Source organism: Streptosporangium amethystogenes subsp. fukuiense (genome assembly GCF_042665875.1).
GTDB classification, from domain to species: domain Bacteria; phylum Actinomycetota; class Actinomycetes; order Streptosporangiales; family Streptosporangiaceae; genus Streptosporangium; species Streptosporangium fukuiense.
This window is the reverse complement of sequence record NZ_JBHTEE010000001.1, coordinates 7078850-7190242: the sequence shown is the minus strand read 5'-3', so window position 1 is coordinate 7190242 and position 111393 is coordinate 7078850. Positions and strand designations below refer to the sequence as shown.

The 111393-nt window shown below is 68.9% G+C and carries 118 protein-coding genes, 3 tRNA genes and 1 pseudogene (1 of these 122 running past the window's edge); 56 read left to right on the top strand and 66 right to left on the bottom strand.

Annotated elements, in window-relative coordinates:
• Positions 1-57 precede the first annotated feature (57 nt).
• Positions 58-993, top strand: coding sequence for a thioredoxin-disulfide reductase (trxB, locus tag ACFQVD_RS31855; RefSeq protein ID WP_343970379.1), 936 nt, complete (start codon positions 58-60; stop codon positions 991-993).
• Positions 994-1057: 64 nt separating this feature from the next.
• Positions 1058-1381: a thioredoxin gene (gene trxA / locus ACFQVD_RS31850; RefSeq protein WP_343970382.1), complete on the top strand. Its 324-nt coding sequence runs from the start codon at positions 1058-1060 to the stop codon at positions 1379-1381.
• A 183-nt stretch (positions 1382-1564) separates the two neighbouring features.
• Here the strand turns inward: trxA and ACFQVD_RS31845 are convergent, their stop codons facing one another.
• Complete coding sequence (locus ACFQVD_RS31845) at positions 1565-2185, bottom strand: GNAT family N-acetyltransferase (protein ID WP_326646217.1); 621 nt, start codon at positions 2183-2185, stop codon at positions 1565-1567.
• A 298-nt stretch (positions 2186-2483) separates the two neighbouring features.
• Here ACFQVD_RS31845 and ACFQVD_RS31840 point away from each other — a divergent pair, with 298 nt between their 5' ends.
• From ACFQVD_RS31840 to ACFQVD_RS31830, 3 genes are all read left to right on the top strand, one after another.
• Positions 2484-3716, top strand: coding sequence for an aminotransferase-like domain-containing protein (locus ACFQVD_RS31840; protein ID WP_343970936.1), 1233 nt, complete (start codon positions 2484-2486; stop codon positions 3714-3716).
• Between the two features lie 188 nt (positions 3717-3904).
• Complete coding sequence (locus ACFQVD_RS31835; RefSeq protein ID WP_343970392.1) at positions 3905-4858, top strand: D-alanine--D-alanine ligase family protein; 954 nt, start codon at positions 3905-3907, stop codon at positions 4856-4858.
• Between the two features lie 230 nt (positions 4859-5088).
• A complete protein-coding gene (locus ACFQVD_RS31830; protein ID WP_343970395.1) occupies positions 5089-6147 on the top strand; it encodes a threonine aldolase family protein in 1059 nt (352 codons plus the stop codon).
• A 386-nt stretch (positions 6148-6533) separates the two neighbouring features.
• Here the strand turns inward: ACFQVD_RS31830 and ACFQVD_RS31825 are convergent, their stop codons facing one another.
• The 8 genes from ACFQVD_RS31825 to rpmH form a co-directional block, all read right to left on the bottom strand.
• Positions 6534-7508 (bottom strand): ParB/RepB/Spo0J family partition protein, encoded by a 975-nt coding sequence (locus ACFQVD_RS31825; protein WP_343970398.1) that lies wholly within the window; start codon positions 7506-7508, stop codon positions 6534-6536.
• Positions 7509-7579: 71 nt separating this feature from the next.
• The gene (locus ACFQVD_RS31820) at positions 7580-8506 is read right to left on the bottom strand and encodes a ParA family protein (RefSeq protein WP_343970401.1); all 927 of its coding nucleotides are present in this window, start codon (positions 8504-8506) and stop codon (positions 7580-7582) included.
• Positions 8507-8702: 196 nt separating this feature from the next.
• On the bottom strand, positions 8703-9398 hold the full coding sequence (gene rsmG / locus ACFQVD_RS31815) for a 16S rRNA (guanine(527)-N(7))-methyltransferase RsmG (protein WP_343970404.1): 696 nt from the start codon (positions 9396-9398) through the stop codon (positions 8703-8705).
• A 190-nt stretch (positions 9399-9588) separates the two neighbouring features.
• Positions 9589-10092: a Jag family protein gene (locus tag ACFQVD_RS31810; protein WP_364154817.1), complete on the bottom strand. Its 504-nt coding sequence runs from the start codon at positions 10090-10092 to the stop codon at positions 9589-9591.
• A 35-nt stretch (positions 10093-10127) separates the two neighbouring features.
• Positions 10128-11078 (bottom strand): membrane protein insertase YidC, encoded by a 951-nt coding sequence (gene yidC, locus ACFQVD_RS31805; protein WP_343970410.1) that lies wholly within the window; start codon positions 11076-11078, stop codon positions 10128-10130.
• Between the two features lie 4 nt (positions 11079-11082).
• Positions 11083-11355, bottom strand: a complete 273-nt coding sequence (gene yidD / locus ACFQVD_RS31800) for a membrane protein insertion efficiency factor YidD (protein ID WP_425580431.1) — start codon at positions 11353-11355, stop codon at positions 11083-11085.
• Positions 11355-11777, bottom strand: coding sequence for a ribonuclease P protein component (gene rnpA, locus ACFQVD_RS31795; RefSeq protein WP_343970416.1), 423 nt, complete (start codon positions 11775-11777; stop codon positions 11355-11357). Before rnpA ends, yidD begins: the two co-directional genes overlap by 1 nt.
• Before the next feature lie 61 nt (positions 11778-11838).
• The gene (gene rpmH, locus ACFQVD_RS31790) at positions 11839-11976 is read right to left on the bottom strand and encodes a 50S ribosomal protein L34 (protein ID WP_010849920.1); all 138 of its coding nucleotides are present in this window, start codon (positions 11974-11976) and stop codon (positions 11839-11841) included.
• 532 nt (positions 11977-12508) lie between these two features.
• Here rpmH and dnaA point away from each other — a divergent pair.
• From dnaA to gyrA, 8 genes are all read left to right on the top strand, one after another.
• Positions 12509-14239 carry a chromosomal replication initiator protein DnaA gene (dnaA, locus tag ACFQVD_RS31785; RefSeq protein WP_343970420.1) on the top strand — a complete coding sequence of 577 codons (1731 nt, stop codon included), beginning with the start codon at positions 12509-12511 and terminating at the stop codon, positions 14237-14239.
• 570 nt (positions 14240-14809) lie between these two features.
• On the top strand, positions 14810-15949 hold the full coding sequence (dnaN, locus tag ACFQVD_RS31780; protein WP_343970423.1) for a DNA polymerase III subunit beta: 1140 nt from the start codon (positions 14810-14812) through the stop codon (positions 15947-15949).
• A gap of 8 nt (positions 15950-15957) precedes the next feature.
• Positions 15958-16704: a 3-keto-5-aminohexanoate cleavage protein gene (locus ACFQVD_RS31775; protein ID WP_343970939.1), complete on the top strand. Its 747-nt coding sequence runs from the start codon at positions 15958-15960 to the stop codon at positions 16702-16704.
• A 32-nt stretch (positions 16705-16736) separates the two neighbouring features.
• Positions 16737-17681: a phosphogluconate dehydrogenase (NAD(+)-dependent, decarboxylating) gene (gnd, locus tag ACFQVD_RS31770; RefSeq protein WP_343970426.1), complete on the top strand. Its 945-nt coding sequence runs from the start codon at positions 16737-16739 to the stop codon at positions 17679-17681.
• A 192-nt stretch (positions 17682-17873) separates the two neighbouring features.
• The gene (recF, locus tag ACFQVD_RS31765) at positions 17874-19049 is read left to right on the top strand and encodes a DNA replication/repair protein RecF (RefSeq protein WP_343970429.1); all 1176 of its coding nucleotides are present in this window, start codon (positions 17874-17876) and stop codon (positions 19047-19049) included.
• Positions 19039-19593: a DUF721 domain-containing protein gene (locus ACFQVD_RS31760; RefSeq protein WP_343970432.1), complete on the top strand. Its 555-nt coding sequence runs from the start codon at positions 19039-19041 to the stop codon at positions 19591-19593. Before recF ends, ACFQVD_RS31760 begins: the two co-directional genes overlap by 11 nt.
• A gap of 320 nt (positions 19594-19913) precedes the next feature.
• Entirely contained in the window at positions 19914-21836 is a 1923-nt protein-coding gene (gene gyrB, locus ACFQVD_RS31755) for a DNA topoisomerase (ATP-hydrolyzing) subunit B (protein ID WP_386274408.1), read from the top strand.
• Positions 21837-21867: 31 nt separating this feature from the next.
• Positions 21868-24399 carry a DNA gyrase subunit A gene (gyrA, locus tag ACFQVD_RS31750; RefSeq protein ID WP_343970438.1) on the top strand — a complete coding sequence of 844 codons (2532 nt, stop codon included), beginning with the start codon at positions 21868-21870 and terminating at the stop codon, positions 24397-24399.
• 322 nt (positions 24400-24721) lie between these two features.
• Here the strand turns inward: gyrA and ACFQVD_RS31745 are convergent, their stop codons facing one another.
• On the bottom strand, positions 24722-24913 hold the full coding sequence (locus ACFQVD_RS31745) for a hypothetical protein (protein ID WP_343970966.1): 192 nt from the start codon (positions 24911-24913) through the stop codon (positions 24722-24724).
• On the opposite strand from ACFQVD_RS31745, the gene ACFQVD_RS31740 reads away from it, so the two are divergent.
• Both ACFQVD_RS31740 and ACFQVD_RS31735 read left to right on the top strand, forming a co-directional pair.
• Positions 24864-25190: a DUF3566 domain-containing protein gene (locus ACFQVD_RS31740; protein WP_343970942.1), complete on the top strand. Its 327-nt coding sequence runs from the start codon at positions 24864-24866 to the stop codon at positions 25188-25190. The two genes, ACFQVD_RS31745 and ACFQVD_RS31740, sit on opposite strands and share 50 nt — an antisense overlap.
• A gap of 139 nt (positions 25191-25329) precedes the next feature.
• Positions 25330-25403: transfer RNA gene (locus ACFQVD_RS31735), tRNA-Ile, on the top strand.
• A 121-nt stretch (positions 25404-25524) separates the two neighbouring features.
• On the opposite strand, the gene ACFQVD_RS31730 is transcribed toward ACFQVD_RS31735, so the two are convergent.
• Complete coding sequence (locus ACFQVD_RS31730) at positions 25525-26496, bottom strand: helix-turn-helix transcriptional regulator (protein WP_343970441.1); 972 nt, start codon at positions 26494-26496, stop codon at positions 25525-25527.
• 147 nt (positions 26497-26643) lie between these two features.
• Between ACFQVD_RS31730 and ACFQVD_RS31725 the strand changes: the two genes are divergently transcribed.
• From ACFQVD_RS31725 to ACFQVD_RS31715, 3 genes are all read left to right on the top strand, one after another.
• On the top strand, positions 26644-27066 hold the full coding sequence (locus tag ACFQVD_RS31725) for a VOC family protein (RefSeq protein WP_343970444.1): 423 nt from the start codon (positions 26644-26646) through the stop codon (positions 27064-27066).
• A 71-nt stretch (positions 27067-27137) separates the two neighbouring features.
• A complete protein-coding gene (locus tag ACFQVD_RS31720; RefSeq protein WP_343970447.1) occupies positions 27138-28172 on the top strand; it encodes an aldo/keto reductase in 1035 nt (344 codons plus the stop codon).
• A gap of 5 nt (positions 28173-28177) precedes the next feature.
• Positions 28178-29272 carry a winged helix DNA-binding domain-containing protein gene (locus tag ACFQVD_RS31715; RefSeq protein WP_343970450.1) on the top strand — a complete coding sequence of 365 codons (1095 nt, stop codon included), beginning with the start codon at positions 28178-28180 and terminating at the stop codon, positions 29270-29272.
• Between the two features lie 337 nt (positions 29273-29609).
• On the opposite strand, the gene ACFQVD_RS31710 is transcribed toward ACFQVD_RS31715, so the two are convergent.
• Together ACFQVD_RS31710 and ACFQVD_RS31705 are read right to left on the bottom strand one after the other, a co-directional pair.
• Positions 29610-29813: a hypothetical protein gene (locus ACFQVD_RS31710; RefSeq protein ID WP_343970453.1), complete on the bottom strand. Its 204-nt coding sequence runs from the start codon at positions 29811-29813 to the stop codon at positions 29610-29612.
• Between the two features lie 341 nt (positions 29814-30154).
• Positions 30155-30922, bottom strand: a complete 768-nt coding sequence (locus ACFQVD_RS31705; protein WP_343970456.1) for an IclR family transcriptional regulator — start codon at positions 30920-30922, stop codon at positions 30155-30157.
• Positions 30923-31036: 114 nt separating this feature from the next.
• On the opposite strand from ACFQVD_RS31705, the gene ACFQVD_RS31700 reads away from it, so the two are divergent.
• From ACFQVD_RS31700 to ACFQVD_RS31690, 3 genes are all read left to right on the top strand, one after another.
• A complete protein-coding gene (locus ACFQVD_RS31700) occupies positions 31037-33241 on the top strand; it encodes an FAD-dependent monooxygenase (RefSeq protein ID WP_343970459.1) in 2205 nt (734 codons plus the stop codon).
• Between the two features lie 16 nt (positions 33242-33257).
• Positions 33258-33563 (top strand): Dabb family protein, encoded by a 306-nt coding sequence (locus ACFQVD_RS31695; protein WP_343970462.1) that lies wholly within the window; start codon positions 33258-33260, stop codon positions 33561-33563.
• A 138-nt stretch (positions 33564-33701) separates the two neighbouring features.
• Positions 33702-34487 (top strand): DUF72 domain-containing protein, encoded by a 786-nt coding sequence (locus tag ACFQVD_RS31690; protein WP_343970945.1) that lies wholly within the window; start codon positions 33702-33704, stop codon positions 34485-34487.
• A gap of 25 nt (positions 34488-34512) precedes the next feature.
• On the opposite strand, the gene ACFQVD_RS31685 is transcribed toward ACFQVD_RS31690, so the two are convergent.
• Both ACFQVD_RS31685 and ACFQVD_RS31680 read right to left on the bottom strand, forming a co-directional pair.
• Entirely contained in the window at positions 34513-35727 is a 1215-nt protein-coding gene (locus tag ACFQVD_RS31685) for a sensor histidine kinase (protein WP_343970465.1), read from the bottom strand.
• On the bottom strand, positions 35724-36380 hold the full coding sequence (locus ACFQVD_RS31680; RefSeq protein WP_343970468.1) for a response regulator transcription factor: 657 nt from the start codon (positions 36378-36380) through the stop codon (positions 35724-35726). The genes ACFQVD_RS31685 and ACFQVD_RS31680 overlap by 4 nt, the downstream gene beginning before the upstream one ends.
• Before the next feature lie 137 nt (positions 36381-36517).
• On the opposite strand from ACFQVD_RS31680, the gene ACFQVD_RS31675 reads away from it, so the two are divergent.
• The 5 genes from ACFQVD_RS31675 to ACFQVD_RS31655 all read left to right on the top strand — a co-directional run bounded on the left by ACFQVD_RS31675 (position 36518) and on the right by ACFQVD_RS31655 (position 40888).
• Positions 36518-37039, top strand: coding sequence for a hypothetical protein (locus ACFQVD_RS31675; RefSeq protein ID WP_343970471.1), 522 nt, complete (start codon positions 36518-36520; stop codon positions 37037-37039).
• Positions 37036-38133: a peptidoglycan-binding domain-containing protein gene (locus ACFQVD_RS31670; RefSeq protein WP_343970474.1), complete on the top strand. Its 1098-nt coding sequence runs from the start codon at positions 37036-37038 to the stop codon at positions 38131-38133. The genes ACFQVD_RS31675 and ACFQVD_RS31670 overlap by 4 nt, the downstream gene beginning before the upstream one ends.
• Positions 38130-38825: an ABC transporter ATP-binding protein gene (locus tag ACFQVD_RS31665; protein WP_343970476.1), complete on the top strand. Its 696-nt coding sequence runs from the start codon at positions 38130-38132 to the stop codon at positions 38823-38825. Before ACFQVD_RS31670 ends, ACFQVD_RS31665 begins: the two co-directional genes overlap by 4 nt.
• Positions 38822-40051 (top strand): ABC transporter permease, encoded by a 1230-nt coding sequence (locus tag ACFQVD_RS31660; protein WP_343970480.1) that lies wholly within the window; start codon positions 38822-38824, stop codon positions 40049-40051. The genes ACFQVD_RS31665 and ACFQVD_RS31660 overlap by 4 nt, the downstream gene beginning before the upstream one ends.
• A 162-nt stretch (positions 40052-40213) precedes the next feature.
• The gene (locus ACFQVD_RS31655) at positions 40214-40888 is read left to right on the top strand and encodes a hypothetical protein (protein WP_343970483.1); all 675 of its coding nucleotides are present in this window, start codon (positions 40214-40216) and stop codon (positions 40886-40888) included.
• 116 nt (positions 40889-41004) lie between these two features.
• Here the strand turns inward: ACFQVD_RS31655 and ACFQVD_RS31650 are convergent, their stop codons facing one another.
• A complete protein-coding gene (locus ACFQVD_RS31650) occupies positions 41005-42270 on the bottom strand; it encodes a serine hydrolase domain-containing protein (RefSeq protein ID WP_343970486.1) in 1266 nt (421 codons plus the stop codon).
• 199 nt (positions 42271-42469) lie between these two features.
• Here ACFQVD_RS31650 and ACFQVD_RS31645 point away from each other — a divergent pair, with 199 nt between their 5' ends.
• Positions 42470-43624, top strand: coding sequence for a pectinesterase family protein (locus ACFQVD_RS31645; RefSeq protein ID WP_343970489.1), 1155 nt, complete (start codon positions 42470-42472; stop codon positions 43622-43624).
• On the opposite strand, the gene ACFQVD_RS31640 is transcribed toward ACFQVD_RS31645, so the two are convergent.
• Positions 43607-43936 (bottom strand): putative quinol monooxygenase, encoded by a 330-nt coding sequence (locus tag ACFQVD_RS31640; RefSeq protein WP_343970492.1) that lies wholly within the window; start codon positions 43934-43936, stop codon positions 43607-43609. The genes ACFQVD_RS31645 and ACFQVD_RS31640 overlap by 18 nt on opposite strands.
• A 261-nt stretch (positions 43937-44197) precedes the next feature.
• Here ACFQVD_RS31640 and ACFQVD_RS31635 point away from each other — a divergent pair, with 261 nt between their 5' ends.
• Entirely contained in the window at positions 44198-44914 is a 717-nt protein-coding gene (locus tag ACFQVD_RS31635) for a YqjF family protein (protein ID WP_343970495.1), read from the top strand.
• A gap of 7 nt (positions 44915-44921) precedes the next feature.
• Here ACFQVD_RS31635 and ACFQVD_RS31630 read toward each other — a convergent pair whose 3' ends face one another.
• From ACFQVD_RS31630 to ACFQVD_RS31605, 6 genes are all read right to left on the bottom strand, one after another.
• Positions 44922-46142, bottom strand: coding sequence for a cytochrome P450 (locus ACFQVD_RS31630; RefSeq protein WP_343970498.1), 1221 nt, complete (start codon positions 46140-46142; stop codon positions 44922-44924).
• Between the two features lie 28 nt (positions 46143-46170).
• The gene (locus ACFQVD_RS31625; RefSeq protein ID WP_343970501.1) at positions 46171-47556 is read right to left on the bottom strand and encodes an NAD(P)/FAD-dependent oxidoreductase; all 1386 of its coding nucleotides are present in this window, start codon (positions 47554-47556) and stop codon (positions 46171-46173) included.
• Positions 47553-47753, bottom strand: coding sequence for a ferredoxin (locus ACFQVD_RS31620; RefSeq protein WP_343970504.1), 201 nt, complete (start codon positions 47751-47753; stop codon positions 47553-47555). Before ACFQVD_RS31620 ends, ACFQVD_RS31625 begins: the two co-directional genes overlap by 4 nt.
• 372 nt (positions 47754-48125) lie before the next feature.
• Positions 48126-48578, bottom strand: a complete 453-nt coding sequence (locus tag ACFQVD_RS31615) for an ATP-binding protein (protein WP_343970508.1) — start codon at positions 48576-48578, stop codon at positions 48126-48128.
• A 127-nt stretch (positions 48579-48705) separates the two neighbouring features.
• Positions 48706-49083: an STAS domain-containing protein gene (locus ACFQVD_RS31610; protein WP_343970511.1), complete on the bottom strand. Its 378-nt coding sequence runs from the start codon at positions 49081-49083 to the stop codon at positions 48706-48708.
• Between the two features lie 141 nt (positions 49084-49224).
• Positions 49225-49578 carry an STAS domain-containing protein gene (locus tag ACFQVD_RS31605; protein WP_343970948.1) on the bottom strand — a complete coding sequence of 118 codons (354 nt, stop codon included), beginning with the start codon at positions 49576-49578 and terminating at the stop codon, positions 49225-49227.
• 278 nt (positions 49579-49856) lie between these two features.
• Between ACFQVD_RS31605 and ACFQVD_RS31600 the strand changes: the two genes are divergently transcribed.
• The 4 genes from ACFQVD_RS31600 (at position 49857) to ACFQVD_RS31585 (ending at position 51613) form a co-directional block, all read left to right on the top strand.
• Positions 49857-50141, top strand: coding sequence for a GNAT family N-acetyltransferase (locus ACFQVD_RS31600; RefSeq protein WP_343970514.1), 285 nt, complete (start codon positions 49857-49859; stop codon positions 50139-50141).
• A gap of 384 nt (positions 50142-50525) precedes the next feature.
• The gene (locus ACFQVD_RS31595; RefSeq protein WP_211264163.1) at positions 50526-50645 is read left to right on the top strand and encodes a DLW-39 family protein; all 120 of its coding nucleotides are present in this window, start codon (positions 50526-50528) and stop codon (positions 50643-50645) included.
• Between the two features lie 29 nt (positions 50646-50674).
• On the top strand, positions 50675-51412 hold the full coding sequence (locus tag ACFQVD_RS31590; RefSeq protein WP_343970517.1) for an HAD family hydrolase: 738 nt from the start codon (positions 50675-50677) through the stop codon (positions 51410-51412).
• Positions 51413-51537: 125 nt separating this feature from the next.
• A tRNA-Ala gene (locus ACFQVD_RS31585) sits at positions 51538-51613 on the top strand.
• Between the two features lie 56 nt (positions 51614-51669).
• Here the strand turns inward: ACFQVD_RS31585 and ACFQVD_RS31580 are convergent.
• From ACFQVD_RS31580 to ACFQVD_RS31565, 4 genes and pseudogenes are all read right to left on the bottom strand, one after another.
• Positions 51670-52863, bottom strand: coding sequence for a site-specific integrase (locus ACFQVD_RS31580; protein WP_343970520.1), 1194 nt, complete (start codon positions 52861-52863; stop codon positions 51670-51672).
• The gene (locus tag ACFQVD_RS31575; RefSeq protein ID WP_285707720.1) at positions 52860-53066 is read right to left on the bottom strand and encodes a helix-turn-helix domain-containing protein; all 207 of its coding nucleotides are present in this window, start codon (positions 53064-53066) and stop codon (positions 52860-52862) included. The genes ACFQVD_RS31580 and ACFQVD_RS31575 overlap by 4 nt, the downstream gene beginning before the upstream one ends.
• Positions 53063-53269 (bottom strand): hypothetical protein, encoded by a 207-nt coding sequence (locus ACFQVD_RS31570; protein ID WP_386274405.1) that lies wholly within the window; start codon positions 53267-53269, stop codon positions 53063-53065. The genes ACFQVD_RS31575 and ACFQVD_RS31570 overlap by 4 nt, the downstream gene beginning before the upstream one ends.
• A gap of 94 nt (positions 53270-53363) precedes the next feature.
• Positions 53364-54458, bottom strand: a pseudogene (locus ACFQVD_RS31565) (replication initiator); the annotation flags it as partial.
• 214 nt (positions 54459-54672) lie between these two features.
• On the opposite strand from ACFQVD_RS31565, the gene ACFQVD_RS31560 reads away from it, so the two are divergent.
• Positions 54673-55545: a GntR family transcriptional regulator gene (locus ACFQVD_RS31560; protein WP_343970528.1), complete on the top strand. Its 873-nt coding sequence runs from the start codon at positions 54673-54675 to the stop codon at positions 55543-55545.
• 54 nt (positions 55546-55599) lie between these two features.
• Here ACFQVD_RS31560 and ACFQVD_RS31555 read toward each other — a convergent pair whose 3' ends face one another.
• From ACFQVD_RS31555 to ACFQVD_RS31545, 3 genes are all read right to left on the bottom strand, one after another.
• Entirely contained in the window at positions 55600-56070 is a 471-nt protein-coding gene (locus ACFQVD_RS31555) for a hypothetical protein (protein ID WP_343970531.1), read from the bottom strand.
• A 572-nt stretch (positions 56071-56642) separates the two neighbouring features.
• The gene (locus tag ACFQVD_RS31550) at positions 56643-56903 is read right to left on the bottom strand and encodes a hypothetical protein (RefSeq protein ID WP_343970534.1); all 261 of its coding nucleotides are present in this window, start codon (positions 56901-56903) and stop codon (positions 56643-56645) included.
• Positions 56900-57277 (bottom strand): hypothetical protein, encoded by a 378-nt coding sequence (locus ACFQVD_RS31545; protein WP_343970537.1) that lies wholly within the window; start codon positions 57275-57277, stop codon positions 56900-56902. The genes ACFQVD_RS31550 and ACFQVD_RS31545 overlap by 4 nt, the downstream gene beginning before the upstream one ends.
• Before the next feature lie 169 nt (positions 57278-57446).
• Between ACFQVD_RS31545 and ACFQVD_RS31540 the strand changes: the two genes are divergently transcribed.
• A complete protein-coding gene (locus ACFQVD_RS31540; protein WP_343970540.1) occupies positions 57447-58679 on the top strand; it encodes a hypothetical protein in 1233 nt (410 codons plus the stop codon).
• Between the two features lie 177 nt (positions 58680-58856).
• Here ACFQVD_RS31540 and ACFQVD_RS31535 read toward each other — a convergent pair whose 3' ends face one another.
• Entirely contained in the window at positions 58857-59339 is a 483-nt protein-coding gene (locus ACFQVD_RS31535) for a tyrosine-type recombinase/integrase (RefSeq protein WP_343970543.1), read from the bottom strand.
• A gap of 282 nt (positions 59340-59621) precedes the next feature.
• Positions 59622-60143, bottom strand: coding sequence for a GNAT family N-acetyltransferase (locus ACFQVD_RS31530; RefSeq protein ID WP_343970546.1), 522 nt, complete (start codon positions 60141-60143; stop codon positions 59622-59624).
• A gap of 536 nt (positions 60144-60679) precedes the next feature.
• Between ACFQVD_RS31530 and ACFQVD_RS31525 the strand changes: the two genes are divergently transcribed.
• Complete coding sequence (locus ACFQVD_RS31525) at positions 60680-61201, top strand: hypothetical protein (RefSeq protein WP_343970550.1); 522 nt, start codon at positions 60680-60682, stop codon at positions 61199-61201.
• A 403-nt stretch (positions 61202-61604) separates the two neighbouring features.
• Here ACFQVD_RS31525 and ACFQVD_RS31520 read toward each other — a convergent pair whose 3' ends face one another.
• From ACFQVD_RS31520 to ACFQVD_RS31510, 3 genes are all read right to left on the bottom strand, one after another.
• Positions 61605-62033: a hypothetical protein gene (locus tag ACFQVD_RS31520; protein ID WP_343970552.1), complete on the bottom strand. Its 429-nt coding sequence runs from the start codon at positions 62031-62033 to the stop codon at positions 61605-61607.
• 559 nt (positions 62034-62592) lie between these two features.
• Positions 62593-63006 carry a hypothetical protein gene (locus tag ACFQVD_RS31515; RefSeq protein ID WP_343970555.1) on the bottom strand — a complete coding sequence of 138 codons (414 nt, stop codon included), beginning with the start codon at positions 63004-63006 and terminating at the stop codon, positions 62593-62595.
• Between the two features lie 887 nt (positions 63007-63893).
• Positions 63894-64256, bottom strand: a complete 363-nt coding sequence (locus tag ACFQVD_RS31510) for an ester cyclase (protein WP_343970558.1) — start codon at positions 64254-64256, stop codon at positions 63894-63896.
• Positions 64257-64435: 179 nt separating this feature from the next.
• Here ACFQVD_RS31510 and ACFQVD_RS31505 point away from each other — a divergent pair, with 179 nt between their 5' ends.
• Positions 64436-65008: an SbtR family transcriptional regulator gene (locus tag ACFQVD_RS31505; protein ID WP_343970561.1), complete on the top strand. Its 573-nt coding sequence runs from the start codon at positions 64436-64438 to the stop codon at positions 65006-65008.
• A 452-nt stretch (positions 65009-65460) separates the two neighbouring features.
• Here the strand turns inward: ACFQVD_RS31505 and ACFQVD_RS31500 are convergent, their stop codons facing one another.
• The gene (locus ACFQVD_RS31500; protein ID WP_343970564.1) at positions 65461-66063 is read right to left on the bottom strand and encodes a response regulator transcription factor; all 603 of its coding nucleotides are present in this window, start codon (positions 66061-66063) and stop codon (positions 65461-65463) included.
• A complete protein-coding gene (locus ACFQVD_RS31495) occupies positions 66060-67316 on the bottom strand; it encodes a sensor histidine kinase (RefSeq protein WP_343970567.1) in 1257 nt (418 codons plus the stop codon). The genes ACFQVD_RS31500 and ACFQVD_RS31495 overlap by 4 nt, the downstream gene beginning before the upstream one ends.
• 189 nt (positions 67317-67505) lie before the next feature.
• Here ACFQVD_RS31495 and ACFQVD_RS31490 point away from each other — a divergent pair, with 189 nt between their 5' ends.
• Entirely contained in the window at positions 67506-68084 is a 579-nt protein-coding gene (locus ACFQVD_RS31490) for a hypothetical protein (protein WP_343970570.1), read from the top strand.
• Between the two features lie 681 nt (positions 68085-68765).
• Here the strand turns inward: ACFQVD_RS31490 and ACFQVD_RS31485 are convergent.
• Together ACFQVD_RS31485 and ACFQVD_RS31480 are read right to left on the bottom strand one after the other, a co-directional pair.
• Positions 68766-69368 carry a hypothetical protein gene (locus ACFQVD_RS31485; RefSeq protein WP_343970573.1) on the bottom strand — a complete coding sequence of 201 codons (603 nt, stop codon included), beginning with the start codon at positions 69366-69368 and terminating at the stop codon, positions 68766-68768.
• A 263-nt stretch (positions 69369-69631) separates the two neighbouring features.
• On the bottom strand, positions 69632-70534 hold the full coding sequence (locus ACFQVD_RS31480) for a GntR family transcriptional regulator (RefSeq protein WP_343970576.1): 903 nt from the start codon (positions 70532-70534) through the stop codon (positions 69632-69634).
• A gap of 92 nt (positions 70535-70626) precedes the next feature.
• Between ACFQVD_RS31480 and ACFQVD_RS31475 the strand changes: the two genes are divergently transcribed.
• Positions 70627-71745, top strand: coding sequence for an FAD-dependent monooxygenase (locus ACFQVD_RS31475; protein WP_343970579.1), 1119 nt, complete (start codon positions 70627-70629; stop codon positions 71743-71745).
• A gap of 60 nt (positions 71746-71805) precedes the next feature.
• Here ACFQVD_RS31475 and ACFQVD_RS31470 read toward each other — a convergent pair whose 3' ends face one another.
• The gene (locus ACFQVD_RS31470; RefSeq protein ID WP_343970582.1) at positions 71806-72096 is read right to left on the bottom strand and encodes a winged helix-turn-helix transcriptional regulator; all 291 of its coding nucleotides are present in this window, start codon (positions 72094-72096) and stop codon (positions 71806-71808) included.
• Between ACFQVD_RS31470 and ACFQVD_RS31465 the strand changes: the two genes are divergently transcribed.
• Complete coding sequence (locus ACFQVD_RS31465) at positions 72072-72194, top strand: hypothetical protein (protein ID WP_343970969.1); 123 nt, start codon at positions 72072-72074, stop codon at positions 72192-72194. The genes ACFQVD_RS31470 and ACFQVD_RS31465 overlap by 25 nt on opposite strands.
• A gap of 57 nt (positions 72195-72251) precedes the next feature.
• Here the strand turns inward: ACFQVD_RS31465 and ACFQVD_RS31460 are convergent, their stop codons facing one another.
• Positions 72252-72803, bottom strand: coding sequence for a CGNR zinc finger domain-containing protein (locus ACFQVD_RS31460; protein WP_343970585.1), 552 nt, complete (start codon positions 72801-72803; stop codon positions 72252-72254).
• A 94-nt stretch (positions 72804-72897) separates the two neighbouring features.
• Between ACFQVD_RS31460 and ACFQVD_RS31455 the strand changes: the two genes are divergently transcribed.
• Together ACFQVD_RS31455 and ACFQVD_RS31450 are read left to right on the top strand one after the other, a co-directional pair.
• Complete coding sequence (locus ACFQVD_RS31455) at positions 72898-74142, top strand: MFS transporter (RefSeq protein ID WP_343970588.1); 1245 nt, start codon at positions 72898-72900, stop codon at positions 74140-74142.
• A complete protein-coding gene (locus ACFQVD_RS31450; protein WP_343970591.1) occupies positions 74139-74291 on the top strand; it encodes a hypothetical protein in 153 nt (50 codons plus the stop codon). The genes ACFQVD_RS31455 and ACFQVD_RS31450 overlap by 4 nt, the downstream gene beginning before the upstream one ends.
• 85 nt (positions 74292-74376) lie before the next feature.
• On the opposite strand, the gene ACFQVD_RS31445 is transcribed toward ACFQVD_RS31450, so the two are convergent.
• Both ACFQVD_RS31445 and ACFQVD_RS31440 read right to left on the bottom strand, forming a co-directional pair.
• On the bottom strand, positions 74377-75150 hold the full coding sequence (locus tag ACFQVD_RS31445) for a class I SAM-dependent methyltransferase (RefSeq protein WP_343970594.1): 774 nt from the start codon (positions 75148-75150) through the stop codon (positions 74377-74379).
• A gap of 147 nt (positions 75151-75297) precedes the next feature.
• The gene (locus tag ACFQVD_RS31440; RefSeq protein WP_343970597.1) at positions 75298-75705 is read right to left on the bottom strand and encodes a hypothetical protein; all 408 of its coding nucleotides are present in this window, start codon (positions 75703-75705) and stop codon (positions 75298-75300) included.
• Positions 75706-75803: 98 nt separating this feature from the next.
• On the opposite strand from ACFQVD_RS31440, the gene ACFQVD_RS31435 reads away from it, so the two are divergent.
• On the top strand, positions 75804-78491 hold the full coding sequence (locus tag ACFQVD_RS31435) for a helix-turn-helix transcriptional regulator (protein WP_343970599.1): 2688 nt from the start codon (positions 75804-75806) through the stop codon (positions 78489-78491).
• Positions 78492-78568: 77 nt separating this feature from the next.
• Complete coding sequence (locus ACFQVD_RS31430) at positions 78569-79420, top strand: DUF72 domain-containing protein (protein ID WP_343970602.1); 852 nt, start codon at positions 78569-78571, stop codon at positions 79418-79420.
• Positions 79421-79439: 19 nt separating this feature from the next.
• Here the strand turns inward: ACFQVD_RS31430 and ACFQVD_RS31425 are convergent, their stop codons facing one another.
• The 7 genes from ACFQVD_RS31425 to ACFQVD_RS31395 form a co-directional block, all read right to left on the bottom strand.
• A complete protein-coding gene (locus ACFQVD_RS31425; protein WP_364154872.1) occupies positions 79440-79841 on the bottom strand; it encodes an SSI family serine proteinase inhibitor in 402 nt (133 codons plus the stop codon).
• Positions 79842-80037: 196 nt separating this feature from the next.
• Complete coding sequence (locus ACFQVD_RS31420; protein WP_343970608.1) at positions 80038-81513, bottom strand: MFS transporter; 1476 nt, start codon at positions 81511-81513, stop codon at positions 80038-80040.
• 73 nt (positions 81514-81586) lie between these two features.
• The gene (locus ACFQVD_RS31415) at positions 81587-82075 is read right to left on the bottom strand and encodes a MarR family winged helix-turn-helix transcriptional regulator (RefSeq protein WP_343970611.1); all 489 of its coding nucleotides are present in this window, start codon (positions 82073-82075) and stop codon (positions 81587-81589) included.
• A 177-nt stretch (positions 82076-82252) separates the two neighbouring features.
• On the bottom strand, positions 82253-82501 hold the full coding sequence (locus tag ACFQVD_RS31410; protein WP_343970614.1) for a cell division protein SepF: 249 nt from the start codon (positions 82499-82501) through the stop codon (positions 82253-82255).
• Between the two features lie 79 nt (positions 82502-82580).
• Positions 82581-82913 (bottom strand): YnfA family protein, encoded by a 333-nt coding sequence (locus ACFQVD_RS31405; protein WP_343970617.1) that lies wholly within the window; start codon positions 82911-82913, stop codon positions 82581-82583.
• 107 nt (positions 82914-83020) lie between these two features.
• Positions 83021-83344, bottom strand: coding sequence for a hypothetical protein (locus ACFQVD_RS31400; RefSeq protein ID WP_343970620.1), 324 nt, complete (start codon positions 83342-83344; stop codon positions 83021-83023).
• A 97-nt stretch (positions 83345-83441) separates the two neighbouring features.
• Entirely contained in the window at positions 83442-84089 is a 648-nt protein-coding gene (locus tag ACFQVD_RS31395) for a CGNR zinc finger domain-containing protein (RefSeq protein WP_343970623.1), read from the bottom strand.
• Between the two features lie 39 nt (positions 84090-84128).
• On the opposite strand from ACFQVD_RS31395, the gene ACFQVD_RS31390 reads away from it, so the two are divergent.
• Both ACFQVD_RS31390 and pip read left to right on the top strand, forming a co-directional pair.
• Positions 84129-85007 carry an SCO6745 family protein gene (locus ACFQVD_RS31390; RefSeq protein ID WP_343970626.1) on the top strand — a complete coding sequence of 293 codons (879 nt, stop codon included), beginning with the start codon at positions 84129-84131 and terminating at the stop codon, positions 85005-85007.
• A gap of 104 nt (positions 85008-85111) precedes the next feature.
• Entirely contained in the window at positions 85112-86098 is a 987-nt protein-coding gene (gene pip / locus ACFQVD_RS31385) for a prolyl aminopeptidase (RefSeq protein WP_425580428.1), read from the top strand.
• A 51-nt stretch (positions 86099-86149) separates the two neighbouring features.
• On the opposite strand, the gene ACFQVD_RS31380 is transcribed toward pip, so the two are convergent.
• Entirely contained in the window at positions 86150-87022 is an 873-nt protein-coding gene (locus ACFQVD_RS31380; protein WP_343970632.1) for a L,D-transpeptidase family protein, read from the bottom strand.
• Between the two features lie 225 nt (positions 87023-87247).
• On the opposite strand from ACFQVD_RS31380, the gene ACFQVD_RS31375 reads away from it, so the two are divergent.
• Positions 87248-87571: a hypothetical protein gene (locus tag ACFQVD_RS31375; RefSeq protein ID WP_343970635.1), complete on the top strand. Its 324-nt coding sequence runs from the start codon at positions 87248-87250 to the stop codon at positions 87569-87571.
• A gap of 129 nt (positions 87572-87700) precedes the next feature.
• Here ACFQVD_RS31375 and ACFQVD_RS31370 read toward each other — a convergent pair whose 3' ends face one another.
• From ACFQVD_RS31370 to ACFQVD_RS31360, 3 genes are read right to left on the bottom strand one after another with little or no spacing between them, the layout of a single operon-like run.
• Positions 87701-88111, bottom strand: a complete 411-nt coding sequence (locus tag ACFQVD_RS31370; RefSeq protein WP_343970638.1) for a Rieske (2Fe-2S) protein — start codon at positions 88109-88111, stop codon at positions 87701-87703.
• Between the two features lie 40 nt (positions 88112-88151).
• Entirely contained in the window at positions 88152-89519 is a 1368-nt protein-coding gene (locus tag ACFQVD_RS31365; protein WP_343970641.1) for a sensor histidine kinase, read from the bottom strand.
• A gap of 2 nt (positions 89520-89521) precedes the next feature.
• Positions 89522-90190 carry a response regulator transcription factor gene (locus ACFQVD_RS31360; RefSeq protein ID WP_343970644.1) on the bottom strand — a complete coding sequence of 223 codons (669 nt, stop codon included), beginning with the start codon at positions 90188-90190 and terminating at the stop codon, positions 89522-89524.
• Between the two features lie 124 nt (positions 90191-90314).
• Between ACFQVD_RS31360 and ACFQVD_RS31355 the strand changes: the two genes are divergently transcribed.
• Positions 90315-90902 (top strand): hypothetical protein, encoded by a 588-nt coding sequence (locus tag ACFQVD_RS31355; RefSeq protein WP_343970647.1) that lies wholly within the window; start codon positions 90315-90317, stop codon positions 90900-90902.
• 135 nt (positions 90903-91037) lie between these two features.
• Here the strand turns inward: ACFQVD_RS31355 and ACFQVD_RS31350 are convergent, their stop codons facing one another.
• Together ACFQVD_RS31350 and ACFQVD_RS31345 are read right to left on the bottom strand one after the other, a co-directional pair.
• Positions 91038-92129, bottom strand: coding sequence for a hypothetical protein (locus ACFQVD_RS31350; RefSeq protein WP_343970650.1), 1092 nt, complete (start codon positions 92127-92129; stop codon positions 91038-91040).
• A 163-nt stretch (positions 92130-92292) separates the two neighbouring features.
• On the bottom strand, positions 92293-92841 hold the full coding sequence (locus tag ACFQVD_RS31345) for a hypothetical protein (RefSeq protein WP_343970653.1): 549 nt from the start codon (positions 92839-92841) through the stop codon (positions 92293-92295).
• Positions 92842-93047: 206 nt separating this feature from the next.
• Here ACFQVD_RS31345 and ACFQVD_RS31340 point away from each other — a divergent pair, with 206 nt between their 5' ends.
• Together ACFQVD_RS31340 and ACFQVD_RS31335 are read left to right on the top strand one after the other, a co-directional pair.
• Positions 93048-93584 (top strand): peptidylprolyl isomerase, encoded by a 537-nt coding sequence (locus ACFQVD_RS31340; RefSeq protein ID WP_343970656.1) that lies wholly within the window; start codon positions 93048-93050, stop codon positions 93582-93584.
• Between the two features lie 151 nt (positions 93585-93735).
• Positions 93736-94611: a rhomboid family intramembrane serine protease gene (locus ACFQVD_RS31335; RefSeq protein ID WP_343970659.1), complete on the top strand. Its 876-nt coding sequence runs from the start codon at positions 93736-93738 to the stop codon at positions 94609-94611.
• Between the two features lie 49 nt (positions 94612-94660).
• Here the strand turns inward: ACFQVD_RS31335 and ACFQVD_RS31330 are convergent, their stop codons facing one another.
• Positions 94661-94906, bottom strand: a complete 246-nt coding sequence (locus tag ACFQVD_RS31330; RefSeq protein WP_343970662.1) for a cell division protein CrgA — start codon at positions 94904-94906, stop codon at positions 94661-94663.
• 213 nt (positions 94907-95119) lie between these two features.
• Here ACFQVD_RS31330 and ACFQVD_RS31325 point away from each other — a divergent pair, with 213 nt between their 5' ends.
• Genes ACFQVD_RS31325 through ACFQVD_RS31315 form a run of 3 tightly spaced genes read left to right on the top strand, consistent with a single transcriptional unit; the run spans position 95120 to position 96519 of the window.
• Positions 95120-95752, top strand: a complete 633-nt coding sequence (locus tag ACFQVD_RS31325) for a class E sortase (RefSeq protein WP_343970665.1) — start codon at positions 95120-95122, stop codon at positions 95750-95752.
• A gap of 39 nt (positions 95753-95791) precedes the next feature.
• Complete coding sequence (locus ACFQVD_RS31320) at positions 95792-95950, top strand: hypothetical protein (RefSeq protein ID WP_343970668.1); 159 nt, start codon at positions 95792-95794, stop codon at positions 95948-95950.
• Positions 95947-96519, top strand: coding sequence for an anthranilate synthase component II (locus ACFQVD_RS31315; protein WP_343970671.1), 573 nt, complete (start codon positions 95947-95949; stop codon positions 96517-96519). Before ACFQVD_RS31320 ends, ACFQVD_RS31315 begins: the two co-directional genes overlap by 4 nt.
• A 157-nt stretch (positions 96520-96676) precedes the next feature.
• Here the strand turns inward: ACFQVD_RS31315 and pknB are convergent, their stop codons facing one another.
• The 7 genes from pknB to ACFQVD_RS31280 form a co-directional block, all read right to left on the bottom strand.
• The gene (pknB, locus tag ACFQVD_RS31310; RefSeq protein WP_343970674.1) at positions 96677-98530 is read right to left on the bottom strand and encodes a Stk1 family PASTA domain-containing Ser/Thr kinase; all 1854 of its coding nucleotides are present in this window, start codon (positions 98528-98530) and stop codon (positions 96677-96679) included.
• Between the two features lie 82 nt (positions 98531-98612).
• On the bottom strand, positions 98613-100064 hold the full coding sequence (locus ACFQVD_RS31305) for a serine/threonine-protein kinase (RefSeq protein ID WP_343970678.1): 1452 nt from the start codon (positions 100062-100064) through the stop codon (positions 98613-98615).
• Entirely contained in the window at positions 100061-101518 is a 1458-nt protein-coding gene (locus ACFQVD_RS31300) for a peptidoglycan D,D-transpeptidase FtsI family protein (protein ID WP_343970681.1), read from the bottom strand. The genes ACFQVD_RS31305 and ACFQVD_RS31300 overlap by 4 nt, the downstream gene beginning before the upstream one ends.
• On the bottom strand, positions 101515-102894 hold the full coding sequence (locus ACFQVD_RS31295) for an FtsW/RodA/SpoVE family cell cycle protein (protein WP_343970684.1): 1380 nt from the start codon (positions 102892-102894) through the stop codon (positions 101515-101517). The genes ACFQVD_RS31300 and ACFQVD_RS31295 overlap by 4 nt, the downstream gene beginning before the upstream one ends.
• A gap of 4 nt (positions 102895-102898) precedes the next feature.
• Positions 102899-104227 (bottom strand): Stp1/IreP family PP2C-type Ser/Thr phosphatase, encoded by a 1329-nt coding sequence (locus tag ACFQVD_RS31290; protein WP_343970687.1) that lies wholly within the window; start codon positions 104225-104227, stop codon positions 102899-102901.
• Positions 104224-104691 (bottom strand): FHA domain-containing protein FhaB/FipA, encoded by a 468-nt coding sequence (locus tag ACFQVD_RS31285; protein WP_343970689.1) that lies wholly within the window; start codon positions 104689-104691, stop codon positions 104224-104226. The genes ACFQVD_RS31290 and ACFQVD_RS31285 overlap by 4 nt, the downstream gene beginning before the upstream one ends.
• 17 nt (positions 104692-104708) lie before the next feature.
• A complete protein-coding gene (locus ACFQVD_RS31280; protein ID WP_326646286.1) occupies positions 104709-105449 on the bottom strand; it encodes a DUF3662 and FHA domain-containing protein in 741 nt (246 codons plus the stop codon).
• A gap of 166 nt (positions 105450-105615) precedes the next feature.
• On the opposite strand from ACFQVD_RS31280, the gene ACFQVD_RS31275 reads away from it, so the two are divergent.
• Positions 105616-105698 (top strand) — tRNA-Leu (locus ACFQVD_RS31275).
• 480 nt (positions 105699-106178) lie between these two features.
• Here ACFQVD_RS31275 and ACFQVD_RS31270 read toward each other — a convergent pair.
• Together ACFQVD_RS31270 and ACFQVD_RS31265 are read right to left on the bottom strand one after the other, a co-directional pair.
• The gene (locus tag ACFQVD_RS31270; RefSeq protein ID WP_343970694.1) at positions 106179-107213 is read right to left on the bottom strand and encodes a hemolysin family protein; all 1035 of its coding nucleotides are present in this window, start codon (positions 107211-107213) and stop codon (positions 106179-106181) included.
• Positions 107210-108685, bottom strand: a complete 1476-nt coding sequence (locus ACFQVD_RS31265; RefSeq protein WP_343970697.1) for a hemolysin family protein — start codon at positions 108683-108685, stop codon at positions 107210-107212. Before ACFQVD_RS31265 ends, ACFQVD_RS31270 begins: the two co-directional genes overlap by 4 nt.
• Before the next feature lie 294 nt (positions 108686-108979).
• On the opposite strand from ACFQVD_RS31265, the gene ACFQVD_RS31260 reads away from it, so the two are divergent.
• The 3 genes from ACFQVD_RS31260 to ACFQVD_RS31250 form a co-directional block, all read left to right on the top strand.
• Positions 108980-110239, top strand: a complete 1260-nt coding sequence (locus ACFQVD_RS31260) for an LCP family protein (RefSeq protein ID WP_343970700.1) — start codon at positions 108980-108982, stop codon at positions 110237-110239.
• 121 nt (positions 110240-110360) lie between these two features.
• Positions 110361-110927: a DM13 domain-containing protein gene (locus ACFQVD_RS31255; protein WP_343970703.1), complete on the top strand. Its 567-nt coding sequence runs from the start codon at positions 110361-110363 to the stop codon at positions 110925-110927.
• 15 nt (positions 110928-110942) lie between these two features.
• Positions 110943-111393, top strand: the 5' portion of a protein-coding gene (locus ACFQVD_RS31250) for a TenA family protein (RefSeq protein WP_343970706.1). 155 nt of this gene lie beyond the right edge of the window; only the first 451 of its 606 coding nucleotides appear in the window; its start codon is at positions 110943-110945; its stop codon lies off the right edge, out of view.

Here is a 111393-nt window from a genome sequence, read left to right as displayed (position 1 = left end):
AGCTGCGCCTAGGATCTGTTGACGCCGGTGGCATCGACAGAGGGAGAGGCACGAGCAGTGATGGACGTCCGGAATGTGATCATCATCGGATCGGGTCCCGCCGGTTACACATCCGCTGTGTACTCCGCGCGTGCCGACCTCAACCCGCTGGTCTTCGAGGGGTCCGTCACCGCCGGTGGCGCCCTGATGAACACCACCGAGGTTGAGAACTTCCCGGGCTTCCCCGACGGCATCATGGGCCCCGACCTGATGGACGGGCTGCGCAAGCAGGCCGAGCGGTTCGGTGCCGAACTGGTCGCCGACGACGTGGTGGAGGTCGACCTGACCGCCAGCCCCAAGGTCGTCAGGACCGCCACCGACACCTTCTACGCCAGGTCCGTCATCCTGGCCACCGGCTCCGGCTACCGCGAGCTGGGCGTGCCCAACGAGAAGCGCCTGTCCGGACACGGTGTGTCCTGGTGCGCCACCTGTGACGGCTTCTTCTTCCGCGGCCAGGACATCGTGGTCGTGGGCGGCGGCGACACCGCCATGGAGGAGGCCACCTTCCTCACCCGGTTCGCCTCCTCGGTGACCGTCGTGCACCGCCGCGACGAACTGCGCGCCAGCAAGATCATGCAGGACCGCGCGTTCGCGAACGAGAAGATCCGCTTCGTCTGGGACAGCGAGGTCGTCGACGTGCTGGGCGAGAACAAGGTGAGCGGGGTGCGCCTGCGCAACCTCAAGACCGGTGAGGAGTCCGAGCTGGCGGCCACCGGCCTGTTCATCGCGATCGGGCACGACCCCCGCACCGAGCTCGTCAAGGGCCAGGTGGAGCTCGACGACGAGGGCTACATCAAGGTCGACGCCCCCTCGACCCGCACCAACCTCGACGGCGTCTTCGCCGCCGGCGACGTCGTCGACCACACCTACCGGCAGGCGATCACCGCCGCGGGCACCGGCTGCGCCGCCTCGCTCGACTCCGAGCGCTGGCTGGCCGAGCACGCCGGCGTGTGACGCCGGTCCGCGAGACCGACATCAGGCATCAGCCACCCATCAGGCACAGAGGGAGAGCAGGACATTGGGGACCATCAAGCACGTGACCGACGCCAGCTTCGAGGCCGACGTCCTCAAGAGCGACAAGCCCGTGATCGTCGACTTCTGGGCCGAGTGGTGCGGCCCGTGCCGGCAGGTGGCGCCGATCCTGGAGGAGATCGCCGGCGAGCAGGCCGAGAGGCTCACCATCGTCAAGCTGAATGTCGACGAGAATCCGGCAACGGCCACAAACTATGGCGTACTCCAGATTCCCACCCTGAACGTCTATAAGAACGGAGAGGTTGTGAAGCAGATCATCGGTGCCAAGCCGAAGGCCATGCTGCTTCGCGAGCTCGAGGGCATCATCTAGGCCCCCTGCGGCCGGCCGCTCCCCACGGCGCCCGCCGTATCACCCGCTTCCGAGCGGCACACCCACCCACAGAAAGCCCCCCGCCTCACCGCGGGGGGCTTTCACATGCGCCGGACGTGCCGGACCTCGACCTCCGGATCGCGGGGGACGTCCAAGGTGGCGCCGTACGGGCTCCAGAAGGTCTCAGACGGGCCGCAGGGCCCTCTCCGGACTCATGCTCCCAAGAAGCCTCTCCAGTGCCACCTCGACGTCCTCACGCCACGAGACGGCGTTCTTGAGCTCCAGGCGGAGGCGGGGGAAGCGCAGGTGCGGACGGACCGTCTTGAAACCCACGGAGAGCAGGTAGTCGGCGGGCATCAGACAGGCGCCCGGCTGCTCCCACTTCAGGTCGCCGAACGCCTCGATCGCCCGCACCCCGCGCCGGGTCAGGTCCTTGGCCACGCCCTGGACCAGCATCCGCCCCAGGCCGCCCCCGGAGAACTCGGGGATGATGTGCGCGGTCATCAGCAGCACCGCGTCCGCGCTGACCGGCGAGGTCGGGAAGGCCACCGAGCGCGGCACGTAGTGCGGCGGCGCGTAGAGCACGAAACCGGCGGCCACCCCGTCCACATAGACGATCTTGCCGCAGCTTCCCCACTCCAGCAGCGTGGAGGAGATCCACGCCTCCTTCTCCAGCCCCGGATCACCGGCCTTCACCGCCCGATCCGCGTTGACGGGATCGAGCTCCCAGAAGACGCACCGGCGGCAGCGGCGCGGCAGGTCGTCGAGATTGTCGAGGGTGACGTTTGCCAGCCGACGCGACACCTGTTGGCCCCAATCCTGGCGAGACGAGTGCAAGCCATGGCGAAAAACGCGCGAAAACGGCGTCTCCAGCTGGCATCGTAGCTCAGTGCGGGTCTTGGTTTCAGGAGGTCCCGTCCCCACACGCAGACGACTACGACCTCTGACGTAACCTGGTTTCTCTAATATGAGCGCTTTATGCGCCACACAATTTAGGAGGTGGACCGTGCCCCAGGATAAAGATCACGGTCAGGCCGTCGCTCCGACCCAGGGATCGCGCATCGACGCCTATGTCGACCGGTACGCGGCACGAGCAACCGGGATGGTCGCCTCCGAGATTCGAGCTCTTTTCTCCGTCGCGTCGAGGCCCGAGGTGGTCTCGCTCGCCGGCGGAATGCCGTACGTCACCGCCCTGCCCCTGGACGTGGTGGGGGAACTGGTCGCCGACCTGGTCGCCAGGCGCGGTCCCGTCGCGCTCCAGTACGGCTCCGGCCAGGGCGACCCGCACCTGCGCGAGCAGATCTGCGACGTCATGCGGATGGAGGGGATCGAGGCAGTCGCCGACGACGTCGTGGTGACCGTCGGCTCCCAGCAGGCACTCGACCTGATCACCCGGATCTTCATCGACCCGGGTGACGTCGTGCTCGCCGAGGGCCCCTCCTACGTCGGAGCCCTGGGCACGTTCTCCGCGTACCAGGCCAAGGTCATCCACGTCGCGATGGACAGCGAGGGAATCGTCCCCGAGTCGCTGGCCCAGACCATCTACGCCCTGAACAGCGCGGGCAATCGGATCAAGTTCCTCTACACGATCCCCACTTTCCAGAACCCCGCCGGAGTGACGCTCAACGCCGTGCGCAGGCAGCAGGTCCTGGAGATCTGCCAGCGTGCCGACGTGCTGATCGTCGAGGACAACCCGTACGGCATGCTCGGCTTCGACGGCGAGCCCATGCGGACGCTCCGCGCCGACAACGCCGAAGGCGTGGTCTATCTCGGCTCGTTCTCCAAGACCCTGGCCCCCGGCTTCCGGGTCGGCTGGGCGCTCGCCCCGCACGCCGTCCGCGAGAAGCTGGTGCTGGCGATGGAGTCCGCGGTCCTGTCGCACTCCTCCTTCACCCAGCTGGCCGTCGGTCAGTACCTCGCCACTCAGCCCTGGCGCGAGCAGATCAAGACGTTCATAGAGCTCTACCGCGAGCGCCGCGACACCATGCTCGCCTCACTGGAGGCCCTGATGCCCGCCGGCGTCACCTGGACCCGCCCCGCGGGCGGGTTCTTCGTCTGGGCCACCCTCCCCGAGGGGCTCGACTCCAAGGCGCTGCTGCCCCGCGCGGTCGCCGAACGGGTGGCCTTCGTGCCGGGCACCGGTTTCTTCGCCGACGGCGGCGGCGCGCGGAACATGCGGCTCTCCTACTGCTATCCGGAGCCCGACCGCATCCGCGAGGGCGTCCGCCGCCTGGCCGGGGTGATCGAACAGGAACTTCGTGTCCGCGACACGTTCGGAACCGGCTCGTCCCCGGACCGCATCGGGGTCGACACCCCTGGCCCCGATCTCGCGTGACCACGCCGCACGGTAGGTGTCCCGCGGCAACAGGACACCTACCGGCATGATCTCCTCCCGCCCGGTACCGTACGGTGACTTCCTGTGCCGGTGCGCGGCGATAGATCCGGTCCGCCGGGAAGGCCGGGCCATGCGCGGCGAGAGCGACAGAACAGGCTCGGAGCGGGCCTTGACGAGAGGTATGTCGGATGAGTGACCTGGGCCATGTGCTCGTCCTGGCGGGCGGACTCTCCTACGAGCGGGAGGTCTCACTGCGTTCGGGGCGGCGGGTGAGTGAGGTGCTGCGCGGGGCGGGCATCTCCGTGGAGACCCGCGACACCGACGCGTCACTGGTTCCCTCCGTGCTCGCGGACCCGCCGGACGCGGTCTTCGTCACCCTTCACGGCGGGGCGGGCGAGGACGGCGCCATCCGCACGGTGCTCGAACTCCTCTCCGTCCCGTACGTCGGGGCCGGCCCCGACGCCTGCCGGGTCGCCTACGACAAGCCCACCGCCAAGACCGTCGTCCGCTCCTTCGGTCTGCGCACCCCCGAATCGGTGACGCTGCCCAAGGAGACCTTTCACGACCTCGGCGCCTCCGCGGTGCTGGCCCGGATCGTGGAGCGCCTCGGCCTGCCCCTGTTCGTCAAGCCGTCCCGAGGTGGCTCCGCACTCGGTGCGTCGATGGTCCGCAGCGCGGAGGAACTTCCCGCCGCCATGGTCGGCTGCTTCGCCTACGGCGACACCGCACTGATCGAACGTTGCATCGACGGCGTCGAGGTCGCCGTCTCCGTGGTCGACCTCGGGAACGGGCCGGTGGCCCTGCCCCCCGTGGAGATCGTCCCCGACGAGGGCATGTACGACTACGCGGCCCGCTACACCGCTGGGCACACCGAGTTCTTCGCCCCTGCCCGCCTCTCGCCCGAGGTCTCCGCGGCCTGCACCGAGATGGCCGTGACCGCGCACACCGCCCTCGGCCTCCGGGACATCTCCCGCACCGACCTGATCGTCGACGCGGACGGCCTGCCGCACTTCCTCGAAGTCAACGTCGCCCCCGGTATGACCGAGACCTCCTCCCTCCCCATGGCCGTGGAGGCCGCCGGCGACGACCTCGGCACCCTCTGCCGGATCCTCCTCGAACAGGCCGCCGCCCGCGGCGCCTGACCCCGCCCGCCTTCCTGGGAATGCTCGAAGCGCGCGACGGGGACCCCGGATGGGGGCCGGGAGCGCGACCCCGACGGGAACACCGGCGGTCCGGTCATCAGCCGATCGAGGCCCGCGGGAGGCGCGACGGTTCGGTGGAGGGCCGCCGAGAGCCCCGAGGCCGGCGGGAAGCCGGCCGGGGTGGACCAGGGGCGTAACGGTGAGCGGACCGTCCCCCCTACGCTGGCCGTGTGCTGACCTCCACCCCATTTCCCAAGAGCTTCGCCAGTGACAACCACGCGGGCGTACACCCCGCGGTCCTCGCCGCCGTCCTCGAAGCGAACACCGGAGACGCTCCCGCCTACGGCGAGGACGTCTGGACCGCCGCGATGGAAGACGCCTTCAGTACCGAGTTCGGCCCCCAGGCGACCGTCTATCCGATGTTCAACGGCACCGGAGCCAACGTCGTGGGACTAGGGCTCGCGCTGCGGCCGTACGACGCGGTGATCTGTCCGGTCACCGCCCACATCAACACCAACGAGTGCGGCGCGGCCGAACGCGTGCTCGGTGTCAAGCTGGTCACCATCCCCACCGATGACGGCAAAATCTTCGTGGACGACATCCGGGGTCTGCTGTCGGTGCTGGGGGATGCGCACCACTCCCAGCCCAGGGTCATCTCCATCTCCCAGGTGACCGAGTGCGGCACCTGCTACACCGCCGACGAGGTCGCCGAGCTCGCGGAGTTCGCGCACGCGCGGGGCCTCTTCCTGCACATGGACGGCGCCCGGCTGGCCAACGCGGCGGCCGAACTCGGCTGCTCGCTCCGCTCCCTCACCACGGACGCGGGCGTGGACCTGCTCAGCTTCGGCGGCACCAAGAACGGCGCCATGGGCGCCGAGGCGCTCGTGGTCCTCCGCCCCGAACTGGACGCCCCGACGCCGTTCCTACGCAAGCAGGGAATGCAGCTCGCCTCCAAGATGCGCTTCGTCTCCGCCCAGCTGACCGCGCTCCTCACCGATGACCTCTGGCGCGAGAACGCCGCCCACGCGAACGCCATGGCCCACCGCCTGGCCGAGGGCATCGCCGACCTCCCGGGCGTCTCCCTGCGTTACCCGGTGCAGTCCAACGCGGTCTTTCCCGCCCTCCCGGAAAAGGTCATCGCGGAGTTGCAGCAGCGCTACCTCTTCCATCTCTGGGACGCGGCCGAGAACGTGGTCCGCTGGGTGACCGCCTTTGACACCAGTCCCGAGCATGTCGATACCTTCGTCGCCGACATCCGGCTCGCCGTCCAGGGGACGGCCGGCTCCTGAGTGACGGCTGTTTCACGTGAAACGGTCGTCCCCTGCGGGTACCCCTGCTCGTTCGCCTCGGCCGACGCTCGATGTTTCACGTGAAACGGCACCGTCTCCGTCGCGGCGACAGAGGGCCGCGCCGGCATCAAGGCCGAGGGCTCGGCAGCCTTGCGGCCCTGAGGGCGCGCGTGCGCGTGCGGCGAGGGAGGGCTTCACTCGACCGTCGCGGTGGCGTACGACGGCCAAGGGAGGGCGACCGGGGACACGAGAACGGCCTCCCTGTTTCACGTGAAACAGGGAGGCCGTTCTCGTCGGAAATCCTCCGGGAGAGGGGCGCCGGGGCCGGGATTCACCGGCTCACAACGAGGCGCCATTGACCTCGCCCTCACGGGCCCTGCCGGAAATCACCCTTCCTGCACCTGCAGCGATCCCGGGGCCATCGTGCTGATGATGCGCTCCAGGTCGTCGATGGTCGCGAACTCCACCACGATGCGGCCCTTACGGCGGCCGAAGTCGACCTTCACTCGGGTCTCGAAACGATCGGAGAGACGGTCTGCCAGCTGCCGGAGGACGGGCTCCTCGGTGGGCTTCGCCCGAGGGGTTCGCGGAGCCGGTGCCGGAGCCGCCCTGGTGTCGCCCACGGCGACGATCTCCTCGACCGCGCGGACCGACAGCAGCTCGGCAACGATCCGGCGGGCGAGATGCTCCTGGGCGGCGGGGTCGTCCAGGCGAAGCAGCGCCCGCGCGTGACCCGCGCTGATCGTGCCGGCCGCGACACTGAGCTGCACGCCGGGCGGCAACTTCAGCAGACGGAGCGTGTTGGTCACGTGCGAGCGGGAGCGGCCGATACGGGTGGCGAGCTGCTCGTGGGTCGCACCGAAGTCGTCGAGCAGCTGCTGATAGGCCGCCGCCTCCTCCAGGGCGTTGAGCTGCTCGCGCTGGAGGTTCTCGATGAGCGCGTCAAGCAGGAGCTTGTCCTCTTGGGTGCTCCGTACGATCGCGGGGATCTCGGAGAGGCCGGCGAGCTTGGAAGCACGCCAGCGGCGCTCACCCATGACCAGCTCGTAGCGCCCCTCGCCGGTCGCACGCACCACGACCGGCTGGAGCAGGCCGACTTCGCCGATCGAGGCGGCCAACTCCTTCAGTGCCTCCTCATCGAAGACGTCGCGGGGCTGGCGCGGATTGGGCACGATGTCGTCGACGGGGATCTCAAGGAAGTAGGCACCCGCGACCGGCTTGGGGCCGGACTGCTCCGGCACCGTCGGCTCCGGGGCGACCATCGTCACGGTCATCGACACGGGTGTCTCGGCGACGACGGCCGGGCCCGTCGGGATGAGGGCCCCCAGTCCCCTGCCCAGCCCTCTCGGCTGCTTACTCACTGCCCCTCCCGAGGCTCAAGATGTCGCCCTCACTGGCATGTCCGCGGCCACGGCCACGGGATTCGCGGTACTCATACGGCCACACCGCGATAAGCGATCTCACGAGCGGCGTCCATATAGGCCATCGCTCCGCTGGAGCCCGGATCGTACGTCATGACCGACTGACCGTAGCTCGGGGCCTCGGAGACGCGCACGCTCCGGGGGATCAACGTGCTCAACACCGTCGCGCCGAAGTGGGAGCGGACCTCGTCGGCCACCTGGGAGGCCAGGCGGGTGCGTCCGTCGTACATCGTCATGAGGATGGTGGAGAGGTCAAGCGTGGGGTTCAGATGGGCGCGGACCAGATCCACGTTCCTCAACAGCTGCCCAAGACCTTCCAGCGCGTAGTACTCGCACTGGATGGGGATCAGCAACTCGTTGGCGGCCATCAGCGCGTTGACGGTGAGCAGGCCGAGCGAGGGAGGGCAGTCAATGAGGATGTAGTCGAACTCAACGGCGTCGTACGCGGTCAGCGCGCGCTGCAGACGAGCCTCACGGGCGACCATCGAGACCAACTCGATCTCGGCACCGGCCAGGTCGATCGTGGCGGGAGCACAGTAGAGGCCCGGCATGTCCGGGACCTCCTTCACCACCTCCGCGAGCGGCATGTCCTCCACGAGCACCTTGTACATGTCCGGTACGTCGCCACGGTGCTCGACTGCCAGGGCCGTCGAGGCGTTGCCCTGTGGATCGAGGTCGACCACGAGCACCCGCTGGCCATGCATGGACAGCGCGGCCGCCAGGTTGACCGACGTGGTGGTCTTACCGACGCCGCCCTTCTGGTTGGCGACGGTGAAGATCCGGGTTTTGGGAGGGCGGGGCCAATCTCCATCTCGGCCCCCGGTGGAACCTCCAGGAGCGGCGGCGGTCTTCCGGGTCGATGTTTCACGTGAAACCACTGAGCTGAGTGCCTCTCGTACCAGCGGCGAGTCGCCGGGATTAAGGGGGGTCTGGGTCACGGTCGTCGTCCTTTCAACCGGCCTGACTACGGCACCGGGAGCCGGTGCCGGCCAACCCAGACCGGAAAGGCGTCCATGTGGCAAAGCGGCCGGATTCTCGGGCCAGCCGAGACCGCTCGTCGCGCTGGCAATCGCACCTGTACGGTCGTCCACTGGCCTCGTACTCGCTTTGCTCGGTTTGTCTACTGGCCTCGCGCTACCTGCCTCGCGAGGCGCGATCCTTCCGGCGAGCGGTCTTCCGCGCTCCTTCTGGAGCTCGACCGGCGACCACCCGGATGAGAGTTGTGGGCGGCTCGACCTTACCGTGCCCGACCGAGGTGAGCTCAGCGGTTTGAACCCCACTCGACCGCAATTGCCGTTCGGCGTCCGCCAATTCCTCCGCCGCGCGCTCGCCCTTCATGGCCAACAGCTCGCCCCCCTCACGCAGGAGGGGAAGCGACCATTTCAGCAGGCGGTCGAGCGGTGCCACCGCTCGGGCGGAGGCGACGTCGAACTCCCGCCTGCCCGCGAACTCCTCCGCCCGGCCGCGCAACACCTCGACGTTGCCGAGCTTCAGCGACTCCACGCACTCCTCCAGGAAGACCGTCCGGCGAAGGAGCGGCTCCAGGAGGGTGACGGTGATGTCCGGTCGTACGATCGCCAGGACCAGGCCCGGCAGTCCGGCACCGGAACCGATGTCGACCAGGCGTGCGCCCGCGGGCACGGCCTCGGCGACCACCGCGCAGTTGAGCAGGTGGCGGTCCCAGATGCGCGGCACCTCTCGCGGACCGAGCAGCCCGCGCACCACCCCGGGGCCGGCCAGCAGTTCCGCGAACGCCTCCGCCCTGGCCCAGGCGTCACCGGCGAACACCTCGTGCGCGACCACGGGCGGCTCAGGGATCTGGTCACTCACTCGACGCTCACTCTTCCCTCGGAAATGTCGGGGTCAGGCCGGTCTTAAGGCTAACGGCCCGCCTCGACGACACCGCACGGCGCGGGCCCCAAACTCGTATGCCACCGCCGACATCGTACGGAACAGGCCACGAAAAAGGCCGCCGCCCCTGGAAGAACCAGGGGCGGCGGCCTCTGCCCGTCCGCCGTCGTCAGGCGGGGAGGACCACCACGAAACGGCGGGGCTCCTCGCCCTCGGACTCGCTCCGCAGGCCCGCCGCCGCGACGGCGTCATGCACGATCTTCCGCTCGAACGGGGTCATCGGCTGCAGCGACTTGGGCTCGCCATCCCGCTTGACGTCCGCAGCGATCTTGGTGCCGAGCTCGCTCAGCTCGCTTCGGCGGCGGTCGCGGTAGCCACCGATGTCGAGCATCAGGCGCGACCGCTCACCCGTCTGGCGGTGGACCGCGAGGCGTGTCAATTCCTGGATGGCCTCCAGCACCTCGCCGTTGGGGCCGACCAGATCACCACCCTTGATATCGACCACCGACACCACGGCGCGATCACCTTCGACATCCATGTCGATGTCGCCGTCAATGTCGGCGATGTCAAGCAGACCCTCGACGTAATCCGCCGCGATCTCGCCTTCCTGCTCCAGGGCGGCGAGATCGGGAGCCGCCTTCACGGGCTCCCTCTCGGCCTCGGCCTCGGTCACGTCCGGCCACTCCTTCGTGCTGTCGGGATGAGACGTCAGGACTTCTTGCTACCGGTCCGCTTGCTGCGGGGCTGGCGGGTGGGCTGCTGGCGGATTACCTTCGGCTCCGGCGCGGACGGCGCCTCGGGCTCGGGGGCGGTCTTCTTGACCTTGCTCAGCAGGCTCGGCTTGGGCTCGGGGGTCGTGACGTTGCCCTTCGCGTCGACCACCGGGGAGGGATTGCGGCTGTAGAACCAGTGCTGCTGGCCGAGGGTCCAGAGGTTCGTGGTGACCCAGTAGAGGATCAGGCCCAAGGGGAAGTTCAGCGAGAAGATGGCGAACAGCGGCGAGATGTACATCAGGATCTTCTGCTGCTGCGCCATCGGGTTGTCCGGCATCTGGGCCATCGAGCGGGTCACGCTCTGCCGGACGGTGAGGAAGGTGGTCAGCGAGCTGATCGCCACGAAGACGGCGAGAACGACCTTGGTGATGATGGGGTCGGCGTTCAGCGCGATGATGTCGTTCGCACTGGTGAAAAAGGTCGCCGGGATCGGCGCGCCGAAGATGTGGGCCGCCCTGGCGCTGTCCATCAGCTGCTGGGTCATGCCGAACTTGGGCACCGGGCTGTTGGCCATGGCCTGGAGCACGGTGAACATCGAGATGAAGATCGGGAACTGCGCCAGGATCGGCAGGCAGCCACCCAGCGGGTTGGCGCCCTGCCCCTGGTACAGCGCCATGACCTCCTGGTTCATCCGCTGCTTGTCGTTCTTGTAGCGTTTGCGGATCTCCTGGACCTTTGGCGCCAGTTCCTGCATCTTCTTCGAAGAGCGCATCTGCTTGAGGAAGAGCGGGAAAATCAACAGCCGCATCAGCACGGTGAGCGTGATGATGGTCAGCGCCCAGTTGAGCCCGCTGTTCCTCGGGATGAAGGTGCTGTAGCCCTCGTGAATCCAGGTGATCACTTGGGCGACGGCCGTGTAAAGCCAGTTCAGCCAGGACAGCTCCACCGAGCTAGCTCCCTTGCGTTTCGTCGGACCGGCCCGGGGGAACCGGGTCAAAGCCTCCGGGATGGAATGGGTGGCAACGCCCGATTCTCCGGATCGTCAACCATGTGCCGCGTAGCGCGCCGTGAACGGCCACGGCTTCGAGGCCGTAGGCACTGCACGAGGGGTGGAAACGGCAACGGGGACCCAGCAAAGGACTCACGAAGGCCCGGTAGAACCGGATCGGAGCCATCAGGATCCTGGCAGCCGGAGAAATCCCGGCGATCTGCTGCGCCGTCATCATCGCCCATCCATGCGAGCCCCCGGGGGCTCTAGCCGCCTGAGTAAACGATCCAGCGCGACGTCGAGTTCGGCGGCAATGCGCTCGCTTCGCGCGGACGCGGCCGGTGGATTGGCGCGTACAACAAGCAGGCTACCTCGCGGAAGCCGGTCGAGACGGTTTCGCATGAGGTGTCGCAACTGACGTTTGACCCGATTTCTGATGACCGCGCCTCCTACGGCGCGACTCACCACGAATCCGACCAGGGGAGGATCGTCAGTGTCCGCGCGCATGCCAAAGTGCGCGACCAGGGTGGGGCGGCCTGCTCGGCTTCCCCTTCTGATCGCGCCGGCGAAATCGTCGCCCCGGCGCATGCGGGACCCGGACGGCAACACGAGAGACCTTCGTGACCCTGGGCAGGTACGCCTGTCGCCCGTCGGCATCGCTGCCGACGGGCGACGGGCTCTGCTGCCTTGGCCCGGCGGACCGGGCGCAACGGATGCGTCAGGCGGAGAGCTCGGCGCGGCCCTTGCGACGGCGAGCGGCAAGGATGGCACGGCCGGCGCGGGTGCGCATGCGGAGCCGGAAGCCGTGGGTCTTCGCACGACGGCGGTTGTTCGGCTGGAAAGTACGCTTGCTCACGAGTGGGCTCCAGGCTCAAGACGCATCCCCAGCACATGGGGACGCTCGACAGTGGCTGGCCTGCCGGATGCGGGGCATGCGAAATAGCCGCCGCGTGGCAAGCCGACCGTCGTACGTTACGGGGCAGGCGCGTCCCAGGTCAAACCGGAGAACATCCTGGAGCACGCGAACACAGGTTATCCACCTTTCCACAGGCACGTTTTCCACTGGCGCCCCGCCGTCCACAGGATGTGCACTCTGTCCCCCCCGTACTGCCACTAGGCTGTGGACAACGTCTTGTACACAGCTGTGGACAGGGCTACCCTCGGCCCTTCCAAACCCTCTCTCCACTGCGAGGACGCGTCGGACCGCGGGTAACAGACTGTGCACAGCCTGTGGATTCGATGTGGATATCGAACGGTGCCCACGAAGGTGCCACGGGACGCCCGGCGTGTGGACAACGGCGAGATCCGGTGCTTCCGGCGGCCATCGATGTGGATAAACAGATCGCGGTAGGCCGGCGGGGCCGCGTCGGGAGGAGGGGGGCAGAGCCATGGACGGAACGGACCTCAGCGCGGTCTGGGCGAGGGCGCTGGAGAACTCCCTGAACGAGAACGTCCCGTCTCAGCAGCGGGTCTGGCTCAACATGACCCGGCCCTTCGGCCTCATGAACGACACGGTGGTGCTCGCCGCGCCCACGGATTTCGCCAGAGATGTTCTGGAGAACAAGCTTCGTCCGCTTATCAGCCACGCGCTCTCCCAGGAGTTCGGCCGCCCGATGCGGGTGGCCGTCATGGTCGACCCCAGCGCGGCGGGCCCCGAACCCGGACTCGCCTCCCGCCAGGACCCTTATCCCCAGGCGCAACCGCAGGGTTATGCACAGGCCGGCGGGGCCCAGCAGGGTTATGCACAACCGGCCAATCCCCAGCACCACGGGGTTTCGGTGCCCCACCCCCCCTACCAGGGGGGCAACCCGGCCGCCCAGCCGTCCACCGAATATCCACAGGCCCAGCCGTTCTCCTACCCCTACCAGCAGGGTGAGGAATCCTCCCAGCCGTACCGCCCCGCGGAGCCGTCCCAGGCTCCCGCGCCGGGGGAATCGAGCCCCGGATACAACCGCGGCGGCTATACCGCGCCCTCGCCGCGTCCCGAGCCCGACTCCTTCGACCGCGGCGCGCCCGCGGTGCCCGGCGGGGGCGGCGTACAGAACAGGTGGGACAGCCGCGGGAGCCGGACGCAGGGCGAGCCCGCCCGGCTGAACCCGAAGTACACCTTCGAGACCTTCGTCATCGGCTCCAGCAACCGGTTCGCCCACGCGGCCGCGGTCGCGGTGGCCGAGGCGCCGGCCAAGGCGTACAACCCGCTGTTCATCTACGGCGACTCGGGCCTGGGCAAGACCCACCTGCTGCACGCGATCGGCCACTACGCACAGAGCCTGTACGACGGCGCGCGGGTGCGGTACGTGAGCTCCGAGGAGTTCACCAACGACTTCATCAACTCCATCCGCGACCACAAGGCCGACAACTTCCGGGGCCGCTACCGGGCGGTGGACATCCTGCTGGTGGACGACATCCAGTTCCTGGAGGGCAAGGAGCAGACGCAGGAGGAGTTCTTCCACACCTTCAACACCCTGCACAACTCCAACAAACAGATCGTCATCTCCAGCGACCGGGCGCCGAAACAGCTGGTAACGCTGGAGGACCGGCTCCGCAACCGGTTCGAGTGGGGTCTGATCACCGACGTCCAGCCGCCCGAGCTGGAGACCCGCATCGCGATCCTGCGCAAGAAGGCGATCCAGGAGGGCCTGGCCGCACCGCCCGAGGTGCTGGAGTACATCGCCAGCCGCATCTCCACCAACATCCGCGAGCTGGAGGGCGCCCTGATAAGGGTGACCGCGTTCGCCAGCCTCAACCGGCAGTCGGTCGATCTGCAGCTCACCGAGGTCGTGCTCAAGGACCTGATCACCGAGGACGCCGGGTCGGAGATAACGGTCGCCACGATCATGGCCTCCACCGCCGCCTACTTCGGCCTGTCGATCGACGACCTGTGCGGCGGGTCGCGCTCGCGCGTGCTGGTCACCGCCCGGCAGATCGCCATGTACCTGTGCCGGGAGCTGACCGACATGTCGCTGCCGAAGATCGGTCAGCAGTTCGGCGGCCGCGACCACACCACGGTCATGCACGCCGACCGGAAGATCCGCTCCCTGATGGCCGAACGCCGCTCGATCTACAACCAGGTCAACGAACTCACCACCAGGATCAAGCAGCAGTCGCGCAATGGCTGAGGTTTTTCACCCCGTGATGCACAGGCTGTGGAAAACCTTGTGGATCAACGATTCGCGGGGGCGGGAAAGGCTCCGGGACGTTCACTCATGATCATCAGCAAACGGGCCGGTCCGAACCCTGTTCGGGACTGTGGACAACTCTGGGGAGAAGTTGGGGACAACCTGTGGGTAACCCGTGGACAACCTGGGGACGCCCTGTGAAGAGAGTTTTCCACAAGGACAAACCGACCTCATACCCGGTGGATAACCTGGGGAAACCTCGTGGATAACCGGTGGACAGAGCGCACCGAATCTGGGGACGGCCTGTGGGTACTCCGCGGTTCTCCCCAGCCCCAAGAGTTGTCCACAGCGGGCGCCCACAGCCCCGGTGGATGAAAAAACCGCACTTGACCTGCGGAAACGATGGCTTTCCACAGTATCCACACCCCCTAATACGATGGCCACTTGTATCTCTACTAGGAAACCCAAGAGCCATAAGAGGGGTTCCGGGAGAGCGCAGGCTCGAGACAGTGAACACTTGAACCCCAGGCACCGAGCGGACGGCGCTCGATACACAGGAGGCAGATCCACGTGATGTTCCGGGTCGACCGAGACGTGCTCGCTGAGGCGGTCGCATGGACGGCGCGCAGCCTGCCGGCGCGTCCCTCCGTGCCGGTGCTGGCCGGCATGCGTCTCGAGGTCACTGAGGACGGGCAACTCAAGCTCTCCGGCTTCGACTACGAGGTCTCCGCCGAGGTGACCCTCGAACTGCAGACGGGAGAGGCGGGCGTGGTGCTCGTCTCGGGCAGGCTGCTCGCCGAGATCACCAGGGCGCTCCCCGCGCAGCCCGTGGACTTCGTGGTGGAGGGCGCCAAGGCGGTCGTCACCTGTGGCAGCGCCCGGTTCACCCTCCTGACCATGCCTGTGGAGGACTATCCCTCGCTGCCGACCATGCCACCGGCCGCCGGCCGGGTCGGCAGCGACGTGTTCGCCTCCGCCGTCAGCCAGGTCGCCGTGGCCGCGGGCAAGGACGACACCCTGCCGATGCTCACCGGCGTACGCGTGGAGATCGAGGGGGACACGGTCACCCTCGCGGCGACCGACCGTTACCGCCTCGCCGTGCGGGAGCTGAAGTGGCAGCCGGACCAGCCCGACTTCTCGGCGATCGCGATGATCCCGGGCAGGACCCTCGCGGACACGGCCAAGGCCCTGGGGGGTACCGGCGCCGAGGTCGAGATCGCGATGAGCTCCGCGGGAGGCACCGGTGAGGGCATGATCGGCTTCTCCAGCGCGGGGCGCCGCACCACCACCCGGCTGCTCGACCCCGAGTTCCCCAAGTACCGCTCGCTGCTGCCCACCGAGTTCTCGGCCCGCGCGCAGCTGCCGACGGCGGCCTTCGTCGAGGCCGTCAAGCGGGTGGCCCTGGTCGCCGAGCGCAACACGCCGGTACGGCTCGCCTTCCGCGGCGACGAGGTCGTCCTGGAGGCGGGCAGCGGCGACGAGGCGCAGGCCGTCGAGGTGCTCCCCGTCGAGTTCGAGGGCGAGGACATCAACATCGCCTTCAACCACCAGTTCCTGCTGGAGGGCCTCGGCGCGATCGACTCCGACGTGGCCCGCCTGCAGATGACCACGTCCACCAAGCCGGCCATCCTCACCGGCGGCAAGCCTGTGGACGACGGAGAGGTTCCCGACTACCGCTACCTGATCATGCCCATCCGGCTCTCCAGTTGACGACGGGAGTGCCCCGTTCAGGCACACCGTGGCTCAAGGCGTGCCTGAACGGGGCCAGGAGGCCCGGCGACCACCCGGCCCTCCCCCTGACACCTCTGGAGCTCGCTGAGGCGGCCCGTGAGGCCCGTGAGGCGGGTGCGGGCGCTGTTCACATGCATCCGCGTGACGAGGGGGGCAGCGAGTCGCTCAGCGCCGTCCACATCGGGGCGGCGGTGCGCGCGGTGCGCGAGACGTGCCCGGGGCTCCCGGTGGGGGTGAGCACGGGGCTGTGGATGACCGGCGGGGATGTGGACGCGCGGCGCGAGGCCGTCCGCGGCTGGACCGCGCTCGCCCCCGGAGACCTGCCGGACTTCGCGTCCGTGAACCTGTCCGAACCCGGCTTCCGGGACCTGTGGCATGATCTGCGGCGGCTCGGGGTGGACGTGGAGGCCGGGGTCTGGTCCGTGGACGACGCCGACGCGCTCGCCGCGAGCGGACTGGAGTGCGCCCGGGTGCTCGTGGAGATCCTCGGCGGCCCCGCGGACACGGCCGTCCTCCGGGCGCACGCGGTCCTGGACCGCCTCGCCGGGCTCGGCGTACCGGGATCGCGGCTGCTCCACGGGGAGGAGGAGCCGACCTGGATTCTCCTGGACCTCGCGGGGCAGTTGGGACTGGCCACGCGCATCGGCCTGGAGGACGTCCTCCACGGTCCCACGGGTGATCCGGTAGGCGGGAACCCCGAGCTGGTGAGGCTTGCGCGGGCGCGTCTGACGTAGGTGAACGATGAAACCCTGAAGGGAGTGCTCGTATGCAGATCGGCATGGTCGGGCTGGGCAAGATGGGCGGCAGGATGGCTGAGCGCCTGCGCCGCGGCGGCCACGAGGTCGTCGGTTACGACCGCGATCCCGAGGTCAGCGACGTCTCCAGCCTGGAGGAGCTCGTGGAGCGGCTCCGGACGCCGCGAACGGTGTGGGTCATGGTGCCCTCGGGGGAACCGACCCGGGCGACGATCGAGGCGCTCGGCGAGGTGCTGGCCCCCGGCGACCTCCTCATCGACGGCGGCAACTCGCACTACGCCGACGACCAGAAGCACGGCGCCGCTCTCGCCGCGAAGGGCATCGGGTTCGTCGACTGCGGCGTGAGCGGTGGAGTCTGGGGGCTGGAGAACGGCTACGCGCTCATGGTCGGCGGCGACGGGGCCGACGTCGAGCGGGCGATGCCGATCTTCGAGACCCTCAAGCCCGAGAGCGAGGACGGCTTCGTCCACGCGGGCAGGATCGGTGCCGGTCACTTCGCCAAGATGGTCCACAACGGCATCGAGTACGGCATGATGCAGGCCTTCGCCGAGGGCTGGGAGCTGCTGGAGGCCTCCGACATCGTGACCGACGTGCCCGGCGCCTTCAAGAGCTGGCGGCAGGGCACCGTCATCCGCTCCTGGCTGCTCGACCTGATGGTCCGCGCGCTTGAGGAGGACCCCGCCCTGGAGCGGCTCGAGGGCTACGCGCAGGACTCCGGCGAGGGCCGCTGGACGGTCCAGGCGGCCGTCGACCTCGCGGTCCCGCTGCCGGTCATCACCGCCGCCCTGTATGCCAGGTTCGCCTCCCGCCAGGACGACTCACCGGCCATGAAGGTCGTCGCGGCCCTGCGCAACCAGTTCGGCGGCCACGCGGTCACCTCCAAGGCGGGCTCGGCGGCCAAGGGGGCCGACTCCCCCGGCGCCGACGTCGTCCCCCCGGTCGAGGCGGCCGGCTAGCACGGCGTTCCCCGTCCAAAAGCGCGGATCCGCCACGGCTCCCGGCTCGGGAAGGCCGCCCCGGCAACCTCGGCCGCACGTTCGCGACCTCCGTCGGGAACGGAGCGCCGGTTCCTCGGGCGCAGGGCTTTTTCCACGGGGCGCGAGCCGTGCGGGCCACGACGGCGGACGGGGCCGACTAATCTTCCTGGGGTGCATGTCGCCCATCTCTCCCTGACCGACTTCCGGTCCTACGAAACCGTCGATCTCGGCATGGAACCGGGGGTCACGGCCTTCGTCGGGCCCAACGGCATGGGAAAGACCAACCTGGTCGAGGCGCTGGGTTACGTGGCGACGCAGGCCAGCCACCGGGTCGCAGGCGACGGGCCGCTGGTCCGGCAGGGCGCGGCGCGGGCGATCGTACGCTCGGTGGTGGTCCGCGACGACCGGCGCGCGCTGATCGAGCTGGAGATCAATCCAGGCAGGGCCAACAGGGCCAGGCTGAACCGCTCGCCCGTCTCCCGCACCCGCGATGTCGTCGGTCTGCTGCGCACCGTCCTGTTCGCTCCCGAGGATCTCTCCATGGTCAAGGGCGACCCCTCCGAGCGGCGCCGGTTCCTCGACGACCTCCTGGTGGCCAGGGCGCCCAGGTTCGCGGGGGTGCGCGCCGACTACGACAGGGTGCTCAAGCAGCGCGGCGCCCTGCTGCGCACGGCCGCGCAGGCCCGGCGGGGGCGCGGCCGGAGCACCCGGCGGGCCGAGAGCGACGCGGCGTTCGCCGAGGCCGGGGCGGGAGACCCGCTGAGCACCCTCGATGTCTGGGACGCCCATCTGGCCACGCACGGTGCCGAGCTGCTCGCGGCCAGGCTGGAGCTGGTCGAGACGCTGCGCCCCCTGGTCGCCGCCTCGTACGCCTCGCTCGCGCCCGACTCCGCCCCCGCGAGGCTGGAGTACCGCGGCACCCTGCCGGCGGACGCGGGCACCGACCGCGCCGAGCTCGTGAAGCGGCTGCGGGCCGGCCTGCTGGAGGTTCGCGCCGCCGAGCTCGAACGTGGCGTCACCCTCGTCGGCCCGCACCGCGACGACCTGTTCCTCGGGCTGGGGGAGCTGCCCGCGCGCGGCTACGCCAGCCACGGCGAGTCGTGGTCGTACGCGCTGGCGCTCAGGCTGGCCGCCTACGACCTGCTCAGGGCCGACGGCGGCGACCCGGTCCTGATCCTGGACGACGTCTTCGCCGAGCTGGACAACAGGCGCCGGCGCCGCCTGGCCGAGATGGTCGCCCCCGCCGAGCAGGTGCTGATCACCGCCGCGGTCCCCGACGACGTGCCGAAGGAACTGGCCGGCGGCCGGTTCGACGTGACAGAGGGGGGTGTGGCCCGTGCCCGATGACGCAGAGCCTGGATCGAACGGTGACGGGGCGGACGCCACGGTCCCCGGGTCGGCGAGGAGCGCGGCCGCCAAAGGGGCGGCGATGGCCAGGGAGAAACTGGCCCAGGCCAAGTCGGACGCCGCCAGGCGAGGGCAGCTCCCCCGCAGGGAGCCGCGCCGCCGGGCGTCCGGGCCGCGCAGGGACGCGGGTGATCCCCAGCTCTTCGGCAGGGCCATCGCCGACCTGCTCGCCGATCGGGGCTGGCAGCAGCCCGCCGCGATCGGCGGGGTCTTCGGCCGCTGGCACGAGATCGTCGGCCCGGACATGGCGGCCCACACCAGGCCGGAGACCTTCGCGGAGGGCGAGGTCGTGGTCGTCGCCGACTCCACCGCCTGGGCCACCCAGGTGCGTCTGCTGGCAAGGACCCTGGTAAGAAGGTTGAATGAGGAGCTAGGGGACGGAACGGTGCAACGGGTCAAGGTCCGTGGACCGCAGAACGGTCCCCGCTCCAGCGGCGGTCTGCGGGTCACCGGAAGCCGCGGTCCGGGCGACACGTACGGCTGACTCGGCGCTCAGAAACGGATCAGCAGCCTTTCTGGCGCGACGAACCCCGCCCCCGTAGGGGGATGTTCAAGACGATGATCGTCACGCGACAGGCCATTCCAGGGGCCGTCAATGCCACATGATGTGCTCTGAGCCGCTAGAATGAAATCGAATTCCGGACACGTCCGTTTGCGTGTCACCCCCGGCGCGTGTGCCGGTTCCCCTGGGTGGACGCATCGGGGCATTCACGACGGTGACGGGCACGGCGGGGCTACACGTTTGTCTCCCTGCCGCGTGTCCGCGGCAGGAGGATTTCGCACTTGTCCTACGACGCTAGCTCAATCACTGTTCTCGAAGGACTTGAGGCGGTCCGTAAGCGTCCCGGTATGTACATCGGCTCCACCGGCGAGCGCGGTCTCCATCACCTCGTCTACGAGGTCGTCGACAACTCCGTCGACGAGGCCCTGGCCGGGCATGCCGACCGGATCGAGGTCACCCTGCTCGCCGACAACGGCGTGCGGGTCGTCGACAACGGCCGAGGTATCCCGGTCGGCAACGTTCCCGGCGAGAACCGTCCCGCGGTCGAGGTCGTGCTGACCGTGCTGCACGCGGGCGGCAAGTTCGACGACAAGTCGTACGCGGTCTCCGGAGGACTGCACGGCGTGGGCGTCTCCGTCGTCAACGCGCTGTCCAGCAGGCTCGAGGTGGAGATCCGCACCGACGGCCACCACTGGCGGCAGACCTACGTCGACACCCGGCCCACCACCTCCCTGATCAAGGGCGAGGAGACCGACGAGACCGGCACCTCGATCACCTTCTGGGCCGACGGGACCATCTTCGAGACCACGACCTGGCACTTCGAGACTCTCGCGCGCCGTTTTCAGGAGATGGCCTTCCTCAACAAGGGCCTGACGATCTCCATCAGGGACGAGCGCCCCGACTTCATCGAGGACGACCCCAAAGAGGTCACCTATCACTACGAGGGCGGTCTGTCCGACTTCGTCAAGCACCTCAACTCCAAGAAGGAACCCACCCACGTATCGGTGATCGACTTCGAGGAGCAGGGGGACGGCATCGCGGTCGAGATCGCGATGCAGTGGAACAACTCGTACAGCGAGTCGGTCTACACCTTCGCCAACACGATCAACACCGCGGAGGGCGGCACTCACGAGGAGGGCTTCCGCGCGGCGCTGACGTCCATCGTCAACCGCTACGCGCGCGAGCAGAAGTTCCTCAAGGAGGGCAAGGACGACAACCTCGCGGGTGAGGACATCCGCGAAGGTCTCACCGCGATCATCTCGGTGAAGCTGGCCGACCCGCAGTTCGAGGGCCAGACCAAGACCAAGCTGGGCAACACCGAGGCCAAGTCGTTCGTCCAGAAGGCCTGCAACGACCACCTGCGCGACTGGTTCGAGCGCAACCCCGGCGAGGCCAAGGACATCATCACGAAGTCCCTGCAGGCCTCCCGCGCCCGCCTCGCGGCCCGTCAGGCCCGTGACCTGACCCGGCGCAAGTCGCTGCTGGAGTCGGGCTCCGGCCTGCCGGGCAAGCTGGCCGACTGCCAGTGGAGCGATCCGGAGAAGTGCGAGCTGTACATCGTCGAGGGTGACTCGGCGGGAGGTTCCGCCAAGGGCGGCCGTGACTCGAAGTTCCAGGCGATCCTGCCGATCCGCGGCAAGATCCTCAACGTCGAGAAGGCCAGGATCGACAAGGTCCTCCAGAACCAGGAGGTCCAGGCGCTGATCACCGCCATGGGCACCGGGGTGCACGACGAGTTCGACATCACCAAGCTCCGCTACCACAAGCTCATCCTGATGGCGGACGCCGACGTCGACGGCCAGCACATCACGACCCTGCTGCTGACCCTGCTGTTCCGCTTCATGCGGCCGCTGATCGAGGCGGGGCACGTCTACCTGTCCCAGCCGCCGCTCTACAAGATCAAGTGGGACAGGAAGGGCGAGGACGCCTCCTACGCCTACTCCGACCGGGAGCGCGACGCGGTCATCCAGGCCGGCATCGACGCGGGCAAGCCCGATCCCCGGCCCCGTGACAACGTGCAGCGCTTCAAGGGGTTGGGCGAGATGAACGCCGCCCAGCTCTGGGACACGACCATGAATCCCGACACCCGCCTGCTCCTGCAGGTCACCCTCGACGACGCGGCCCAGGCCGACGAGCTGTTCAGCGTGCTGATGGGTGAGGACGTCGAGGCGCGCCGCTCCTTCATCATCAGGAACGCCCGGGATGTCCGTTTCCTTGACGTGTAGCGGTAGCCGTACCAGAAAAGGATCTTGACCTGTGACGGAAGTCAACACTCCGCCCGGCCCTCCGGTAGACCGCGTAGAGCCGGTCGACATCCAGTCCGAGATGCAGCGCAGCTACATGGACTACGCGATGTCGGTCATCGTCTCGCGCGCCCTGCCGGACGTCCGCGACGGCATGAAGCCGGTGCACCGCCGGGTGCTGTACGCCATGTACGACGGCGGTTACCGGCCCGACCGCGGCTACTTCAAGTGCTCCCGCGTCGTCGGCGACGTCATGGGCTCCTACCACCCGCACGGCGACGCGTCGATCTACGCCACCGTGGTGCGGATGGCCCAGCACTGGTCGCTGCGCTACACACTGGTCGACGGGCAGGGCAACTTCGGCTCGCCGGGCAACGACCCGCCCGCGGCGATGCGCTACACCGAGTGCAAGCTCGCGCCCATCGCCATGGAGATGCTGCGTGACATCGACAAGGACACCGTCGATCTCATTCCCAACTACGACGGGCGCTCCCAGGAGCCGACGGTCCTGCCCTCGCGCTTCCCCAACCTGCTGGTCAACGGGGCGGCGGGCATCGCGGTCGGCATGGCCACCAACATCCCGCCGCACAACCTGCGGGAGGTGGCCGCGGGCATCGTCTGGTCCCTGCAGAACCCCGAGGCGACGGACGAGGAGCTCCTCGAAGCACTGATCGCCCGGGTCAAGGGCCCCGACTTCCCCACCGGCGCGCTGATCGTCGGCCGGCGCGGCATCGACGACACGTACCGGACCGGCCGTGGTTCGATCACCATGCGGGCGGTCGTCGAGGTCGAGGAGGACGCCAAGGGCCGCCAGTGCCTGGTCGTCACCGAGCTGCCCTACCAGGTCAACCCGGACAACCTCGCGCTGACCATCGCCGAGTCGGTGAAGGAGGGCCGGATCACCGGCATCGCCGACGTTCGCGACGAGAGCTCCTCGCGCGTCGGCCAGCGCCTGGTGATCGTGCTCAAGCGCGACGCGGTCGCCAAGGTCGTGCTGAACAACCTCTACAAGCACACCCAGCTGCAGACCACCTTCGGCGCCAACATGCTGGCCCTGGTCGACGGCGTGCCGCGCACGCTCAGGATCGACCAGTTCGTCCGCCACTACGTGGCCCACCAGATCGAGGTCGTGGTCCGCCGGACCCGCTACCTGCTGCGCAAGGCCGAGGAGCGGGCGCACATCCTGCGCGCGCTGCTCAAGGCCCTCGACCGGATGGACGAGGTCATCGCCCTGATCCGGCGGTCGCCCTCGGCGTCGGCGGCGCAGGGCGGCCTGATGACGCTCCTGGAGATCGACGAGATCCAGGCGCAGGCCATCCTCGACATGCAGCTGCGCAAGCTGGCCGCTCTGGAGCGCCAGCAGATCACCGACGAGTACGACGCGCTGATGGCGCAGATCAACGAGTACCAGGCGATCCTCGCCTCGCCCGAGCGGCAGCGCACGATCGTCCAGGACGAGCTCTCCGAGCTCACCGCGCGGTACGGCGACGAGCGCAGGACCGAGATCATCGCCTACGAGGGCGACATGTCCATCGAGGACCTCCTCGCCGAGGAGGACATGGTCGTCACGATCACCCGCGGCGGCTACGCCAAGCGAACCAACACAGATCTTTACCGGGCGCAGAAGCGCGGCGGTAAGGGTGTGCGGGGCGCGCAGCTGCGTCAGGACGACATCGTCGACCACTTCTTCGTCACCACGACGCACCACTGGCTGCTGTTCTTCACGAACAAGGGCCGCGTCTACCGGGTCAAGGCGTACGAGCTCCCCGACTCCGGCCGCGACGCGCGCGGGCAGCACCTGGCGAACCTGCTGGCCATGCAGCCGGACGAGGTGGTCATGGAGGTCCTGGACCTGCGTGACTATGATGTCGCCCCCTACCTCGTGCTGGCCACCCGCAGTGGCCTGGTGAAGAAGACGCGCCTGTCCGAGTACGACTCGCCGCGCACGGGTGGCCTCATCGCGATCAACCTGCGCGAAGATGACGAGGTGATCGCAGCCAGGCTCGTGTCGGAGGAGGACGACCTCCTGCTCGTCTCCCGCGGTGCCCAGTCCATCCGCTTCACGGCCTCCGACGAGGCCATGCGCCCGATGGGCAGGGCGACCAGCGGTGTGATCGGCATGCGCTTCCTCGAGGGCGACGAGCTCCTGGCGATGAACCGGATCGCCGACGGCGACAACGTGCTCATCGCCACCGAGGGCGGATACGCCAAGCGCACCCCTGTGGATCAGTACCCGATCCAGGGAAGGGGCGGAAAGGGCGTCCTGACCGCCAAGATCGTTAGCGCCCGTGGCAAGCTGGTTGGCGCGGTCATGGTCAGGCCCGAGGACGAGGTTTTCGCGATCACGTCCGCCGGAGGGGTTATCCGGACGAGCGCCGGGGAGATCAAGCAGTCGGGCCGCCAGACGATGGGGGTTCGACTGATGAATCTCGCAGAGGGGGACAGCGTCGTGGCTCTGGCCCGCAACGCGGAGTCGTTGGAGACCGAGGAAAACGCCGAGGTGCCGGTGGAGACCGAGGGGAACGGGGAAGGGGATAACCCGTGAGTTCTCAGGGCGAGCCGGGCTCGCGCCCCGCTTCCTCGTCGACACGCGACCAGGTGACGGAGAAAATGGACAAGACCGCCGAGGCGGCCTCGTCACCGGTTAACGGTAGCGCGCCCGCGCCGGAAACCGATGAATCGGTAGCCGACGACCCCAAGGGCAGGAAAAAAGTGACGACCACAGAGGACGGCAAGCAGGCCGAGACCACGGTGCGGATCCGTCCAGGATCCCCACCTCCATCCGCGCCGCCGTTACAGTCACCCTCATCGCCTCCGCCTCCGCCTCCGCCTCCGTCGGGAGGGCAGCAGAACCGCCCGCCGGCGAGTCAGCAGCCATGGTCGCCCGGAAGCCTGTCGTCGCCCCAGCCGCCACTGGACGCGTCCGGCAGGAAGCCCTCGGACATTCCCGCTCCCAGGTCGCCCCGCAAGGCGCACCTGGTGCTGCGCAGGGTCGAGCCGTGGTCGGCCATGAAGTTCAGCTTCGTGGTGTCACTCGTCTGCTTCGTGGTGCTGTTCATCGCGGTCGCGGTGCTCTACATGGTGCTGTCAGGGCTTGGGGTGTTCGACAACATCATCCAGACGGTCAACCAGCTGACGACCGCCGACGGCAAGGCCACCAGTGGCGTCGACGTCGCCTCCTGGTTCGAGCCGGTCCGCATCCTGGGCTACACCGCCCTGATCGGCGCGGTGAACGTCGTGCTGATCACCGCGCTCTCCACCCTCGGCGCGGTGATCTACAACGTCGCATCCGACCTGGTCGGGGGCGTGGAGGTCACCTTCAGCGAGGCCGAATAGCCGATCTTGAGCCATGTCTCCGTTCTTCCTCGGTCGGGGACATGGCGCAAGCAGGTGCCGGAACAGGGTAAGCTTTTCCCAGTTCGAACGGACGGGTTCGCCTCCGCGAAGCGGGTGCGGGGCCGTTCGTGCGCGCTGAGGGGCTATAGCTCAGACGGTTAGAGCGCTTCCCTGATAAGGAAGAGGTCCCAGGTTCAAGTCCTGGTAGCCCCACTCAACTCAGAGGCCATTTCCCGTTGAGGGAAGTGGCTTTTTGATCTTTCGAGTGAGTGACCACGTTCCCTTGGTCTCCTCCTCGTCGTAGGGCTGCGCCGACAGTCGTTGTCCGGAAACGTCATGCTCTGGCGAAGCGGCGGGCCAGGCGGGCGAAGGCGTCCTTGAGCTCGGCCGGGCCGACGACCTCGATGTCGGCGTCGAACCCGCCGATGGCGGAGGCCAGACCGGTCCACGACCATGACCCCAGGACGAGCCGGCAGCGGTCGGGGCCGAGTTCCTCGACGACCCCTTCGCGGGTGTAGCGGGACACGGCGGCGGCGGGCAGGTCGAGGATCACCTCGCCGCGGCACGGCCAGTCGGTGGAGGAGCCGTCGGAGCCCCGGAATCTGGCGGTCACAAAGGCGGCTACCGTGCCCCCGGGCAGTTCGCGCGGTGTGAAGCGGGGCCCGGTGGGAATGCGCGGGGTGATCCGGTCTACGCGGAAGGTGCGCCAGTTCTCGCGGTCGAGATCCCAGGCGACGAGGTACCAGCGCCCGCCCCGGGTGACGAGGTGATGGGGCTGTGCCCGGCGCGGCGGGGCGGGCGCGCCGCCGTCGTCCGTTCCTGACGCGTAGTCGAAGCGCAGCTCCTCGCGGGCGTGGACGGCGGCGCTGAGCGCCATGAGCACGCCGCTGTCGATCTGCGGGTCCGGCCGGAGCTCCGGCCGCTCGACGGCGGTGACCTGGAGGGTGTCGATGCGGTGGCGCAGCCGTGTGGGCATGACCTGGCGGATGGTGTGCAGGGCGCGCGCCGCGCCCTGCTCGATGTCGGCGCCGCTGGCGGTGGCGAGCTGCAGGGCGATGGCCAGGGCGACGGCCTGCTCGTCGTCGAACAGCAACGGGGGCAGCTCCGTGCCGGCGTCGAGCCGGTACCCGCCGTCGGGCCCCTTGAAGGCCGTGATGGGGTAGCCGAGCTCGCGCAGGCGGTCCACGTCACGGCGTACGGTGCGGGAGCTGACGTCCAGCCGCTCGGCCAGCAGCGCTCCCGGCCAGTCCCGGCGGGTCTGGAGCAGCGAGAGCAGCGCCAGCAGCCGCGCTGAGGTTTTCGGCATGTCATCCATCTTGCCGCAAGAAGAGGACACATCCTGGCCACTTTCCCTGCGACTGTTGTCCCCGGCCGAGCAAGTCCGCGGCCGGTGGTCCAGGCCGGGCTCGCCTGAGGGCGTCCGGAGACAATGAGCAGAGATCAGAGGTCGAGCATGTCCGTCAAGTCCGTGGCGCATTTGAACTTCCGGGGCGACGCCCGCGCGGCGCTGGAGTTCTACCAGTCCGTGTTCGGCGGCGACGTCGCCGTCGTCACGTACAAGGATGCGGGAAACGTGCAGGACCCCGCCGAGGCGGATCAGGTGATGTGGGGGCAGGTGGCCGCCGGCAACGGCTTCCACGTCATGGCGTACGACGTGCCCTCGCAGTTGCCGTGGGACCGGGGCGAGAACTCGTTCTTCCTCTCCGTGCGCGGCGAGAGCACGGAGGAGATCACCGAGTACTGGCAGAAGCTGTCCGCCGGGGCGACCGTCGTGCAGCCGCTGGGGCCCGCGCAGTGGGCTCCGCTGTACGGGATGCTCAAGGACCGCTTCGGCGTCGTCTGGGTCCTAGACGTGGTGAGCCCGTACAACGGCTGATCACGGGGGCGGGGGCCGTTCCCCCGCCTTCACCGGCCTTCTGTCGATCGAAGCGAAGGGAACACCCCGGAATGAGGATGCGGCCCCTGGGCCGGACCGGGATACAGGTCAGCCCCTACTGCCTGGGCACCATGATGTTCGGCCGGGTCGGCAATCCCGACCACGACGACTGCGTACGCATCATCCACCGGGCCATGGACGCGGGGATCAATGTCATCGACACCGCCGACGTCTATTCCTACAGCGAGACCGAGGAGATCGTCGGCAAGGCGCTGAAGGGCCGCCGCGACGACATCGTCGTGGCCACCAAGGTGAGCGGCCCGATGGGCGACGATCCCAACCGCGCCGGCAACTCCCGGCGCTGGATCATCACCGAGGTTGAGCACTCGCTGCGCCGCCTCCGGACCGACCACATCGACCTCTACCAGATCCACCATCCCGACCCGCGGACCGACATCGAGGAGACCCTGTCCGCGCTCACCGACCTGATGAGCAGCGGCAAGGTACGCGCCATCGGGACCTCCAACTTCCCCGCCACCGACATCGTCGAGGCCCAGTGGGTCGCCGAACGGCGTGGCCTGGCCCGCTTCCGCACCGAACAGCCGCCGTACTCGCTCGTCAACCGCGGCGTCGAGCGCGAGGTGCTGCCCGTGTGCGAGCGCTACGGCCTCGGCACCCTCGTGTGGGGCCCGCTCGGGATGGGACTGCTCACCGGCCGCTACCGTAAGGGCGGCACGGCGCGGGTCCCCGAGCGACGGATGGCCTGGGTGCCCAGGCACATGTCCGACGAGCGTACGCTCGACACCGTCGAACGGCTGGCTCTGCTGGCCGAGGAGGCCGCGATCCCCTTGACCCACATGGCGATGGCGTTCACGGTCACCCATCCGGGGGTCACCTCGGCGATCATCGGGCCGCGCACCCTGGAACAGCTCGACGACCTGCTGGCCGGCGCCGGCACCGTCCTCGGCGATGACCTCCTCGACCGGATCGACGAGATCGTGCCCCCGGGCGGCGACATCGGCCCGCTCGACGTCTCCTACGACCCGCCGGCCGTCACGCGGGCGGCTCTGCGCCGGCGGGCGGCCGACGGGCGTGCCACGGCGTGACCCCGATGACCGTTCTGGACACCCGGGCGCTCAACCGTGCGACGCTGGCCCGGCAGCTGCTGCTCGATCGCGCCGACGTGCCGGTGCTCGACGCCGTCGCGCACCTGTGCGGCATGCAGGCGCAGGAGCCGCAGGAGCCGTTCGTCGGGCTCTGGTCGCGGCTGCGCGCGTTCGACCCTGCGGTGCTGTCGGAGCTGCTGACCGGGCACGGGGTGGTGCGGACCCACCTCATGCGTCGCACCGTCCACCTGCTGACCGCCGAGGACGTGCTGGCCTGGCGGGCCCGCCACGACCTCATGCTGCGCCGGCGGGTGCTCGGGACCTACCGTCGCGAGCTGGCCGGGGTGGATCTCGATGAGCTCGCGGCGGCGGGCCTGGCGGTGATGGCCGACGGTGAGCCCCGCTCGATGGCAGAGCTCGTACGGGCGCTGGCCGACCGCTGGTCAGAGCCGGGGCCGCGGGCGCTGGGAGAGATGCTGATCGCGGCCCTCGTCCCGGTGGCGCAGCTTCCGCCGCGTGGGCTGTGGCGGGCGAAGGGGGGAGTGCGCAACATGCTGCTCTCCGCCTGGCTGGGGCGCGACATCGACCCGTTGGCGCAGGACGGCTCCGACCCGGTGGGGCAGGAGCTGGTACGGCGCTACCTGGCGTCGTTCGGCCCCGCCGCCGTGGCCGACCTGCGCGCCTGGTCCGGCCTGGCCGGGCTGCCCGCCGCGGTGGCCGCGATCCGGGACGAGCTGGTCGCCTTCCGCGACGAGCGGGGCCGGGAACTGCTCGACCTGCCTGACGGACCGCGGCCCGACCCGGACACGCCCGCGCCGGTACGGTTCCTGCCGGCGTTCGACAACACGATCCTCGGCTACCACGACCGCAGCCGGATCATCGACGACGCCCACCGCGGCCTGTCGGTCGCCGGCGCTCGCGTCGTCCTGGTCGACGGCCGGGTGGCCGGCACCTGGACCGTCGAGGCCGGCACCGTGGTCGTCGCCCCGCTGAGCGGCTTCTCCCGTGCCGGCCGCACGGCGGTGGCCGAGGAGGGACGCGCGCTGGCCTCGTTCCTCTCCGACGGCGACAGCGATCGCGTGCGGATCGTCCCTCAGTGAGCGGGCCAGGTCACGTCCACGACCGTCCGGCACCGGTCAGGAGGGCGGCGCGATCCCATGATCATGTCGTGGACAGTCCTGACAAGGAAGAGATCCCAGGTGGGCGGCAGTTCCCCGGTTTCGGGGCCAAGGCGGCGGCGCGACCCGTCGGCCATCCGGGCATGCGGCCTGGGGCCGGTCCCGGACGGCGGCGGGGCTCAGGGCCGCGCGCCGCACCCGGCGCCCGCCGTATCCGGCCATTGCGCGGGATCCGCACCACCGCCCGAGAAAGGATCGACGGGTCAGTCGGCGGTTCTCTTCTCAGCGGCTGTCAGGACGGGCTCGTCGATGGTCGGTGCTACTGCGGGGTCTTGGCGCGGCGGCGCAGCGGTTTGGGAAGGCCGGCCAGCAGGTTGCCATCCAGGCGGAGATGTTTGAGGGCGGTGAGGTCGCCCAGCGAGCCGGGAAGGCCGGTCAGCTCAACATCCAGGCGGAGATGGGTGAGGGCGGTGAGGTCGCTCAGCCCCTCATGACCTGATGAGCCCTGCCCGCGGGATGTCACACCGTCCAACGGATCGTCGAGAGGTTCGGCGTCGGCCGCCCCCGATCTCCCACCGTGGGTGCTTATCCCGGTAGCCGCCCTGGTGTGAAACGGGCATGATCAGGGCTTTGTCGACGACGCCTGGGTTCTAGTGCTTGTCGCAACACACCTGATCATGAGGGGCGTGTTGATGGTGGGGCGAGGACCCAAGCGCAGGTTGGATGTCGAGTCGGAGTACTGGCGGCTGGTGCTGTCAGGCGTGGGAACGGTCGAAGCGCCGCGCGGTGGGCAATGGACAGAGGCAGCAAATAGCTACAAAGCTCTCTATCAAGGGTGGGAATCACGCCGCGGGAACGAGTGGTTCAGTCGGCCGAGAGGGTCAGCGAGATCTCCGAGGCGGCGGCGCGGACGAGCTCGATCATGCGGTCGCGACGCGCCCGGTCCGTTCGGAATATCGGGGCCGCGGTGCCGATCGAGGCGACCACGGCTCCATGGGAGGTGATCGCGGCCGCGGTGCCCCAGATGCCCTCGTCCACCTCCTCGAAGCTCTCGGTCCAGCCGCGCAGACGAGTCCGGTCCAGTTCCTCGTCCGACAGGAGAGCGGCTCGGGCCGGTGGCAGGCCGGGCAGTACTCCGGCGAGGATGGAGGCGCGTTCGGCGCGGCTCATCGAGGCGAGCAGGATCCGTGACATCGAGCCGGCGTGCAGCGGCATCGGCTGTCCCTTGTCGAACTGCAGCCGCACCGGGCGACGCGACTCCGCGCGCTCGACACAGTAGGCCGCCTCGCCGCCGGAACGGGCGATCAGGACCGTCTCGTCGATCTCATCGCGTACCCGGGTGATGACGGGCAGGGCGGCCTCGGTGAGCGGCGCCCGTGCGGCCTCGCAGGCCCGTCCCAGGTTCAGCGCCAGGTCTGTGACCCGGTACGACTTCCCGGAGGCGCGGTCGAGCAGCCCGACCTCCCTCAGCAGGGCGACGTACCGATAGGTGGAGGTCGTGGCGAGGTCGAGTTCCGCCGCCAAATCCGCCACCGTCCAGGTCGGGTGCGCCTCGGTGAAGCAGAGCAACGTCTGCAGCAGTTTCCGCCCGCTGCCCGCGCCCGAGACCCGGTGCGCCGACTGCTCCGTCATGCACTCTCCTCGGGGCCGAACCGACCTGTTCGCACAATGCGAGATTGACGTACCTTCAGGATCTTTATTAGATTTTATCCCACAATATGGTGAGGACATTACCACATTATGGAAATGAATGACTCCTCCGCTGCCGACGAGCAGGTCGCCCAGGGCACGGACGACATGAACACCGTCGTCGTCGCCGGTATGGGGCCGGTCGGCATGGTCGCCGCGTTGAAACTGGCCCAGCTCGGCCATCAGGTGCTCGTGCTGGAGGCCGGGCCCGACCTCGCCGAGGAGTCCCGGGCCTCGACCTTCCACCCGTCGTCCCTGGAACTGCTCGAACAGCTCGGTGTGGTGGAGGAGTTGCACGAGGTCGGCCTCAAGGCGCCCGTCTTCCAGTACCGGGAGCGGACCGGCGCCGTCCTCTCCGAGATGGACATGTCCCTGCTGGCCGATGAGACGAGGTACCCGTACCGCCTGCAGAGCGAGCAGAACAACCTCACCCGGATCATCCGCGACAGGCTCCTGCCGATGCCGAACGTGACCCTGCGGTTCTCCAGTCCGGTCCAGCGGGTCGAGCAGGGCGACCGGCACGCCCGGATCTTCCTGCCGGACACCGACCGCGACCGCCCGATCCTCGCCCGCTGGCTGGTCGCGGCGGACGGCGCACAGTCCAACATTCGCAGGTCGCTGGGCATCTCCTTCGAGGGACGCACCTACGACGAGCGCTTTCTGGTCCTGTCGACCACCCATGACTTCCGGGCGGACTTCCCGGACCTGGCGTACGTGTCGTACATCTCGGATCCACAGGAGTGGGGCGTGCTGCTGCGCACCCCCAACCACTGGCGCGCGCTGTTCCCGGTGCGGGACTCCGAGAGCGACGAGCACGCTCTGTCCGCGGCGGCGATGCAGGACCGGTTGCAGCGGATCGCGGCCGGCCCGGATCCGTACGACATCCCGCATGCCTCGATCTACAAGGTCAACATGCGGGCCGCCGCGACGTTCGCGGTCGGGCGGATCCTGCTGGCCGGCGACGCGGCCCATGTGAACAACCCGCTCGGCGGCATGGGCATGAACAGCGGCATCCACGACGCGTGGGCCGCGGCGCTCTGTATCGACGCCGCGCTCGGCGGAACCGACGCCGACCATGTCGCCCGGCTCTACGGCGAGCTGCGCCGGGACGCCGCGCTCAACCACGTCCAGGCCACCGCGCAGCGGAACTACGACTCGATGCGCGAGGACGACGACGCCGAGCGGGAGGCGCGCGCCGAGTCGCTGTCCGCCATGGACCGGGAACTGCTCGACAAGCGGGAGCATCTTCGCCGGGCGGCGATGTTCACCTCGCTGCGCATCACCCTCGGCCGCCTCGCGCGCGAACTGCACGCGGTACGCGAGGGGGACCGTCCCGCGGGCCGCCGGCTCTCCGAGATGCTGTGCCACGGGCCGGTTCTCGCGCCCGGCGCCCACGACGGTGTGACGGTCAGGGCGGTGGAGCAGGCCGGCTTCGCGGCCGCGTACGTCTCCGGTTCCGCGGTGTCGGCCGTCGCCCTCGGCCGGCCCGATCTCGGCTACCTCGGCCTGGCCGAGATGGCGGAGCAGGTACGCCGGATGGCCTCGACCAGCGACCTTCCGCTGATCGTGGACGGCGACACCGGCTACGGCGGCGTACTCCAGGTCGGCGAGGCCGTCACCAGGCTCGAACAGGCGGGTGCCGCGGCGGTCCAGTTCGAGGACCAGGTCGCGCCGAAACGCTGCGGGCACATGAGCGGCCGCCAGGTCGTCCCGATCGAGGAGATGGTCGCCAAAGTCGAGATGGCCGTCGCCCGCCGGCGCTCCATCCTGGTCATCGCCCGGACGGACGCGCTGGCCGTGGAGGGCCTCGAATCCGCGCTCGCGCGGGTGCGCGCCTACGCCGCAGCCGGTGCCGATCTCGTCTTCGTCGAGGGTGCCTACACCGAGGAGTCGCTGCGCGCCATCCGCGCCGCCGTTCCCGGCACCCCACTGATGGTCAATCTCAGTGAGGCGGGCGATCATTCCGCGCTGCCGCCGACCCGGATCCTCCAGGAGTGCGGGGTGGCTCTGCTGATCTATCCCGTCGCGCCGATCCTCGCCGCCGCGCAGGCCGCGGCCCAGACCTACCAGGCCATCCGGAGCACCGGCAGGTCCGACCGGACCGGTACGGAGTGGTCGCGTTTCACCGACCTGCTCGGCCTGTCCGGGCAACTCGCGGAGGCCGAACTCCTCGCCGCGTCCGCCGCGCTCGCCACATCCACGCGGACCGGTGCTCCGGAAGGGAGCATCGAGTGCTGTGAATCCCCGACCGAGCACCTCTGATCCTAAGGAAGCCGTCATGTTCTTTCACGTTGGGATGCTGACCCTCACCGACGAGGCCACCGCCGCGCACCGGGCCGCCATCGTCGAGGCGCTGAGCGCGCTGCCCGGCCAGATCCCCGGGCTGCTGGGCGCGAAGGTCTCCATCGACGCCGGTCTGACCCCCGGCAACGCGCACCTGATGTTCACGATGACCTTCGACTCCCAGGACTCCTGGAGGGCGTACGGTTCCCATCCCGCGCACGTCGCGGTGGCCACCGAGCACATCAAGCCGTTCCTGACCTCGAAGACGTTCGTGCAGATCGACGAGACCTCCGCGTCATGACCGGACGCCGGCCCGCGCCACGTGCGGCGCGGGTCGAACGAGCCTTCGGAGAAGGCGGGCGGCGGCCCGTGTGGGGGCCGCGGTGGCGGGCAGATTCTGCTCGTGGAGGGCCGGAACCGACGGGGCTGAGCTGTCATGATGCTGGTGGGGACGTCTGGCTGGCAGTATGCCGACTGGCGCGGGGGGCTCTACCCGCCCGGCCTGCCCCAGCGGCTTTGGCTGGAGCGGTATGCCGAGTGCTTCGAGACGACCGAGAACAACAACACCTTCTACCGGTTGCCGACGCGCGAGACGTTCGAGAAGTGGCGGGATCGCACCCCGGACGCGTTCGTCATGGCGATCAAGGCAAGCCGCTTCCTCACCCATGTCAAACGGCTGAAGGATCCCGAGGAGCCCGTCGAGCGCCTGCTGGCGGCGGCCGAGGGCCTGGGAGCCAAGCTCGGGCCGATCCTCCTGCAGCTTCCACCGACGTTGCCGGCCGACCTCGGCAGGCTCGCCGGATGCCTTCGCTGCTTTCCCGCCCATCTGCGGGTCGCCGTCGAGTTCCGGCACGTGTCGTGGTGGAGCGATCCCGTCCGCGAGGTGCTGTCGGCCCACGGTGCGGCCCTGTGCTGGGCCGACCGGCTCGGCCGCCCGCAGACCCCCCTGTGGCGGACCGCCGACTGGGCCTATCTGCGCTTTCACGAGGGCCGAGCGCACCCCTGGCCCTCCTACGGCGACGGCTCACTCCGTTCCTGGCTGCGCCGCCTGCGCCGGGAATGGGATGAGCGCCGCGACGTCCATGTGTACTTCAACAATGATCCGGGCGGCGCCGCGGTGCGCGACGCCGCCCGATACGCGGAACTCGCGCGCGCCGAGGGGTGGCCGGTGAGTCGCACGCCGGTCCGGATCCCGGCATGCGGGGAGACCACGCTCGCCCGGTGACGATCCGGCCGCGGCACACGGAGAATCAGCCGGGCCCGCCACCGCCCGGCAGGGTGACCGTCACCACCAGGCCGCCGCCGGTTCGCGGGCGGGCGGCGACCTCACCCCCGTGCGCGCGGGCCACCGAGCGCACGATGGACAGGCCCAGCCCCGCCCCCTTGGCGGTGACCATGCGCTCGGCGCCCAGCCGCCGGAACGGCTCGAACAGCGCGGGAAGTTCGTACGGCGGCACCGTCGGCCCGCTGTTGCTCACCTCGACCTCGGCCCTGCCGTCGGCCCTGACACGGCTGGTCGCCCGTACCCAACCGCTCTCCTTGGCGTTGTGCCGTACTCCGTTCTCCACCAGGTTGTGCACCATCCGCTCAAGCAGCAGGGCATCGCCCAGTGTGAGCGCCTCCCCCGCGTGCTCGGTGATCTCGATCCCGGCCTGCCCCGCCTCGGGCGCGCACTGCGCCACGACATGGCTGAGCACGTCGGCCAGATCGACGGGAAGCCGCTCGGTGATCTCGTTCTCCGACCCGGCCAGCAGCAGCAGCCCGACGATGAGCCGCTCGTGCCTGGTGTTGATCTCCAGTAGGTTCTCGCCGAGCTGCTTGACGTCCTCGGAGGCCGATTTGCGGTGCATGGCCAGCTCGACCAGTGCCCGGCCCAGGGTGAGTGGGGTGCGCAGCTCGTGGGAGGCGTTGGCGACGAAGCGCCGTTGCCCGTCGAAGGAGCGGTCCAGCCGCTCGATCATGATGTCGAAGGTGTCGGCCAGATCCTTGACCTCGTTGTCGGGCCCGCGCAGCGCGATCCGCTCGTGCAGTCCCCGGTCGGCGGCGGGGGCCGCGGCGATCCGCCTGGCGGTCTCGGTCACCTGGTGCAGGGGGGCCAGGACCCGGCCGGTGACCAGCCAGCCGAAACCCGCCGCGGCGCCGCCGACGACCACCAGCACGATGCCGCCCAGGAGGAGCATCGAGGTGGTGGCGGCCTCGTGCAGGGTGCTCTGTTGCTGCTTCATCCACTGCTCCGCCTGCTCCGCGTCGAGCAGGGCGGCCGACGACGGGCCGTACATGACGTCGGTGGCGGACGTCGGGCGTCCGATGGTGATGACCTTCGTCTTGGAGGTGAGCTGTTGGTTGAAGAGCATGTAGACGGTGCCGAGCAGTACGATCCCGGCCACCAGGAACAGCCCGCCGTAGATCAGGGTCAGCCGGGCCCGCAGTGTGACGCGGCGCGGCAGCGGTGTCCGGGACCTCACGGGATGCGATACCCCACTCCGGTGACGGTCTCGATGACCGGGGGGTCGGCGAGCTTGCGGCGCAGCTTGAGGATGGTGAGCCTGACGGCGCCGGTGAACGGGTCGGCGTACTCGTCCCACGCCTTCTCCAGCAGGTACTCGGCGGGAACCACCGCGCCGTCGGCACGCAGCAGCTCGGCCAGCACGGCGAACTCCTTCCTGGCCAGCGGCACGTAGCGGCTGTCGCGGAACACCTCGTGACGTGCGGGGTCCAGGGTGATGCCCGCGCGGCGCAGCACCGGCGGCGTGGCGGGGCGGCACCGGCGCCCGAGCGCCAGCACGCGGGCGGCCAGTTCGGGGAAGGCGAACGGCTTGCTGAGGTAGTCGTCGGCGCCCAGTGACAGGCCCTCGACCCGGTCGGTGACCTCGGCGGCCGCGGTCAGCATCAGCACCCGTGCGCCGGCTCCCGCCTCGACCAGCTCCCGGCAGACCTCGTCGCCGTGTACGGCCGGCAGATCCCTGTCCAGCACGACCACGTCGTAGTCGTTGACGCCCGCCCGCTCCAGCGCCGCCGCTCCGTCGAGGGCGACGTCGACCGCGTGGGTCTCCTCACGCAGCCACTCCGCGATCGCCTCGGCGAGCAACGGCTCGTCCTCCACCACCAGAACTCGCATGCCCCCATGGTGGCCGCCCCGGTGTTTCCTCCACGTTAGTGAGCGTTCCTGGAAACGCCGGGGAAACACCGCACCCGCTTGCATCACCTCCCGAAGGGCCGGAAACGCTCCGGCCGCGCTCTTGAGGAGACGACACCATGCGACTGCGGACGCACCATGCGCCGGTGGCACTGCTGATGGCCCTGATCCTGACCGGATGCGGCGCCGCTCCCGAAACCGGCACGGTGGCCTCGGCCGGCGGCGGGGCCAAACAGGCGGGTAGCAGTGCCGCCCCGACCCTGAGCCGGGAGGAGAAGGGCGTGAGGTTCGCCCAGTGCATGCGGGAGAACGGCGTGCCCATGGAGGATCCGGAGGGTGGCCGCATCCAGCTCAAGTTCGACAAGGACGGCGGCGTCGACAGGTCCACGGTGGACAAGGCCATGCAGGCATGTCAGGAGTTCAGCCCACAGGGCGACAGGTCCGGGGCCGCCGACCCCGAGGCGGAGGAGCGAGGCCGCGCCTACGCGGCCTGCATGCGCGAGAACGGCCTGGAGGGCTTCCCCGATCCCAAGCCGGGCCAGCGCGGCATCATGATCACCCCCGAGATCGGTGAGGACCCTGACTTCCCCGCCGCCCAGCAGAAGTGCCAGGACATCATGGCGGCCGGTGGCCCACGGTGACCGCTGAGGAGAGCCGCCCACGGCGCCGTGCGCGCCGCGGCGGAAAGATCGCCGTGGCGATCCTCGCCCTGGCCGTGGGCGGCGCGGTCGCCGCCGGCGTGCTCGGCATGGGCGACGGCACCGCGGCGGACTCCCCCGCCACCCGGCTGCCGCCCAAGACCGTCCCGGTGACCAGGCAGACGCTCACCGACACGCACACCGCCGACGGCGCGCTCGGCTACGGCACCACCGGTACCGCCGTCAACCGGCTGCCCGGTACCCTCACCCGCCTGCCGGGCACCGGCGACCGCGTCACCCGCGGCAGAGCCCTGTATCGGGTGGACGACAAACCGGTCGTGCTGATGTACGGCACGCTGCCCGCCTACCGGACGATGCGGATCGGCGACGAGGGTCCCGACGTCAAGCAGCTGGAGAGGAACCTGAAGGCACTGGGCTACACCGGCTTCACGGTGGACGGCGAGTACACCTACTCCACCGCCGAGGCCGTCAGGCAGTGGCAGGAGGACCGGGGCCTGCAGGAGAGCGGCGAGGTCGAACTCGGCCGGGTGATGTTCGCTCCCGGCGCGGTTCGCGTCGACAGCCTCCAGGCGGGAGAGGGCGACCCGACGGGCCCGGGACGCAAGGTGCTGACCTACTCCGGCACGGCCAAGGCCGTCACCGTCGAGCTCGGCGCCTCCGAGCGGCGACTGGCCAGAAAGGGCGGCAAGGTGACCGTCACGCTCCCCGACGGCACCACCATCGGCGGTCGCGTCGAGGAGGTGTCCACCGTGATCAAGCCGGGCGGTCAGGGCCAGAGCCCCACGACCGGCGTGGAGGTGGTCGTCGAGCTGCGCGGCGGGAAGGCGCAGAAGGCGGCCGCCGCCTACGTCATGGCCTCGGTCGACGTCACCTTCACCGCGGGCAGGCGCAAGGACGTGCTGACCGTCCCGGTCGCCGCGCTGCTGGCGCTGCGGGAGGGTGGCTTCGGCGTCGAGGTCGTCAACGGCTCGACGTCCTCCTACGTCCCGGTCACGACGGGCCTGTTCGCGGCCGGCCGGGTGGAGATCTCCGGTGACGGGATCACCGAGGGAACCGCGGTGGGGGTGCCGAAGTGATCTCGCTGAGCGACGTGACGAAGATCTATCCCGGCGGCGTCACCGCACTGGCCGGCGTCTCACTGGACATCGGCGCCGGCGAACTCGTCGCCATCGTGGGCCCCTCGGGCTCGGGCAAGTCCACCATGCTCAACGTGCTCGGCACCCTGGACCGGCCCACCGCCGGCAGCGTGCGCATCGACGGCTACGAGGTGGGCGGGCTCGGTGACGCCAGGTTGTCGGCGCTGCGGGCCACCCGGATCGGCTTCGTCTTCCAGCAGTTCCACCTCGCCGCGCGCGTCACGGCGCTGGACAACGTGGCCGACGGGCTGCTCTACTCCGGCCTGCGGCCGGGCGAGCGGCGGCGCAGGGCGGCGGCGGCGCTGGAGCGGGTCGGGCTGGGCCATCGGATGGACCATGAGCCGCATGAGCTGTCCGGTGGTGAGCGCCAGCGTGTCGCGGTGGCGCGGGCGGTGGCGGGCGATCCCCCGCTTCTGCTGGCCGACGAGCCGACCGGCAACCTCGACTCCGCCTCGGGGGCCGGGGTGATGGAGCTGATGCGCGGCCTGCACGCGGGAGGCACCACCGTAGTGATCATCACGCACGACCGGGAGATCGCCGAGTCACTGCCACGCCGGGTACGGATGCGCGACGGTCGCGTGACCTTCGACAACGCGCGGCCCGAGGCCACGGTCCCGGAGGTGGGGCGATGACCGCCGAGGTGCCGCGACCGGCGCTGCGACCGGCGCTGCGACCGGCCAGGATGTGGCCGCGCGATGTGCTCAAGGTGGGCGTGGTGGGCCTGCGCACCCGGCCGATGCGGGCGTTCCTGTCCGCGCTGGGGATCGCCATCGGCATCTCCGCGATGGTCGCCGTGGTCGGCATCTCCTCCTCCTCGCGTGCCGATCTGGACCGCACCCTGTCCGAGCTGGGCACCAACCTGCTGACCGTCTCGCCCGGCACGACGATGACCGGTGAGCAGGCCAGGCTGCCGGTCGAAGCCGAGGCGATGGTGGGCAGGATCGCCCCGGTGGAGTCGGTCTCGGCCATCGGACGGGTGGCCGACGCCGACGTCTACCGCACCGGAAAGATCCCCAAGGCGGAGACGAACGGGATCGCGACCTACGCCGTGCGGACCGGGCTGCCCGCCACCGTCGGGGTCGAGGTCCGTAGCGGTACCTGGCTCAACGCCGCCACCGCCTCCTATCCGGCGACGGTGCTGGGCGCGATCACCGCGCAACGCCTCGGGATCGGCCACGCGGGGCCGGACACCCAGGTAATGGTCGGCGGGGTGTGGTTCACCGTTGTCGGCATCCTGGCCCCGACGCCGCTGGCGCCCGAACTGGACACCGCGGCGCTGGTCGGCTGGCCGGTGGCCGAGTCCAGGCTGGGCTTCGACGGCCGCCCGACCGTCGTCTACACCCGCTCGCGGGACGCGCAGGTGGAGGCGGTGGCTCAGGTGCTCGGCGCCACCGCCAACCCGGAGGCCCCCAACGAGGTCGACGTGTCGCGTCCCTCCGACGCGCTGGCCGCCAAGCAGGCCGCCGACGCGGCCTTCACCGGGCTGCTGCTCGGCGTGGGCGGGGTGGCACTGCTGGTCGGCGGGGTCGGGGTGGCCAACACCATGGTCATCTCGGTGCTGGAACGGCGCGGTGAGATCGGCCTGCGCCGCTCCCTGGGGGCGACCAGGGGGCAGATCCGCACCCAGTTCCTCGCCGAGTCGCTGCTGCTGTCGGCGCTGGGCGGGGTCGCGGGCGCGCTGCTGGGCGTGGCGGTCACGGCGGGGTATGTCACCTCGGTGTCGTGGTCCGTGGTGATACCGGTGTGGGCGGTGCTCGGCGGGGTGGGCGCCACGCTGGTCATCGGCGTGCTGGCCGGCCTGTACCCGGCGATCCGCGCCTCCCGCCTGTCGCCCACCGAGGCGCTGACGCAGCCGTAGCCGGTACGAGGAAACCGTGGAGTGGTGCGGCAGGAGCCTCCTGGAGATCGTCCAGGCTCCGGAGGGTGAACAGCCGTCATCCCCGGCTCCCGAGGGACCCTCCAGCGATGGGCCGGAGGCACCGGTATCGAACCATCGCGGGGAGGGATACGTCATGAGGGCATGAGACATCGGCTGTTAGTCGTTCTGCTGCTTCTGGCCGGGGCCCTCGTGATCGCTCCCGGTACGGCATGTGCCTGCTCCTGCGCTCCCCTCGAACCGGCCGAGCAGGTGAAGGGGGCGGCGGCCGTCTTCACCGGGACGGTGGTGGCCGCCCGCCGGGTCGGCGGAGACCCGCTCGGTACTCCACCGCCGGTCGTCTACACCTTCCGGGCCGACCAGATCTACAAGGGGAAGGCGAGCGCCGAGTTCGAGGTGGCCACCAACGCCGACAGCGCCGCGTGCGGATACAACTTCGTCACCGGGTCGCGGTACCTGGTGTTCGCCGCCACCGGCCAGTCAGGTCTGCTCACGGCCGATCCGGGGGTGGCCCTGAACACCTCGCTCTGCGCCGGTAACCTGCTGGTCAGCCCGGGTGATGCCGCGTTGCGTGCCGGGGACGGCCTGCCGAGCGGGGAGTCGCTCGCAGCGGAACTCGTCACCGCCCTGGGTACCGCGACCCCACCCCCGGCGCTCCCGTCCCCGACGGCCGTCGCCACTCCCGCACCGGACGCCTCCGGCGGCGGGTCGATCCCGATCTGGATCTACGCGGGGGTGGCCGTGACGGGCGCCGGCCTCACCTTCACCGGGTGGCGATTCTCCCGGCGGCGCGGACGGAGCAGGCGCCTGCCGGACTAGGCGTGTCGACCGGACGGGCCGGTGACCGCGACGGATCAGGCACCGTGCGGTTGTCGTGGAGCCGGTTCGGGCCGCCTCCCTGGGATACGGGCTCGCCCAGGGAGGCGGCATCGGGCTCAGAGGCCGTAGGTGGAGAACAGGTTGGTGGTCGGCCAGGTGGTGACCGCGTTCGCGGCCTTGTGCATCAGGGAGTCGATGTCGCCGTAGCCGAGGCCCGAGGGGTCGTCACGCTGGTCGAACAGCACCACCCAGCTCAGCCCGTCGTACCTGCGGACCATCAGGGTCGAGGTGCCGGGTAGCGACCCGGTGTGCCAGGTGTTCATGCCACCGGTGACCGGGCGCACGTTCCACCCCAGACCGTAGTACCAGCCGTCCGCGTTGATGCCGATGGACGGCTTGGCGAACGTCCTGGTGATGGACGCCGCGGTGAGCGGTCCCGTGCCGTCGAAGATCGTGCTGAACTTCGCCAGGTCGACGGCGGAGGAGAGCCAGCCGCCGTGCGCGGCCATGTTCTCGATGTTGAAGCTCCCGTAAGGGGCGGGCAGCACGGCGCCGGAGGTGTCGAGCACCGTCGTTCCGGTCTTCCCGGAGAAGTACGGAGCCTCCGTCGACCGCCGCTGGCTCTTCGCGGATCTGCCGAGCGCCATCCGCTTGATCTTGACGGCGCCGAGGACCTTCTGCTGTACGTAGTCGGCGTACGACAGGCCGCTGATCTTCTCGATGATCTTCTCAAGCAGCAGGTAGCCGTAGTTCGAGTAGGCGTACTTCGTTCCGGGGGCGTGGTCGAGCGGGCGCCTGCCGGTCCACTCGATGACGTTGGCCTGGCTCACGGGCAGGGACACCCCGAGCAGCTTCGCGACGGCGCGGTCCTGGAACATCGGGTCCGAGGAGATCGCGCTGTTCCAGCCGCCCAGGTGCTGCAGCAGGTGGAGCACGGTGACGTCGCCGAGCCGGGTGTCGGCGGCGGTGCTCAGGCCGAGCAGCGGCGCCACCCGGGCGGACAGGCTCAGCTTTCCGTCCTGGACGAGCTTCGTCACCGCGGTCGCGGTGACCGGCTTGCTGAGGCTGGCGACGCGGAACAGCGAGGTGGGGCCCGCCTGGAACGTGGTGTCCGCGGTCCAGTTGTAGCCACGGGCCAGCATCAGCTTGCCCTTGCGCACCACGGCCAGGGACGCGTGTGGGATGGCACGTGCCTGCATGAAACTTTTCAGGGTGCTGTCGAAGGATGCCAGCCCCGAGGCGCTCTTCCCGGTGACCGTCCAGACGGGGGCGGTCACCCGGCCTGACGTGGCGGCGGCGAATCCCGGACGTGCCTGTGCGGTGGCGGCCCCGGCCGCCGCGGCGCCCGCGAGCAGCCTGAACGTGTCCCTGCGGGTCAACATCCCAGATCCCCCGATCTTTGAGGTCATCACGAAAACGGGATCTTACGGGAAATCAACCCATATCCGGTGGAGACAGGGCGGAGCGCAGAGTGCAGATGGCGCCGAACTCCCATCATTGACACATTTGTCAAGTCTCTCTAACTTGCAGATGGTCTTGTATGTGGAAGCTGTTCACGTGTGTGACCACGGGAGTGTGACCATGTCGCCCCAGAGTCCGTCGTTCGGCCGACGTCAGATGCTGGCCGGGGCCGCGGCCCTCGGCCTCGCGCTCGTCCCGGCCACCCGGGCCGCGGCCGGGACCAACCCCGCGCGCCCGTTCGGGCCGTACGGCTCACCGCTCCGCAGGCTGAACGAGCGCACGCTGTACGTCGACTCCCAGGGCCGGGGTGACCACACCGCGGTCCAGGCGGCGGTCGACGCGACGCCGGACGCTCCTGGGCAGGGCTGGACCCTGGTGATCGCGGCCGGCACCTACCGCGAGACGGTCCTGGTGGCCCAGGCCAAGACCGGCCTGACCCTCGTCGGCGCCACCCGCCGGGCCCGCGACGTCGTCATCGTCTTCGACAATGCCGCGGGAACGGCCAGGCCCTCCGGCGGCACGTACGGCACGAGCGGCAGCGCCACCACCACGATCCAGGCCGACGGCTTCACCGCGGCCCACCTGACCTTCGCCAATGACTGGCTGCGCGCCGACCACCCGGAGATCACCGCGACGCAGGCCGTCGCGGTGAAGGTGATGGGCGACCGTTCGTTCTTTGAGGCGTGCCGTTTCCTCGGTCATCAGGACACGCTTTACGCCGACACCCTCAGCCTGGCCGCCTTCGCCAGGCAGTACTACCTGCGCTGCCAGGTCGAAGGCGACGTCGACTTCGTCTTCGGCCGGGCCAGCGCGGTCTTCGACCGGTGTGAACTGCGCACCCTGGTCCGCGACGTGCCGTTTCGGCCCTACGGTTTCGTGTTCGCCCCGAGCACCGCCGCCGCGAACCCGCACGGTTACCTGGCGACCGGTTGCCGCATCACCGGCGAGTCCCCCGACGGCGCCTACGGCCTCGCATGCCCCTGGCGCCCGAGCAGCGACCCGACCGCCGTCCCGATGCTGACCGTGCGCGAGACCTGGATCGGCCCCGGGATCGACGTCACCGCTCCGTACGTGAACATGAGCGCCGGTTATCCCTGGCAGGACGCCAGATTCGGCGAGTACCGCAATGTCGGTCCGGGGGCCGCGAGGCCCGTTCCCGAGAACAGGCCCCAGCTGACCCCCGAACAGGCGGCCGGGCGGACCGTCCGCGCCTGTCTCGGCGACTGGCGGCCGTCAACGATCGATGATCATCTCTGGTCAGCCCTGGGCCGGTGACAGTTCCGCCATCCGCGACCAGCCCTCGCCGGGCACCTCGACGTTGATGATCTCCGGCGTCTTCGTGATCAGCTCGGGCATCCAGGCCATGGCGGTCCTGAAGTGCTCCGAGTTCACGTGCGCCTCGCCCGCCGCGGGCGAGGCGAACGCCTCCAGCAGGACGAACTGGCCGGGCACCTCGACGCTCCTGGACCATTCGAAGAAGACGTTCCCCGGCTCGCTGCGGGTGGCCTGGGTGAAGTCGTCGACGAGCGAGAGCCACTCCTCGGCCCGCTCGGGACGGATCGTGAACTTGACGGCGATGAAGATCATGAACTGTTCCCTGTCAAGAGTCGAGACGAGTGTTACCCGCCTGCGGGTATGGCGTGGGGCAGGTGTGCGGCGCCATGGCCAAGATAAGCGAGCGGATGCCGGGGAGCGGGAACCCACCCGCCGTGAGCCGGCCTCGGTCGGCGGCGCATGGGCGGGTCCCAACCGGGAAGGTCGGCACATGACGGGCGACGAGACCTGGCTCAGGAACCTCACCGTCCCGGCCGCCATCACGTGACGTCCTCACCCGACAGGGAGCAGACCATGCAGGCTCCACCGTCCCCGCGCGTGGCCCGGCCGGTCATGTACCACCGCTGGTCCGAGATGACCTTCATGCACTGGCGGTACCCGCCGGCCGAGATCCAGCGGCTGCTGCCGGCCGGGCTCACGGTGCACACCTTCGACGGCGCCGCCTGGGTCGGCCTCACCACCTTCCTGATGGAGGACGTACGGATACCGCACTCGCCGGCCCTGCCGTGGCTGTCGCGATTCCCCGAGACCAACGTGCGCACGTACGTACGAGATGACCAGGGGCGCGACGGCGTCTGGTTCCTGTCGCTGGACGCCGGGCGCCTGCTCGCCGTGCTCGGCGCGCGGGTCGCCTATCGGCTGCCCTACTTCTGGTCCGGCATGTCCGTCCGCGCGGACGGTGAGCGTCAGGGTTACCGCTGCCGCCGCCGGTGCCCCGGGCCGGTGGGCGCACGATGCGACGCGGACGTGGAGATCGGTCCGCCGCTCGCGGAGTCGGAGCGCGACGAGTTGGCGCACTTCCTGACCGCCCGCTACCGGCTGTTCACCACGGTCGCGGGCCGGACTGTCCACGCCGAGATCGAGCACCCCGACTGGCCGCTGCGCCACGCCCGGCTGATCCGCCTGGAGGAGGACCTCCTCCAGGCGGGCGGGCTCGCAGCTCCGGACGGCGCCCCCCTACTGCACGCCTCATCCGGGGTGCCGGTGAGGGTCGGGATGTGGAGCCGGTGACCACGTGTCATCCCTGCCTGACCAGCAGGTGGCGCGGGCCGCGCAGGACCGCGCTCTGCCGGTACGGGGGCGGGTCGGCGACGAGCCGGGGATTCTCCAGGTGGCGTACCAGCCCGTTCAGCGCGATCTGCGTCTCCAGCCGGGCCAGGGGGGCGCCGAAGCACAGATGGATGCCACTGCCGAAACCGAGATGCCGGTTGTCCCGCCGGTCGGGATCGAACCGGTCGGGGTCGCGGAAGTACGCGGGGTCGCGGTTGCCGGAGGCGAGCATGAGCGTGATCCGCGAGCCCTTCGGGATGGTGACGCCCGCGACGGTGAGGTCGCTGTAGGCGGCCCGCCAGGGGATGATGTGCACCGGAGGTTCGTAGCGCAGCAGTTCCTCGACCGTCCGGATGATCATCTCGGGCTCGCGGCGCAGGCGCTCCAGCACTTCTGGGTGGCGCAGCAGGGTCAGCACGCCGTTGGTGATCAGGTTGACCGTCGTCTCGTGACCCGCGATGAGCAGCAGGTTGGCGGTGCTGACGATCTCCTCGTCCGTCATGCGCCCGTCGGGGCCTTCGTCGCTCGCCAGCCGGGACAGCAGGTCGTCGCCCGGCGGCCGGCCGCGGCGGCTCCGCAGGAGTTCGGCGAGATAGTGCCTGAGGTCCTTGCGGGCCTGCGTGCCCTCCCGCAGGCGTTCCTGAGGGTCCGTCGCGGGGTCGAAGTCGAGCAGCGCGACGATCGCCTCGACCCACCGGTGGAATCGCGGCTCGTCCTCGCGCGGCACGCCGAGCAGGTGGCAGATCACGGTGACCGGGAAGGGGTAGGCGAAGTCGTCCACGATGTCGATCTGGTCCCTGCCCACCAGGTTCTCGATCAGGTCGGTGACGACGGCGGTCAGGTCGGGCCGCATGTCGTTCACCAGCGTGGGCGAGTGCGGGGGGCCGAAGTGCCGCATCGCCATGCGGCGCAGCCGGTCGTGCCGCGGCGGGTCGAGGCCGATGAACGCCGGTGGGTCCCCGCGCTCGGCGAGGGCCGGCCCCGGGTTTTCGAGGCTGTGCGCGTCGGAGCTGAGGTGCGGGTCGTGCAGCAGCGCGCTGATCTCCCGGTAGGTGCTGACGACGTAGTCGCCGTCCTCCTGCCGGGCCACCGGCCTCCTGCGCAGCTCCGCGTAGAGCGGGTACGGGTCGGCCCGGCTGGAGTAGTCGAGGATCCGCTGGAGAGTGCTGGGCGCCTGAGCGACTGTCATGACCGCTTCTCCTAGGGTTTGCCCGGGTTCAACAGCCCGGCCGGGCGAACGCCACGCGCCGCTCGCTCGGCTCGTGGCCGGTGACCATGACGGTGGCTCCGTGGGTGATGACGACGGGATCCGGGAAGCGGGCGGGGACCGGCTTCATGTCCGCGGGCTGGTCGGGGGTGGGGCAGGAGGGCGGGAAGGGGGCCGCCGCCTCGATCAGTCGCCGGTAGTGGTCGAGCCATTTGGCGTTGTCGAAGCTGACGGCCGCGGTGACTCTGCCGCGGTACCCGTAGGCCGCGACGAACCGGTGCTCCTCCACCGACCCCTGGGTGACGACGACCTCGTCCGCCATGACCGGAACGCCGACGGACTTGATGTTGACGCCGAACTGCATGGACCAGAACGTCGGCATGGACAGGTGCGGCCAGCGGTCTGTCGGAGGGCTGACCATGTTGTGCGCCGCGACCTGGGCCTGCTCCACCGCGTTGGCCCAGTGCTCCAGCGACAGGAACCGGTACTCGTAGACCGGGTGCGGGCAGCGTGCCACGTCCCCGGCGACGAAGACGTCATCGGTGACCAGGCCGTTGATGTCGAACGCCCGGCACCCCGAGTCGCAGGCCACCCCCCAGCGACCGGCGGCCAGCCCCGAGTCCCGCAGCCACTCGGTGTTGCGCACACCGCCGAGCGCGACCACCACCACGTCGGCGTCGATCGTCTCTCCATCGGAGAAGTGAGCGCGGCGCACCCACCCGTCGCCCTCCAGCCGGGTGACCCTGACACCGCAGCGCAGGTCGACGCCGTGAGCACGCTGGAGGCCCGCGGCGATCGAGCCGATCATGCTGCCGAGTGCTCCCACCAGCGGGGCCTCGGCGACCTCGGCGACGGTCACCGGTATGCCGCGCTCGCGGCAGATGGAGGCGATCTCGGAACCGGCGAACCCGGCCCCGATGACGAGTACCCGGCCGGGCCCGGCGTCCAGCCGCTCCCGCAGGCGGCCGGAGTCGTCGCGGGTGCGGACCACGAACACGCCGTCCAGTGCGGCTTCGGCCTCGTCGGGCCAGGACCTGGCACGTACACCGGTGGTGATCAGCAGCCTGTCGTAGGGAATCTCCCGCCCGTCCGCGAGCCGCACCCGCTTGCCGGCGAGATCCAGTCCCGAGGCGGCCACACCGAGCAACCACTCCGCGCCGATCTCGCGGCGCCGGGGTAGTGCGGTGCCGTCCGCGGGTACCCAGCCGGTCAGGACCTGCTTGGAGAGCGGAGGCCGGTCGTAGGGCTCGCACGCCTCGTCCCCGATGAGGGTCAGCGATCCGGTGAAGCCCTCGTCGCGCAGCGCCTCCGCGGCTCTCAGCCCCGCGAGGGAGGCGCCGACGATCACGATGCGGCCGTCACGCCTGAACGCCTTCAGGCTTCTCTCGCTGCTCATGACGGCCCAGATGTCTCGACCAGGATCGCCTGGACCGGACAGGCCGCGGCCGCACGCAGGACCTGGTCCCGCTGCGCGTCGTCGGGGCTGGAGTGGAACGCGAGGGCCTCCTCACCCTGCATCCGGAACGTGTCCGGGGCCAGGAAGGCGCACTGCGCATACCCCTGGCAGCGCGCCAGGTCGACGACAACCCTCATCAGGACCATCCCTTCCGAGCCCGAACACGGTTGAACAAGGCGCGAGGGGAGTCCGCGGGCCGGGTCTACCGTGAACCCGGCCTCGGAGCGATGCCGTGGCACGTCCTCACGTGTCGCCGGCGGCCGCCACGGTTTCGGGGAGAACGGTCAGGGAAAACCGCGAGGTAATGCGCTGACCTGGCTAAACGAGCGTATCGCGGACATCGGGGCGGAGCATCGCCCTTCTGCCAGCGGGTGGTCAAGGATTGCGTACGAGCTCGGCCATGGCGAGGTCCGGCCGGCTCGCTCAAGCCGGCTGAGGGTCGTGAGGGCGGCCCCGGTGCGCCCCCTCCGCGAGCGGTGATGCCCGATCGGTCGGCTGACGATCGAGGCTCAGAACGCGGCCCGGACCTCCTCCTGGCCGGGGTCCTCCTGGCTGAGCGCCCTGCTCCGTGCCGCCGGTGAACGCAGGTTCATCCGCAGGCGGACCCGGGAGCCTACGGCGATCCGCTCGATGGTGAACTCGTCGCACAGCTGGGTCATCAGCCACAGGCCGAAACCTCGAACGGTGCCCGTGGGGCGTTTCGCCGGGATGTGCTCGGTGGCCAGAATCCCCACGGTGTCGGTGACGTCGATGGTCAGGTGGGTCTCGTCCTGCCAGACGTCCACCGTGCCCTTGCCGCCGCCGTGCTCCAGAACGTTGATGACCGCCTCGTTGGTGGCGAGGAGGAGGTCGTTCAGACGTTCGCCCCGCATGCCGGCCTGGGTGGCGTAATGGTGGAGACGTTCCCGCAACGCGCTGAGATCCTCGTCGATCGGCCAGTGCTGGCCGTGGTCGCCGATCACGACACCCCCTTGACGTCGCCTTGTCTGGCAGTCACCGGGGGACGAGCCGACTTGCTCCAGAATCAGGGCGTTGCAGATGAGTTACACGATGCTAGACACCTGCCCGATCGTTGCCAACTTACGACGGTCATCCGCCGTGAATATCCGGGGCTCGCAGTGCCTTGACGGCGTCGGCGACGGTGGGCTGGATGCCGAAGGCCTGGGCGAGTCCGGTCAGGTGGAGGATTCGTTGCAGGCGGGGGTGCGGGCCGGCCAGGACGATGTTGCCTCCGCGATCCTGGACGATCTTGCGGGCGTTCAGGAATTCCTGGATTCCTGTGGAGTCGCAGAAGGTCAGATCGGCCAGGTCCATGACGAGGTCACTCCGGTCCTGGCCGATGGCCTGGCGAAGGTCGTGACGGAACCGCTCGGCATTGGTGTAGTCGAGCTCGCCGGCCAGGCTCAGCAGGACCATCTCCTTTACCGAGGGGTCGGACACATCGGTCACGCGGACGGCAGCGCTCACGGGTTACACCTCTGTGGACGGTCGGGGGAGGGAAGGCGGCCGGTGCCTCAAGCCTGGAGCCGACCGGGCCGATCCGGAGGTGCTCGGCTTGAGATCCTCCGAATTTCTCTAGAGCACTTTTACGCTACAGCCGAGGGGTGATCAGTTGTTATCCCACTGACGGATACCTTCTCTGGACCTGTCGTCGAGCACCTCCGACCAGCCGCAGATCTCGGCGATCCGCCACGCGTGCGGCCGGAGACCTCTGACGATCAGTCTGCGGTCGCCCACCATCCCGGATGCGATCTCCGCCAGCACCCGCAGGCCGCCCACGTCGACGAAGTCGACACCCTGGAGATCGGCATGCAGATCGCCGCAGGTGCGCTCCGCCGCCACGGCGAGGGCCCGCACCAGGATGTGCCGCGTACAGAGGTCGATCTCTCCCTCGCAGCGCAGGCCGACCGGCAGATCGGTGAAGAGAACGCGCAGTGAGCCGTGGCTGACCTCACCTACCATTGTGATCACCTTCTGGACGGGACATGAGGGTCGGTCGACATCTGCCGCGACGGCAGGCATGTCGACTGATCGTCATGAGGAACCGGCGGTGCCGGTGCCTGCTCTCATCATCCTTCAGCTGGGCGCATTTTGGTATGGTTTGCCGGTTTCGTGTTTCAATGCACGGAAACCGATCGGCCATCGCGTCCGCCGGAGATCCGCACGCACGGGAATGAACGTCTCGCGGAATCGGCTGACCAAGAGACCGCCGTACGGCGGTCCGGCAAAGGAGAACCCCCATGCAGGTGGATGTCAAGCTCTCCCCCGGTGGCGATTCCTTCGTGGCGACGGTGGACGGCAGGCGCGCGGGGCGGTTGGAACTCGTCCGGCGTGACGGGGTCATCGTCTATCCCCACACCAAGGTCGAGCCGGCGTACGAGGGCAACGGGGTGGGGGCCGCACTCGTCCGCACCGCGCTGGACGCGGCCCGCGCCGAAGAGGCCAAGGTCGTGCCTCTCTGCTGGTTCGTCAGGGAGTGGATAGACCGCCACCCCGACTACGCCGATCTTGTTCAGGGCGGCTGACCGATTCATAGCCAGAGGGTTTGGGACGTTCACGCCCCCGATAATCGCGCCGGAGCGAGCGGACACGCTGGTCACCGCGATGTCCGGGCAGAAAGCTTCTTGGCGGCCGGTGACCGGAACCTTCGGGCGGATGGAGCGGCCCACTCCGGGGGTTATCGTAAGAACGCAGGCGGTTTTGCAACAGGATTCATGGCAGATTGTGATCATCAGGTCGCGAGTCGTGCGGGATGATAGTGGCAATTACCCGGTTAGCGTAGATCGGCTGTGACGCTTGTCATGCGGGCCGGGTCATGGCCCGATCCCTTGCTAGGCTGCAGGGAACCGTTCGAACCGGGCGTTGTCTCACCCCGGCAGGTGAGACTTCTCAAGAAGTGGGGTCACACCGTGAAGAAGTTGCTCGTTCTGGCGCTCGTCGCCCTCGGGGGGCTGCTGGTCTGGCGCAAGGTGCAGGCCGACCGCGCCGAGCTCGACCTGTGGACCGAAGCCACCGGCAGCGAGAACTGACAGACGCGGCTACCGATTCGGGTGCTTTCATGGTCCTTGCCCAAGATGGCGTAAAACCCATCAGGCTTGTCTGCCTGGATCTGGCAGGCACCACGATCGGTGACGTCGCCATGGTCGAGCGGGCGTTCGCCGAGGCGATCGCCACGCAGGGCATCGTGCCCGGGACCGGTGCGTACGCTCGTGCCATGGTGCACGTGCACCGGTCCCGGGGATGCTCCAAGATCGATGTCTTTCGGGGGATCTTCCCGGACAACGAGGCCCAGGCCCAGGCGGCCAACCTGACCTTCGAGCGTTCCTACGAGGGCGCCATCGGACGCGCGGGCCTGGTTCCACTGCCCGGAATCGTCGAGGCACTCGACAAGCTCCGCGGTGCCGGCGTCAAGATCTGTCTCACCACCGGCTTCAGCCGTGTCACGCTCGGCCGCGTGCTGGCCGCCCTGAGCTGGTCCGACAGGATCGATCTGGCCCTGTGCCCCGAGGACACCGGCCGTGGCCGTCCGATGCCCGACCTGGTGCTCGCCGCGGTCATGCGACTCGGCATCGAGGACGTACGCCAGGTCGCCGTAGTCGGGGACTCCGAGAGCGAAATGCTCTGCGGCCGCCGTGCCGGCGCGGCGGTGGTCGCCGGCGTCCTGACCGGCGTCCACAGCAGGGAACGCCTCCTCAACGGGGGAGCCACCCACATTCTCGACTCCATCGTGGATCTCCCGGGACTCCTCCTCGCCGACGCGCCCGTCGAATCCCCTCTGGCCACCGCCGTCCACTGAAACCCGTCCCGGGGAGAGTCGTCCGGCATGACGCCACCACGCGGATCCAGTTGGCGTAGAGGCGGTCTCTGTTGCTACGGTGTACGACTGAAGCAGGCCGTCTCCCATGCAGCGGCTTGAATCTCGGGGCCTTAGCTCAGTTGGCAGAGCGCCTGCTTTGCAAGCAGGATGTCAGGAGTTCGAATCTCCTAGGCTCCACCAGCCAAAACACCCAGTCTGTGATCATGAAAACCGGGCTTGAGTGACTATCTGGGTGACTAAGCCTCCCGCCCGCCTCCGAAGAGACCGTCCATCGCCGTCGCGCCTTCCTGCATGACGGGGCGGATCTGGAGACGGTAGACCGTCTCGGTGACCACGGTGTTGGCGTGGCCGACCAGTCGAGAGATGTGCTCGATGGGCACGCCGGAGTCCGAGAGCAGCGAGACGAAGCTGTGCCGCATCTCCCGGGGCGTCCACTCCGTGTCGATCAGTCCCGCCTCCTTGAGGATCTTCCGGAAGTCCCGCCGGACGTTGCCGGCGCTCAGCGCGGTCCCGTTCTTCGTGCAGAACACCAGCCTCCCCGTTTCGCCGTGGTCGGTGGTCTCGCTGGTGAGCCCGTCGTTCTCCCAGAGCTTGCGAAGCGCCTCGACGCAACGCTGTGGCAGCTTGAGAGTCCGGCGAGACTTGACGGTCTTGGTGTCGCCGCTCTGCCGCACCGACCGCCACACGTAGACGGCGTACTCGGTGTGCTCCCACCCCGCCTCCGTGACGGGAACCCACGCCTTGCGCTCGTCGACGAACGCCACCACGTGAGTCCAGGAGAGCCCGCGCAGTTCCTCGGTACGAGCCCCCGTGAGCAGCGACAGGACGACGTACCCACGCATGCGCGCGTTCGCCTGTTCCGCAGCCGCCATCACGGCCGTGGCCTGGGCCAGTGTGAGCGCCTTGGACTTACGCCCCTGGCGTCCCTCGGGGACCTCGCACAGATCCACGACGTTCCGCTTCACCTTGTCGCGGACCATGGCGTTCTTCACCGACCGGTTGAGGATGCCGTGGATCATCTTGAGCGTCCGCGTGCTGAGTTCCGGCGCCTTGCCCGCCAGCCACCGGTCAACGTCCTCCACCGAGAGGTCACGGAGCTTGCGCGCACCGAGCGCCGAGATGACGTGGTTCTCGGCGAACTCGGTGTACAGGCCGACCGTCTTGCTCCCCCGCCCTTTCAGCCCGTGCTCAAGCCAGTACTTGACCGCATCAGCCACGGTGTAGCCGCCCGACGCGATGGCCAGCCCGTCCTTGTAGTCGCGGATGATCTCTTTGAGCTTGGCCTTGGCTTCGGTCTTGGTCTTGCCGCTGGCCTTCTTGACGATGCGCTTTCCGGCGGGGGTGTAGCCGACGGTCACCGAGGCGATCCAGCGCTCTCGCTGTTCGTCCCAGTGCAGGCCGCCGTCTCCCCGGCTGCGTCGTGTGGTCATGATGCCCTCGCTTCCTGTTCGAGTAGTGCCACGTAGTCGGAGATGGCCGAGGCCGGGATGAGCCGGGTCCGGCCCTGGGTGACCGAGCGCAGGCGCCCGGACCGGATCTGTTCGTAGATCACGCTGCGGCTCATGCTGAGCAGGTACATGGCTTCACTGACGCGATACAGCCGCCGATCACCAGGCGGTCGCAGTGCGGTCAACCGTCCTCCCGCTTCGCCGCGATGGCGCGGGCCTGGGAGACGCGGTGCCGGATGTGTTCGGCCATGATCGCCTCACCGGGGGTGTAGCCCGTTCCGGCGAAGCGCCAGTGCCCGAGAACGAGCGTCGTCTCGTCGCCGAGGGTAGGAAGGCCGTGCCGCTCGCGTGCTTCGGTGGCCCGGTGGTTGGCACGTACCTGTCGCAGGTCGCCCAGCGTGGTGGAGTAGCGAGCGGCGCGACTTGGAAGAGAAGTGGCCGCGAAATCCCAGCATGTGCGACCAAGGCCGCAGCCGTAGTGCGGCGAACTCTGGGCGTGCGCCCAACTCCCAGCAGGTGCGGATCATGCGCCGGGCGTGCTCGGTGACCGGCAACGCGTCCAGGTGCAGGCCCGGTTTCAGGCCAGTGCCATGGCAGCGCTCGCAGGAGGCCATCAGCCGCAGCCGCCCCCGACCGCTACAGGCCGGACATGACAAGCGACAATCGACGGTGCCGGATGCTTCGGCACCCTTGGTGGCGTACTTGGCGATGTAGCCCGCTACCGCCCGCTCGCTCAGCCCATTGGCCGTCTGGTCGAGCAGGATGGGCCGGATGTCGAGCTGATCACCCCAGACCAGATCCCGCCGTCCGAGATCACTGGCGGGCGAGGTCACGATGACCCGCTGGACCGCTGGCGGGATCGACCGGGTGAGCAGGTGGTGATCAGCCCAGTCCGGTGGGGGTTCGCTGCCCCCTTCGGGACCGTCGAGCCTGACGATGGCGTGGAAGTGCACCAGGCCGCGCCGCTGGTACTCAGCCACCTTGGCGAACGAGACCCGGACTCGCTTGCCGAACTCCTTGCGGCTCAGCCCCGCCTGGCCAGCCAGGGTGCGCCGCACTTCCAGGGTGAAGCGGTGCCACAGCGCGCCCGCGTGTGCCTGCCAGAGCACCGCACCGACGTAGTCGTAGCACTGGCCGCAGATGGGTTGCCCGAGCCGTTCGTCCTTTGACTCGTGGCGAGCATGGCAGCCGACCGGATGCCCGTGCTCACAGAGCTTGTCGCGGTTGCGGGGACGGCAGGCCCGCACCGTCCCGTTCTTCTCTCGCCGGGTGTGTACGGGGCCGAAGGATGGAGCGGTGAGGGTGACGAACGCCCGAGGGTGTGCGCTGACAGTCTCCGGGACGCCCTTGCCGCCGGACAGGCCCGCCCGAATCAACTGGAAGGTGTCGGCCCGGTAGACCTCTGAGCAGGCCGCGCAGACTGAGGCGCGGCGGTTGCCGCAGGCCACCAGCAGATGCCCGGACGGCTCATCGGCGGTGCGGTAGCTGTGCAGGATCTCGCCCGTGCTCGTGTCCACGATGGCCGACTCTCCGGCCAGGTGGATCGGGTTGGCGCAGCCGCCGGTACCGGCCACCATCGACCGCCACCGGTCGTAGCCGGGTGCGTTGAGCACCTGGACCAGATCGGTCATCCACTCCGGGTGTCGTGCCTGTTGGTCGTGCTCGTTCGGTTGGTTCATGGTGACCGCCCCCTCTCATGCAACACTGCCTGTAGTACATGTTGCCTTGCGTTGAGGGTTTCATGCAACCTGTAGTACAAGTAGTTATGGAACTTCCCGAGAAGGAGCAGCCGTGGAGACCACCGAGGACAAGGACGTCCGCTGGCGCACCATCGCGAGTGACCTGAGAACCGCGATCCTGGACGGCCGCTACCCGCCCGGCGGCGCCCTGCCGAGCGAACCGGAACTGGTCCGCCGCTACGAGGTCTCGCGTCCCACCGTGCGCAAGGCCATCGACACTCTGGTCTCCGAAGGACTGGCCTATGTCATGCGCGGACGTGGCTCCTTCGTCCGCCCCATGCCCGAACGCCAGGTCATCCTCATCAGCCACCAGACCAGGCCCGACCTGGCCGCCCCCGGTAACCATCCCGACATCCAAGCCTTCGGCTGGGATCTGGCCCTACGCGACGTCGACCCCGCCGCGCCGCTGTTCACCGGCGAGAAGATCACCGCCAACCGCGATATCGCGATCATCCTCGGCGTCCGGAGCGGACATCCGGTCATCCACCGCCGCAGCATGTGGCACCGCGGCCACACCGCCCGCATCCACGGCGCCTCGGCCCGCCTGGAGATCAACTCCTACACCAACGCCGACATGCTGCCCGACTGGGACGACCCCAAGCGCTTCCACCAGTACCGCAAGCGGCCCGCGTTCTTCTACCAGACCCTCATCCGCGAACACGGCCCCATCCGCTGGATGACCCTGACCACCTCCCGCATCGCCTACGAAGACGAACGCGCCCGCCTGGGCATGGACTACGCCGAGGCGATCCTCATCATCCGCCGCACCATGGCCGACCAGAACGGCCACCCGATCGAGGTCACCGAGGTCAAGGCCCCCGCCAACCGCTACGAGATCGGCTACAGCGCCGAACTGGCCGACGACACCAGCGCGGTATTCACCCCCGAAGAACTCGCCGACAACGGCATCGCCCTCATGATCTAGAAACCTACTGAAGGTGGCTTCCTCATCACCCAGAGCTGACAGACGTTCAGGTTGTCAGCAAGGCCAAGTGGACACACTCACGCGGTAATCGCCCTTCGTCTCTGGAGGGAACCAAACCGACAGATTGACTTGAGAGCCCTCGATGTCCTTCACGACGCAGTCCTCACCGTCAGAGAACTCCTCGCTGGAGACGACGACTTTCCAACCCTGTTGAAGGGCAATGGCGCGATAGTAGGACTGAACATCTTCCAGGGTTTGCTGTTGCGCCGGGCGATAAGACCGGCTCACAGATGCAAAATAGTCGTCGGTGTCGCAGCTGGAGTCGCGCTCCCCGCGCGGGACGGCCCCAGGCGGGCGTGCGTCCAGGATGTCGAACGACGCCAAGGCTTTGTCGATGATGTTGTATTCCTCACCGCACTCGCTCCGATTCCCTATTACATAGGAGAACGCAGGGAAAGTGACGACGCCAATCACTGCGAGAAACGCGAAGACCACCGCCAGTACCACCAGGTACGCCTTCTTCATGATCTCTAACATAGCTGGTCTTGATGGCGCAGATGGTGAGACTGGCATCAGAGGCTGGCCCGTAGGACATGCATGATCATGGGTGGCTCAGAGTTTCTTTACTGGTTTAAAGCGGCAGCGCTCCGCGCCGCCGCACGGCGGGACACGCCCCGCCGTCCCGGCACGGCCAGCGGGCCGGGCGTGCGGCTCTGGCGGCCGGTCCCGGCCCGCGCCAGCCGGGACGGCACGGCGTAAGCCCGCCGCCCACCGCACCGAGCACCCGCCGAACCGAACGCACCCGCCGCCCCTGGTACGCGTTGCCGCCTGCCGCTCCGACCGCCGGCCCAACCGCTTCGCGGCCCCTTCGGGGTGCCTTCGGCATTGCGCCGGCCGTCTCCACTCGGTGGTCATCAGGAACACCTCAATGGCGAGGAGCAAGGACTCTGCCGCCCTGCTTCCGGTGCGCGGGCCTGGCGGCCCTGTGCTCCGGGTCAGGTTGCCACCGGATGACATGGCCACCTGCTCACGGTCATCGCCAGTCAGGTACGGCAACGCGACTACGGGGAAGGTGTGTCGCCGCACCTGACCAGTGATCATTTGGTGTCGTCGGTTTTCGGCACGTGTTTCCCGCGCCCGCCCGGAGTGCGGTGGTGGAGCTGGAGACGAGTCATCGCGGCATCGACCAGGCGACCGAGGTTGCCCAGTTCGTACAGCATCCGGTGGCGTTCAGCGTCCTCCCAGGCCCTGATGGCCACCCCGATGTCGCCCGACTTACCGGCTGCGATGACGACCTCTTGGCCGTTGACTCTCTTGGTGGCCGCATCGCCCAGGATGACCCAGCCGTACACGGTCACGACCCCCGAGCAGCCACGATCAGGGCAACCACCTGTTCGGGATGCTCGCTTCTTATCGCCTGGAGAGCGGAGCCGTCGCGCAGGGAGACCAGGTAGCTGCCCGAGCGCGGCCCCATGGTCACCGTGGCTATGCGCCAGCCCTGCGGACCCTTCACGGTCAGCTCCGGCGGGTGCCGCTCCATCCACGACCGAAGAGGCGGCTGATCGGGCCAGGCCGCCGCACTGTTGGCGAACAGCCCCAGGCTGATCGTGTGATGACGGTGAGCACGGATTCCCCGCTCGATGAGAAGCCGCTGAACCACGGCCAGCGCCTTGTCATGGCTCTCCACCGTCGCCTCGTCAACGGCGGGCGGGACGGCTCTACAGTTATCCATGGGTTGCACCTCCAGTGTGCGGCCAAGGGACCCGTACGGCGTGACAGCGCCTGCGGGTTCCGCATTTTCACGGCCCTCCCATGACATCGCCAGGTACCCCGCGCCGAAAGCGCGAGTAGGGGAGACTGGGGGAGTCAGGTGGACCACCACGTCCCCCGAGGTGCACACAATGGGTGACATTCCGGCCTGGGCCGTACGGTTACGCGCCGAAAGGCGTGACAAGTTGTGGACGCAGCGAGAGATGGCCAGGCAACTGGCCGAAGCCGCCGACCCGCGCACTCGTGCCCGCCTGCCCGAGCGGGAATCCCTGGTCCGCATGATCAAGGATTGGGAAGCGGGCAGGCATAAGCCCAAGGACCCTTACCGGCTGCTCTACTGCCGGGTGTTCGGCCTGGGAGAAGCCGAGCTGTTCGGCGATGACCCAGCGAGCACGGCACGGGGCAGCGCTCTCTTCACGGGGGAGATCGAGGCGTTGGAACTGGCCCGCCGGGTTACCGCCAGCGATGTGGGCAATGAGACGCTGGAGCGGCTGGAGTCGGCCGTCGACGACCTCGCGATGGCCTACCAGGCGACACCACCGGCCGAGCTGCTGGAACGGGTGCGTCAGCACCTGTCGTACGTCTCGCACCTGGTCGACGCCAAGAAGACGTTCGCCGAGCACCGCCGCCTTCTCACGGCCGGTGGCTGGTTGTCGCTGCTGACCTCCACCTGCCATATCGACCTTCGCCAGTTCGAGGCCGCCGGAACGTGGCTTCGCACGACCGCTCAGCTGGCCAAGCACGCTGAGCATCCCGAGATCGCCGCCTGGTGCCTGGAGACCGAGGCATGGCAGGCGGTCACCACCGGCGACTACCGCCGCGCCTTGGCCTTGACCCAAGGGGCTCAGGCGATCGCACCGCGTGGCGGTTCGGCCTATATTCAGGCGACCGCGCAGGAAGGCCGAATCTGGGCACGACTCGGGTCCGGCCCGGAGACGCGCGATGCGCTGAACCGGGTTGCCCGGCTGGTCTCGCCGTTGTCGGTGCCCGAGCATCCCGAGCACCACTACCGCTACGACCCTTCCAAGAGCGAGGCGTACGTGGCGACCACGCTGTCATGGCTGGGAGACCCAGCCGCCGAGTCGTACGCCCGGCAGGTGCTCGCCCGCCTGGAGTCGGCCGCGGATGGGTTGCTTCGTCCACGTCGAGCGACCTCCGCACGCCTTGACCTTGCTCTGGCACTTCTCGCCACCGACCAGCCCGACGAGGCCGGTCAGCTTGCCCTCACGACCATGACGAGTGGCGTGCTGGTGCCGTCCAACTACTGGAGAGCGCGCGAGGTGATCGGTGCCATCGAAACGCGTCGCATGCCGGAAGCCGCAGAACTGCGCGAGGCGTATCGAGAGCTGAGCGGCCCCGAGTGAGGACCGGGGAAGACGCGCTCTACCGGCTCGGACAGGCGAATCACTGAGTGACCAACTGGGTGACAACGACCCTGGACAAGCCCGGACGACGGTGGATCACCATGGACCGTATGCGCAGGTGGGAGCGGGTATTGCCCATGGTCCCGCCCCCACCCGGGTTGCTTTGCAAGCAGGATGTCAGGAGTTCGAATCTCCTAGGCTCCACTTCCTCTCGGACACGAAAAAGCCCAGGTCGGGCACGGTTGCCGTAACCTGAGCTTTGATCTTCATTCGGCCTTCTTTCGCTCCCGTGCCCGTTGCGTGCCCGATCCCTTCCCAAGTGCCCCACGGGCGATCCGTGCCACCTCCCGCTGCCGCTCGTACGTCGAGTGCTGATAGAGCATCGCGGCCCGCGTGCTTGGAGTGACCCATGCGCTCCATCAGCTCCCGGATCGACGCCCCGGCGTTCGGGGCGAGGGTGTTCCCGGTGTGCCGAAGGTCGTGAAAGTGGATTTTCGGAAGATCCGCGTCTTTGAGTGCCTGAGCCCAGACCCGGCGGTTGAAGTTGGTGTTCCGTAGCGGACCGTCATCCGGTCCCGCGAAGATCAGTCCCTTGTCGCCGTCCTGGGTGAAGTTCTTCACGTGCGCCCGCAGGTCCTCGATGATCAACTCGGGGATCACCACCGTCCGCTTGCCCGCCGCCGTACCTGGCCCTCTGCCGCTCGCCGACCGGGCGTGCGGCCTGGAGGCCGGTCCCGACCGGCGCCCCGGGCCGTAGCCGCCCGCGCACCCGCCACAGCCGATGCACTCGCCGACCCCAGCGACGCGCCGCCGCCCAGATGCAGCTCTCACGATCGTCTCATCGTGGTCGGCCGCCATACGTGGCGAGGGGCGATCGACGATCCGGGACCTCGTTCCTCGGCCCCGGCTCACCGAAAGCCTGCCCTGGCCTTCGCGCCAGGTTCAGCGGAGTTCGTCTTCCAGCAGACCCATGATGACCTTGTCGTGCCACTTTCCGTCGCGCCGGAACGCCTCACGCATGCGCCCCTCCTCAACGAAGCCCACCTTCTCGTAGACCCGGCGGGCCGCCTCGTTCTCGGCGACTGCGGTCAGCGAGATCCGGTGTAGCCGCATCTTGCCGAAGCCATAGCGGCAGATCGTCCGCATCGCGTCGGTGGCGTACCCCTGGCCCCAGGTGTCCTTCTCACCGAGATAGATATCGAGCTTGGCATCGCCGATCTCGGGTTCAGCCTCCCGTAGCGCGACGATACCGATCGTCCGGCCGTCGAGTGTCTCGATCATCAGGTTCAGGTTGCCGTAGGAGTCGGGGCCGCGCTCCTCAAGCCGCTTCCTGGTGAGAGCCAGCGACGGCGGATAAGGAGCATCCATCCACCGCATGACCTCAGGGTCGCTATGCCAGCGCCACAGAGTCTCGGCGTCCGACGGCTCGATGGCGCGCAGCTGTACGCGATCTCCAGTAACCATGCCGGTTTCCTACCAGAAAGCGGAATAAGCGTGCGAGTTAATTGACAAGCAGCGGCTCGGAAGCCTTGGCCGTACAGCCAAGAGCGTGAACGACGTCGGAACTCAGCGAACATTCACGGATACCGCGACCGCAGGTTAGAGCCTCTGACCTTGATCGAATTGACTTCTTTTAATCCGCAGGTTTCTGGGTCGCCCTATGTCCCTGGGACACAGGGCGGTGACGGTCTCCGGTGCTATCCAGCATCCCCGGCGTCGTGCCCGATCGCCTACGGCAAGCCGTACCCATGCGGGGAGGCGCGGCGCAATGCCGGAGACCGTCTCGAAGGGGGTACCGCTGTGCCCGTCGCGTGCCCGATGGGACGGAGAACAAGGGGGAACAGCGGGGAGTCACGGGGAACGCGATCAGGGCACGGAGCTGCGTCTTCGCAGATCGAACAAGATCGGTATGCGTCTTTGCAAGCAGGATGCCAGGAATACGACGACGACGTCGTTGACGAGAGTTGCCCTGTTGCGTGTGCCGGACCAGGATCACTCGCATGGGCTTCTGTGAGTACTACCGGGCTGCGGATCGTGAGATGGCGATCATCCAGCCGGAGCATGGCCGTGTGGTCGCCGACCCTGCTAAGTACGGCGTCCCCGAGTTCGACGCCATGGAGACCAAATGGCTCGACCCGTCGATAACCCTGAACGAGCTGGCGGCGCTCATCGCCAATGTCGACCTGTCCACGGAGTTGGTTGCCACGGTGCGCCTGTACCCCTCCTCGTATCCCGACCCGTTCCCGCAGACCGACGAGGAATGGGACGCCCTGCCCGAGGACTCGCCCTACCTCAGCAGCGTGAGTATCGAGGAGCTGTCGGTGAACGTGCGTGACCTGCTCGCCGGCGCCGACGACGCGCACCTGCCGAGGGTGGTGGAGCGCTGGGCGAAGAGCGAGCAGTTCTCACACTTCAGCTCGGCCGACCTGGAGTATCTGATGCCCGTGGCCAAGGATCTCATCGGGTTGTCCCGCCGCGCGAAGGAACATGGCCAGCAGCTCTACTGCTGGTCGTGCGCCTGACCGGGACGGTCGCCGAGCAGATCGGCCCGGCTGCCTGCCGGGCCATTGGCGGGCCATTAAGGGCGGTCAACGGCGGTCAGTCACGGTCGCTCGCGGGGAGCCCTCCGCCCAGCTCATGGCCTGCACAGCCCGAGATCGGACCGATTTGCAAGCAGGATGTCAGGAGTTCGAATCTCCTAGGCTCCAGTCCACGTCAAAGACCACCTCTCGTGATCAGGAAATGGCCTGTGCGATCTCGTGCAGCAGCGAAATACGCTGACGGCGACGAATCCAGTTGCTCACCGAGCCGTTTGAGAGATCGGGAGCCTGTGGAATTTCAACCCGGGATAAAGCAGGCTTCTGGGCCGCTTGAGAGCGGTAGAGCCGGCCACCTCGCTGAGTGAGGTGGCCGGCCCGTTCCACGTCAGGCCGGGATCTGCTTCTCGTGCCAGGTGTAGTAGAGGTAGGTGCTGCCGGGCCCGGTCAACGTGCCGTAGACCTGCCAGAAGCTGTTGGCGCCGAGCGAGTAGCGGAAGACCTTGTCCCCGGGCCGGTCGTCCACGAACACACTCTGTGACCCGTTGGACCAGATCCGTACCTCGATCGTGAATGTCGAGGTGTCCGGGATGTCGAGGCAGACCTCGTACGTGTACGCCGACGGGCCGCCGATGTTGTAGCTGCGACCGTCCACCGCGGGCCTCTCGACGTTGGTGGGGACGTAGCTGTTCAGGACCCGGGTGTACCCGCCCGTGGCGCAGTCGATTGCGGAGGTGGCTGCGGACGCGGGACTGATGCCAGTGAGCATGGCACCGAGGACGCCGGTGGCGACGAGAATGGAGGTGGTGCGCTTCATGCCTCTCCTCATCCGTGCAGTGACTCTCCAACCAAGTAGTTGAAGGCTGAACTGATTCTGGCTCGGTTGCCGTATCTGGACAAGTCCGGGCAAGAATCCGTGCATTTTCGAGTCAAGCGGGTCACGTTCAGTCCTTCATCGATGAACTTGGCCTACGTGTTCTCGGTGAAAGCGCGGTTCGCGAGGGCGCGACATCACCTCGCGCAGGCACACGCAGCCGAGCCGCAACCGCCTATGGAGCAGGGCAAAGAGCCCTCAATGCCGCGACTGGCTCCCGTTTGCAAGCAGGATGTCAGCCTAGGCTCCACCAATTCAAACGCACTCTCGCCGAAGGTCGTTGGCGAGAGTGCGTGACTGTCCGAGTGACTACGATCTCTCTTCCACTGGAATTCGTGTATCGGTATTTCGGCGTCGGCAAGCTGTCTGCACACGCTGTCTCGGCGAGGTCGCACGGTGCCTTTCCAGAAGTGGTCCAGCGCGAGAGCGCACGCTGTGCGGACGGGGTTGTGTCCCGGTTGCGTACGCCGGGTGGCGGTGTGCTCGCGGCTTTTCCGACGGCTCAGTTGTAGGGGTTGTCGTAGGTCACGGATTTGGTGCGGCTGTTGTAAGTGTTGCCGGGATAGAACCAGCCGCCCGTCACGTACAAGGTGACGTTCGTCAGGGTAGTGGAGTGGGTGTATTCACCGTCGTAGAGGAATAGGGACAACTGGCACCCGGGGGGAGCGGCTGCCGTGCCCGTCTGGGTGGGATAGAGGACGGTGCTGCCGTTGACGGAGACGTAGAAGTTCGGCATGGGGTAGGAGCCGCTCCCCCAGCACAGCCGGAGCGCGTACCTGAACTTCGTGTTCCCGTCGTCGAACGCCAGCGTGCCGGTCAGCTGGGCGAGCATGATCGACGGACCGGCGTTCGAGGTCACCGTGATGGACACGGTCTGGTCTGGGCCGTAGGCGGCGTGCGCGGGAGTGACGGGCACCAGGATTGCCGCGAGTGTTGCGATGACGATGGCGACAGAGCTGGCCGCACGACGTGCTGTGGAATGTGCCAATTCCAACCTCATCTCTTCGTGATGTCGGCGGAGCACACAGGAGATTATTGTCGGGGCCTCCAGGCGTCCAGAGAGGCGATTGAGAGCCACTGATTCGGCCCGGCGTTAACTTATTGTCATGGCAGCTCTCGCGAGGGTGGGCCAGGCGTGCCACCAGGTCGGGGATTAGTCCTGCAGAGCCGTAATACCGGCGTGACGGGTGAAATTTTCATTCCACCGGGACGCGGTCGACTCCGGAACCGGAGACGGCCAGACCGGTGTGATTGTTTTCCGGGTTCTTCCTGCAGCGCTCATATGAATCAAGGACGGCATGCGCCGCCGTACGACCGGCCCTCGCACCGAGCCCAGCGCTCGGCTTACCTGACCACCGCACACGTCGGTCTCATTGGATCTGTAGGCCGAAACGAGAGCCGAATGTCGGTCACTGGCTCTTGTGGCCACGTCGGCCGCAGGGCCGTGTTGGTGAGTTTGAGAGTCACCCCGGCGGACCGGCCGGCGCGATGACGGTCCCTGGTCTTCCTCGATAGTCGCCGTCGGCGATGTCCCAGGTCCAGGTGGAGCGAGGGACGACTACCTGGAGGTGGCCCTCCGCTCCCGAGTGTGTCCCCAGCCCCCGGGATGAGGTTCTGATTACGCTGAGGAGCCCTCGCTAGGGTGTCGGGATTAGCGCTAATCCCGACACTGAGCACGTGAGGGCCCCAGTCCCCAGCACGGGGCCTGGGACGCTTGTCTTGTCGCCGCCTGGCCAGTCTGATGTGGGTAGCGTCAGCGTGGCGGGGCTGATCTGCCGGAGGAACTTGCGAGACCGCGGGGCCTCAGTGACGTGGGTCCGGGCCCTCGGTGACGCCCCAGGTCTCCGCGAGTCGGCCGTTGTCAATACGGAAGATCTCGATGAGCACGGGCCGGACGTCGCTACCCGGGGCCGCCATCCCCTCAACCGATGAGCGGACGGCAACCTTGTCGCCGTCGATCAGGATGTCGTCGGCGACAACGCGCATGGCCGGGAACCGGGCAACGACCTGGACCCAGGCCTCCTTGCCCGCTTCGAACCCGGTGGCGCCAAGCGGGTGGTTAAGGAAGTCGGGGGTGAACAGATCGGCGGCCTGGTCGAACTGCCGGGTGTTAAAGCATTCCTGCATCCGCAGCACCAGGGCGCTGGCTTCCTCGCGTGTGGTCATCGAAGGGACCTCCTCGTGTTCGGTGGGGCCTGCCTCATGGCGAAACGACGCAACCGCATAAGCGGGGCTTCGCCCCGTTTATATACGGGCAGCATACGGGGCGACGCCCCGGTTAAGCTAGGCGTGAGATGTCCAGTCGAACGCCTAAGCACACTCCAGCCGAGCCACCGACGGCTCCCGTGAACGACCGGGAGCTACGGGCCGACGCGCGCCGCAATCGTGAGCAGGTATTGCGGACCGCGCAGCAGTTGTTCGCCTCACAAGGCCTCGGCATCTCGCTCGACGAGATCGCCCGCCGCGCGGGTGTCGGTCCCGGCACCGTCCACCGGCACTTCCCCGCCAAGGAAGCGCTGTACCTCGCCGTCGCGATCGACCAGATCAGGCAGTTGGTCGCTGAGGGAGAAGCGCTCGCCGGTACCGACGATCCGGCCGCCCTGTTCACGCTGCTGTCCCGGATGATGGCCTCAGGCGCGGAGAACGCGGCGGTGAAGAGCGCGCTCACGGCCGCCGAGTTCGACCTGCGCAACGCCGCTCCGGACGCCGCTGCCGACCTCACGCACCAGGTCGCACACCTGCTCGATCGCGCCCATCGCGCCGGCGTCGTACGCCACGACGTGACAGTCGACGAGGTGATGGCAATCGTCGCCGGCGCCTTCGCCGCGATCCGACACGCCGACGCGGACACCAGCCACGAACGCTCCGCACACATCGCCCAGATCATCCTCGACGGACTACGGCCCCAACCCCGATAACAAGGGCCCAGGCAACTCCACCCCTAACCAAGCCAAGGACCTCCACTCCCACGACGTCTCCGGAATCAGAGTGACTGGCAACGACCGAGGACCTGCGATCAGCTACCTGGCGGCTGGGGACACATTCGGGAGCGAGGGGCCGAGGTGGGGCGAGCGACGGCCATACTCGGTGACGAGGTAGGCCGGAGTGGCTCCCGAACTGGCCGATATGAGTGCGATCCCGGCTCTCACACAGACAAACATCTGGCTCTCGTTTTCACCAAAGCAGGATGTCAGGAGTTCGAATCTCCTTGGCTCCGCTCCAGGGCAAAGGCCACTACCCGTGATCGGAAAGTGGCCTTTTCGATCCATGGGACGCCAGACCGGCCAGGGTGCTCGAGTCCGCGACGTTTCCGCCGTCAGCAACCCCCGACAGGCTCTCCTACGTCCCCGACAAGTCCACCGAATGATCCTCAGATCCAGCCTTCTTCCCAGGCGCGGTGAGCGGCGGCGTGGCGGGAACTGACGCCGAGTTTGGACATGGCCGCCGACAGGTAGTTGCGTACCGTGCCCGGCGCCAGGTGGACCTGGGCGGCTATCTCCCTGATCGAGGCCCCGGTCCGGGACGCCCGCAGCACCTCCAGTTCCCGGTCGCTGAGCGGGCAGTCGTCCTCGGTCAGGGCCGAGGCGGCGATGTCGGGATCGACGTAGCGCCGTCCGGCGGCAACGTCGCGGATAATCTCCGCCAGCCTCGTCGCGGGGGTGGTCTTGGGCACGAACCCACTCACACCCACTGACAACGCGCGGCGCAGCGCCCCCGGGCGGGCGTGCCGTGTCACCAGGATGATCTTGATGGAGGACTCCGCCCTGATCTCCTGAGCGGCACGCAGGCCGTCGGTCGGCGGCATCTCCAGGTCCAGTACGGCGATGTCGGGCTTGTGCTCGCGGGCCAAGCGCACGGCGTCGGTGGAGGTGGCCGCCTCGGCGGCGACGGTCAGGTCCTCCTCCAGCTCCAGCAGCGCCGTCAGGGCACCCCTGATCAGGTCCTCATCGTCGGCGATCAACAGCCGGATCATCGCGCCTCCGGTTCAGTGGCCGCCGCGGCATTTCGAGCGTTCGCGGATTCCTGGCCGGTTGTCTCCGCAGGCAGGGAGGCCGTCACGACGAAACGGTCGTCGTCGCGCCGCCAGGTCAGCTCGCCCCCGACGGCCTGCAGCCGCTCAGCGAGTGTCTGCAGGCCGGTACCCGGACCGGACTCCCGCCCCGTGCCGGGATGATCGGGCGCGCCGTCGTTGGCGACCGTGAGACGGGCCAGGCCGCCGATGATCCGGTAGCCGACCTCGGCGTGCCGGGCGCGGCTGTGGCGTAGCACGTTGGTGGTCGCCTCCCGCATCACGAGCCCCAGCAGGCGCGGGCCCGGATCGGGAAGAAGGCCGGGAACGGCGGCGCGGTCGAGCTCCATCCGGGCGTCGATTCCGGCCGCGGCAAGCACTCTGGTCGCGTTCCCGATCTCCTCCTCCAGCGTGACGCGGCGATACCCCTGGACGACGGCACGAGTGTCCCGCAACGCGTCTGCGGCCAGCCGCCGCACCTCCTTCATCTCCGCGGCCGCCCGCGCGGGGTCGGCCTCCGCCAGCCGCGCCGCCAACTCGCTCTTGAGCGCGATCACCTGCAGGTGGTGGCCCTGGATGTCGTGCAGATCGGCGGCGAAACGCAGCCGCTCGTCCTTTACCGCCAGCTCCGCTGAAAACCGGCGGGCCGCGTTCAACTGCTCGGCGACGTCCCATGCCCACAACATCCCGAGCGTGACCCAGCCGGTGAAGAGCACCAGTCCGGCAGGGAACGCCGTCGCGAACACCGATCCCTGCCCCGACAGCGCGGCTGTGACCCCGCCCAGAACGGCCGCGCCTGCCGCCGTGACAGTGATCAGCAGCCACGGGCGCCGACCGGGTAAGAACGTCGCGATGATCGAGACCATCATGGCCGGGCCGAACGACCAGAGCCCGTAGTCCCGCAGGGCGAGCAGGATCACGCCCAGTACCGTCCCGCCCGCACCTCCGGCCACCAGCCATCTCACCGGCGGTGGTCTGCCCGGGGACTCAAGGGGAATGCGCGGGAGCCGACGGCTGGTGGACACCGCGATGGCCGCCACCGTCAGCGCCAAGGTGGCCACGGCGGCGAGTCGGACCATGACCGGCACCGCTGTGTCCATGATCTGGTTCTTGACGCTGAAGGCCAGGAAGAACGCGGTGACGCCGATGAGACTCCACCAGGTGTAGCGGCGGAAGTTCGTCAGCCTCGTTCCAGGATCGACCGGCACGTCACGCACGCGGCCATTGTCGCAGCAATCCACCGCGTCAACCCTTTATGTCTCGCCGCCACCTCATGATGACAAATGTCATGCGATCACATGACATGTCCATCCTCTGACATGCGGTTTCGGCGCTACCGAGAAGATGCCCGTGTCGGCGAGCCTGGAGGTCATCTATACCTGACCCCCGTATCAAGGAGGCCTCTGATGCAAGCCGCGAATACCGCACCCGCCCCTAAGCGCTGGATCCACGTGCTCAAGGATCGTTGGCCGATCGCCGTCGCCATCGGACTGATGTTCCTCACGCTGAGCAGCGGCAGCGACCTGAGCAGCGAGGTGAGGAGCTTCGCGCAGATCCTGCCTGCCCTGCCGCTGCTGTATCTCGTCGTCGCCAAGCTGGGCCGACCCGCGCTGTCGTGGCCGCTGCTGGGCGTCGGAACGGTGATCATCTTTGGGGCGCGGCTGCTGGATCTGGTCGCGCCGTCCACCGTCCTGCTCGCTCTGGCACTGGCCGTGCTGGTCTGGGGCATGATCGATGGACACTCGCGCCGGTCCGGCGAATTCAGGATCCAGGCGATCGGCGTAATCGGGTTCGGCGCGCTAGCGCTGGCCGGGCTGGCCCTCGACCCTGAGATCGGCCGATACGTGGTGGCGGCCGGATGGTTGGTGCACGGCGTCTGGGACTTCGTGCACCTGTGGCGCGGCAAGGTCGTCACCCGCTCCTACGCCGAGTGGTGCGGCGTGTTCGACGTGCTGGTCGGAATCGAGCTGATCTTCCTGGTGTGACGCGCCAGGAAACCGTCGGATACGGCGGCCAACCTCCAGCGCTGGCAGCAACATCGCCACACGCCGACACATCCCGGCCACCGCGCAGACGCGCCTGACCACGCTCTCGATCGGCCGAGCAGGTGATCGCTCCGCCTGAGAGCGGAAAATCAGGCCGGCGCGCCGCCTCCGGCGCTCGGGCTTGGCGGCCTGCAATCTGGGCCGGCTTGCCATCGGATGACAGAGCGGGCCGCCGGCCGGGATGCCGTGTACAGCAGCAGGTACAGCAACGCTGCCTTACATGATCACACTTCACCGGTCGCTATCTGCCGTCTGAGCAGGGTGCGGAGCTCTCTACGTCGTGACCGGCGCTCGTTTGCAAGCAGGATGTCAGGAGTTCGAATCTCCTAGGTTCCACCCATGTCAAAGGCTACCTTCCGTGATCGGGAAGTGGCCTTTTCCGTGCCGTACAGCGGCGAAATACAGCAACGCCGCCGGCCGAGGCTGCCGTCGGGCGTCCTGCTGCGCTGAATGAGTCGAGGGCGCGTCGCCCGTAGCGGGATGTCGATCGGGAGGGCCGCGGTGTCGGGTATGCGCCGGCGGAGGCGATGAGCACGTGGGAACGGCGCTCAGGCGCGGACCCACCGGCCCCCGCTGCTCCGCGGCCGCCGCGGGCCAGTCCGGCTGTGACGTGTCGTCAGGTCAGCCGGATTCGCACAGCCTCTTGAGCTCGGCGAGGTCCGTGTTGATATCCGCGATCACCTGATTGGGATCGCCGCCGGTCATGCCGGTCAGCCGGAAGTTCAGTTCCTGGAATTCGGCGGCCAGTCGACTGATCGTCGCCCCCACCGCTCCTTGAGCGTCGAGGACCGCGCCCATCAGGTCGAGGTAGGTCTGGCGAGCCGCGGCCGCCTGGCTGCTGCTGGTGGTCCCGGCGTTCCGGCGGTATGCGGTCAGCGCCGTCGTCGTCTCGTCGCAGCCCCCGGGCCGGACCGCTGACACCGGCGGGGAGGCGACCGGCACCGCTCGCGTGGTGCTTGGCGCCGGCGGCTGGGGCGCGCTGGACTCGGGCGGGGGGCTCGGGGCCGGCGGTGCGTGCCCGGTGGTGACCGGATCCGGCGACGACGGCTGCGGAGCCGAGGTGGTGACTACCACGTCGGACGGGGGCTGCGGAGGCGAGGTGGTGACTACCGCGTCGGACGGGGGCTGCGGAGGCGGGGTCGGCGGCATCAGGTAGGCGACCAGCGTGACCACGGCGGCCACCGCACCCGCCAGAGCGCCCACTGCCGCCCAGTTCAGGCGCAAACCTGCTCCTCCACTCGCCGTCGGCGGCCGCGCCGGTCCGTTCTTCGTCATGCCCCTCATCGTGGCCGACCCGCCGAAGTCGGTCCAGGAAGTCTTCCGCTGACCTTCTGAATGGAATTCGCCTATATGAGGCGGGCCGGCGGCAGGCGCCGGTGAACGCGACCTCGACCGAACGCCATCCCCGGCGTCATCCACCTGCTTTGAGGAACGTGGCACTCATCGAGCCGTCTCCGGGGAACCGGAGCGCGGAGACAGCCGGATCATCAGTCGGCGTTTCCGATGCCGAGGCCGTCGAGGAGCGCCTGGAGCCCGAACTCGAAGAGCCTGTCGAGGTCGAAGTCGTAGCCGTCCGCGCCGAGTTCGCCGATCAGCTTGGCGAGCAACGGCGCCCGTCCGGCGGCGACGACGGCGTTCACCGTGCCGCCCTGGGTGTCGAGCCACTGCTCGCTGGACAGGCCCGTGGCCGACATCGCCTGTGCCTCCCGCTCGACATGCACGGCGAGCCCCTGCGCGTATGCGTAGAGCAGAACATCGATGGTCATCGCGGTCGCCGGATCGAGATCGAGCCCGTCGAGCGCGAGCAGCAGTTGCTCGCCGTGCCTGAGTACGCCGGGCAGTGGCAGCGGACGCCCCAGCGGGGCGAGGTGGGGCAGCCAGGGATGTCGCCGGTAGATCCGCCACAACGTGCGGGCGACCATCTCCAGCCGGTCCCGCCGGCCGAGCGTCACGTCCTGGTAGCGTTCCGCGCCGTAGGCGAGGTCCGCCATGGTCCGTACCAGGTCGTCGCGGCCGCGCACATGCCGGTAGATCGCCGCGGCCGAGACGCCGAGACGCGCGGCCACGGCGCGAACGGTCACGGTGCCGAGCCCTTCCGCGTCGGCGATCGCGATCCCCTCGCGCACGATCCGCTCCCGGGTCAGCTCCACCGCACCGGGATGTCGCCGCGGCCTGCTCAGAGTGGCCGCCACCACCGTCCCCGACCGGGGCCTGCCCTCCACCAGTCCTTCCTCCTTGAGGACGGCGAGCGCCCGCACCGCCGTGGCCAGGGCGACCCCGAAGTCGCGCGCGATCGCGCGGGTGGACGGAGTCTTGTCGCCGGGGGCGAGCTCGCCCGCCTGGATGCGACGCCGGAGGTCGGCGGCGATGCGCTGGTAGGGAGCTTCCACGATAATTTGTCCTAGAACAGATATGACGGTTGAAGCTGCATCTGTTCTAGCACAGTTGGGCGTTCGGGTACCGCCGGGGATACCAAGGAGCCATGACTTCTGTGCTGATCTCCGGCGCGAGCGTCGCCGGTCCCGCCCTGGCCTACTTCCTGAGCCGGCACGGCTTCACCGTCACCGTGGTCGAGCGCGCTCCCGCACTCCGCCCCGGCGGTCAGGCGATCGACGTGCGCGGCACCGCGCTCACCGTCGTCGAGCGCATGGGGATCCTCTCCGACGTGCGGCGCTGCCGTACCCGCATGAACGGCATGTCCATGCTCGACGGCGACGGCAACGAGCTGTGGCGCTCCACGGAGATGGCGATGTCCAGCGGCCGCCTCGACAGCGACGACGTCGAGTTGCTCCGCGAGGACCTGAGCCTCTTGATCCACGACAGCACGAAGGACGACGTCGAGTACCTGTTCGGCGACTCGATCACCTCGCTCGCCCAGGACGAGCGTGGCGTGCGGGCCGTCTTCGAGCGGGCGGGCGCACGCCCCTTCGACCTCGTGGTCGGCGCGGACGGCTTGCACTCCAATGTCCGCCGTCTGGTGTTCGGTCCCGAGCAGGAGTTCGTGCACCACCTCGGGACGTACCTGTCGATCTTCTCCATGGACAACTGTCTTGGCCTGGAGAACTGGCAGACCTGGTTCAACGACGGGAACACGGGCGGCGCGATCTACCCGGTGCGCGACAACACCGAACTCCGCGTCAACCTCGGCTTCCACGCCGAGGAGCCCGTCACGTACGACCACCGTGACGTCGAGGCGCAGAAGCGACTGGTCGCCGAGCGTTACCCGGACGCGCGCTGGGAGGTGCCTCGGCTGCTCAGGGCGATGTGGGACGCGCCCGACTTCTATTTCGACTCCATGGCCCAGGTCCGGATGGAGCGCTGGTCGGCCGGCCGGGTGACGCTGCTCGGCGACGCCGGCTACTGCGCCTCACCCCTGTCCGGCCAGGGTACGAGCCTGGCACTGGTCGGCGCGTACGTCCTGGCCGCCGAACTGGCCCGGTCGGGTCACGAGGCCGCGTTCGCCGCCTATGAGGAGCACATGCGACCGTGGGTGGAACTCAACCAGGCGCTCGTGGAGAACAACCGCGACCAGTCGGAGGAGATCTCCTCCGGGGAGAGTCCGCTGGACCACGTGAAGAACGCGATCCAGCTTCCCCGATGAACCGGTATCGAGCTGAAACGCCCTGTCTCCGATCTCCCGGTGCTCCAGTGACACCTTGGATCATGGTCGGCCGACACGCGTTTCGGTGATGTTCCGCAGGTGCCTCTCCTGAGCGTCGAGAAGTTTGTCATCGTGCTCGGTCGCCCAACGTCCGAGAGCCTTCATCGGACCGTCGACCAGGCTCTGCCCCAGGCATGTCAGGGCGTACTCGACACGCGGCGGGGCTTCGGCGTGTGCACGGCGGTCGATCAGCCCGTTCGCGAGCAGGCGACGCAACGCATCCGTCAACACCTTGTCACTGATGCCGCCGACGCGGAGTCCCGGCCGTGCTGGGGTCGCTGGATCGCGCACGCCGGCTTGAGGAGGTCGCGGGTTTCGTCATCGGGCTGGTCTTCGCCGGCACCGACCCCGACTCCGCCATCCCACGCGTCCCGTCGGCGGCCGCGTGATACCCGTGCCGACACTTCACGATCCTGGCGTGGTGGCCGCGTGTCCGGCCGATGCCCTCAGCCGGAGCGCCCCGCGTAGTAGCGCCGCGACTTGTCGCGGCTGCCGCAGGTGGTCATGCTGCACCACCGGCGGCGACGATTCTTGCTGACGTCCAGGAACAGCCAGCAGCACGACGGACACTCACCGAGCCGATCCAGTGGCCCGTGTGTGAGCAGTTCGACCGCCGAGGCCGCGACCTCCCAGAGCAGGATTCGCAGCGTACGTGGTGCCCCCCAGGAGAACCGGAAGTTCCCGCCGGCCTCCTCCAGCCGGCCATGGGCGATGCCGTCACCGTGCAGCGCGACGACGACATCAAGATCCGGCCGCGGCGCCCGCCCTCCCTGCGCAAGCGGCTGAAACACCCGGAACACCGCCTCGCGCAGCTCGCGGGCATCCGGCAGGGCCGCCGCGAGCCCGTCCGGTTCCCCGATCGGACGCCCCGCCGCCGCGGCCCAGGTCACAGCCTCCTCCGGGGTGCCCAGCCAGTCTCGCCGAGCCACCGGACGAGCGTTGACCGTGTTGGCGAAGTCCAGGCACAGCGCGTTCCCAACCAGCTCGATGGCAGTCACGGCACGAGTATCTCACCGATCAAATCCCGTTGACAGGTCAGGTGACATAGGCCACGCTATGACCGATCAAAGGTATTTGAAAGGTAAGAAACAGATGCGCCTCCTCCCGCTGCCGCTGGGTCGGTCGTTCAACGCGCTGTGGTTCGGCACCGGCGCCGCGAACCTCGGCGACGGCATGGCGCTGTTCGTCCTGCCACTGCTAGCCATCGCCGTCGACGCCTCGCCCGGCGGGGTGGCGGCCGTGACGGTGGCGCTCACCCTGGCATGGCCGGTCTTCGGCCTGCACGCCGGCTGGATCGTCGACCGGGTCGACCGTAGGACACTGCTGAGCGGCGTCAACCTGGTCCGCGCGCTGGTGCTGTCCGGACTCACCGTCGGTCACCTCACCGGTACCCTGTCGCTGCCGCTGCTCCTCGCCGTGGCGGTGCTGCTCGGCGTGGCCGAGACGCTGGTCGACACCGCGCTGACCTCGACCATCCCCATGGTCGTCGAGCCCGCCGGCCGCAACAGAGCCAACGCACGCATCGAGGCGACCATCAACGTCACCAACCAGCTCGCCGGCCCACCGCTCGCGGGCCTGCTGGCGAGCCTCACCCTCGTTCTGGCCACCGGTGCGAGCGCGGCCCTCTACGCCCTGGCCGTCGCGGGCATCGCCGTGATGGCCCTGCGCCGGGCGCCCGCCGGGACCCGAATCTCAGGGGGCGGCGGCGTGGTCGCCGGCTTCCGGTACCTGTGGCGGCAGCCGGTGGTGCGAACGCTGACCCTTTTCACCGCCGTGATGAACATCCCCTGGGCGGTCGCGACGGCCCTGCTCGTCGTGTACGCGGTCAGCCCCGGCCCGCTCGGCCTCACCGCGGCCCAGTACGGCCTGGTGCTGACGGCGATGGCCGTGGGCGGACTGCTCGCGGCGGCGGTGGTGGAGCCGTTGCGGCGCCGGTTCGGGGTGACCAGGCTGCTGATCGTCGACGCCGCCGGAACCGTTCTGCTGGTGGCGCCTGTGGCGCTGGGCGGGCCGGTGTGGACCGTGGCCGCCGGGGCGGTGATCGCTGGGGCCGGGTCGAGCATCTGGCGCATCCTGGTGGCCACGATCCGACAGAACCTGTCGCCGCCGGAGTTGCTGGGGCGTATCTACGCCGCGTCTCGGGTGCTCAGCTGGGGGGTGATTCCGGCCGGCGCGGCGCTGGCCGGAGTCGCGGCGGAGCTGTGGGGCGTGCGGACGGTGTTCGTCCTGGCCACGGGGCTCGCCGTCGTCGTGCTGGGCCTCTTCGTGCCGTACGCGCTCCGTACGGATCTGTCCGCGACCATCGAGCCGAGGGCGGACCATCAGCCCGTCGCGTGAGCGCAGCCGACGGCACCTGGTGCAGGCTCTCCCCTCCAGCCGGATTCTGTACCGCCGCGGGTCAGCGGTTCTCCTGGGAGAAGACCCGGCTCAGCCGGTACGGCGAGACCTTCAAGAGCCCGGCCAGCGAGCACAGCGCCACCGCCTGACCGGGCATCCACCGGGAACTCGTCGCCGAGGCCACGCCGGACGAGGTGTTCGGTGGCGTCGATGGTGGGCGATGCGGGGGCCGGCTCACGTCCGCTGTCGCGTACTCGGACGACGCTGGTGGTCCGGCGGGATGCGGTAGACGGACACGTGGGAACGCGACTCGGCGGTGAAGTCGGCCCCGGCCCAGTCCGCGTGCCTGCTCTCCAGCTCGAATCCGGCCAACTGAGCCATGAGGTCGAGTTCGGCCGGCCAGATGTAGCGGTGCGGGCTGCGGAACAGCTGGGCCTGCCTGCTCTCGTCGAATGTGAAGTGGTGCGACACGACGTGTTGACGCAGAACGTCGTAGGTGTCCAGACCGATGTAGCCGGGCCCGGAATGCCACACCGTGGCCTGCTGACCCGGTGGGAGCTTGCGCAGTTCAGGCACCCAGAGCTCGATCACGAACCGGCCGCCGGGTATGAGGTGACGGGCGGCGTTGCGGAAGCACGCGACCTGCTCGGCCTGGCTGAGCAGGTTCGAAATCGTGTTGTAGACGAGGTAGACGAGCGTGTACTTCCCCGGGGCGACGGCGGTCGCCATGTCGCCGACGACTACCGGGATCGTCGCTTCGTCCACTTTCGTTCGCAGTTGGTCGATCATCGGAGGTGACAGCTCGATGCCGGTGACCGGCACCCCCCGCTCGGTGAGCGGGACGGCCACACGGCCGGTTCCGATGGCGAACTCGAGCGCCTGCCCGTCGCCCGCGAGTTCGGAGAGGCGGTCCAGGGCCGGCCCCAGCACCTCGGGCGCGAACATGCCGATGCCCGGCGTGTCATAGCGCCGGGCGGTGTCGACGTCCCAGATCTCCTCCTGTCGCATGCCTCCAACGATCGCCACGGGGGGTACGCGCTGTCCAATGATTTTGTGACCCCGCGGGTCGCGAACGTACGCGCGAGCCGCTGCGCCTCGGATCCTGTCAAGCATCGGCCGGGACACGACGCCGGCCTCTGTTGGATCGCGGCGGGTTCACGCGGCCTTGCGAAGGCCGGCGAACTGCAGGCCGGTGAAGCCGGCGACCACTACCGCCTGTGCGATCACCAGCGCGGTGCCCAGACCGGTCAGCGGGAACCAGCCGGCGATGAGCAGTTCCGCGCTCGCGGCCACCCAGGCGATGTTGACGGCCATCACGACGCCCACGGCGGCCCTGCTCACCGTCGGCCGCGAGGCGAGGAAGAACACGGCGGCCGCGAAAGCGACCAGGAACGCGCCGATCGGGTAGAGGAAGACGGCGGGGAGGCCGAACATCTCGCCGAAGATCGCCGCGACGACGAGGTAGACGGCTCCGTTGGCGCCCGTGCCCATCGCGTCCAGCCTGAGAGCGAAGCGGAGCAGCTTGGCGTCGGTGGTCCTGACGGTGCCGGCGATGGTGGCCATTTCGAAGATCCCTTCGTGGTGCTGACGTGCATGTGATCACGAAGTTACGCAGGTCCGCGCCACCCCGAATCAGTCATCGTGACGGTAGGTTCCTGACCGTGTTGTACGGGCGATCCAGCGAACAAACGGACATCGAACGGCTCCTGGCGGAGGCCAGGGCCGGCCAGAGCGGGGCCCTTGTCATTCGGGGTCAGGCGGGGATCGGTAAGTCGGCGCTGCTGCGCTATGCCGCCACGCGAGCGGAAGACATGAGAGTGCTGCGCGGTGTCGGCATCGAATCCGAGGCCGAGTTGCCCTTCGCCGCGCTTCATCTGCTTCTTCGCACCGGGCTCGACCGGATCCGCGCACTGCCCGATGCGCAGGCCGCCGCGCTCAGCGGAGCCCTGGGCCTGGGCGACATCGCGCCGGAAAACCGGTTCCTGGTCGGGCTGGCCACGCTGAGTCTTCTCTCCGAACTCGCAGAGGATGGCGCGCTGCTCTGCCTCATCGACGACGCGCAGTGGTTCGACCGGGCGTCCATCGACGCGCTGGTGTTCGCCGCCCGCCGCCTTGAGGCCGAAGGTGTCGTTATGATCTTCGCCGCCCGCGCGGGTTTCCACGCCGCGGGGCTGCCCGAGCTCCGGCTGGGTGGGTTGGACAGTGCGGCCGCCGCCGCCCTGCTTCCCGCCGACCTGCCACCGCAGGTGCGAGAACGTCTCATCGAGGAATCGGACGGCAACCCCCTGGCGCTTGTCGAGCTGCCTGCCGCGCTCACCGCGGAACAGCGGGCGGGACGATTGTCGCCGGTGGGTGCGATGCCCGTCGCCGATCGAGTTCGGGAGGCGTTCCAAAGACAGATAGCCGCGCTTTCCGAGCCGGCGCGGACCGCGTTGCTGATCGCGGCGGCGGACGGTTCCGGCGAGCTTGAGACGGTGGCGGCCGCGGGCGCCTCCCTGCAGGGCCTTGAGTCAGCCGAGCGGAGCCGCCTGATCGAGATAAGGGGGACGACCATCGGCTTCCGTCATCCCCTGATCAGGTCGGCCGCCTACCAGAGCGCGCCGGTCACTCGGCGCCTTGCCGTACATCGGGCCCTCGCCGACGCCCTCACCGGCTCGGCCGCTGTGGATGCGGCCGACCGGCGGGCGTGGCACCTGGCCGCCGCCGTGCTCGGATCTGACGAGGGAGTCGCACGGGAGCTGGGGGAAGCGGCGGAACGGGCACGTACCCGCAGCGGCTACGCCGCGAGCGCGGCCGCCTACGAGCGAGCCGCCGAGCTCACCGCCGATCCGGTACGACGATCCGGACGGCTGGCCGCCGCCTCGTTGGCGGCGAGTGACGCCGGACTGATGGGCCGCGCCGCCGCGCTCGCCGACAGGGTCACGTCCGATGTGGACGACCCCGATGTGATCACCGCGCTGATCCAGGTGCGCGCCCATCGCGAATTCGAGCTGGGCACACCGCTCGCAGCAGGCCGGATCATCCTGGACGGCGTTCCCCGGGTGGCGGCTCGCTCCTCGGAGTGGGCCACCTGGCTACTGGTGGAGACCGTCCGCTGCGCCTGGTTCGCCGGTGACGCACGGCTGGCCGAGGAGGCGGCCGCGAGCCTCCGCGCGCTTCCCGAGACCGGCTCGCCACTGGTCAGCGGGGCACTAGGGCTGACCCGCCTGCTGAGCGGTGACATCGAAGAGGGGGCCAGGTTCATGGGCGAGGCGGTCGACGGACACGCGCTCGCCGGACTGGGGGTGCCCGGGCTGACCTTCACAGCCTCTCTGTGCCTTCCGCTGGGCCGTGCCGTCCACTACGAGGAGATCACCGGTCAGATCGTGGCGGAGTGCCAGAAGAGCGGAATGATCGGCTGGCTCGCCTTCGCGTTCCAGGATCATGGCCTCGCGCAGGGGTGGCTCTGCCGGTACGGCGAGGCCAGGGCGGCTCTGGACGCAGGGCTGCGACTGGCGGTGGACCTGGGCCATGAGCACCGGGTCAGTCACCTCATGTGCTCTCTCGGATGGGTGCTCGCCCACCAAGGGGACGTGGAGAGGTGCCGAGCGACCGCCGAGGAGGGCATCGCGAGGGCCGACGGCCAAGGACAGGCCCTTGCCGCGGCCATCGGACGCTGGGCACTCGGCCTGCTCGAACTCGGCCTGGGCCGCCCGGACGCCGCCCTCCGGCAGTTGGAGGCCATCTCACTGACGGGCATCGCCGTCCTCTCCGCCGCCGACCAGGTCGAGGCGGCCGTTCGCGCCGGTCGGCCGGAGCGGGCGAAGGAGCCGCTCGCCCGATACCTGGCCTGGGCGCGGCACGTCCGTCAGCCGTCACCCAACGCGATCGCGCTGCGCTGCCGTGCCCTCGTCGAGGGGGACGAGGCGCACTTCGCGCATGCCGTGCGCTGCCATGAGGCAGCCGGTCAGCCGTACGAGCAGGCGAGGACGCGACTCGCCTACGGCGAGTGGCTACGACGGGCACGGCGGCGAGCGGATGCCCGGTCGCAACTGCGCGGCGCACTGGAGATCTTCGACCGGCTCGGCGCGGAGCCGTGGGCCGAGCGCGCCCGGGTGGAGCTGCGCGCGACCGGAGACGTTCCGGCAGCGCCGCGCAAGGCCGACGACCCGCTCAGCGTGCTCACCCCCAGGGAGCGCCAGGTCGTACGGCTGGCGGCCAATGGCGCCTCCAACCGCGACATCGCCGCCCAGCTTTTCCTCAGCCCGCGGACCGTCGGCTATCACCTCTACAAGGCGTTCCCCAAGCTGGGGATCACCTCCCGATCCCAGTTGGCAACCGTCGCCCGGTCCTCACGGGTGCCCGACTGATCGTCCACCCGGATGGGGAGTCCTCCCAGCCCTGCTGCCGGTTCTTTCTCCTACCGGCCTTGGATAACGTCGAGGTCATGCGGCTTCATGTGGGATGCGCGATGTGGACTCTCAAGTCATGGCAGGGGCGTTTTCTGCCTCATCCGCTCCCGGTCGGAGAACGCCTGCGGGCCTACGCGACCTGGTGCAACGCGGTGGAGGGCAACACGACGTTCTACGCGACACCGGCGAGAAGCACGGTGGAGTCGTGGGCGCGGCAGACCGGCCCGGACTTCCGCCTGGTGGTCAAGCTGCCCAGGACGATCACGCACGAGGGCCGCCTCACCGGAGTCGAGGAGGAACTTCGGTCGTTCCTGGAGGCGATCGAGCCACTCGGGCCTCGCGCTCACGCCCTCTGGGTCCAGTTGCCGGGATCATTCGCTCCGACCGACCTCGGCACCCTGGCGGGCTTTCTTCGCGGACTTCCCCGCTCGTACAGATACGCCGTCGAGGTCCGCCACCGCGCGTTCTTCGAGGACGAGCGATCTGGACGGTTTCTCGAAAGGGTTCTCGCCGGCGTCGGTGCCGAATGGGTTCCCTTCGACACCGTCACCCTCTTCCAGAGCCCTCCGACCAGTGACGCCGAACGAGACGCGTGGACGAAGAAACCGCGTGTGCCGCGCCGGTCGGTCGCGCTCACCGACCGTCCGATCGTGCGCTACCTCGGCCGGGACGCCACGGAGCGCACGATCGAGGGCTGGCGGCAGTGGATCGACACGGTCACCGAATGGCTACGCGAAGGCCGCTCGCCGACCGTGTTCATCCATACCCCCGACAACGCCGACGCGCCGATGCTCGCCCGTCGTTTTCACGACGACGTACGGGCCCGGCTGCCCGAGGTCGAGCCGCTGCCCGAGCCCATGCCGGCCGAGCCGCTGACCCTCTTCTGACCGCACAGGTTCACCGTGGTCAGAAGCCGCCCACGACTCCGAGCGCATTGCGCATCTGGCAGCTGTTCCCGAAGGTCTGAGAGGACATGGTGAACCGGCTCTTCCACACACCGACCGCCGACACCGTCACCGGCTCATAGATCAGCGGGCAGATCAACCCCGTCGCGGGCTTGAACTTACGCACGTCGCCACTCGCGGGTTCCAGAGCCGCGCACGCCTCCCGCGCCCTCGGGTGCGTCCCTCCGCCGACCGGTGAACACTGCAACACCACCGTCCGAGTCGACGGCAGGGTGGTCGACCCCTGGGTGAGCGTCAGCACCAGCGCCCGGGCTGAGAACTCATCTCCCGATATCTCAGATATGCCTGGCCTGGGGTCACCGAGTGAATCAGCGCCGGCAGGTGACGCGCTGAGCGCGGCCATCGCACCGAGGACCGCCGAACCGAGAACCATCCATTCTGTAAGCCGCCTCATTACAGCCCAACTCTCTCAGCTCACGCGGTGTTCGACGCTCCCAGCGTGACCAGCGGTGACATGGAAGCCGAGTACCGACCCTCCAGGTGCTGGTCAAGATTCCGCGAGTGGGGTAAAGCCGGGGCTGAACAGGTCGCGGTGGTGATCAGGCGATTCCGGACCGGACCGCCGGTGCGTCGGAGGACTCGTGCCGGGGGGCGGTGTCCGGCCTGGGTTGCCGCAGCACGATGAGCGCGACGATGAAGGCGGCCGCGAGCAGAGCGGCGGCGGTGCCGAAGGCCAGTTGGTAGCCGCCGGTCAGCGCGGCAGCCCGGCTCTCGCCGGCGGACAGCAGCCCCTCGGTACGCGAGGCGGCCAGCGTGGACAGTACCGCGACGCCGGTGGCCATGCCGACCTGCTGGGTGGTGTTGAACAGCCCGGACGCCACGCCCGCGTCATCGGCCTTGGCGCCGGACATGCCGAGTGCGGCCAGCGCGGGGAGCATCAACCCGCCACCCGCGATGAGCAGCATCACCGGGAGCAGGTCGGTGACGTAGTCCGCGTCGACCGGGACACGGGTGAGCCAGACCATCGCGCCGAACAGCAGCGCCAGGCCCGCCAGCAGGACGGCGCGCTCACCGAAGCGGGTGTTGAGCCGGGCGGAGACGAACAGGGACACGCCGCCGATGGCCACCGCCGCGGGGAGCATCGCCAGGCCGGTGTCGAGCGCGCCGTAGCCGAGGACCTTCTGCAGGTAGAGCGCGACGAGGATCTGGAAGGCGAACATGGCGGACACCGCCAGCATCTGGGCCAGGTTGGCGCCGGAGACGTTGCGCGAACGGAAGATCCGCAAAGGCATCAGCGGGGTCCTCGCGGTCGCCTGACGGATGAAGAACGCGGCCAGCAGGGCGAGCGACACCGCGCCGAAGCCGAGGGTGTGCGTCGCGAGCCAGCCATACTGCTCGATCTTGACCACGGTGTAGACGCCCAGCATCAGTCCGCCGGTGACCAGTACGGCGCCGAGGACGTCGGCCCCGGCGGCGAGTCCTGCCCCCCGCTCGCCTGGCAGCGCCCTGATCGCCAGCGCGATCGTGGCCAGTCCGATGGGCAGGTTGATGAAGAAGATCCAGTGCCAGCTGAGCGCGTCGGTGAGAACCCCGCCCAGAACCTGGCCGATCGAGGCTCCGGCGGCACCGGTGAAGCTGAAGACGCCGATCGCCTTCGCGCGCTCTTTGGCCTCGGTGAACAGCGTCACCAGGATGCCCAGCACGACCGCGGAGGCCATGGCGCTGCCGATGCCCTGCAGGAAGCGGGCGGCGATCAGCATGCCGGGCCCGGCGGCCGCTCCGGCCAGCAGCGACGCGACGGTGAAGACCGCGTTGCCCGCCAGGAACATGGTCTTGCGGCCGATGAGGTCGCCCAGCCGACCGGCCAGCAGGAGGAGGCCGCCGAAGGGGATGAGGTACGCGTTGACGGTCCAGCTGAGCTCGGCGGGCGAGAAGCCCAGATCCCGCTGGATGGCCGGCATCGCCACGGTCACGATGCTGCCGTCCAGGATCGTCATCAGTGCTGAGGCGGACAGTACGGCGAGTGCCGACCAGCGTGATCGGGATGATTGGGGCGAGGGTGAGGTGTACGACATGACCGTCTCCTGTTCGAAGGGGAACAGGAGAGACCGTAACAGATAGTTTTGTTGTAGACGATCCCTTTCGGGTCTATCTTGTGCGCTGCCGTGCCCGCCGGGCCGCCTGTGGTGCCTCGACGGGGGCGGCCAGATGGCCCTGCACCAGGCGATTCATGGCACGTACCAGCACCTCGGCCTCATCCGCGTCCAGTGCGTCCAGTGCGGCCCTGTGTACGCCGTCGACGATCTGCTGGCTCCGCCGGGCGGCCTCGGCGCCCTTCTCGGTGACCGAGATGATGCGGGCCCGCCGGTCCGTGCTGGACGGGCGGCGCTCGGCGAGCCCGGCCTCCTCCAGGGCGTCGACCGTGACCACCATCGTGGTCTTGTCCATGTCGCCGATCTCGGCGAGCTGGATCTGGGTGCGCTCCTCTTCCAGGGCGTGAACCAGCACGCAGTGCATCCGTGGCGTCAGGCCGATCTCGGCGAGCGCCGCCGCCATCCGGGTTCTCAACGCGTGACCGGCATGGTCCAGCAGGAACGACAGATCGGGCTCGGTGCGGGCGGGTGCCATGGCGGTCATATCTCCAGCATAGCAATTAGTCCCGTTCTGGATTATCTGTGAATGGGCGCTTTTGTTCCCGGTTCGTCGACGGCCACCAAGTGATCGCTGTGCCTGACGGAAAAGTTCGTTCTCGATGGTCAGCGAGAGAGCGTCCGTACGGTGATCAATGCATTTCCCGCGACCCGGGCCGGCGGTCTAGTGCGCCTCGTGAGCTGCCGATGATCGTTCGGCCATTCCGCGAGGCATCAGCAGGAACACCTTCGGAGACAGGCGGTCCATATTCCCGCCCCTGCCGAACACCAGGCCGGCGGCGAAATCCACGAACTGCTTGGCCTCGCTGTCCGGCAGCTTGGTGAGGTCCATCACCACGGGGGTGCCGGTACGAAAGAAATGCCCCACGTAGATGGCCTCGCTGTAGTCGCGGGGACACAGTGTTTTAATCACCGCATCAGTCTCCACCGCCCACGGTGACCGTCAAGTCGTCTACTGAATCGGTGGCCGCGCGTCGCGGTGGAGATTCCGGTCACCTCCGCGGGGCGTACATGATGACCAGCACGCCGAGCAGGCAGACGGCGGCCCCGATGATGTCCCAGCGGTCGGGCTGGAACCTGTCCACCACCATGCCCCAGATCAGCGAGCCCGCGACGAACACGCCTCCGTAGGCGGCGAGGATGCGGCCGAAGTTGGCGTCGGGCTGGAAGGTGGCCACCAGCCCGTACAGGCCCAGGGCGACGAATCCGGTCCCGATCCAGAGCAGCCCGCGCTGTTCTCTGACTCCCTGCCAGACCAGCCAGGCCCCGCCGATCTCGGCGAGTGCGGCGATCGCGAACAGCAGGAGGGATCGGGCGACGGTCACGACCGTGACTGTACGCGGTGGTCCTGGCAGCCACAGCCGGTGCCGGCGGATTCTGCGATTCGCCTCCGGCGGCGGAGCGACCACGCCGGTACGCAGCCACTTCCCGCTCATGAGCCGCACCGGGGAGCCGCCTCGATCGCCCGGACCGCCAGGCCGTCGAGCACTCTCGAACGAACCGGGGGCACCTCGATGTCCAGGGTCAGCTCCTCGCCGTCGGCGGTGAGGGTGAAGGTGAAGAACGCGCAGCACTCCGTCTCCCTGGCCGTCAGGTCGAGTACGGTCCGCTCTCCGCCCTCCAGTCTGAGCCGCAGGTGAGCGGGTCCCACCCGCTCCAGCCCGCGCAGCGCGGTGGCGAAGAGCTCGTCGAACTCCGCCACCCGCAACGGCCGCTCCTCGGTCGGAAGCGCGCATTCGGCCGGTGCCCACTCCATGGGTTCCTCCCTGGCGCCAAGGCCGCCCGTCTCCGCCGCGAGCCGCCCGCACCCCGAAGGTAAGCCTGTACCGGGGTACAGGATGCAACTCCTGCCGCTACCCGAGGTCGGTGCTGGACGCCGCGTCCTGCGCGGGGTGGCGGGCGGCGTGCCGTCTGGCGCGGTAGGCGCTGGCCTTGGCCCGGTTCTGGCAGGACAGGTCGCAGAATCTGCGCGAGCCGTTGCGGGTGGTGTCGAAGAAGACCAGGTCGCACCCGTCGGCCTGGCAGGCGCCGAGCCGGGTGGCCTGGCCGACGCCGATGACCATGGCCAGTGCCGTGCCCATGTCTGCCGCCCACGCGTCCACGAGGGGCGCGTCGGGCCGGTGGAAGGCCAGCCGGTGTGGCCGACCCGGATCGACGTGCAGGCTGGGGACGGCGGCGTGCCGTACCAGCAGGTCGTTGAGTGCGGTCGCGACCTCGGTGATGGACTCGCCCGCGCCGAACGCCGGCCGTAGCCGGGCGGCGATCCCGGCCAGCCGATCCGCCTCGGCGACGGTGAGGGCACGGGGAGCCCGGTCGGTCACGACGCTCTCCTCGCCGATCGCGGCCAGTCGCTCGGCGCCTGAGGCCGGTGGCGTGACCTCGCGGCCGTGCGCCGAGGTGACGGTGAGGCGGTTGACCAGAAGAGCGGCCAACTCGATCCTGCTACCGACGTAACTGTCTATTTGGGGTTGACGAGTGATGCGCCAGGGATCTACTGTCACTGTCATATTCTACATAGATAGTGATGAACGGGGCTTGTGATGTCGGAGTTCTCCAAGCTGGCACGGCAGATGTGGCACCAGATCGAGCCGGTGCACGCGTCGCTCTATTTCTCCCCCGAGGCTTTCGACGAGGCGGCACGGCTCGGCTACGACGTCGAGTCACGCTGGCCGAGCTACTTCGCCTGGCGCACCGCGCCGCTCGGCGCCGCCGGGCCGAAGCTGGTCACCGGCACCTACTACAGCTTCAGCCCGGCGGCCGTCGCCGAGCACGTGCCGGGCATCTGGGCCACGGCGCGGCCCGAGGCGGTGCTCCAGGCCCGGTCGCGGGCGGTGGACCGCACCTTGCGCACCCTCCTCGGTGACAAGGTCGCCACGCCCGAACTGGCCGAGGCGGCCGAGTTGGCCGTCAGGGCCGCCGAGAGCGTCGAGGTCGTCCACCGCCCCCTGGCCGCCGCCAACCTTGATCTGCCCTGGTCCGAGGAGCCACACCTGGCGCTCTGGCAGGCCTGCACCGTGCTGCGCGAACACAGGGGCGACGGGCACCTGGCAGCCCTGGCGACCGCGGGACTGGACGGGTGCGAGGCGCTGGTCTCGTTCGCCGCCATCGGGGCCGCACCGGTGAGCAACTTCGCAGGCCGCGGCTGGAGCGACGAGGAGTGGGCGGCGGCCCGTGACCGGCTGGCCGTCCGTGGCCTGGTCGACGCGGAGGGGAGCGCCACCCCGGCGGGCCGGGCGCTCCGTGACCAGGTCGAGCGGATCACCGACGAGCTGGCCGCCGGACCGTGGCGCGCGCTCGGGGCCGAGTCGGCCCAACGGCTGGCCCTGCTCAACCGGCCTCTGCTGGGCGCGGTGTTCGAGTCGGGGATGCTGCCTATGGTCAGCACCCTGGGCATCGGCAGCGTGCGGGCGCCGGAATAGGGGACGGCCCGGTCTGCAGGTCGACCGCCCCGGCGATCCTGTCCCGCATCGGTCGCCTGCTCAGCGGGTAGGGCGGTTCCACCTCCAGCTCGGCCGCCGCCGCAATGTACCAGTGCCGTCATATCTCCGGAGAGGAACTCGCCTTGTACCCCCCTATCGAGCCCCACGAGCACGGCCTGCTCGACACCGGTGACGACAACCTCGTCTACTGGGAGGTCTGCGGCAACCCCGCGGGCAAGCCCGCGGTCGTCGTCCACGGCGGTCCCGGGTCGGGGTGCAGGCCCGGCCACCGTCGCCTCTTCGATCCCTCGCGGTACCGGGTCGTCCTGTTCGACCAGCGCAACTGTGGCCGCAGCCTGCCGCACGCCGGCGACCCCGCGACCGACCTGAGCACCAACACCACCCATCATCTGGTCGCCGACATGGAGCGCCTGCGCGAGCACCTCGGCATCGACCGGTGGTTGCTGTACGGCGGATCGTGGGGCTCCACGCTGATGCTCGCCTACGCCGAGACCCACCCCGAGCGGGTGTCGGAGATGGTCGTCGCCGGCGTCACGATGACGCGCCGCTCCGAGATCGACTGGCTCTACCGGGGGGTCGGGCGGTTCTTTCCCGAGGAGTGGGAGCGGTTCAGGCGGGGAGTCCCCGAGGCCGACCGCGACGGTGATCTGCTCGCGGCCTACGCACGACTCATGGCCGACCCCGACCCCGAGGTGCGGGCCAGGGCGGCGCACGACTGGACCGCGTGGGAGGACGCGGTGGTCTCCCTGGAGCCCAACGGCACACCGAACGCCTACAGCGGCCGGCCCCCCGCCGCCCTGCTGGCCTTCGTGCGGATCTGCGCGCACTACTTCTCCAACGCCGCCTGGCTGGAGGAGGGGATCCTGCTGCGCGAGGCCGGACGGCTGGCCGGGATCCCCGGCGTACTCGTCCACGGTCGCCTGGACCTGGGCGGACCGCTCGACACGCCATGGCAACTCGCTCAGGCCTGGCCCGACGCCCGGCTGGTCGTGGTCGAGGACTCCGGGCACACCGGCAGCGACACGTTCAGGACGGAGATCCTCTCAGCCCTCGACGCCTTCGCCGGCTGAGCACGCGGAAGGCCGGCACCACCGGTACGGGACGGTGGGCGGGCTGAGGTCTCACCTTCCCCGCGGGCCGTGCGCGGGACGTGCGGACGTGGCGCGTCCGCGTGGGTCACGGGGGACCTCGGGGTGCCGAGCCCTGGGGATTCGCCGGGGTCGTTCCGGGTGAGCCTCCGGGCGGCGTTCGACCCGGACCTCGGGGCGGCGGACGTACACCGGATCACCCGGCTGGAGGAGCCGGTAGAGGGGGACGGCGTTGTGCAGCGGGACCCGGACGCATCCGTGGGAGGCGGGGAAGCGGGGAACGAGGGTGGAGCCGTGGACGGCGATGCCACCGTTGAAGTAGACGGAGTAGAACATCGATCCCAGGACCCCGGTGGACCAGCCGGGGACCCGCGCTCCGACCCGGTAGTCGCCGACCGGGGTGTCGGCGAACCCGCAGTGGCCCTTCTCGCAGTACGACCTGCGGGCACCGGTCGAGATATGGGTCACCAGCACGGGTTTCCCTCCCCGCCACACCGTGAGGAGCTGGCGTCGCAGGTCGATCTCGGTCCGCTCGGACCCGCCGTATCCCACCAGGGGCCTGATGCGCCTGGGGCGCAGGAGGGCCTGCCAGGTCGGCAGGTCGATCCTGTCGACGGGCCTCAGCCCGTTGGCCTTCTGGAAGGCCCATACGGTCATGCGCAGCGCGGAATCGTACGTGGAGCTGAGATTTCCCGGGGGGAAACCCAGATCTCTAAGTCTTTTCTTTGCATTATGCACCTCGATTCCCCGGCTGCCCATTTTGAGGATCGTGAATTGGTCGGGAAGGGGGGCCTGCTGGAAATTCGGGGAGGGGTCGATCGCGGCGTGCGCGACGCCGGCGGGCAGGGTCGCGGCCAGGGCGAAGATGATGCCTGTGACCAGGGCACGGCGGACGGTGCTTCGCATATGTGACGTCTATCCGCTGACAGTGATGATCAACCCTCTAATGCCGCTTGCCAGAAAGTAAGACTTATACCGCCGTGTGCGACCCGACGGTTAGTGTGAAGAGACTTTCCCGAGAAAGCAGATATATGTTTTAAGGCAGCGAGATAAGGTGATTTTAGAGATATTTGTAAGATATTTCCGGGGCATTGGGTGTGAACGGCGCGCCGCACCGTACCGGCCGATCCTGTGGCGGAGCACGGCGGCGTCGTGGCGGGCGGCCCGGAGCGGTTCACCCTCAGCACGCCGACACACACCATGACCGTCGAGGTACCCGAACACACCATCGCCTTCCAGGGCGGCTGGTGGTACCGCGGGGAGTACGCCGTCGAGCCGCACTCGGAGGGCGCCCTGCTCACCCACCGGGTCCGCAACGTCGCGGCCCGGGGACGGTGCGGCGTGCCGCTCGCCAACCGCTTCTTCTTCGGCCTCGACAGGAGCGCGAGCGACGGCTTCACCGCGGGGCTCCGGCGGATCGGCGACGAACTGGGCTGCCGGACACGCCTGCTCTGAACGCACGGCGTTTCCGGTACCGGATCCGCAGAGCCGGAGAACGCCGGATGCGCCCCTCCGGGGCGCACGGGGATGCTCACGAACGTCATGAAGACATCCCCGTGCGGGGTCCAGGGGAGCACCGGCCGATCAGCCGAGCCGGATGACGCCCTTGGAGATCTTGATCTTCCTGCGGGCCAGCGGTCGACCGGCCGGCCCCCTGGCCACCGAGCCGTCGGCGATCCGGAACCTGCTGCCGTGGCAGGGACAGTTGATGGTTCCGCCGCGAATGGTGGCGACCGCGCAGCCCTGGTGGGTGCATTTGGCGCTGAAGGCGCGGAAGGTGCCCTTGACGGGCTGGGTGACCACCCATCTGCCGTTGATGATCCGGCCGCCGCCGACGGGGATGCTGCTGGTCCTGGCGAGCACGGGACCGGCGGTCTCCCCGGCCTCCTCGGCCGCCTCGGCCGGGCGTACCCACGCGACGGCCGACGCGATCGCGGCGGCGGCGCCGCCCGCGAGACCTCGGAAGATCATTAATCGACGGGTGGGGGTGGGCATGGTGGGCCTCCCGGGGAGACGAATGGATCACGTGTGTGGTTCATATCACAGGAAAGCGGGCCTGCAGGCAGGCTCCGCGGTCCTCCCCGGCGATGCGCAGGCTGCCGCCGTGCCGTACCGCGATGTCCCTGGCGATGGCCAGCCCGAGGCCCGATCCGCCCGCGTCCCTGTCCCTGGCCTCGTCCAGCCGGGTGAACCTGTCGAAGACCGCCTCGTGGTGCTCGGCGGGGATGCCGGGGCCGTCGTCGCACACGTCGAGCACCGCCTCACCACCGTCGGATGCCAGCCGGACGGTGACCGTGGAGTTCGCGTGACGTACGGCGTTGTCCACCAGGTTGGCCACCAGACGGCGCAACTGCCCGGCAGAGCCGAGGACCACCGTGTCGGCCGCCACCTCCAGCGTCACCCTGATCTCCGGCCTGGGCCGCGACCGGGCCGCCTCCTCGGCGGTCACCTGGCCGAGGTCCACCTCCTCGTGGCAGGCGGGCTCCGCCGCGTCCAGGCGGGCGAGCAGCAGGAGGTCGGAGGTGAGCGCCTGGATCCGCTCCACGTCGGTCAGCGCCTCGGCCGCCAGCGGCCCCGGCGGCGCCAGCTCAAGACGTGTCCTCAGGATGGCCAGCGGGCTGCGGAGCTCGTGGGCGGCGTCGGCGACGAAGCGCTTGTGCCGGCTGACCGCCAGTTCGAGGCGGTCGAGCGTGCGGTTCATGGTCTCGGCGAGGCGGGCGATCTCGTCGCGCGACCGCGGTACGGGGACCCGCCGGTGCAGGTCGTTGGCGGTGATGTCGGCCATCTCGGTGCGGATGGCCGAAACCGGGGCCAGTGCCCGGCCGACGGCGAGCCAGGTCAGGACGGCGACCAGCAGGAGCAGCGCGGGGATGCCGGGCAGCAGCAGGCCCCACAGCGCCCGCAGCGCGTCTCCCGTCGGCTCCAGCGACGCCCTGGCCTGCACGACCAGCACGCCGTCGGCGGTGTCCACGGGCGTTGTGGCCAGGGCGAAGGCATCGCCGGGCGCCCACTGCGCTGCCTCGGCGGGCTGTGGCGCGGTACTGCTCCGAAAGTCCCGCACGGTTCCCGGGGTCTTTCTCCTGGGCGCCGGGGTGGCGGTCGATCTCCAGGCCGAAAGCTCGGAGGCCGGCGATACGGGGTACGCAAAGATCTTGACATCGGGGTCGAGGAGGGACGTTTCCGTGAGAGCGACACTGTCCGCGGGCTCCCTGAAGACCGTCACGCCGCCGGTGAGCACCTCGGCGGTGGCATCGGCGCGGCGGGCGGCCTCGTTGGAGGCGCTCCGTGTCAGGCTCCCGGTCAGCACACCGACGAGCACCGCGGCCGCCACGCCCAGCGCGACCGCGACGATGGCGGTGGCCGCGAGGGTCGCCCGGAGCCGCACCGAAAGGCGCGACGCCATCCTCAGGCCTCCAGCCGGTAGCCGGCGCCGCGCACCGTCACCAGCGACGAGCGGCCGAACGGAGCGTCGATCTTGCGGCGCAGCGCGCTGATGTAGACCTCCACGATGTTCGGATCGCCGTCGTAGGAGAAATCCCAGGCCTGGGCCAGCAGCTCGCTCTTGGAGACCACCTCGCCCTGCCGGCGCGCCAGGCCGTGCAGCACCGCGAACTCCTTGGGGGTGAGGGGGATGTCCACCTCCCCGCGGCGGCAGCGGAGCCCCGCGGGATCGACGGTCAGGTCGCCGACCGCGATGGACACCGGTCTGGCGTGGCCGCCCCGGCGTACCAGCGCGCGCAGCCGGGCCAGCAGCACCACGTAGGAGAACGGCTTGGACAGGAAGTCGTCCGCGCCGGTGTCCAGGGCCTCGGCCTCGTCGTGCACCCCGTCCTTGGCGGTGAGCATCAGGATCGGCGTCCAGTTCTCCGCGTCGCGGAGCCTGGCGCAGACGGTGTAGCCGTTCATCCGGGGCAGCATGACGTCCAGCACGATCACGTCGTACGGGTTCTCGGTCGCCATCCACAACCCGTCGCGTCCGTCGTACGTCACGTCGACGGCGAACCCCTCGCCCGCCAGCCCGTCCTTGAGCAGATGGGCCAGACGTTTCTCGTCCTCAACCAGCAGCACACGCATACCGCTCAGAGTGCCGCACCCCGCCTAAAGCCAACCTGAAGATGACTTCTGCCGCCTTCAGCCTGGGTTCAGGCAGGGGGCGGGAATCTGTGATCTCCAGATCCGCCTGACAAGGAGAATGCCCATGCGTATCCGCATGCTCGCCGCCGCCGTGGTGACAGCGGGGGCACTGATGGCCACCCTGACCGGGGCCGCCAGTGCCGACGACACGCCCACGCCCGCTCCCATGGAGGGCACGGTACAGATCCAGTGCGAGGGCGGCGGACAGGCGACCCTGACGACGCGCCGGCTGACCGAGGCCGAGATCAAGGAGTTGGAGAAGGCCGGAGCGTCGCCCGCCGTGCCCGCCGTGCCCTCGGGACGGGCCGGCGAGGCCGCGGCGCCGAGCGGCCATGTCAAGGTCTTCAGGGGCGCCCGGGCGGAAGGGGAGGACGCGAAGGATCTCCTCCCGCTTTCCGAGGGCGTGACTCTCGTCAAGGACTTCAAGGTCATGGCGGCTCCCTCGGGGACCGCTGCCCCCGGGGCTCCGGAGGCCGGGGCGGTGACCGTGACCTCCGAGGCCGTTCCCGAGAGGGTCGAGGGGGCCAAGAGGACCGAGAAGGTCGAGGGGGCCGAGCGGGCCGAGGGGCCCGGAGATGTCGCGGTCAAAGTCATGAGCACGCCCTCCGGGGACGCGCCCGTCGTCACCTGCGCCAAGGCCACGAAGGAGTAGTCCCGCGGGGGTGATCCCAAAGACCTGCGAGCCGGCCGGGGAAACCCGTGCGGGAGTGACCCCGGCCGGTTCGCAGCCGACCGGGACGACCGGGAGGCGTCCTGGCGGACCGTGCCGCGTCGGGGGCCGCGCGGTTCAGCCCTCGGGGAAGGTCGGGTGCGGGCCCAGGGCCCAGTACTCGTACAGGCCGTAACCGACGTGGCCGTCGTAGGAGAAGCGGCCGACCGCGTCGACCAGGCCCCACATTGCGGCGGCGTCCTCCGGAAGGGTGTGGGTGACGCCCTGGACCACCGGTTCCGGCCCCTGGTACATGCCGTGCCTCCAGTCCGGTTCCAGGCCATATCCGGTGCCCACCATCAGGTGCACCGGGAGGATCGGAGTGCAGTGCACGTCGAAGGGCTTGCCACCCGGCGGAGAGAAGGAGATCGTCGCCTCTCGTACGTCCCGGGTGCCCTCCGCGTACGTCGGACGGTACTCGGGACGGCCGAGATACTCCTCCTCGCCCTGTCTCGGGGTGCCGAACCCCCACACCCGCACCGCCTCCTCCAGTACCCGGCGGCCCTTCTCGTCCTCCTGGACGATGCACAGGATGGCGTGGTCGTCGAACTGGATCGGGGTGTAGAGCCAGTAGAAGGTGCCGGCGTCGCGGGCCTGGATGCCGGGCGGTTCGGGCTCGCCGACCGGGCGGATGCCCCACGAGCGGTCACGGGTGCCCTGCCAGCGGTCGGGGGTGACCTCGACGCGCTCGTCGCCGATCAGTATGTGCCCACTCCACCTGCCGGTCTGGGCCAGCCGGGAGGAGTCGAACACCACGCGCTCCTGCCGGCGTAGGAAGTGCCGGGGTTCCAGCGTGGCCGGGATGGTGCCCTCCCAGGTGAGGTCGAAGGAGAGGCCGTGCTCGGTGGGGTCGAGCACCACCCGCAGCCGCCGGAGCCCCTCGATCACCTCGACCCGGAACGGGCCGACCCGGGTGTCCATCCGGTCGTCGCCGAGTTCCCGGGAGGCCCGGACCACGCGGTGCAGGTTCCGGTGGCGCACGCAGGCGAACGCGTCGGTGACCCCGAGGTTGGGATACTGCCCGAGGCCGACGATGAGCATCAACTCGTCGGATCCGGCGTGACAGTTGAAGTAGTACCGGTCGTAGAAGTTGCGGTCCGAGGTCGTGACGTGCCGCATCACCTCGGGTGACTGGTGTACGGGATGGTCGTCGAGGGGCGACAGCGTCATCGGGTGCTCCTTCTGTCCCAGGAACACGTTCTAACAAGCGCTTGGTGGATCGGTCAATGGCGTGCGGTCCGCACAGCGGTATGGCCCGCGCCTTCGAAGGCGCGGGCCATACCGCTGACAGGTGACGTACACCGTGGTCGGCCGACCCGGGCACGTCGTACCGCTAGGGCAGTTTCTTGGACGTGTGCTCCGCCCTGGCGTCGGCTCTGTCACCGACCTCCTCGGCCTTCGACGTGACGTCGTTCGTCACGTCGGAGGTCTTGCCCACCACCGCCTCCATCTTGTGCCCCACCCATTGGGACGCGTCGGAGGTGCTTTCCTTCAGGGTGTCCGCCCACTGGTCGGCGTTCCTGCGGTACAGCGCGTAGCCCGCTGCTCCGATCGCGACGCCGGTGACCAGCAGAACCATCGGCCATCCGCGGGACTTGGTGGGCTTGGGATCAATCTTCGCGGCAGCCTGGGACAGCGCGGCGCTGAGTTTCGGCGCGAGCTGTTCCTCGATCGAGTGCGCGGCGGCGTCAAGCCTCGGTGCCGCCCACCCGCGTACGACGATGATCTTCTCACCGGCCACGTTGCGAGCATGATCGGCCATGTCAAGGGCCTGGCCAGCTACGTCGCGGGCCTGGCCGGCCAGCGGGCTGACCCGATCCGCGACGAGGACAGCCCGAGCCTTCGCGTGGCGCAGCCGCCTTTCCGGAGCCACGATCTTCATGTGGCGCTTTCCAAACAGTGCTAGAGGCACAACAACCTCCCCATTCGTTGGGGCCCCGTCGCCACCCCTTCCCGCTCGAAGGCGGCTCAATCATGACGGCCCGTGGGAGGATGCATGAGGGATCGGCTCCGGCCGAAATCGTCAAAGCGCCACAAAAGCAATACGTTGCATAGGCATTGCCACAACCTGAAGGGGGCAGTCCGATCATGGCTGAGAAGTTGATCGCGAACCTCAACACCAATCGCGGAAGCGTGAAGGTCCAGCTCTTCCCGGACCACGCGCCCAAGACCGTGCGCAACTTCGTCGAGCTCGCCGAGGGCACCCGCGAGTGGGTGCACCCGGAGACCGGCCAGAAGTCCACCGCCAAGCTGTACGACGGCACCATCTTCCACCGGGTCATCTCAGGCTTCATGATCCAGGGCGGCGACCCGCTGGGTCAGGGTGTCGGCGGTCCCGGCTACAAGTTCGACGACGAGATCCACCCGGACCTCTACTTCAACCGTCCGTACCTGCTCGCCATGGCGAACGCGGGCATCCAGATGGGCCGCGGCACCAACGGCTCCCAGTTCTTCATCACCGTGGTGCCCACGCCGCACCTGAACGGCAAGCACACCATCTTCGGTGAGGTGATCGAGGGTCAGGACGTCGTGGACGCCATCGCCAAGACCGACACCGACGCCCGCGACCGCCCCACCGAGCCCGTGGTCCTGGAGTCGGTGACCATCGAACGCGTGCAGAGCTGATCTCTCGCCCGGCGGCCTCCCACGGAGGCCGCCGTTCGCGTTTCCGGCCGGTGTCGTTCAGTCGCCGTTTATGTGTGTACGGGCACTCGGGATCGTGAATAGGCTGGCAGTCTGGGGATAACAGAACGCGCGAAGGGGCCAGCCACAGACCATGACCACCCAGCCGTCCAGCGACCCCAACACCGTTGTTCCCAACTGCTACCGGCATCCAGGGCGGGAGACCTACGTCCGCTGCCAGCGCTGTGAGCGCCCCATCTGCCCCGACTGCATGCGCGAGGCCTCGGTGGGCTTCCAGTGCCCCGAGTGCGTGGCGGAGGGCAACAGGGGCATGCGGCAGGCACAGTCCGTGTTCGGCGGCCGGGCGGTCGTCACGCCCCGGGTCACCTGGGCGCTGCTGGTTCTCAACGTCCTGGCCTACTTCGCCGAGACCGTGCGCACCGACTGGGTGCTGGCCAACTTCACGATGAACTCCTTCGCCGTCGCCTACGACGGCGAGTGGTGGCGCCTGATCACCGGAGCCTTCCTGCACATGCCGCTCGGCGGTGGCGGCTGGGCCCTGACCCACATCGTGTTCAACATGTGGGCCCTCTACGCCATCGGCCCGGAACTGGAGCGGCGCCTCGGCTCGGCCAGGTTCCTGGCGCTCTATCTCCTCGCGGCGCTCGGCGGGTCCGTCGCGGTCTACCTGTTCGGCATCGCCGCGGTCGGCGCCTCGGGTGCGATCTACGGCATGTTCGGCGCGCTGTTCGTGCTCGGCAGGAAGCTCGGCTACAACGTCCAGGGTGTGCTCTGGCTGATCGGCATCAACGCGGTGATCACCTTCGTGATCCCCGGCATCAGCTGGCAGGGACACCTCGGCGGCCTGATCGCCGGCTCCCTGGTCGCGGCGGTGTTCGCCTTCGCCCCGGCCAGGAGCCGCGACGCCGTCCAGTGGGGAGGCTGCGCGGCGATGCTGGTCGTTCTGGTCGCGTTGGTGCTGGCGTTGCCGCCGTTCGCCGTCCAGGCCGAACTTGGCATCTACGGTTGATCCACACCCTGATGCTTCCCCAGGGTGTGGATAATGCCTGTGGAAAAGGCTAGCGCCAGCGGGTGGACAGGATCACACCGAGGATGATGAAGGCGAACCCGACCAGCAGGTTCCAGTTCTGGAGGGCGCCGAGAACGGGCGCGGTGGGCGCCACGTAGTAGACGGCGATCCACAGGATGCCGACGATCCAGCAGGTCACCATGACCGGCGCCAGCCAGCGCGGGCTGATCTTGATCTGCTGTGAGGTCTGCGGCGGGGTGTAGACCGGCTTCTTGCGAGTCTTGGGCTTGGGCACTGGGGTTCTTCTCCTGCGTCAACCCTGCGCGATCCGGACCGTGCGCAGGCCATGTCGATTAGCGTAGTCGCTGGTGGGTGAAGTCCCGTGTAAGGATAGTCCGCGCAGGTGGGCCATGGCGATTCCGTGAGGCACCATACTGCGGCAAATGTTCTGCCGAACCCGTGTTCCGGTCCTGCCGGACGAAGTGTCCCGTCACTAGCCTTGACCCTCGTGAGAGCGGCGTTGAAGGTCATGGGCGATCTGAGCATCACCGCGGGCCTGGTCATCCTGCTCTTCTGCGCCTACCTGTTGTGGGGCACCGGCTCCTACACCGCGGAGCAGCAGGTGCTGTTGCAAAGGCAGTTCATCGAGGGCGGGAAGGCCGGCCGGGCGCACGGGCCCGGCCCGGTCCGGCTGGGCGGGGCGGTCGCGCTGCTGTCGATTCCCAGGCTCGGCGACGACTACCGGTACGCCGTCGTGGAGGGCGTCGACCAGGACCGGCTGCGGATGGGGCCGGGTCACTACCCCGGAAGCGCCATGCCAGGAAAAATCGGTAATTTCGTTCTTTCAGGCCATAGGACCACCTATGCCGCCCCCTTCGGTCGCATCGACGAACTCCAGCGGGGCGATCGCATCGTGGTCGACGCCCACGAGGCCCGCTACACCTACCGGGTCACCGGCAGGCGCGTCGTCGACCCCACCGAGCTCGGCGTCATCGCCCCGGTCCCCGACCAGCCGGGAAAGACACCGACCAGGGCGACGATCACCTTGTCCACCTGCCACCCGAAGTACTCGGCCGCCCAGCGGCTCGTCGTCTTCGGCGCGCTGGACCGGAGCCAGGACCGCCTCGGACGACCCGAATAGTCCCGAAAACCAACCCCGACAGCCCGGAGAAGGAGTCTCGTGTACGGCTGGATCTGGCGGCTGCTTCCCGGAAACCTCGCGGTCAGGGTGTTCACCGCCGCCGTACTGGCCGCCCTGGTCGCGGCCGTACTCTGGTATGTCGTGTTCCCCTGGATCGAACCCCGCATCTCCCTCGACCTGGCCGGCGTGGGCCCGTGAGCCGCGTCCTGGTCGTGGACAACCACGACAGCTTCGTCCACACCATCGTCCAGTACCTCCGTGAACTCGGCGCCACCTGCGACGTGCGGCCACGTGACCAGGTCAGGGTCGAGGACGCCGCCGGCTTCGACGGGGTTCTGATCAGCCCCGGCCCCGGCACCCCGGAGAACGCGGGCGTGAGCGTCCCGCTCGTCGGCTACTGCGAGGCCCACGGCATCCCGCTGCTCGGCGTCTGCCTGGGGCACCAGGCCATCGCCATCGCCCACGGCGCGACCGTCTCGCGGGCCCCCGAACTGGTGCACGGCCGCACCAGTGCGATCACGCATGACGGGCGCGGCGTCTTCGCCGGCCTGCCGTCGCCGACGACCATGACGCGCTACCACTCGCTGGCCGTCCTGCCCGACACGGTTCCCGAGATCCTTGAGGTGACCGCGACCACCGGCGACGGCGTGATCATGGGCCTGCGCCACCGTACGGCCCCCGTCGAGGGTGTGCAGTTCCACCCCGAGTCGGTGATCTCCCAGCACGGTCATCGGCTGCTCGGAAACTGGCTGGAAAGGTTGGTGTAACGCGGCGCCCTTCCTGGGCGATTGACCAGTGAGAGTCCTTCCGCCATCGCCCCCGAGTGGCGGAAGGACTCTTCCCCGTTTCCGGGCCTCCCGCATGGGCGGTGCGGGAAACGAGGAAGGCCCCCGCGATCGCGAGGGCCTTCTCATGTGTTCCGGATCAGTTCCCGTCGGGTGGCGACTCGTCGAAGATGGTGCCGTCGTCGGGCTCCGTGGGCATGTCGTCCGTCGGCTCGTCGGGAATGGTCGGCTCATCGGACGGGTAGGTCGGCTGCTCGGTCGGCTCGGGCGCCTGCCCGCTCGACACGATCAGCGTGATCGTCGTCCCCGGCTGGTACTTGCCGCCCGCCTCGGGAGACTGGCTCAGCACGGTGTCCTTGGGCAGGTCGCTCGGCTGCTCGACGACCTTCCACTTGAAGCCCGCCTCCTTGAGCATGTTCTTGGCGTCCCCGACGGTGAGGTTGGCCACGCTCGGGACCTCCACCGCCTCCTTGGGCACGTAGATTCGCACGGTGCTGCCCTTGCTGGCCTTCTTGCCGGCCTCGGGCAGGGTCTCGAAGACGATGCCCTGCTTCCGGCTGGAGGGCTTGCTCTGCAGGCTGACCTTGAAGCCGGCGTCCTCCAGGGTCTTCGTGGCCTCTTCCGCGGTCATGTTGAGCACGGAGGGCACCTCGACCTTCTCGATGCCCTTGGAGACCTTGAGCGTCACCTCGGTGCCCTTGTCGACCTCCTGGTCGGCCGCCGGTTCGGTGTCGATCACCGAACCCTTCGGGATCTCCTCGTCGAACGCCTGGACCGTCTTCACCTTCAGGCCGAGATCCGTCAGCGCCTTGGTCGCCGCCTCCATGGTCTGCGAGGCCAGCGGCGGGACCGTCACCTTGCCCGAGGCGGTGGGGGTGCCGGGGGAGCTGAGGAACATGTAGCCCACGCCGACGAAGGCGCCGATGACCAGCAGGGGGATGAGGATCCACGCCGCGGTCTTGACCGCGGTGTTGCTGCTCTGCTGCCGGCGCCGGCCGCGCTCGCCGGTGCGCCCGCCCCCCTCCTCGCCGTACTCGTACGCCGGGACGGCGGTGGTGCGCTGGGTGGCCGGGCCGCCGGGCCCGGGAGCCTGCATCGTCCGGGTGGCCGAGCCGTAGTTATTGGAGATGGCCATGGTCTGGGCGTCCGTCGGGATGCCGGACATCGCCCGCTGGATGTCGGCCCGCATCTCCCCGGCGCTCTGGTAGCGGTGCGCCGGATCCTTGGCCATCGCCTTGAGCACGATGGCGTCGGCCCACTGGGGGATGTCGGGGTCGATCTGCGACGGCGGGATCGGCTCCTCGCGCACATGCTGGTAGGCGATCGCGACCGGCGAGTCGCCGGTGAACGGAGGCTGTCCGGTCAGCAGCTCGTACAGCACGCAACCGGTGGAGTAGAGGTCGCTGCGGGCGTCGACCCGCTCGCCCCTGGCCTGCTCCGGCGAGAGGTACTGGGCGGTGCCGATCACCTGGGCGGTCTGTGTCATGGTCGCGGCCGAGTCGGCCATCGCGCGGGCGATGCCGAAGTCCATGACCTTGACGTCGCCATTGCGAGTGATCATGATGTTCGCCGGTTTGATGTCCCGGTGGACGATGCCGCCACGGTGGCTGTAGTCCAGCGCCCGAAGGATCCCGTCGACCAGTTCGGCGGCACGTTCGGGCAGCAACCGCCGGTCGGCCCGGAGCAGGTCGCGCAGCGTGCGGCCGTCGACGTACTCCATCACGATGTAGGGAACGGGTGCACCCTCTGAGACGTCCTCGCCGGTGTCGTAGACCGCGACGATGGACGGATGGTTCAGTGACGCGGCGGACTGAGCCTCCCGGCGGAACCGCGCCTGGAAGATGTGATCCCTGGCCAGGTCCGCGCGGAGGGTCTTGATGGCGACGATCCGATCCAGCCGGATGTCTCGGGCGCGATAGACCTCGGCCATGCCGCCACGCCCGACGACGCCGTCAAGCTCGTAGCGATCGCCGAGGCGTCGGGGCTGAGTCATTTCCTGCACTGTCCCTTACCGTTCATCTTGGGTGCCGGTGGGCTCTTGGGCCACCGGTGTCCATCATCGACCCGTTGCCGCATCACGTCTCCTCATTCGGCTGGTCTGTATCGCCGGGTTCGGGAGTCGTACTCGGTGTGGGGCTCGGTGTCACCGTCGGGGTGGTGGGCGTCGGGGTGGGAATCGTCGGGCTGGGGCTGGGGCTGGGTGGTGGCGACGTACTCGGCCTTGCGGTGGGCGTGGCCGATGTGCTTACCGTAGCCGACGGCGTGACCGAGGGGCGGGCCGTCTTCCCCGGCGAGACAGGTGGTCTGCTCGCCGGAGACGCGCTCCGGCTCGGTGTGGCCGTCGGTGATTCGGTAGCCTGGCTCGGCCGTACGACCGGCTTCTCCGGCTCGCTGCCGCCTGGCCGGCCGGTCAGCTCGTAGGCCGCCAGAGAGCCCAGCCCGACCGCGACGGCGCATCCCGCGACCGCGGCGACGATCACTGCTCTCCTGCGCCGGCGCCCATCAGGCGCCGGCCCGGTACCCGGAGGCGTCCCGCCCGCGCCCTCCACGGAACCTCCGCCCGCACCGCCGTGAGCGCCGGAGCCCGCACCCCCGCCGGCGGCGGGGCCGACGGGCGCGGCCATGGCCGAGGTGATCTCCTGCGGCCACTCGGTCGCGGGCTCGGCGCGCCAGCCCGAGGGGTCGGTGAGCATGCCGAGAGCGGTGGCGTCGGTGGCGGCCAGCGCGTCGAGCAGCACGTCCGCCCGTTCCGACAGCTCCCTGGCGCCGGCCGGGCGCCGCAGCGGGTCCTTGGACAGGCACGCCATGACCAGGTCACGGACCGCGGGCGGGATGCTCTCCGGGAGCGGCGGCGGGGGCTCGCCGATGTGCATGAGAGCGATCGCCACCTGCGTCTCGGCGCGGAACGGCGCCCGGCCGGCCAGGCACTCGTAGGCGACCACCCCGAGGGAGTAGATGTCGGTGGCGGGCGTCAGCGGTTCGCCGGAGGCCTGCTCGGGACTGACGTACTGGGCGGTGCCGAGCAGGACTCCCGTCTGGGTGACCGGCGCGGCCTCCAGCACCCTGGCGATGCCGAAGTCTGTGATCTTTATCACGCCCGCCTCGGTCACCAGCAGATTGCCGGGCTTGATGTCCCGGTGGATGACCCCCGCGCGGTGCGCGGCCTGCAGGGCCCTGGCGGTCTGATGGACCACGTCGAGGGTGACCTTGGGGCTCAGCGCGCCGTCCCGGGCCAGGATGCCGGCCAGGGACTCGCCGGGCACCAGCTCCATCACCAGATAGGCGACGCCGTCGGTCTCGGCGTAGTCGAAGACCTGCGCGATGCCCGGATCGGACAGCCCGGCCGCGATGCGGGCCTCGGAGCGGAAGCGCTGCCGGAAGGCGGGATCCTCCGCCACGTGCGCGCGGAGCAGCTTCACCGCGACCTCGCGGCCGAGCAACTCGTCCCTGGCCCGCCACACCTCGCCCATGCCGCCCGACGCGATACGCCCCAGCGGGCGGTATCGGCCCCCGAGCAACGCGGTCATCTATTCAGCACCGCTTCCATCACGCTCTTGGCGATCGGGGCGGCGGTGTGACCACCTGAGGCGTCGCTGCCGGCGCTGCCGGACTCGACGATCAGCGCGACGGCGACCTGGGGGTCCTCCGCGGGGGCGTAGGAGATGAACCACGCGTGCGGGTCACGGCCCTCGGCGGTCTCGGCGGTGCCGGTCTTGCCGCCGACCGTCACGCCCTGAATCTGCGCCGCGCTCGCCGTGCCCTTGTTGACGACGTTGACCATCATCTCCTGGAGCTTGCGCGCGTTGTCCTCGCTCATCGCGGTGCTCAGCTCTTCGGGGTCGGCGGTCTCGATCTCGCCGCCCTCGGCATCCGCGATCCTGTTCACCAGGTACGGCTTCATGACCACGCCGTTGTTGGCGATGCCGGCGGCGATCATGGCCATCTGCAGCGGGGTCATCTGGTTGCTGCGCTGGCCGATCGACGCCTGGGCGAGGGCCGCCTGGTCCTCCTCGGGGCCGATCCCGCTACCCGCGACCGGCAGCGGGATCGACAACGGCTCGCCGCCGATGCCGAACTTGAAGGCCTGGTCCTTCAGCGCGTCGTAGCCGAGTTCCATGGCGATCTTGCCGAACGGGGTGTTGCAGGACTTCTCCAGCGCGAACGAGAGCGTCACGCGTCCGGCGCCGCAGGCCGCGCCACCGTAGTTGGGCAGGTCGGCGGTGGTGTTGGGCAGGTCGAGCACCTGCGGGGCGTCGACCTGGGTCTCCGGGCCGAGGGTGTCGTCGCTCTCCAGGTACGCCGCCATGGTGACCACCTTGAAGGTCGAGCCCGGCGGATAGGTGCGCTCGATGGCCCGGTTGACCAGCGGTTTGTCCTCGTCCTTGTCCAGCTTGTTGTACGCCTTGTTGACCTCGCCCTTGTCGGGCTTGGAGAGCGGGTTGGGGTCGTAGGTGGGGATCGAGACCATGGCGAGGATCGCCCCGGTCTTCGGTTCGATCGCGACCAGCGCGCCCTTCTTGCCGCTGGCGCCCAGCGCCTTGTAGGCGGCCTCCTGCGCCCTGGGGTTGATCGTCAGGTCGACGTTGGCGCCCTTGCTCCGCTTGGCGGTGAACAGGTCGATGCTCCGCCGGATCAGCAGGTCGGCGCTGGTGCCGTTGAGCAGGCGGTTCTCCGTCCGCTCGATGTCGCGCTGGCTCTCGGGCGCGAAGAACCCGGTGATGGGCGCGTAGAGCTTGCCCTCGGGATAGCGGCGCTGGAAGCGGAACTTGGTGTCGCCGGTGTCGACGGACTCGGCGAGGACCTTGTCGCCCGCGGTGATCCGGCCGCGCTCGACCTCGTACTGGGCGTAGAAGTTGCGGGTGTTGCGCGAGTCGGCGCGCAGGTCCTCCGCCCGCACGGCCTGCAGGTAGTTCACGTTGATCATGAGCAGGCCGAACATGAGCAGGCAGGCCAGGGCCGCGCGCTTGAGGGGACCGTTCATCGCTGGAACACCTGCGTCATTCCTTCGTCCTGGATGGCCTGGGGCGGAGGCTTCCTCGCCGTATCCGACATGCGTACCAGCAGCGCGATAAGGATCCAGTTAGCCAGCAGTGCCGAGCCGCCCTGGGACATGAACGGGGTGACCAGGCCGGTCAGCGGGATCAGGTTGGTCACGCCGCCGACGATGATGAAGACCTGCCAGGCCAGGATGAACGACAGGCCGCCCGCCAGCAGCTTGGAGAACGGCTCGCGGGCCGCGATCGAGGTGCGCAGGCCGCGCTCCACCAGCAGGGCGTAGACCATCAGCAAGGCCATCAGCCCGGTCAGGCCGAGCTCTTCGCCCGCGGCGGTGAAGATGAAGTCGGAGAAGGAGAGCGGGATCAGGTTGGGGTGGCCCTGGCCCAGACCGGTGCCCAGAACGCCGCCCTGGCCCATGCCGAACAGGCCCTGCATGAGCTGGTAGCTGCCGCCGAACGTGCGGTCGTACAGCTCCGGGTCCTCCGGGTTGAGAAAGACCTCGAAGCGGGCCGCGACGTGGTCGAAGATGAGCCCCGCCAGCACCGCCCCGCCGACGAAGAGCAGGATGCCGATGAGCACCCACGAGGTGCGCTGGGTGGCGATGTAGAGCATCGCGATGAAGGTGCCGAAGATCAGCAGCGAGGAGCCGAGGTCCTTCTGCAGGATCAGCACGCCCAGGCTGAGGCCCCAGGTGATGAGCACCGGGCCGAGGTCACGGGCCCGGGGCAGGTCGATGAAGAGCAGCCGCCGCCCGGCCAGGGCCAGCACGTCGCGCTTGGCGACCAGGTAGCCGGCGAAGAAGACGACCAGGGCGAGCTTGGTGAACTCGGCCGGCTGGAGGCTGAAGCCGGCGACGCCGATCCAGATGCGGGCGCCGTTGATCTCCTGGCCGAGGAACGGCAGCAGCGGCGAGATCAGCAGGGCCAGGCCGACGGCGCCCGCGGTGTAGGTCAGACGCTGTAGCGCGCGGTGGTCGCGCAGCACGATCAGCGTCACGGAGAACATGACGACCCCGACGGCGGTCCACAGCAGCTGGTTGGTGGCCGAGGCTCCGTCCATGCCGGCCGCCTCAAGCCGATAGATGATCACCAGTCCGAGGCCGTTGATCAGTGTCACCAGCGGCAGGATCAGCGGGTCGGCCCAGGGCGCGAACTTGGCCAGCACCAGGTAGGCGGCCAGCATCAGACCGCCCAGGCCGAGACCGTAGGTGAGCATGCCCGCGGGGATCTGGTTGTCGAGCGCCAGCCCCACATTGGCGTACGCCAGCATCACGATGGCGACCGCGAATGCGAGCATCGCCAGCTGGGCCAACCGCCGTTTGGCGGGAAGCGGGACAGGCTCGGCGCTAGGGGTGCTCATGTGTTCACTGTGACCTTGTGGGTTCGGGGGCCCTGGGGACGGGGGGCTTGGCGGACGCGGAGGCGCTCGGCGACGTGGTCGGCTCGGCCTTGTCGTCGGCCTTGTCGTCGGCCTTGGCCGCGGACGACTTCAGCTCTTCGATCTTTTTCAGGCCCGCCTCGACGGTGGGGACGGGGATGCCGTCGCGGACCTGGCCCTGCTGGAACGCGCCAAGGGTCGTGATCGATTCTGCGGTGCCCTGGGCGACCTCGAAAAGCTCAAAGGGGCCGAGGTTGGTCTTCACGCCCTGGAAAACCACGATTTCGTTACCTCTGGCCCCTACGAAGTATTGATCGTCCAGCCATTGCCCGCCGAAGTACCAGCCTAGGCCGCTTCCGATGACGACGACACCGCCCGCCACGGCCATCAGGGGCCACAGTCGGCGACGTTTGGCCGGCTTGGCGGCGGCGGCCCTGATGATCGGCTCGTCGGGCTCGTCGTCGGCGATGACCGGTTGCGGCATGGTGACCGCGCTGGCACGTCCCGCCGGGGTGTCCGGCGGCTGCGACCGCGGCATGCCGGAGCCGGCGGCACCGACCACGGCCGCCTCGGTGCGCGGCGCGAAGCTCTCGTCCACCTCCAGCACGTCCGCCAGGACGCAGGTGATGTTGTCCGGACCACCGCCCCGGTTGGCCAGGTCGATGAGGGTGCGGACCACCCCGTCGGGATCCTCGATCGTGGAGAGCGTGTGGTGCAGGGTCTCCGCGCTCACCACCCCGGACAGGCCGTCGGAGCAGAGCAGGTAGCGGTCGCCGACCTGGGCCTCGCGCAGGGACAGGTCGGGGTCGACCTCACCGCTGCCGTCGAGCGCCCGGAGCAGGATCGACCGCTGGGGATGGGTGGCGGCCTCCTCCGCGGTGATCCGGCCGTCGTCCACCAGTGACTGCACCAGCGTGTGGTCATGCGTGATCTGGTAGAGCTCTCCCGCGCGCAGCAGGTAGGCCCGGGAGTCGCCGACGTGGACCAGGGCGACCCTCGTCCCGGACCAGAGCATGGCGGTGAGGGTGGTGCCCATGCCCTTGAGGCTGGGATCGCGGCCCACCATCTCGTGCAGCTTGCGGTTGGCGTCGCGTACCGCTGCCTCGATGGTGCTGAGCAGGTCACCTCCCTGGGCGTCCGCGTCGAGTGAGGACATCGCGGCGATGGCGACCGAACTGGCCACCTCACCGTGTGCGTGGCCGCCCATGCCGTCCGCGACGGCGAGCAGGCGGCCGCTGGCGTAGGCGGAGTCCTCGTTGCCCTCGCGGAGGAGGCCGACGTCAGAGCGGGCGGCGTAACGGAGTGCGATGGTCATTTGCGCAATTCGATGACGGTCTTACCGATGCGGATCGGAACACCGAGCGGCACCGGAGTCGGACGGGTGACTTTTGAGCGTTCGAGATAAGTGCCGTTGGTCGAGCCGAGATCTTCCACGATCCACTGACCGTCCTGGGGGAAGAGCCGGGCATGCCGACTGGAGGCGTAGTCGTCGCTGACTACCAGCGTCGAGTCGTTCGCCCGGCCGATGGTGATGGGCGTCTCCGAGAGGGTAATGGTGGTGCCTTGCAGGGGGCCACCGGTGACGACCATCTGCCGTGGTTCCCCCTTCTTGGATTTGGCCGCGGGCTTCACCGGCTTGGGAACCTTGCGCGCGGGGACGACGGCGGCCGTGCGTGATCCGAACAAGTCCGTCCGGATCACGCCGACCGCGGCAATCACGAAGAACCACAGCACCGCGAGGAAAGCGAGCCGGATCAGCAGCAGCGTGAGCTCGGACATGGACCGTCTATTTACCTTTAATCGCGCCGGAAAACCAGAGTCGTTCGCCCCAGCGTCACGCGAGTGCCGTTCTGGAGCTCGACCCGGCGAACCGGCTGGCCGTTGACGAAGGTGCCATTCGTGGAGCCGAGGTCGACGAGCGCGACCTGGGGGCCCTCCACTCGTAGCTCGGCGTGGTGCCGGGACACACCCGGGTCGACCAGCCGTAGATCACAGTCGGTGCCCCTGCCGAGCAGGGTCACCGGGGTTGTCAGGTCGAAGGACCGCTGGCCCTGCGGGTCGTCCTGGGTGGACACCAGCAGGCGGGGGCGGCCTCCGAACGCGTGAGGTTTGGCGGTGGGCACGTCGCTCACCGGCTGGCGGATCTCGTCCTGTTCGACCGTCGCGCCACGGATCACGCCCGAGCGGATGCGGAACAGGCCGACCGCGAGGTCGTCTGCCGTCTCGAAGCGGACCCTGACCGGTCCCACGAAGGAGTAGCCCTGTTCCTTGGCGTACTCCCTGGCGAGGTTGGCCAGCTCGTGGCCGATGCTGTCCGCGTAGACCTCCAGCCGCTCGCTGTCGGTCGTGGACAGCTCGACCACGAAGTCGTTGGGCACGAGAGTGCGTCCCTGGGCGACGATCGCCGCCCGCTCGTCCATCTCTCGTTGGACCGCACTGGCGACCTCTACCGGCTGAAGGTCAGATTTGAACGCCCGCGCAAAGGCCCCTTCAACCAAGCCTTCGAGCCTCCGCTCGAAACGCTGCAGGACTCCCACCGGGTACCTCCCCTCCTCCGTCTGTGTGGTCGCGGCCGCTTGGGGGCTCGTTGGCTCGGTCCTCGCTCTCTCGCACCCAGCTGCTCCGCTTTCGCATCTAGGAGGATCGTATCCGGGTTCGTGGGTACCGGCTGATACGTGCTAATGTTTCGACCGCACCCAACAAGGGCGGGTGGCGGAACGGCAGACGCGCACGGTTCAGGTCCGTGTGTCCGAAAGGACGTGAGGGTTCAAATCCCTCCTCGCCCACAAGATCATGACCCCGGTCACGCGGATACCGCGACCGGGGTCTTGCTGTTTCCGGGGAAACCGCGCATTCATCTGAGTCATCCATGAGGTCTCGTGACGGACCGGGTCGATTATCGATCAAGGTAGCCGTTCGCTCCGTTGTAGAGAAGCCTCGGGGCTTACATGTGGGTCTTGTGGTTTCTGGGGTGGTGCGGCACACCTTCCCGTTCTACCCGGCCACACTTGCTGATCACTTTCGGATGACTTGCATGGGTTTGCCGGTTGGCTGATTACGCTGACAGAGAAAACGGGTCGAGAGGATCTCACCCGGCCCGCCGGGTCCCCGGATCGGCGGGCCGATCCGGGGCGCGGTGGTTCCGCGGGTGCCCACCGGCGTTCACCGATGGGCACCCGCGTTCACCGGACGCGACGGCGGGGCGCCTCGAAGACGACCTCGGCGTGGAGTGCCCAGGAAGCGGATGAGGATCCCCGGCCGCCGCACTAGCGGGTCGCGAGCACCCGGACGCCCAGGATCTCGCCGAGAAGGTCCGTGAGGCTCACCATGCCGACCACCTCGCCGCCGCCGTCCGTGACGAGGCCCAGGTGCGCGTGGGCGTCCTGGAGGGCGGAGACGGCGTCGGGGATCGTGGTGGCCTTGTCCAGGCGGGGCACCGGCCGGGCGAGTTCCGCGGGACTGGCGTCCGGCCGGACGAGGATGTCCCTGATGTGCACCACGCCCAGGACGTCGCGCGGCCGGCCGGAGGTGACCAGCAGGCGCAGGTGCCCGTCGCGCGCGGCCACCTCGCGGATGTGCGTGCTCGTCGCGTCGCCGGGCACCGAGGTGGCCTTCGCCAGCGGCAGCATCAGCCGCTCGACCGGCTGCTGGTGCACTCGCAGGGCCCGGGTGAGCAGATCGTGCTCGTCCCGGTCGAGCAGCCCCATCCGGCCCGACTCACCGACCAGCATCGCCAGCTGGACGGGGGTCCTGGTGGTGGCCAGCTCGTCCCTGGGATGTACGCCGAACAGCTTCAGGATCCCGTTGGTCAGGTTGTTGAGCGCGGCGAGCACCGGCCTGACGACCCAGGTGAAGCCGCGGAACGGCAGGGCCAGCCCCATCGCGGCGATCTCGGGATGGGTCAGCGCCCATGACTTGGGAGCCATCTCGCCGACCACCATGTGCAGGAAGGTGATGATAGCCAGCGCGATCATCAGCGAGATGGGGACCCGCAGCGACTCGGGCACGCCGACCGCGCCGAAGACCGGTTCCAGCAGGTGCTCGACGGCCGGTTCGGTCACCATGCCCAGGCCGAGCGAGCAGAGCGTGATGCCCAGCTGCGCACCGGCCAGCATCAGGGAGAGCTCCCTACCGCCGCGCACCGCGGCGCGGGCGGCGATCCGGGTCAACCGGCCCCCCTTGCCCGCCAGCTCCTCCAGACGGTGCCTGCGGGCTGAGATCACCGCGAACTCGGCGGCGACGAAGAAGGCGTTGCCGATCAGCAGGGCCACACCGAGCAGCAGGGCGGCGGTGGTGCTCATCGTCGCTTCACCCCGCTCCGCACGATCATGGAAGTCTCCGGGACAGGCTCGGTCGTCTGCGGCGCGGCCATCGCCGGATCATCCTCTCTCTCCGCCGTTCCCGGCGTCGCGTCCCCCTCGGGATCGTCCTTTCGAGGTACGGCGAGTGACAGCCGCACCCACTCGGGGACCCGGCGATGCACCGACAGCACGGTGAGCACCGCGTCCTTCTCGTCGGCGCCGTCGTTCTCCAGGGGGTCGTTCCGCAGGGTCAGCGTGACGGTCACGCTGTCACCGGGCTCGGCCATCCGGCCGAGGGTGGCGAGCACGAGGCCCGCGACGGTGTCGTAGTCGTCGCTCTCCGGAAGCTGCAGCCCGATGGCCCGCTCGATCTCGTCCAGCCTGAGCGTGCCGGGCAGGTCCCAGGTGCCCTCCTCACCCGCGACGACCCCCGCGGGCTCCGGGTCGTTCTCGTCGACGAGCTCGCCGACGAGCTCCTCGGCGAGGTCCTCGACGGTGACCACGCCGGCCAGGCCCCCGTACTCGTCGATGACGCACGCCAGGTCGTCGCGGGCGGCGCGCATGCGCTCCAGCACGACGGGGAGCGGCAGGGAGGTGGGCACCAGGAGCGCGGGACGGGTGATCCTCTCCAGTGTTCCGGTGCTCAGCCCCGACTTGAGCAGCTCGCGCACGCCGGTGACGCCGACCACGTCGTCGCCGTTCTGGTCGCAGAGCACCGGGTAGCGGGAGTGACCGTGCCTGCGGACGGCGTCGATCAGGTCGGAGATCGGGCGCTCCTCCCTCAGCAGCACCACGCGGGGACGCGGCACCATGACGTCCTCGGCGGTACGGTCGCCGAACTCCAGCGCGCGCTCGAGCAGCTCCGACAGCCGCGGCGGCAGGTCGCCGGTGCTGGCGGAGTCGGAGATGATCCGGGACAGCTCCTCGGGGCTGGCGCCGTGCTCGATCTCCTCCACCGGCTCGACGCCGACCCGGCGCAACAGGCCGGTGGCGGCGGAGTCGAACAGCCGGATGATCGGTCCGGCGATCCGCAGGTAGATCAACGTCGAGCGGGCGAGGAACTTCGCCACCGGCTCGGGACGGGCGATGCCGAGGTTCTTGGGGGCGAGCTCGCCGAGGACCATCTGGATGACGGTGGCGACCGCGACGGCCAGTGCCACGGCGATGCCGGGTACGGCACCCGACGGGACTCCCGCGGCCTCCAGCCAGGGGCGGATGACCGTGGCGATGGCGGGTTCGGAGATGAAACCGACGAGCAGCGCGGTGACGGTGATGCCGAGTTGCGCGCCCGACAGCATGAACGACAGGCGTCCCGTCACCTCCAGCGCCCGTTCCGCGGCCACGTCGCCCGAGTCGGCCTGCTCACGCAGCACGCCGCGGTCCGCCGCGACGAAGGCGAACTCCTGGGCGACGAAATAGCCGGTGGCGAGGGTGAGCAGAAGTACGGCCAGCAGGCCCAGAGCCGTGCTCACCGGGTAGCTCTCCCGGTTGGTTCAGCGGTTCCCGTGCGTTTGCACGGGCAGGTACTCCACGAGTCCGGAGTGGACACGATCATCCTTTCGAGCAGAGGTAGTTCTCTACCGTAACGATCCGGGTGGGGGTTGATGTTTCCGGATCAGCAGACGATCGCATTGTCGGTGGCTAACAACCTGTCTGAGTACTTTCACATAGGGAAACCTTGGGGACTCCGCGGCATGCGCGTGAGCCGCGACGTAGCGTCGATAATGACGTTTTCATCATGAGATCGAGAAGTGGCGGGACACGACGTGGCTGACTGGCCCGAAGACGACGATCGCACTCGCGCGCTGCGGTCGCCCACCCCGGGGTCCGCGCCGCAGCGAGCGGCCGGGCAGCCCGCCCACCCCCTGCCGGGCGGGCAGGCGTCGGCCCGGCGGCAGGCGTCCGGGGGCGAGGAGGTGCCGTCCCCCCGGGGAAGCTCACGGGTGTACGGCAAGGCCAGGTCGGGCTCCAGCCCGGTCAGACCGCTGAACGCCTCTTCCGACGGCTCCCGCGCCGGTTTCGGCGGTTCGGGTGACGGCGGCGGGCAGCGGACGTCGAGCTGGCGCCCGAAGCGCCCGGGCAGGCTGATCGTGCGGATCCTCGCCGGGCTGCTCGTCGTGCTGCTGGTCGTGGCCATCGGCGGATATTTCATGATTAACTCACGGCTGACCAGGATCGAGGCGCTCACCGACTACGAGGGCCGACCCGCCGACACCCCCGGCACCAACTGGCTGCTGGTCGGTTCCGACAGCCGGGAGGGCCTGACCGCGGCACAGCGTAAGAAGCTCGCCACGGGCAAGGCCGTGGGCCGCAGGACCGACACGATGATGCTGCTGCACATTCCCGACGGTGACGGCCGCCCGACCCTGGTCAGCCTGCCGCGTGACTCCTACGTGCCGATCGACGGCCACGGCAGCGACAAGCTCAACGCCGCCTACGCCTTCCAGGACGGCGGCCCCAAGCTGCTCGCCAAGACCGTGGAGAAGGTGACCGGGCTGCGGCTCGACCACTACATGGAGATCGGCTTCGGCGGCTTCGTGGGCATCGTCGACGCCATCGGCGGGGTCGAGATCGACGTCAAGCAGGCCATCAGGGACCCCAAGGCCGGGATCAACCTGAAGAAGGGGCTCCAGCTCATGGACGGCGGGACGGCCCTCGGTTACGTCCGTACCCGTGCCACCGGCAAGATCCCCGACCTCGACCGGACCCAGCGCCAGCGCCAGTTCTTCTCCGCGGTGGTGAAGAAGGCGGCCAGCCCCGGGGTCCTGATCAACCCCTTCACCTCCGTGCCGCTCGCGCTGAGCGCCGCCGACTCGGTGTCCGTGGGCGAGGAGACCGGTGCCTTCGACCTGCTCTCCCTCGGTCTGGCCATGGGCGACAACCCGGTCACCACCGTCGTCCCGGTCGGCTCCCTGCCCACCATCAACGGTCAGGCGGTCGTCAAGTGGGATCGGGAGAAGGCGCTGCGCCTGTTCGACGCGCTGGCCGAGGACAAGCCCGTCCCCAAGGACGTCCTCGCCAAGTAGGCGTCATCGTTCCGCGTGGTGAGCGCCGTGGTCGTAAGCACTCCGTAAGCGGTGCGCGGCCACGGCGCCATTAGCCTCGATGTCGAAGACAGAGCCGGGGCTCCCACGCCGGAGGTATTCGATGAGAATCAAAAGACTGCTCCGACACCCCGCCACGTGGGGCGTTCTGGCGGTCGGTGCCGTCGTGCTCGGCGTCGCCCTCTACCTGTTCCAGCCCTGGCGCCTGTTCACCACGGTCGAGGTGAACGAGGCGTTGCCGACCGTGGCCGTGACCTCCGAGCCGGAGGCGACCCCGGTGGTGCAAGACGGGGCGAGCGAGCCCGCCAAGGCCCCCGAGGAGCCAAGAATCCTGGCCAAGGGCACGTTCGTCTCCCACGAGCACGAGACCGCGGGCAAGGCGAGGGTGCTGGAGCTCCCGGATGGGAGCCGGGTCCTGCGGATCGAGGACCTGGACACCTCCGACGGCCCGGATCTGCGGGTCTGGCTGAGTGACCAGCCCGTCAAGGAGGGCAGGGCCGGATGGTTCAACCTGGACGACGGCAAGCACCTCGAACTCGGCGAGCTGAAGGGCAACCGGGGTAACGCCAACTACGCCATCCCCGCGGGGGCCGACCTCGACAGCCTGAAGAGCGTCACCATCTGGTGCAGGCGCTTCAGCGTCTCCTTCGGCGCCGCCGCCCTCACCTGACACAATGCCCGGACTATGAGTGTTTCCGGGAAACTGCATGCCATTGGCCGCCCGCTCGTCGAGGCGCAGCTCGCGCACCCGACGGTGGTCGGCATCGCGCGAGGAGACCTGCCCGAGCCGGTGTTCCGGTCCTGGCTGGAGCAGGACTACCTGTTCCTGCTCGACTACGTGCGGGTTTTCTCGCGACTCGCCTGGCAGGCCCCTGACGGGCACCTGGGGGACCTGGTGGATCTGGCCCACGCCACATTCCACGAGGAGCTGAACCTGCACCGTTCGCTGTCCGCGGAGTTCGGCGCCGATCTCGGCGGGGTGCGAAAGGGGCCTGCCTGCGCGGCCTACACCTCTTTCCTGCTAGACTCCGCGGCCGTCTACGCCGATGGCCTGGCCGCGCTCTACCCCTGCATGTGGGGCTACTCCACGCTCGGTCGGGCCCTGGCCGAGAACCCGCCCGACGAGCCGCGATACC

Bases quoted from the DNA above. Each gene is read 5' to 3' on its own strand.
- ACFQVD_RS31415 (WP_343970611.1), bottom strand. From the start codon at position 82,075: ATGACCGCCATGGCACCCGCCCGCACCGAGCCCGATCTGTCGTTCCTG.
- ACFQVD_RS31620 (WP_343970504.1), bottom strand. From the start codon at position 47,753: ATGAGGGTTGTCGTCGACCTGGCGCGCTGCCAGGGGTATGCGCAGTGC.
- ACFQVD_RS31355 (WP_343970647.1), top strand. From the start codon at position 90,315: ATGCGTATCCGCATGCTCGCCGCCGCCGTGGTGACAGCGGGGGCACTG.
- ACFQVD_RS31525 (WP_343970550.1), top strand. From the start codon at position 60,680: ATGGGCTTCTGTGAGTACTACCGGGCTGCGGATCGTGAGATGGCGATC.
- ACFQVD_RS31650 (WP_343970486.1), bottom strand. From the start codon at position 42,270: ATGTTGACCCGCAGGGACACGTTCAGGCTGCTCGCGGGCGCCGCGGCG.
- ACFQVD_RS31285 (WP_343970689.1), bottom strand. From the start codon at position 104,691: ATGTCCGAGCTCACGCTGCTGCTGATCCGGCTCGCTTTCCTCGCGGTG.
- ACFQVD_RS31360 (WP_343970644.1), bottom strand. From the start codon at position 90,190: ATGCGTGTGCTGCTGGTTGAGGACGAGAAACGTCTGGCCCATCTGCTC.
- ACFQVD_RS31555 (WP_343970531.1), bottom strand. From the start codon at position 56,070: ATGAAGAAGGCGTACCTGGTGGTACTGGCGGTGGTCTTCGCGTTTCTC.
- ACFQVD_RS31720 (WP_343970447.1), top strand. From the start codon at position 27,138: ATGAGGATGCGGCCCCTGGGCCGGACCGGGATACAGGTCAGCCCCTAC.
- ACFQVD_RS31445 (WP_343970594.1), bottom strand. From the start codon at position 75,150: ATGCGACAGGAGGAGATCTGGGACGTCGACACCGCCCGGCGCTATGAC.
- ACFQVD_RS31455 (WP_343970588.1), top strand. From the start codon at position 72,898: ATGCGCCTCCTCCCGCTGCCGCTGGGTCGGTCGTTCAACGCGCTGTGG.
- ACFQVD_RS31530 (WP_343970546.1), bottom strand. From the start codon at position 60,143: ATGGTTACTGGAGATCGCGTACAGCTGCGCGCCATCGAGCCGTCGGAC.
- ACFQVD_RS31340 (WP_343970656.1), top strand. From the start codon at position 93,048: ATGGCTGAGAAGTTGATCGCGAACCTCAACACCAATCGCGGAAGCGTG.
- rnpA (WP_343970416.1), bottom strand. From the start codon at position 11,777: ATGCCGACGGGCGACAGGCGTACCTGCCCAGGGTCACGAAGGTCTCTC.
- ACFQVD_RS31590 (WP_343970517.1), top strand. From the start codon at position 50,675: ATGGTCCTTGCCCAAGATGGCGTAAAACCCATCAGGCTTGTCTGCCTG.
- ACFQVD_RS31745 (WP_343970966.1), bottom strand. From the start codon at position 24,913: ATGAACAGCACCACGAAGCAGACGAGTGACACCACGAAGCTGAACTTC.
- ACFQVD_RS31705 (WP_343970456.1), bottom strand. From the start codon at position 30,922: ATGACGGAGCAGTCGGCGCACCGGGTCTCGGGCGCGGGCAGCGGGCGG.
- ACFQVD_RS31675 (WP_343970471.1), top strand. From the start codon at position 36,518: ATGCGACTGCGGACGCACCATGCGCCGGTGGCACTGCTGATGGCCCTG.
- ACFQVD_RS31545 (WP_343970537.1), bottom strand. From the start codon at position 57,277: ATGGATAACTGTAGAGCCGTCCCGCCCGCCGTTGACGAGGCGACGGTG.
- ACFQVD_RS31380 (WP_343970632.1), bottom strand. From the start codon at position 87,022: ATGCGAAGCACCGTCCGCCGTGCCCTGGTCACAGGCATCATCTTCGCC.
- ACFQVD_RS31540 (WP_343970540.1), top strand. From the start codon at position 57,447: ATGGGTGACATTCCGGCCTGGGCCGTACGGTTACGCGCCGAAAGGCGT.
- ACFQVD_RS31500 (WP_343970564.1), bottom strand. From the start codon at position 66,063: ATGATCCGGCTGTTGATCGCCGACGATGAGGACCTGATCAGGGGTGCC.
- pknB (WP_343970674.1), bottom strand. From the start codon at position 98,530: ATGACTCAGCCCCGACGCCTCGGCGATCGCTACGAGCTTGACGGCGTC.
- ACFQVD_RS31645 (WP_343970489.1), top strand. From the start codon at position 42,470: ATGTCGCCCCAGAGTCCGTCGTTCGGCCGACGTCAGATGCTGGCCGGG.
- ACFQVD_RS31730 (WP_343970441.1), bottom strand. From the start codon at position 26,496: ATGCCGAAAACCTCAGCGCGGCTGCTGGCGCTGCTCTCGCTGCTCCAG.
- ACFQVD_RS31255 (WP_343970703.1), top strand. From the start codon at position 110,361: ATGAGAATCAAAAGACTGCTCCGACACCCCGCCACGTGGGGCGTTCTG.
- ACFQVD_RS31390 (WP_343970626.1), top strand. From the start codon at position 84,129: ATGTCGGAGTTCTCCAAGCTGGCACGGCAGATGTGGCACCAGATCGAG.
- ACFQVD_RS31290 (WP_343970687.1), bottom strand. From the start codon at position 104,227: ATGACCATCGCACTCCGTTACGCCGCCCGCTCTGACGTCGGCCTCCTC.
- ACFQVD_RS31660 (WP_343970480.1), top strand. From the start codon at position 38,822: ATGACCGCCGAGGTGCCGCGACCGGCGCTGCGACCGGCGCTGCGACCG.
- ACFQVD_RS31600 (WP_343970514.1), top strand. From the start codon at position 49,857: ATGCAGGTGGATGTCAAGCTCTCCCCCGGTGGCGATTCCTTCGTGGCG.
- ACFQVD_RS31305 (WP_343970678.1), bottom strand. From the start codon at position 100,064: ATGACCGCGTTGCTCGGGGGCCGATACCGCCCGCTGGGGCGTATCGCG.
- ACFQVD_RS31295 (WP_343970684.1), bottom strand. From the start codon at position 102,894: ATGAGCACCCCTAGCGCCGAGCCTGTCCCGCTTCCCGCCAAACGGCGG.
- ACFQVD_RS31740 (WP_343970942.1), top strand. From the start codon at position 24,864: ATGAAGTTCAGCTTCGTGGTGTCACTCGTCTGCTTCGTGGTGCTGTTC.
- dnaA (WP_343970420.1), top strand. From the start codon at position 12,509: ATGGACGGAACGGACCTCAGCGCGGTCTGGGCGAGGGCGCTGGAGAAC.
- ACFQVD_RS31335 (WP_343970659.1), top strand. From the start codon at position 93,736: ATGACCACCCAGCCGTCCAGCGACCCCAACACCGTTGTTCCCAACTGC.
- ACFQVD_RS31510 (WP_343970558.1), bottom strand. From the start codon at position 64,256: ATGACCACACGCGAGGAAGCCAGCGCCCTGGTGCTGCGGATGCAGGAA.
- ACFQVD_RS31605 (WP_343970948.1), bottom strand. From the start codon at position 49,578: ATGGTAGGTGAGGTCAGCCACGGCTCACTGCGCGTTCTCTTCACCGAT.
- yidD (WP_425580431.1), bottom strand. From the start codon at position 11,355: ATGACGGCGCAGCAGATCGCCGGGATTTCTCCGGCTGCCAGGATCCTG.
- ACFQVD_RS31640 (WP_343970492.1), bottom strand. From the start codon at position 43,936: ATGATCTTCATCGCCGTCAAGTTCACGATCCGTCCCGAGCGGGCCGAG.
- ACFQVD_RS31625 (WP_343970501.1), bottom strand. From the start codon at position 47,556: ATGAGCAGCGAGAGAAGCCTGAAGGCGTTCAGGCGTGACGGCCGCATC.
- ACFQVD_RS31700 (WP_343970459.1), top strand. From the start codon at position 31,037: ATGAATGACTCCTCCGCTGCCGACGAGCAGGTCGCCCAGGGCACGGAC.
- ACFQVD_RS31440 (WP_343970597.1), bottom strand. From the start codon at position 75,705: ATGGCCACCATCGCCGGCACCGTCAGGACCACCGACGCCAAGCTGCTC.
- ACFQVD_RS31630 (WP_343970498.1), bottom strand. From the start codon at position 46,142: ATGACAGTCGCTCAGGCGCCCAGCACTCTCCAGCGGATCCTCGACTAC.
- ACFQVD_RS31420 (WP_343970608.1), bottom strand. From the start codon at position 81,513: ATGTCGTACACCTCACCCTCGCCCCAATCATCCCGATCACGCTGGTCG.
- ACFQVD_RS31835 (WP_343970392.1), top strand. From the start codon at position 3,905: ATGAGTGACCTGGGCCATGTGCTCGTCCTGGCGGGCGGACTCTCCTAC.
- pip (WP_425580428.1), top strand. From the start codon at position 85,112: ATGTACCAGTGCCGTCATATCTCCGGAGAGGAACTCGCCTTGTACCCC.
- ACFQVD_RS31715 (WP_343970450.1), top strand. From the start codon at position 28,178: ATGACCGTTCTGGACACCCGGGCGCTCAACCGTGCGACGCTGGCCCGG.
- ACFQVD_RS31695 (WP_343970462.1), top strand. From the start codon at position 33,258: ATGTTCTTTCACGTTGGGATGCTGACCCTCACCGACGAGGCCACCGCC.
- ACFQVD_RS31430 (WP_343970602.1), top strand. From the start codon at position 78,569: ATGCGGCTTCATGTGGGATGCGCGATGTGGACTCTCAAGTCATGGCAG.
- ACFQVD_RS31425 (WP_364154872.1), bottom strand. From the start codon at position 79,841: ATGGCCGCGCTCAGCGCGTCACCTGCCGGCGCTGATTCACTCGGTGAC.
- ACFQVD_RS31270 (WP_343970694.1), bottom strand. From the start codon at position 107,213: ATGAGCACCACCGCCGCCCTGCTGCTCGGTGTGGCCCTGCTGATCGGC.
- ACFQVD_RS31655 (WP_343970483.1), top strand. From the start codon at position 40,214: ATGAGACATCGGCTGTTAGTCGTTCTGCTGCTTCTGGCCGGGGCCCTC.
- ACFQVD_RS31680 (WP_343970468.1), bottom strand. From the start codon at position 36,380: ATGCGAGTTCTGGTGGTGGAGGACGAGCCGTTGCTCGCCGAGGCGATC.
- ACFQVD_RS31635 (WP_343970495.1), top strand. From the start codon at position 44,198: ATGCAGGCTCCACCGTCCCCGCGCGTGGCCCGGCCGGTCATGTACCAC.
- ACFQVD_RS31400 (WP_343970620.1), bottom strand. From the start codon at position 83,344: ATGGAGTGGGCACCGGCCGAATGCGCGCTTCCGACCGAGGAGCGGCCG.
- ACFQVD_RS31725 (WP_343970444.1), top strand. From the start codon at position 26,644: ATGTCCGTCAAGTCCGTGGCGCATTTGAACTTCCGGGGCGACGCCCGC.
- ACFQVD_RS31365 (WP_343970641.1), bottom strand. From the start codon at position 89,519: ATGGCGTCGCGCCTTTCGGTGCGGCTCCGGGCGACCCTCGCGGCCACC.
- gnd (WP_343970426.1), top strand. From the start codon at position 16,737: ATGCAGATCGGCATGGTCGGGCTGGGCAAGATGGGCGGCAGGATGGCT.
- ACFQVD_RS31490 (WP_343970570.1), top strand. From the start codon at position 67,506: ATGCAAGCCGCGAATACCGCACCCGCCCCTAAGCGCTGGATCCACGTG.
- ACFQVD_RS31300 (WP_343970681.1), bottom strand. From the start codon at position 101,518: ATGAACGGTCCCCTCAAGCGCGCGGCCCTGGCCTGCCTGCTCATGTTC.
- ACFQVD_RS31690 (WP_343970945.1), top strand. From the start codon at position 33,702: ATGCTGGTGGGGACGTCTGGCTGGCAGTATGCCGACTGGCGCGGGGGG.
- ACFQVD_RS31840 (WP_343970936.1), top strand. From the start codon at position 2,484: ATGGTCGCCTCCGAGATTCGAGCTCTTTTCTCCGTCGCGTCGAGGCCC.
- ACFQVD_RS31370 (WP_343970638.1), bottom strand. From the start codon at position 88,111: ATGCCCACCCCCACCCGTCGATTAATGATCTTCCGAGGTCTCGCGGGC.
- ACFQVD_RS31345 (WP_343970653.1), bottom strand. From the start codon at position 92,841: ATGAAGATCGTGGCTCCGGAAAGGCGGCTGCGCCACGCGAAGGCTCGG.
- ACFQVD_RS31350 (WP_343970650.1), bottom strand. From the start codon at position 92,129: ATGACGCTGTCGCCCCTCGACGACCATCCCGTACACCAGTCACCCGAG.
- ACFQVD_RS31475 (WP_343970579.1), top strand. From the start codon at position 70,627: ATGACTTCTGTGCTGATCTCCGGCGCGAGCGTCGCCGGTCCCGCCCTG.
- ACFQVD_RS31520 (WP_343970552.1), bottom strand. From the start codon at position 62,033: ATGAAGCGCACCACCTCCATTCTCGTCGCCACCGGCGTCCTCGGTGCC.
- ACFQVD_RS31580 (WP_343970520.1), bottom strand. From the start codon at position 52,863: ATGACCACACGACGCAGCCGGGGAGACGGCGGCCTGCACTGGGACGAA.